Here is a 111,048-nt window from a genome sequence, read left to right as displayed (position 1 = left end):
CCTGGTTCGCTAATGAATCCTACAGACGATCGCATTCCTTCTGTAGGAGCGGATTTATCCGCGAAAAGGACACCGCGGTATGTCAGGCAAGTTGTGTCGGCTGCTTCGCGGATGAATCCTACGGGAGCGGACTATCCGCGAACCAGGCGCTGCTAATAAAACAACCGGTACCCCACCGCCCCCGCCGCCTCATTCAACAATTGCCCGCTCTGCCACAGCGACTTGACCTCCGGCAGCCAACCGCCCCAAGGCCGGGCATTGTCGACCCCCAAAAAGCCCACCGGCGCGCTCACTACCTCGAACCCCGCCTGCTCGAAACTCCAGCGCGAGCGCGGCATGTGCCAAGCCTGGGTGACTACCACTACGCGCTTGATGCCCAGGGGTTTGAGGATGTCGGCACTCATTTGGGCATTTTCCCAGGTGGTGCGGCTGGCGCCTTCTTGCCAGCGAGCCTGCACGCCAAAATCATCCTTCAGCGAGGCGGCCATGATGTATGCCTCGCTGGGCGGCGTGCCGTAATGCAGGCCACCGCTGGTCAGCACCGGCAAGCCCGAGGCCTTGGCCAGGCGGGCGGCGTAGCGCACGCGCTCCAAGGCAACGCCGGTGGGCTGGTCTTCACCGCCCCAGGCCGGATCGCCACGCTCGCGCCCAGCCCCCAGGATAACGATCGCATCGGCGTGCTGGGCCAGGGTTGCCCATTCATCGGCCTTGAGCGCAGGCGTTTGCTCCAGGGCATGCGCGGCGGTCTGCACGGCGATCGGCAAGCTCATCAACCACAAGCCACCTAGGCTCAGGGCGAAACACCCCGCCGCCAGCCGCGGCCGCGAACGCCTCAGCCACCAGGCCAGCAGCAACAGCAGGAAAAGAATGCCCGGGGGCAGCAGAAGGGATTTGATCAGGAAACGAAAAGGCATCGAGCATCCTCTGAAGGTGCCCGAAGCCTATAGTGGAAAGATGCGCTGCAACAGAGGGGCAACGCTGATCCGAAAAGGCCGAGGTGACGTAATAATGTGCGTTCCAGGTTGCACCAGACTCACCTCGTTGATTACTTGAACTGTCGCGATCTGGAGTAGGCCGTACCTTTTGCAAAGGCCTTGTCTTTCAGCCACACCACATTGGCCGGACGATTTGACTCGAAAGGCTCCAGCAGCACGGAGCCGCCTTGCCCGCCCACCGGGTTGGACTTAAGGTAGGCCTTGATCAATTCCATCTCTGCGCGACTCAAACCACGTAACTCCAATTCCGCCGGTGCTTCATCTCTTAACCGAACCGCTGTCCTGGCGACGTCCAAGGCCAGGCCCAGACGATCGATCAGCCGCTCATACGCCTCCGGCTTCATGGCTTTGCCCTGTGACTCAACCATCCGCTCACCTCATTGAAATTAAACGAACTCCCCATTGATGAGCTTAGCGTTGCTCGTAAAACCGGCGCGATGCCGCGACCAACGGCCGCGTTTCTTCATGTTTTCGTACAATCGCCAGCCTGCCGCCAGCGCAATCAGGGTTTCCCCAGATACGCGGGGGTCATGTATGCTACGGCGTTTAAAGTCGACACCTGTCTACCGGCCGCAGCGTTTTACCAGCTGCCTGGATAAGGTCACCCATTTCTCAGCGCAAAGTAGCCATGCACGAACTCTATCAGCCCCGCGAAATCGAAGCCGCCGCCCAGTCGTTCTGGGACGAGCAAAAGTCCTTTGAAGTAAGTGAACAGCCTGGCAAGGAGACCTTCTATTGCCTATCGATGTTCCCCTACCCTAGCGGCAAGCTACACATGGGGCACGTGCGCAACTACACCATTGGCGACGTGATCTCCCGCTACCACCGCATGCAGGGTAAAAATGTCCTGCAACCGATGGGTTGGGACGCCTTTGGCATGCCGGCTGAAAACGCCGCCATGAAAAACAACGTAGCGCCAGCCAAGTGGACTTACGAGAACATCGCCTACATGAAGTCCCAGCTCAAGAGCCTGGGCCTGGCGATCGACTGGTCGCGCGAAGTCACCACCTGCAAGCCCGACTACTACCGTTGGGAGCAGTGGCTGTTCACCCGCCTGTTCGAAAAAGGCGTGATCTACCGTAAAAACGGTACCGTGAACTGGGACCCGGTCGACCAGACCGTACTGGCCAACGAGCAAGTCATCGACGGCCGCGGCTGGCGTTCGGGCGCGCTGATCGAAAAGCGCGAAATCCCGATGTACTACTTCAAGATCACCGACTACGCCGAAGAGCTGCTCGAAAGCCTCGACGATCTGCCGGGCTGGCCTGAACAGGTCAAGACCATGCAGCGCAACTGGATCGGCAAGTCGCGAGGGATGGAAGTGCAGTTCCCGTACGACCAGGCCTCCATTGGCGAAGCGGGCACGCTGAAAGTGTTCACCACCCGCCCGGATACCCTGATGGGTGCCACCTACGTGGCCGTGGCCGCCGAGCACCCGCTCGCGACCCAAGCTGCGCAGAACAACCCCGAGCTGCAAGCGTTCATCAACGAATGCAAAAGCGGCAGCGTGGCCGAAGCCGATATCGCCACCCAAGAGAAGAAAGGCCAGCCCACTGCCCTGTTCGTGGAGCACCCGCTGACCGGCGAGAAGCTGCCGGTATGGGTCGCCAACTACGTGCTGATGCACTACGGCGACGGCGCGGTCATGGCGGTCCCGGCACACGACGAACGCGACTTCGAGTTCGCCACCAAGTACAACCTGCCGATCAAGTCGGTGGTGCGCACCAGCGCTGGCGATACCAACCCTGCCCCGTGGCAGGACGCGTACAACGAACACGGCGAGCTGATCAACTCCGGCGAGTTCGACGGCCTGGACTTCGCCGGCGCCTTCGACGCCATTGAAGTGGCGCTGATCAAGAAAGAGCTTGGCAAATCCCGCACCCAGTTCCGCCTGCGCGACTGGGGCATCAGCCGCCAGCGCTACTGGGGCTGCCCGATCCCGATCATCCACTGCGATACCTGCGGTGACGTACCGGTGCCGGAAGACCAACTGCCGGTCAAGCTGCCCGAAGACGTGGTACCCGACGGCGCAGGCTCGCCGCTGGCGCGCATGCCCGAGTTCTACGCGTGCACCTGCCCTAAATGCGGCGCTGCAGCCAAGCGCGAAACCGACACCATGGACACTTTCGTCGAGTCCTCGTGGTACTTCGCCCGCTATGCCTCGCCTCACTACGAAGGCGGCATGGTCGACCCGGCCGCGGCCAACCACTGGCTGCCAGTGGACCAGTACATCGGCGGTATCGAACACGCCATCTTGCACCTGCTGTACGCGCGTTTCTTCCACAAGCTGATGCGTGACGAAGGCCTGCTGAGCTCCAACGAGCCGTTCAAGAACCTGCTGACCCAGGGCATGGTCGTCGCCGAAACCTACTACCGCATGGAAGAGAACGGCGGCAAGACCTGGTTCAACCCGGCCGACGTCGAACTTGAGCGCGACAGCAAGGCCAAGGTCATCAGCGCCAAGCTGATCAGCGACGGCCTGCCGGTGGAAATCGGCGGCACCGAGAAGATGTCCAAGTCCAAGAACAACGGCGTCGACCCACAGTCGATGATCGATCAGTACGGCGCCGACACCTGCCGCCTGTTCGTGATGTTCGCCTCGCCGCCCGACATGAGCCTGGAATGGTCTGATTCGGGTGTGGAAGGTTCGCACCGCTTCCTCAAGCGCGTATGGCGCCTGGCCCAGGCACATGTGGCCCAAGGCCAGCCTGAAGCACTGGACGTCGCCGCGCTGAACGACGAGCAAAAGGCTATCCGCCGCATCACCCACCTGGCCATTCGCCAGGCGAGCGTGGACGTCGGCCAGCACCACAAATTCAACACCGCCATCGCCCAGGTGATGACTGTGATGAACGCCCTGGAAAAAGCCCCCCAGGCCACCGCCCAGGACCGTGCGTTGCTGCAGGAAGGCCTGGAAACCGTGGTACTGCTGTTGGCCCCGATCACCCCGCACATCAGCCACGAACTGTGGAACCAGCTGGGCCATGACGGCGCCGTGATCGACGCCGGTTGGCCGACCCTGGACGAAAGCGCCTTGGTGCAAGACAGCCTGACCCTGGTGATCCAGGTGAACGGTAAATTGCGCGGGCAGATCGAAATGCCGGCCAGTGCCAGCCGCGAAGAAGTCGAAGCGGCTGCCCGGGTCAACGAAAACGTACTGCGCTTCACCGAAGGCCTGACGATCCGCAAAGTGATCGTCGTGCCCGGCAAACTGGTCAACATCGTCGCCAGCTGATCGCATCGAGCGTCCGGAAGGCTCCGGGCGCCATTTACAGAGTCGGCCCACAAGGTTTCAAGGGAGCATCAAGATGATCAAACGCAATCTACTGGTAATGGGCCTGGCCGTCATGCTGAGCGCCTGTGGTTTCCAGTTGCGCGGTACCGGCACCAATCAGATGTCGATCAAGGAAATCGGCCTGACGGCCCGTGACGCCTATGGCCCGACCGTGACCGACCTGCGTCGTGCGCTGGAAAGCAGCGGCGTGAAAGTGGTCGGTGGCGGCCCGTACAAGCTTAACCTGAGCAGCGAAGTGGAAAACCAGCGCGCTGCCAGCTACACGGGCTCCACTCGCTCGGCGGAGTATGAGCTGAGCACCGTGCTCAACTACGAGATCAACGGCACCAACAACCTGCAACTGGTGAGCGACAAGGTCGAGGCGCAAAAGATCTACCTGCATGATGGCAACAACCTGACCGGCTCCGACCAGGAAGCTGCCCAGGCCCGCAAAGACCTGCGTCGCGACCTGATCCAGAAAATGATGGCACGTTTGCAGAAACTGACCCCAGCCCAGCTGGACGAACTGCAAACCAAGGCCGATGCCCGTGCCAAGGCTGAAGCCGACGCCGAGGCCGCTGCCCAGCGCGCGATGGACGCGACGCCGCAGCAGTCGCCCGTCCAACTGCCGAGCAGGTAAGCAGGAGAGGGGGCGCTCAGGCGCCCCTTTTCTTTCATCGCCATGAAACTGACCCCCGCCCAGCTCAACAAACACCTGCAAGGCAGCCTTGCGCCGATCTACGTGATCAGCGGCGACGATCCCTTGCTGTGCCAGGAGGCCGCCGATGCCGTGCGTGCCGCCGCGCGCCAACAAGGTTTCGACGAACGCCAGGTATTCAGCGCCGACGCCAATTTCGATTGGGGCACCCTGCTGCAGGCCGGCGCGAGCCTGTCGCTGTTTGCCGAACGGCGCCTGCTGGAACTGCGTTTGCCGTCTGGCAAACCCGGTGACAAAGGCGCTAGCGCACTGATCGAGTACTGCTCGCGCCCGGCCGAAGATACCTTGCTGCTGATCAGCCTGCCCAAACTCGATGGCAGCGCGCAAAAGACCAAATGGGGCAAGGCCCTGGTCGAAGGCGCGCAGACTCAGTTCGTGCAGATCTGGCCAGTGGATGCCAGCCAGTTGCCGCAATGGATTCGCCAGCGTTTGTCCCAGGCCGGCTTGTCGGCGCAACAGGATGCCGTTGAGCTGATCGCCGCGCGAGTAGAAGGCAACCTGCTGGCTGCCGCCCAAGAGATCGAGAAGCTCAAGCTGCTGGCCGACGGCAACCAGATCACCCTGGAAACCGTGCAGGCGGCCGTGGCCGACAGTGCGCGCTTCGACGTGTTCGGCCTGGTGGACGCCGTACTCAACGGTGAAGCGGCCCACGCCTTGCGCATGCTCGAAGGCCTGCGCGGCGAAGGCGTGGAACCGCCGGTGATCCTCTGGGCGCTGGCCCGTGAGCTGCGCACCCTGGCCAACATTGCCCTGCAATACAGCCAAGGCACGCCGCTGGACAAGGCGTTCAGCCAGGCCAAGCCACCGGTGTGGGACAAGCGCAAGCCGTTGATGAGCAAAGCCCTGCAACGCCATTCGGCGCAGCGCTGGGCGCAACTGCTGCAGGATGCCCAGCATATCGATGCACAGATCAAGGGCCAGGCCCAGGGCTCGGTGTGGATCAGCCTGTCGCGGCTGTCGCTGCTAATGGCCGGCCAGCGCCTGGCCCTCCCGGCCCAGTAGGAGCGGATTTATCCGCGAAGCGATCACTGCCGTATAACTGAAGCACCGTGGCGATCCTTTCGCGGATAAACCCGCTCCTACTGGGAAGGTATTGTGCTGGGGTAACATCGGCGTATTATCCGCAGCTTCACAAGCGGAGGTTATCCATGAGCAAGAAACGCCCCAACAAAGCCAAGTCCATCATCGCCCAGCCCCTGTTCCGCAGCCGTCAGGAACAACCCGCCAAGGGCAAAGGCAGCTACCGCCGCGAAGCCTTCCAGTCTAAAAGCTGGGAGGCTTCTTCCGTTATGGCGGCGTGAACGTGCATTAGTCGGACATTGCCTACTCCCCTCCCCGCACAACTCCCGCTCTGCCCGGCAGTCATGGTATGGTCGTCACCTGACCTGAAATACCTGGACCTGTGAATGTCTCTTCGTCGTCCCCAGCGTTGGCAGATGCGCCAACTGCTCGCTACTTCCAGCCTGTTCCTGCTCGTCGCCTGTGCTGAACAGAACACCGCCGCCGATGCCCTGCCCGTAGCACCCCAAAAGACTTCGCCTGTCGCCCCGCTGACTACCGCCGCGCCCACCGACGCCGATGGCTTCGTGCTGCCTAGCCAAACCTTCGATCAATGGGAGGCAGGCTTTCGCCAGCAAGCCCTGCAGGCCGGCATCAACCCGGCGCTGTTTGACCGCGCGTTCGCCGGCATAACGCCGGACCCGTCGGTGATCAAGGCTGACCGCAGCCAACCGGAGTTCACCCGCCCGGTGTGGGAATACCTGGACGGTGCGATTTCGCCCGTGCGCGTACGCAAGGGCCAGGCCCTGCTCAACCAGTACGCCGACGTACTGACGCAGATCGAGCAGCGTTACGGTGTTGATCGCCAGGCGCTGGTCGCGGTATGGGGCATGGAAAGCAGCTTCGGCCAGTTCCAGGGCGACAAGTCGGTGATCCGCTCGCTGGCGACCCTGGCCTACGAAGGACGGCGCCAGGGGTTTGCCCAGGATCAATTGATCGCCGCCCTGCAAATCCTGCAGAACGGCGATATCCAGCCTGAGCTGATGCTCGGCTCCTGGTCCGGTGCCATGGGCCAGACCCAGTTCATCCCCACCACCTACAACACCCATGCCGTGGACTTTGATGGCGACGGGCGCCGGGACATCTGGAACAGCGCTGCCGACGCCCTGGCTTCGACGGCGCACTACCTGCAGAGCTCCGGCTGGCAGCGTGGCCAGCCGTGGGGCTTTGAGGTGCAGCTAAGCGCTGGCTTCGACTACGCCCAAGCCGATGGCGCCCTGCGCAAGCCGGTTGGCGAATGGCTGCGCATGGGCGTGACCCTGCCTGCTGGCACGCGCCTGCCGGCCAACGCCGAGCAGCTGTCCGCCGCCCTGCTGTTGCCTGCCGGTTATCGCGGCCCGGCCTTCCTGGTGCTGGACAACTTCCGTGCGATCCTCAAGTACAACAACTCATCGTCGTATGCGCTGGGCGTGAGTTTGTTGTCACAGCGTTTCAACGGTGCAGGCTACATCTATGGCCAATGGCCCAAGGATGACCTGCCGCTGAGCCGCACCGAGCGCCTCGAACTGCAAACCCTGCTGACCGCGAAGAATTACGATGCGGGCACGCCGGATGGAATCATCGGCGCCAACACCCGCAAGGCCATCCGCAGTGCGCAGCAGGCATTGGGCTGGCCGGCGGATGGTTACCCCAACCACAAGCTGCTGGAAAGTTTGCGGGCGCACTGACAGCGCCGCATTTGTCTAGCCGCAACGAACGCTGCGTCGCCGTGTTGAAAGCGACGCAGCTTGCCTCAACCTAACTTACAGCGGCCACTGGCGGTAGTAATCCAGCACTCGCCCAACACACTGCGCTCGCTGAGCGGCGTGTTCCAGCACGGCTTCCTCGGCCATGCAGCCACCATACATCTGAACATACCCCAGGAAGTCTTCGCGGGCCTGCTCTGGCTCCGCATTTGCCAGGTACTCGATGAAGCGTCGTGGCGCCACTTCGAAATGCTGGTAGTCCACTGGGTAGTTCCAGTAGCCACCCCAATGCAGGAAACCGCGCTCGGCGAACAGATCGATCACCTCCTCGGCCATCCCCACCCTGACGGGCTTCTCCGCCCGCACGGACATGCGGTTTACATAGCTGCGAGCTGAAGCCACCGGGTCAATCGAAGCCGTACCGTCCACAGCGATGGCAAGGAACGGGTTCTGTACCGGATTAAGATCAATGGCCGCGCCATAAGCATGCAATGACCAGTTCGCACTGCCTTCGATAACCCGACCATTGAAGGCCGAAGTATTGTTGGCCGCCATCGATGCCGCGTCGTCACCATTGAAATGCTCCATGCCCAAAGCCGTCTGCAACGGGAAGCGCCGTTGGTACAGGGCGATGAACAGGTCGTCTACCTGCTCGGCAAATGCATCCATGACCATGACCGACCCCTCGCCATCCGGGCCGTCCAGGGAGGCGAAGGGAAACGTCACCAACCTCAATCGATCACAGCCGACCGGGCCTTGTGGGTTCAAGGTATTGGAGTCTTGCATCACTTGGCAGTGCACGTCACTAACGGGCAGTACTTGGGCAGAGGCGTGGCCAGCCAGCACTGACATGCCGATGGCCACTGAAAGAGGTGTCATGGTTTTGGGAAAATACTTCATCAGTCACTATTCCTTTGATGTTAGATAACCGTCCTGTCCCCGAACCGTTGATCGGGGCAAGTACCAAGCTAACAACTTCTCAAAGGAGGCAAAGCAGCAGGCAATGTTGCACCTTGCGGCACAGATGTACATCGCCGCTCGCAGCTACAAGGTCACCATCTGTTCCAGTGTCAGGCTTTTTTCGCCCGCATCCAACCGCACCTGCGCCCCCAGCGGCAGCGTGAGGTTCGGGTCGCAATGCCCGCTGCGCCACCCAGCCAACACCGGAATGCCCAACGGGCCGAACGTCTGCTCCAACAGCGGGGTCATCGCCGGCAACTCGATACCGGCAAAATCCCCCACCAGCACCCCCCGCAGCCCCGCCAGCTTGCCGGCCAGGTGCAATTGCGTCAGCAGCCGGTCCACGCGGTACAGTGGCTCATTGACGTCCTCCATCAGCAGGATCGCGCCTTCGGTATCGATCTCGTAGGGGGTGCCCAAGGTGCCGCAGATCATCGCTAGGTTGCCACCGGCCAGCCGCCCGGCGGCGATGCCGTGCTCGATGCAGGTCAGGGGGTGCGCCACGGGGTGGGTGAAGGTGTCGCCGGCCTTGACCTGCCCCCTGAGCAAACGCAACAAGGACGACTCGGTGGGCGGCGCCTTGTTGCCTAGCAGATCGGCATTGAGCAACGGCCCGTGAAAGGTGACGAAACCGCAATAGCGCTCGATGGCCAGGTGCAAGGCGGTGATATCGCTGTAGCCCACAAGTGGCTTGGGGTTGTTCTTGAGCAGCGGGTAGTCAATACGATCGAGCAACCGCGGTGTGCCGTAGCCGCCGCGCAGGCACAGGATAGCGGCCACCTCCGGGTCGGCAAAGGCGGCGTGCAGGTCGCGCAGGCGCACCTCGTCACTGCCGGCCAGGTAGCCCTGCTTTTCGAACACCCCCGGGTAGATACGCAGGCGGTAACCGCGCTCGCTCATCCAGCGCTCGGCGGCCTTGACGTCCAGGTGGCCTGGCCCTGCTGGGGCGATGATGGCGATCAGACCATTGCTAGGCAAGCGCGGCACAGCGGTAGCGGGGGTCATGGCAATGTTCGAGCTCATTGAAGTTCGTCCTTGAATAATGGCACAAACAAAAATGCCGGGGCCATCTCGAAAATGGCACCCGGCATTATTTCCAGCGCAGCGATCAGAGCTTGGCCTTGGCCTCGTGCGCCTGCTGGTCAGCGTGGTACGAGGAACGCACCAACGGGCCCGACGCGACGTTCTTGAAGCCCATCTTGTAGCCTTCCTCGGCGAACCAGGCGAAGGTGTCCGGGTGCACGAAGCGCTGCACCGGCAGGTGGCTACGCGACGGCTGCAGGTACTGGCCCAGGGTCAGCATGTCGATGTTGTGCTCGCGCATGCGCTGCATCACTTCGATCACTTCTTCGTCGGTTTCACCCAAGCCCAGCATCAGGCCGGATTTGGTCGGCACGTGCGGTACCAGTTCCTTGAACTTTTGCAGCAGGGTCAGCGACCACTGGAAGTCCGAACCTGGGCGCGCGGCCTTGTACAGGCGTGGCACGGTCTCCAGGTTGTGGTTGAACACGTCCGGCGGCTCTTGCGCGGTAATCGCCAGGGCGACGTCCATGCGGCCGCGGTAGTCCGGCACCAGGGTTTCCAACTGCACGCCTGGCGACAGCTTGCGGATTTCCCGCAGGCAGTCGGCAAAGTGCTGGGCACCGCCGTCACGCAGGTCGTCGCGGTCTACCGAAGTGATGACCACATACTTGAGGCGCAGGTCGGCGATAGCCACGGCCAGGTTCATCGGTTCGTCGGCATCCAGTGCCTTCGGGCGGCCGTGGCCCACGTCACAGAACGGGCAGCGACGGGTGCAGATGTCACCCATGATCATGAAGGTGGCGGTACCGCCCGAGAAACACTCGCCCAGGTTAGGGCACGAGGCTTCTTCGCACACGCTGTGCAGCTTGTGTTTGCGCAGCAGTTGCTTGATGCGGTCGACTTCCGGCGACACCGGGATACGCACGCGAATCCAGTCGGGCTTTTTAGGCAGCTCTTCGGTCGGGATAATCTTGACCGGGATACGCGCCACCTTTTCTGCGCCGCGCAACTTCACGCCGGCTTCCACTTTGGCACGGGCCGGGCGCTCGGGCACGGACACTGCAGGGATCAGGGTTTGCGCGGTGCTTTGCACCGGGTCATGCACAGTAGTCATATTCAGTCGATTCCGCCCGCTAGGGTCGTCTGCTCAGCGTAGTCGAGGTGCTTGACGAGCTGCGCGCGCAGCCGGGCACTTACCTCGGCAAATTCAATCGGGCCTGCATGTTCGCTCAGCTGGGTCATGGCCAGCCCAGCGTAACCGCAGGGATTAATCCGTCGGAAAGGCTCAAGGTTCATGTCCACGTTCAGGGCCAGGCCGTGAAAGGAACACCCCTTGCGAATCCGCAAGCCGAGGGAGGCGATTTTCGCGCCCTCGACATATACACCTGGTGCATCGGGCTTGGCTGTTGCCGGCACGCCGTAGCTGCCCAGCAGGGCCACCAGGCTCTGCTCGATGCGGCTGACCAGCTCGCGCACGCCAAAGCCCAGGCGGCGCACGTCCAGCAACAGGTACACCACCAACTGGCCGGGGCCATGATAAGTCACCTGGCCGCCGCGATCGACCTGTACCACGGGAATGTCGCCAGGCAACAGCACATGTTCGGCCTTGCCGGCCTGGCCCTGGGTGAACACCGACGGGTGCTGCACCAGCCAGACTTCGTCGGCGGTGCCGGCAGTACGCTGGTCGGTGAAGCGTTGCATCGCGTGCCAGGTTGGCTCGTAGGCCTTCAGGCCCAGCTCGCGAAAGCCCAGGGAGTGCAATGGCATCAGAGCACCATTTTCACTTTGCCGGTAGCGCGCAACTCACTGTTGATGTTGTAGAGCTGGTCTTGGTCAATGGCCAGGATGTGCAACTGCAGCGTCGTGTAGTTGCCGTTGCTGCTTTGGCGCTCGGCATTGATGTCATGGTTGATCTTGGCGTGCTTCTCGACGATCTCGATGACCATGGCCTTGAAACCCACGCCGGTGTCGCCGATGACCTTGATCGGATAATCAGCGCACGGGAATTCGATTTTTGGTTCTTTTACTTCGGTATCTGTCATGGCAGTAACGGCCTCGTAAGCCGAGAAAACGGACAGGCCCCCACCGCCTTCAGCGGTAGGGGCATGCGGATCAATGAATCAGTTGAACAGGCCGTAGAAGAATAGACGAATGCTATCCCACATGCGGCGGATGAAACCACCCTCGTCCACGGCGTCCAGTGCGATCAGGTCGGCACTGTGAACCACTTTGTCACCCATTTTGACTTCAACTTTACCGATCACGTCACCCTTGGCGATCGGCGCGGTCAGTTGCGGGTTCATGGTCATGGTTGCCGCCAGGTTTTTCAATTGGCCTTTAGGCAAAGTCATGGTCAGGTCGTCGGCCAGGCCGGCTTTGACCTGGTGGGTAGCACCCTTCCAGACCGGCGCCTGGGCAAGCTCGGTGCCCTTCTGGTAGAAGGTCTGGGTTTCGTAGAAACGGAAGCCATAAGTCAAAAGCTTCTGGGTTTCAGCGGCGCGAGCCTGTTCGCTGTTGGTGCCGAACACCACGGCGATCAGGCGCATGCCGTCACGTACCGCAGAAGACACCATGCAATAGCCGGCCTCTTCGGTGTGGCCGGTTTTCAAGCCGTCGACGGTCTTGTCGCGCCACAGCAGCAGGTTGCGGTTAGGCTGCTTGATGTTGTTCCAGAAGAACTCTTTTTGCGAGTAGATCGCGTAGTGAGCCGGGTCTTCGTGAATGATCGCACGAGCCAGCAGCGCCATGTCGTGGGCGGTGGAATAGTGCTCCGGGTTCGGCAGGCCAGTCGGGTTCATGAAGTGGCTGTTGGACATGCCGAGGGTTTCGGCCGTCTTGTTCATCATGTCGGCAAAGCCGTCCTCGCTGCCGGCGATGTGCTCGGACAGAGCGACGCTGGCGTCGTTACCCGACTGGATGATGATGCCGTGCAGCAGGTCGCTCACCGACACTTGCGAGCCGACTTTGAGGAACATCCGCGAACCGCCGGTGCGCCAGGCATTTTCACTGATGGTGACCGGGTCGTTCTCGCCGATCTGGCCGCGACGGATTTCCAGGGTCGCGATGTAGGCGGTCATCAGTTTGGTCAGGCTGGCCGGTGGCAAACGCTGATCGCCATTGTCTTCGACAAGGACGGTCCCGCTGGAGGCTTCCATCAGTACATAGGATTTGGCGGCCAGTTGTGGCGCTGCCGGCATCATCTGCTCTGCCGCCCACGCAGTTGGGGCGATCATCAGCGGTACTAGCAGGCATAGGCGTTTGGCAAAGGTGGTGATGTTCATCCGTCTCTCGAAATTGCTAATGGGCACCTGCCCGGAGTGGGCAAATATTGTTCCAGGCCTGCTGGCCTGGCTGGTAAAGGGCCTGTTACCGGCCACTCTATTGTTCGGCTGTCGACCTGGACAGTTCCCCCGCCTGTCGACACCCGAGGCACGAGCCCGTTTCCAGGCTCGAAAATCGTTATTCGGCTTTTACCAGGCTGGCCTGGCCAAGGTTGGCCATGCGTACGCTGTCCTGGGTCTGCTGGATTTCACCCTGCGTGCCGATCGGCCCCATCCGCACCCGATAGAGTGTTTGCTGGTTGCGCACGATCGAGCTCACGAACACCGGGGCCCGCACCATCGAGCTCAGCTTGGACCTCAGCAGCTCCGCAGCGTCCGGATTGGCGAACGCTCCCACCTGGAGATACTGGCCAGAGGCTGGTACAGAACCGTTTTTTTTTGCGTCCATCTGCATCGGCAGGACGGCGACGGCGTGTTGCTGCGGTGGCGGCGTGTATTGTTCCACGGTACCGGTGCTGGGCGTCAGCGCCGGTTGCGCCTGGGCGACGACCTGCGGCTGATCAAGCATCAACGGCGCCGGTTTGCCACGCTGGGCCCACCACTGCTGCGGGTCGATGCCTTCGACCTTGACCCGCGCGGTACCGATTTCGGCATAACCGAGCTTTTTGGCCGCGGCATATGACAGGTCGATGATGCGGTCCGAGTAGAACGGGCCACGGTCGTTGACCCGCAGGATCACGCTGCGGTTGTTGTCCAGGTTAGTCACCCGCACGTAGCTGGGCAACGGCAAGGTCTTGTGCGCGGCACTCATGCCGTACAGGTCATACACCTCGCCATTGGCGGTGTTCTGGCCGTGGAACTTGGTGCCGTACCAGGACGCGGTGCCCGTGGCCACGTAGGCCTTGGAGTCGCTGAGCGGGAAGTAAGTCTTGCCCAGCACCGTGTACGGGTTGGCCTTGTAGGGACCACTGTGCAGGGTAGGCGTGGCATCGGGAATACGCGACACGTCGACGTCCCACCACGGTGCGCCGTCCTTGTGGGCCCGGTTGATGTCCAGCCCCGGCTGCGAGCGGATGGTGTTGCCACTGCTGCTTTGCGGCGCGCGGCTGGTCGAACAGCTGACCACCAGCACGGCCAGCGCTGCGTAGCCCATCAGTTTCAACGGTGTGCGGATCGGCATTGCTCGCATTACTTCACGCCCCGTGCTTGAACCAGTGCTTCTGACAATTGATACACCGCCATGGCATACATCGCGCTGCGATTATAGCGAGTGATCGTGTAGAAGTTGCCCAGGCCCATCCAATACTCAGGGCCAAATTCGCCATCAAAGCGAAACGCCGTGACCGGCAAGTCGTCGCGCAACGCATCATGACTTGACCAGCCCAGTGCTCGCAACTCCCCAACGGTCTTTACCGGATCAATGCCCGGACTCAAACCTTCATCCACATGCTCGCCGCGCACCGTCGCCCGGCTGACCACCTGTTCGCCGGTCACCCAGCCATGACGCTTGAAGTAGCTGGCGACGCTGCCGATGGCATCTTCCGGATCGGTCCAGATATTGATGTGCCCATCACCGTCGAAATCCACCGCATAGGCGCGAAAACTGCTGGGCATGAACTGCGGCAGGCCCATGGCGCCGGCATACGAGCCCTTCAGCGTCATCGGGTCGACCTGCTCTTCACGGGTCAACAACAGGTACTCGCGCAGTTCCTTGCGAAAGAACTCGGCGCGCGGAGGGTAATCGAACGCCAACGTGGAAAGCGCGTCGATCACCCGGTAATTGCCGCTATTGCGACCGAAAAACGTTTCAACGCCAATGATCGCCGCGATGATCTGCGCTGGCACGCCGTATTCTTGCTCGGCGCGCGTCAAGGCCGCTTCGTTCTGCCGCCAGAAATCCACGCCACGGGCAATGCGCGCGTCGGTGATGAACAGTGGGCGGTACTCCTTCCACGGCTTGACGCGCTCGGCCGGCTTGGAAATAGCATCCAGGATGGCCTGCTTGCGCTGGGCGTTACGGAATACATCCATCAACTGTTCGCCGGCGAAGCCGTAGTCGCGGGTCATTTCACCGACGAACTCGGCCACCTGCGGCGAGCCTTCGTAATCACCGGCCGTCGCTTGCTGCGACGAGCCCAGGATGCCCACCAGGCCGACCCACGGAATGCAGCGAGCCGCCCAGTTGCGCAAAACTTGCATGTAATTCTTCACCTTAATCAAACTTGTGCAATCCACTTGCGATGGGTATGGATTGACATCAAAACCCCAAACGCTGACATCAGCGTTACCAGCGAAGTTCCGCCATAACTAATGAAGGGCAGCGGCACACCCACGACAGGCAACAGGCCACTGACCATACCGATATTGACGAAAACATAAACAAAAAACGTCATGGTCAGGCTGCCGGCAAGCAACTTGCCGAACAACGTCTGGGCCTGAGCGGTAATCACCAGGCCGCGACCAATCAACAACAGGTAGATCAACAGCAGCGCGCAAATACCCACCAGGCCGAACTCTTCGCCCAGTACCGCGATGATGAAGTCGGTGTGGCTTTCCGGCAAAAAGTCCAGGTGCGATTGGGTTCCCAGCAGCCAGCCCTTGCCGAATACCCCACCCGAGCCAATCGCCGCCTTGGACTGGATGATGTTCCAGCCGGTGCCCAGCGGGTCGCTTTCCGGGTCGAGGAAGGTCAGGATCCGCTGTTTCTGGTAGTCGTGCATGATAAAAAACCACATCGCTATCGCCACCGGCACGGCCGCGGCGATCACGCTGATGATCCAGCGCCAGCGCAGGCCAGCCATGAACAGCACGAAGGTGCCCGAGGCGAGAATCAGCAGCGAGGTGCCCAAATCTGGCTGGCGCACGATCAGGATGAACGGTATGCCGATCAGCATCAGGCTCGCGCCCACGTGCTTGAGCTGCGGCGGCAACGTGCGCTTGGCCAGGTACCAGGCGATGGTGGCCGGCATGATGATCTTCATGAACTCCGAGGGCTGGAAGCGAATCACCCCGGGGATGTTGATCCAGCGCGTGGCGCCCATGGCGTTGTGCCCCATCACGTCCACTGCCACCAGTAACACCACGCCGAGCACGTAGGCCATTGGCACCCAGCGCGCCATAAACCGTGGCTCCAACTGGGCGATGAAAAACATCGAGACCAGGCCGATGCCGAACGAGGTGGCCTGCTTGATCAGCAGGTCCCAGCTTTTGCCGCTGGCCGAATAGAGCACGAACAGGCTGCCGGCCGCCAAGGTCAGCAACAGGATCAACAACGGGCCATCGATGTGAATGCGCTGCAGGAAGCTGGCGCGACGGCGCATCACATCCTCGCTGGAGAGCATGCGATCGAAATTACTCTTCACGTGAAGTCGTCTCCGCTGCGGGGGTCGGGGTATTGCTGGCGTATTCGGGCTTGAGCTGGCCATCGCTGCCCAGCAGCCAGGCGTCCATCACCTGGCGCACCACGGGTGCCGCAACGCCGGAGCCGGACTCGCCGTTCTCGACCATCACCGCAACTACAATTTTGGGGTTGTCCGCCGGCGCAAACCCTACGAACAGGGCGTGGTCACGGTGGCGTTCCTGAACTTTGGAGCGATCGTACTTTTCGCCCTGCTTGATCGCGACCACCTGGGCCGTGCCGCTCTTGCCAGCGATGCGGTACTGCGAGCCAATGGCCGCCTTGCGCGCCGTGCCACGCGCACCGTGCATCACTTGCTGCATGCCGTGGTTGACCTTGAGCCAGTCGGAGGGGTCACGCAGCACGATGTCTTGCATCGGGTTCTCGTCCACCGGCGGCGTGCCTTCGATGGTCTTGGCCAGGTGCGGGCGGTTCCACTTGCCCTTGTTGGCCACCAGCGCGGTGGCCTGGGCCAACTGCAGCGGGGTGGCCTGCATGTAGCCCTGGCCGATGCCCAGGATCAGCGTTTCGCCCGGGAACCAGGCCTGGCGCCGCGTGACGCGCTTCCATTCGCGCGAAGGCATCAGGCCCGGTGATTCTTCAAACATGTCCAGCGAGACCTTTTGGCCAATACCAAACCGGTTGAGGTAGCCGGACAACCGATCGATGCCCAGCTTGTGCGCCAGATCGTAGAAGTAGGTGTCGTTGGAGCGCATGATGGCCGTGTCGAGGTCGACGAAGCCGTCCCCCGTGCGGTTCCAGTTGCGGTACTTGTGATCGTAATTGGGCAGTTGGTAGTAACCCGGGTCGAATACACGCGTCGACGCCGTGACCACGCCGCTGTCGAGCCCGGCAATCGCCACCGCCGGCTTGATGGTCGAACCCGGCGGGTACAGGCCACGCAGCACGCGGTTGAACAGCGGGCGGTCGATGGAGTCCCGCAGCTCGGCGTAAGCCTTGAAGCTGATCCCGGTAACGAACAGGTTAGGGTCAAAGCTCGGCTGGCTGACCATGGCCAGCACCTCGCCGGTGCTCGGGTCCAGCGCCACGATCGCGCCACGGCGCCCGCCCAGGGCCAGCTCCGCGGCTTCCTGCAACTTGATGTCCAGGCTCAGCACGATGTCTTTGCCCGGTACCGGGTCGGTACGCTTGAGCACCCGCAACACCCGGCCACGGGCATTGGTTTCGACCTCTTCGTAACCCACCTGGCCATGCAGGTCGTCTTCGTAAAAACGTTCGACGCCGGTCTTGCCGATATGGTGGGTACCGCTATAGGCCACCGAGTCGAGACTTTTCAGCTCTTTCTCGTTGATACGGCCCATGTAGCCCACCGAATGGGCAAAGTGCGCACCTTGCGGGTAGTGCCGCACCAACTGCGCCACCACTTCGACGCCCGGCAAGCGGAACTGATTCACCGCAATACGGGCAATCTGCTCTTCATTGAGTTCGAACAGAATAGGTACCGGCTCGAACGGCCGACGCCCCTGCTTCATGCGCTTTTCGAAGATGGCCCGGTCATCGGGCGTAAGCTGCAGCACCTCGACGATTACGTCGAGCACCTGCTGCCAGTCGCCGGAACGTTCGCGGGTCATGCTCAGGCTGAAGCTGGGTCGGTTGTCCGCCACCACCACACCATTACGGTCGAAGATCAGCCCACGCGAAGGCGGAATCGGTTGCACATGCACCCGATTGTTCTCCGACAGCGTGGAGTGATACTCGTACTGAATGACCTGGAGGAAATACAGCCGCGCGATCAGCACGCACACCAGCACCACGACCGCCACCGCACCGACCACGACGCGGCCACGCACCAGGCGGGCGTCTTTCTCGTGATCCTTGAGGCGAATCGGCTGGGTCATTGAAGGCGCACAGGCTTATTTGTGATAAGGGTGCCCGGACAGGACAGTCCAGGCGCGATACAGCTGCTCACCAATCAGGATCCGCACCAGCGGGTGCGGCAAGGTCAACGGTGACAGCGACCAGCGCTGATCCGCCCGCGCACAGACTTCCGGCGCCAGCCCCTCGGGGCCGCCGACCATGAAGTTGACGGTGCGCGAATCCAGCCGCCAGCGGTCCAGTTCCACCGCCAGTTGCTCGGTGCTCCAAGGCTTGCCGTGCACTTCCAGCGTGACAATGCGCTCGCCCGGGCCGACCTTGGCCAGCATCGCCTCGCCTTCCTGACGGATAAAGCGGGCGACGTCGGCGTTTTTGCCGCGCGTGTTCAGCGGGATCTCGACCAGGTCCAGAGCCAGCTCCGACGGCAGACGCTTGGCATATTCCTGCCAGCCGTCTTCCACCCATTTCGGCATGCGCGAGCCCACCGCAATCAGACGCAAACGCACAGCCAGGCCTTATTCGTGACCTGGGGTGTGGTGTGCAGCGCTGGCGGCGCGGCTTTGTTCGGCACCGGCCCACAGGCGTTCCAGGTCGTAGAACTGGCGAGCCGCGGCGGTCATCATGTGCACGATGACGTCGCCCAGGTCCAGCAGTACCCAATCGCTGTCGCCCTTGCCTTCTTCGCTCAACGGCTGCAGGCCCTTGGCCTTGACCACTTCGCGAACCTTGTCGAGCATGGCGCTGATCTGGCGGTTAGAGGTACCGGTGGCGATCAGCATGTAATCGGCAATGCTGGTTTTATCGCGAACATTCAGGACCTGGATGTCCAGGGCCTTGACGTCTTCCAGGGCCGCCGTTGCCAGTTCGACCACTTCTTCGCTGCTCATTACTTGCTTCTTCATATAAAACTCATTCAGTTCAATTCGGCGCTCGGTACAGCCCGTGCGCATCGATGTAGGCCAGCACCGCGTCCGGCACCAGGAAACGTACCGACTTCCCGCTGGCCAGCAGTTGACGGATCTGGGTGGCAGACACCGAAAGCGGCGTCTGCCAGACGAAAGCTATTTGCCCGCTCGGCCCCTTGAGGGCCGCCGGGTCACTGATGCAACGAGCGGCCAGCAGGTTGCGCAAGGCATCCGGTGGTTCGCTGTCGGCATCAGGGCGCTGCAACACCAGGATATGACAGTGCTGCAGCAGTTCTTCCCAACGATGCCAGGAAGGCAAGCCACAGAACGCATCCCAGCCCAGCAGCAAAAACAACGGGTCGTGTGCGCACAACTCAGCACGCATCGACTCCAGGGTGTCGATGGTGTACGACGGCTTGTCGCGCAACAATTCCCGGGCATCCACCGTCAATGGCGTAACACCCTGTACCGCTTTTTCGACCATGGCCAGGCGATCCTGCGCCGTTACCTGCGGCATGTCCCGATGGGGCGGCCGCGCGTTGGGCGTCAGGCGCAGCTCGTCGAAACCGAGCAGCTCGGCCACTTCCAGCGCGCTGCGCAGGTGGCCGATGTGCACCGGATCGAACGTGCCGCCCAGCACACCGACGCGCCGGGGCGCGGTCGGTGAAAGGTTTGCAGCGTCGGCCGCCCCAAGGCTTGAGTCGACCAAGTCAGGCCGGCTCCTGGCCGCGCAACTGACCGTCACCCACCACCACGTACTTCTCGCAGGTCAGGCCTTCCAGGCCTACCGGCCCGCGCGCGTGGATTTTATCGGTGGAAATCCCGATCTCCGCGCCCAGGCCATACTCGAAGCCGTCGGCGAAGCAGGTCGGGGTGTTCAGCATGACCGAACTGGAGTCGACTTCAGCCATGAACTGGCGGGCCTGCCCCTGGTGTTCGGTCACGATCGAATCGGTGTGGTGCGAGCCGTAGTGGTTGATGTGCTCGATGGCCTGCTCCAGGCCGTCGACGATACGGATCGACAGGATGGCCGCCAGGTACTCGGTGCTCCAGTCCGCCTCGGTGGCCGCGACCACTTCGACCAGGTCACGGGTACGCTCGCAACCGCGCAGCTCGACGCCTTTTTCGCGGAACTGGGCGGCCATGGCGGGCAGAAACTCGGCGGCGACGCGCTGGTCGACCAGCAGCGTTTCCATTGCGCCACAAATGCCGTAGCGGTAGGTCTTGGCGTTGAACGCGATGCGCTGGGCCTTGGCCAAGTCGGCATCGGCGGCCACGTACACGTGGCAGATGCCGTCCAGGTGCTTGATGACCGGCACCTTGGCATCGCGGCTAACGCGCTCGATCAGGCCCTTGCCACCGCGCGGCACAATGATGTCGACATACTCGGGCATGGTGATCAACGCGCCTACGGCGGCGCGGTCGGTGGTTTCCACCACTTGCACCACGGCCGGCGGCAGGCCGGCCTCGGCCAGCCCGCGCTGGATGCACACGGCGATGGCGCGGTTGGAGTGAATGGCCTCGGAGCCACCGCGCAGGATGGTCGCATTGCCGGACTTAAGGCACAGGCTGGCGGCGTCGATGGTGACGTTGGGCCGCGACTCGTAGATGATCCCGACCACACCCAGCGGCACGCGCATCTTGCCGACCTGGATACCGGATGGGCGATAGCTCATGTCGCGAATCGCCCCCACGGGGTCCGGGAGACTGGCCACCTGACGCAAGCCGACGATCATGCCGTCGATGCGCGCTGGGGTCAGCGCCAGGCGCTCGAGCATGGCCGGTTCCAAGCCATTGGCGCGGCCAGCGGCCAGATCTTGCTCGTTGGCGGCGGTGAGCTCGGCACGTGCGGCGTCCAACGCGGCGGCAGCAGCCTGCAATGCGCGGTTCTTCTGCGCGGTGCTGGCGCGACCGATCACGCGCGAAGCTTCGCGGGCGGCGCGACCCAAACGGGTCATGTAGTCAAGAACGGACTCAGTCATGGTCTCTGGTGGTCTTGGCAAAGAGGAAAGCGGCTGATTATAACTGTCACGTGGGCCCACGGACAGCGGCGGCAGGCGGATGGTCGAAATCTACTGGCAGAAGTTGATCGTTCAGCTTCGATTAAGCCGGATATTGCTATCATTCGGCCCTGATTCCTGCGCCTTGCGAATTGTTCGATGCCCGACAAGCCTTTGCCCTGGCCCACTGCCCACCCTTTGCCCGACGCCTTTTTCGACCGCGACGCCCAAACGCTCGCACGCGAACTGCTGGGCAAGGTGATCCGCCACCGGCAGGGTGATTTATGGCTTAGCGCGCGCATCATCGAGACAGAAGCCTACTATTTCACCGAAAAAGGCAGCCATGCATCCCTCGGCTACACCGAGAAACGCAAGGCGCTGTTCCTTGATGGCGGGCATATCTACATGTACTACGCCCGTGGCGGCGACTCGCTGAATTTCAGTGCCCAGGGCCCGGGTAACGCCGTATTGATCAAGTCCGCCTACCCGTGGGTAGATGACTACTCAGGCACCAACAGCCTGGCGCAGATGCAATTGAACAACCTGGATGCCAGTGGCCAGGTACGCCCCGATGCGCGCCTGTGCGCCGGGCAGACGCTGCTGTGCAAGGCGCTGGGCCTGAAAGTGCCGGAGTGGGACGCTCGGCGTTTCAATTTGCAACAATTGTTCGTAGAAGACCTCGGCATCATCCCGCAACACATTATCCAGACAACCCGCCTCGGCATCCCCCACGGCCGTGACGAACACCTGATGTACCGCTTCGTCGATGCCGAACATGCCCGCCACTGCACCCGCAACCCGTTGCGACGCGGGCAGGTTGAAGGGCGCGACTACCTTTTGCTCAACCAAGGAAACTGAACCATGGGCCCATGGCTCGATAGCATCACCGGCTGGCTGACGCTGCACCCGCAATGGCTGGGTTTGGCGATCGTGCTGGTGGCCGCCACGGAATGCCTGGCGATTGTCGGGCTGATTGTACCGGGCACCGTATTGCTTTTCGGCATCGCGGTGTTGGCAGGGGGCGGCGCGCTGTCATTGAGCCAGGCGTTGCTGCTCGGCTTTCTGGGCGGGCTGATTGGCGACGTACTGTCCTACACGGTAGGCCGACGCTTCCATCAGAACATTCGGCGCCTGCCCGTGCTGCGCAATCACCCGGAATGGATCAACCGCGCCGAAGGCTATTTCCAGCGCTACGGGATTGCCAGCCTGCTGGTGGGTCGCTTCATCGGCCCGCTGCGACCGATGCTGCCGATGGTGGCAGGCATGTTCGACATGCCGGTACTGCGCTTTATCGGCGTCAGCCTGTTGGCCGGCGCCGGCTGGTCGGTGGTGTACATCATGCCGGGCTGGGCCACGGGTGCGGCCATGCGCCTGCCGCTGCCTGATGGTTTCTGGCCGCAAGCCGGCATCGTCGCTGCCGCCTTTGCAATTCTGATTGGCTTGAGTGTCCACGCCAGCCTGCGCCGCTTGCCACGCGCTACCCAATTGATCGCGGCGCTGTGCCTGTTGTTGATGGCGGCGCTGTTTATCGGCTACCCCTACCTCAACCACCTCGACCAGGGCGTAATGGCGCTGGTGCAGGAACACCGTGGCCCGGCGGCAGACCGCTTTGCGGTGATGCTGACGCGCATGGGCGACTTCCGCGCCCAACTGACGCTGGCCGGGATCGTCTGTGCCCTGCTGCTCATCTTGCGCCAGTGGCGGCCGGCGCTCTTTGCCGTTTCGACGTTATTGCTGACGGCCTTGGGCAATGGCGCCAGCAAATGGTTTTTCGCCCGCACCCGCCCCGAGGTGCTGCTGACCCCGCTGCACAGCTACAGCATGCCCAGCGGGCACAGTTCGGCCTCGTTTGCCTTTTTCATGACCCTGGCGGTCCTGGCCGGTCGCGGCCAGCCCACCCGCATGCGCCTGACCTGGTTGCTGCTGGGCGGTATTCCGGCGCTGTTCATCGCCATGTCGCGGGTGTACCTGGGCGCCCATTGGCCAACGGACATTATGGCCGGGGCGCTGCTGGCCTGCTTCATGTGCGCGGCCTGCCTGAGCGTAATGCAATACAAACAGCCGCTGCCGACCATGGCGCCACGGGTATGGGCGATCATCTTGCCGGTGTGCCTGGCGACATTGGGGTACTTTGCGTTCAAATCGATCCCGCATGCGATGCTGCGGTACCAATACTAGATAGCGGTGCAGTGTTCGCGAATAAATCCGCCGCTACAGACGCGCGGCGCCCCTGTAGGCGCGGATTCATCAGCGAATGGCCCTCAGGCAAAAAGCTCGCCTTGGAGGTCATCCAATAACAGCTGGATCTTCTCCAGGCGCAGCTGTGGATCGCCGATCTCCAGCAGGTCGAGCTTGTCCAGCTCAGGGAATGGCAGCAGATACGCCAGTTGATTGCTCAACGACTGGCGCCCCTCGGCCCCGCTGGTCATGTTCAGCGCCGCCACCATCGGGTGCTCGGCCAGTGCCTTGAGCAGCGCCAGCAGGTCGTCGTCCTCATCCTCCAACGGCGCGTCGGCGGGCTCGTCCAGCCACTCAACCTCGCCCATCAACAATTGGTCGCGCCGGGTCTCGGTATGCGTCACCCGAAAGCGTCGCCCACCCTGCACGCGAATCCCCAGCAGCCCGTTTTGCTGCTGCTGGAAGTCGGTGATCCGCGCCTCGCAGCCAACCATTGCATGGTCGTTGGGCACAGCCCCGACTTCCTGGCCTTCGAGGATGCACACCACGCCAAAGCCGCCACCCTGTTTCATGCAGCGGCCGATCATGTCCAGGTAGCGTGCCTCGAAAATCTGCAGGTCGAGGGTGCAACCGGGGAACAGCACGGTATTGAGGGGAAACAACGGCACCATCATCTGCACATTCCTTAAACGAACAGGCTGACCGCCAACGGCAAGAACACCGCCGTGGCCACACCCATCAAGCTCATCGCCAGCGCGGCAAACGCACCGCACTCTTCACTTTCCTGCAGGGCGACCGAGGTGCCCACCGCGTGTGCGGTCATGCCAAGGGCCATTCCGCGTGCAGCAGGGTTATTGACCCGCAAACGGCTCAACAGTGCCGGGCCAAAGATTGCCCCGATCACGCCGGTGATCAACACGAACACCGCCGCCAACGCCGCCACCCCGCCAATCTGCTCGGCCACCAGCATGGCAATGGGCGAGGTTACCGACTTGGGCGCCATGGTCATCAAAATCATGTGCTCGGCGCCAAAGCTCCAGGCCAGCAGCACGCCGAGGCCAGTGGCGAGCACCCCGCCCACTACCAGCGTAGTCAGGGTGGGCCAGAATAGCTGTCGAATACGCCGCAGGTTCAGGTACAACGGCACTGCCAGGGCCACCGTGGCCGGGCCCAGCAGGATGCTGAGGATTTCCGTGCTTTTGCGGTATTCGACGTAGGTCAGCCCGCAGCCCAGCAACACTGCCACCACCAACACCATGGACACCAGCACCGGCTGCAGGAAGATCCAGCGGGTTTTCTCGTAGGCTGCCAACACCACCTGGTAGGCGCCCAGGGTGATGCCAATACCGAACAGTGGGTGATGGATGACCGATTCGACAGCGCCGTGCCAATCAAGCGTCATGCCGAGCACCTCGCCGCGAGCGCCGGTCGATGAGTTTCTGCATCAACACCCCGGCAAAGGCCATGGAAATCAGCAGCGACAGCACCAGGGTGCCAACGATGGCCCAGAAATCCGCAGCGATATCGGCGGCATACACCATCACGCCCACCGCGGGCGGCACCAGCAACAGCGGCAAGTAACGCAGCAAGCTGCTGGCCGCCTCGTTCAGAGGCGCACCCACTTCGCCGCGAATGATCAGAAAAATCAGCAGCAACAACAGGCCGATGATCGGCCCCGGCAATATCGTGAAAAACAAATGATTGAGCGCCGTGCCCATCAGCTGGAACAGCACCAACCACGTCAAACCGCGTAACAACATGACCTTTCTCCCCCTGGCACGCGGCGCCATTATAAGCACGCGCCTGCCTGCCCTATAAACCGCCATTCGCCAAAGCCATACAGGCTTGACCGTACGCGGGCGGCGTGATGATCTACGGGTTCGAACTGCCCACAGAGCAAGTCGTGAAAAAGACGCCAACAAGGAGAGTCCAATGCCCTATGTACCTGTTGCAGAGCTCAAGCAGTATGTTGGAAAGGAACTCGGACGTTCCGAATGGTTGCTGATTGACCAAGAGCGCATCAACCTGTTCGCCGAAGCCACCGGCGACTTCCAGTTCATCCATATCGACCCGGTCAAAGCCGCGCAAACCCCCTTCGGCAGCACCATCGCCCACGGTTTTCTGTCCCTGTCGCTGATCCCCAAGCTGATGGAAAGCATTTTGGTGCTGCCTGAAGGCTTGAAAATGGTGGTCAACTACGGCCTGGACAGCGTGCGTTTCATCCAGCCGGTCAAGGTGAACTCAAAAGTCCGACTGAAGGTCGAGATGACCGAAGTGACCGAGAAAAAACCCGGCCAATGGCTGCTCAAGGCCACTGCCACACTGGAAATCGAAGGCCAGGAAAAGCCTGCGTTTATCGCAGAACCCCTGTCGCTCTGCTTCGTGTAGGCACTGCGCAAGTGTGAAACAGTCGCTATGACTGTTTCACACGGGACGTTCTACGGCATACTCGGGCCCTTACTTGCCCGGATCCCGCCATGCGCCCACTCGTTCCTCTCGCCCTGACCCTGCTGCTCGCTGCCTGCGGTGATGGTGAATCGCTTTCGCCACCGGACGCTCGCCTGCCCGATGGCGGCCGCTACCGGGGCGAGGTGGTCAATGGGCTGCTGCAGGGCCAAGGCCGCATCGACTACCCCAACGGCAGTTGGTATGCCGGGGTCTTTCTGAATGGCCAGTGGCATGGCGAAGGCGAATGGCACGGCAGTAACGGCGAGGTCTATCGCGGCCAATTCTCCCAGGGGCTGTTCCACGGCCAGGGCACCTTGAGCGCCAACGGCGGTACCTACACGGGTGAGTTCAAACTGGGCCGCCGCGACGGCGAAGGCGCGCTCAAGGACGCCGGGCAAACCTACCGCGGCGGCTTCAAGGCCGACCAGTACTCCGGCGCAGGCCATCTGGAGTTGGTGGACGGCAGCGAATACCAAGGCTTTTTCAGCAATGGCAAGCCCAACGGCGAAGGCGTGCGCAGTGATGCCGACGGCAATCAGTTCAGCGGCAACTTCACCAATGGTCAGTTGGAAGGCCATGGCACCTTTAGCGGCGCAGAGGGTGACCAATACATCGGCAGCTTCCACAACAACCAGCTCGATGGCCGCGGGCGCTACGAAAGCGCCGACGGCGACGTGTGGATCGGCCAGTTCAAGGAAGGCTCGCTGACCGGCGACGGGGAAATGTTCGGTAGCGATGGCAGCCATTACAAAGGGCAATTCCAGGACTGGCATTTTGCCGGCCCGGGCTTTCTGGCGCTGGCGGACGGCAGTACCTACCAAGGCGGCTTCGCCAACGACGCCTACCAGGGCCGCGGCACCCTGACCCACAAGGATGGCAGCGTTGAGAGCGGCCAGTGGGCCAATGGCCAGCGGGTACGTGATGGCCAGGGCAAACTGCTGCCAGACACCCTGGAACTGGGCCTGCTGAACCAGGGCCGCCTGCTCGATCAGGCGCTGGCCGCCATACCCGCGACGACCCCCGGCATCAAGCTGTACAGCCTGACCCTGGCCGGTGACGGCAAGCAAAGCGTGTTCATGCGCGAGGCCGATTACGTCAGCAAGATGCTCGGCAGCCGCTTCGGTGCGTTCGGCCGGATCAGCCTGATCAACCATCGCGACCACCTGGACGACCGGCCCATGGCCAGCCGGGAAACCCTGAGCCGCGCCGTGCAAACCCTGGCCGAGCGCAGTGGCCCGGACGACCTGGTGTTCATCTACCTGACCAGCCACGGCACCCATGACCACGAACTGGTGCTGGACCTGCCGCGCCTGCAACTGGCCGACCTGCCTGCCGACGAACTGGCGGCGATACTGGCCCCGCTGAAAAACCGCGACAAGATCATTGTGATATCGGCTTGTTATTCCGGGGGGTTCATCCCGGCGCTCAAGGATGACAAAACCTTAATCATGACCGCCTCCCGAGCCGATAGAGTGTCATTCGGGTGTTCCGAAGAAGCCGACTTCACCTACTTTGGCGATGCCCTGTTCGCGCAAGCACTGAACGACACGGACGACCTGCAGCAAGCCTTCGAACTTGCTCGCAAGCACGTTGCCGAAAGGGAGAAGGCCGAGAATTTCGAGGCTTCGGAGCCACAAATCTGGGCTCCGAAAGGCGTACTGGCGCATTGGCAGCGCTTGCGCCAGCAACAGGCAAGGAACGCATTGCAAAGTGCAGCGTTGAGCACGGCAAAAAGTGCCCAGACGCACTAAGCTAAGTGTAACGAGGGAGAGACATCATGTATCTGACGCCCCAGCACATACTGCTCGCCGGAGCTACCGGCCTGACCGGTGAACACCTGCTTGATCGGCTGCTCAATGAGCCGACCGTCAGTCGTGTCCTGGCCCCTACTCGTCGCCCCTTGGCCGAGCACCCACACCTGGTGAACCCCGTAGGGCAGATCGAAGAGCTGTTGCCCGAGCTCGGCGGCCGGGTCGACATTGCTTACTGCTGCCTGGGCAGCACCATCAAGCAGGCCGGCTCACAGGAAGCGTTCCGTCAGGTAGACCACGACCTGGTGGTGGCTTACGCCAAACGCGCGCGCGAGCTGGGTGCGCGACACTTGCTGGTCATCAGCGCCATCGATGCCGACGACAAGTCGAAGATCTTCTACAACCGCATAAAAGGCGAAACCGAACGCGATCTCAGGGCGCAGGATTGGCCGCAACTGACCATCGTGCGGCCTTCCCTGCTGCTGGGTAACCGCACCGAGCCGCGCCTGGCCGAGCAACTGGCGGCCCCCATCGCCAAACTGATTCCCGGCAAGTACCGTGGCATCGAAGCGTGCCAACTGGCCAGGGCGCTGTGGCGCCTGGCGCTGGAAGAGCAGGAGGGTATCCGCGTGGTGGAATCAGACGAGCTGCGCCGGCTGGGCAAGTGATCGCCGCGTCAAAGCCCACCCTGGGCGTTGTAGCTGACGCCAAGCACAGTCAGCAGCGACAACGGTAGCAACAGCGTATCGAGCAAGGTGCTTGCTGGCAGGTCCACGTAAGGATAAGCCGGCGGCTCAGTGCCGAACTTGTCCTTCGGGCAGCAGCCCCCCTCTATCGCATACCAATCGAGCCGCGCACCGGAATACACGATCGGTGCGCCGGGCTTGTTCGCGTCCAGCGTGCTGATGGTCGCGCAGCCACCCAGCTGCAGCGCCAGCACGGCGCCCGCCCAGGCCTTATTCATCGGCGCCGAAGTGGTGCTCGCCCCATCGCGGCAACATGTCCTGAGGGATGTTCAACAGGTTAAGCACGCGGGCCACGACGAAATCGACCAAGTCGTCGATGGTTTGCGGCTGATGGTAGAAACCCGGCGAAGCAGGAAGGATCACCGCGCCCATCTGCGACAGCCTGAGCATGTTTTCCAGATGGATGGTGGAGTACGGCGCCTCGCGGGGTACCAGGATCAGCTGCCGGCGCTCCTTGAGGGTCACGTCCGCCGCCCGCTCGATCAGGTTGTTGCAAGCGCCGGTAGCGATCGCCGACAGAGTGCCGGTGGAACACGGCACCACTACCATCGCGCTCGGCGCACCGGAGCCGGACGCCACGGGCGACATCCAGTCTTCCTTGCCATATACCCGAATCTGCCCGGCGGAAGCACCGGTGTATTCGGTGAGGAATGCCTGCATCATCTGGGGCTTGGGCGGCAGCAGCACGTCCGTTTCGGTCGACATCACCAGCTGCGCCGCTTTGGAAATAAGGAAATGCACCTCACGATCCTCGCGCACCAGGCAGTCGAGCAGGCGCAGGCCATACTGCGCCCCTGAAGCGCCGGTCATGGCCAACGTGACGCGCTCCGGGCCGCTCACCGCAGCGCCTCGGCCAGTTTGCCGTGCAGGCCGCCGAAACCGCCATTGCTCATGATAACCACGTGAGTACCGGGCTTGGCCTGGCTTTTGACCCGTTCGATGATGCCTTCCAGCGAATCCGACACCACCGACGGCACGCTACACAGCGCGGCGGTAGCGGCCAGGTCCCAGCCCAGATTCGCTGGCGCATACCAGATCACCTGGTCGGCATCACGCACGCTGTCTGGCAGCCCGTCGCGGTGCGCGCCCAGCTTCATGGAATTGGAGCGTGGCTCGATCACCGCGATCAGCGGGGCATCGCCAATACGCTTACGCAAACCATCCAAGGTGGTGGCGATGGCCGTGGGGTGGTGGGCAAAGTCATCGTAAATGGTCACGCCCTGAACGTTGGCGACCACTTCCATGCGCCGTTTGACGTTCTTGAATGCGCTCAAACCTTCGATCGCCATGGCCGGCACCACACCCACATGGCGTGCCGCAGCCAAGGTGGCCAAGGCATTGGCGACGTTGTGCTGGCCGGTCAAAGGCCAATCGACGGTGCCTTGCACCTCACCCTGGAACAGCACTTCGAAGCGCGAGCCGTCTTCGCTGAGCAGCCTGGCCTGCCATTGGCCACCTGCACCGGTGGTTTGCACCGGGGTCCAGCAGCCCATGTCGATCACGCGCTTGAGTGCAGGCTCGGTGGTGGGGTGAATGACCAGGCCTTCGCTTGGGATGGTGCGCACCAGATGGTGGAACTGCCGCTCGATGGCCGGCAGATCGGGGAAAATGTCTGCATGGTCGAATTCCAGGTTGTTCAAAATCGCCGTGCGCGGGCGGTAGTGGACGAACTTGGAGCGCTTGTCGAAGAAGGCGCTGTCGTACTCGTCGGCCTCAACCACGAAGAACGGCGTACCCCCCAGGCGGGCCGACACGGCAAAGTTCTGCGGCACGCCACCGATCAGGAAACCCGGGCTCATGCCGGCATGTTCCAACACCCAGGCGAGCATGCTGCTGGTGGTAGTCTTGCCATGGGTGCCGGCCACGGCCAGTACCCAGCGGCCTTGCAACACATGATCGGCCAACCACTGCGGGCCGGACACGTACGGCAGGCCCTTGTTCAGCACATATTCAACAGCTGGGTTGCCTCGCGACAGCGCATTGCCGATCACCACCAGGTCAGGCGCAGGCTCCAGCTGGGCCGCGTCGTAGCCTTGGTGCAGTTCAATGCCTTGAGCCTGCAATTGCGTGCTCATCGGCGGGTAGACATTGGCGTCGGAGCCGGTCACGTGGTGGCCCAACTCCTTGGCGAGCACCGCCAGCGAACCCATGAAAGTGCCGCAGATACCGAGAATGTGAATATGCATGATTGACCTCGTAAAACATCGAGGCAGGTTAGCGTAGGGTAGGAAAAATCTCACGTATTCATTACAACGCACCCGGTAGGAGCGGATTTATCCGCGAGAGTACGCCGCGTTGTAACAGGTAGACCGCAGCGCACTCTTGCGGGTAAATCCGCTCCTACGGGCCTGATTCACGCCGTTTTGGAGAGGTTGTGCTTACGTAATTTTCTATACAACGTATTGCGGCTTATCCCCAACTGCTCGGCCACGTGGGTCATGTGCCAGCGCTGCTGCTCCAGCGCGCTGAGTAACGTTGCGCGCTCCGCTTCGGCCAACGGCATTTCTACCATCGGCACCTCGGGTTCTGCTTGCAGTACATAGGCCGGCAGGTCATCCAGGCTGATCACTCCGCCTTCGCTCAATGCCACCAAAGTGCGTAACACCGTACGCAGCTGCCTCACGTTGCCGGGCCAGGCATAGGCCAGCAAGGCCTCGCGGGCTTCCGGGGCGATTATCATGGCTTCATTGCCCGCCTCCTGTTTGAGCAGGAACGCCAGCAACTGCGGCTTGTCAGCACGCTCACGCAAGGCCGGCAAAGCCACTTCCAGACCGTTGAGGCGGTAGTACAAGTCTTCGCGGAAACTGCCGTCCTTCACTCGCTCCAGCAGGTTGCGGTGAGTAGCGCTGATGATGCGCACATCCACCGCCTGCGGCTCGCCGCCGATGGGCACGACCATGCGGTCTTCCAATACCCTTAGCAACCGAGTTTGCAGGGCCAGCGGCATGTCACCGATTTCATCCAGCAACAACGTGCCGCCGTCAGCCTGCTGCAACTTGCCGCGCATGCCTTCTTTGCGGGCGCCGGTAAAACTGCCGCCGCGGTAACCGAATAGCTCACTTTCGATCAGGCTTTCCGGAATAGACGCACAGTTGAGCGCGACGAAAGCCTTACCCCCTCGCCGGCTGGCCTGGTGCACGGCCTTGGCGAATGCTTCCTTGCCCGACCCGGTCTCACCGTTCACCAGCAGCGGTACATCGCGCTCGAACACCTTCAATGCGCGGCGAAAGCTCAATTGCAGCGCTTCATCCCCAAGGCAGATATCCACAGGGGCTACTGCCACAGGCCTTTGCGCAAGTGCCGGCGCCTGCACTGGCACCGACCGTTGTGCCTGGCCACGCAAACTGGCAAACAAAATGCGCCCATCAGCGCTGCGTAACGGCCAACTGGCGGTGGCCGAAGCACTGGCACGCCCCAGCAATTGGTCCAGCGAGCAATCAAAGAACGCTTCCACCGGCTGCCCAAGCAGGCTCACCCGCAAGTGCCCAAGCAGGTTCAAGGCGCTTTGGTTGACCGCGCTTATACGCCCCTCTCCGTCAAACGCCAGCAGGCCTTCGCTGAACAGCCCTACCGATTCGGCCTGCAGGTGAAAGCGCAACAGCCACTGGTTTTCGAAATGACGGAGGAAATAGCAGCTCTCGATCATCTTCGCCGACAGGTTGACCAACGCCATGGTGTGGAACTGGCTTTGCCGCGAAACTTCGTGACGAGCCGACGACACATCCAGCACCGCCAGCAACTCGCCGTGGGGGTCGAATACCGGGCTGGCCGAACACGTCAGGCCGGTGTGCCGACCGCGAAAATGCTCATCCTGGTGAATGGTCAGCGCCTGGCGCTCGACCAGGCAGGTGCCGATGCCGTTAGTGCCCTCGCGCGCCTCGCTCCAATCGGCGCCCAGCCAGAGCCCGGCGCGCTCGAATACCCGGCGCTCGGCAGAAGCGGTCACGCAATTGAGGATCACCCCCCGGGCATCGGTCAGCAGCACTGCATGCCCGGCACCGGAAAGCTGCTGGTGCAGGCTGTTCATTTCACCGTCGGCAATCTGCAACACCTGCTGCAAACGCTCGCGGCTTTCCAGCACGCGGCCGTGTTCCAGCACCGTGGGGGCTATGGCGAGCGAGGGGTCGAGGTGGTAATCCTTCAGGCAACGCAACCAGGAACGGGCGATCGACGGATCGCTACCGGGGCCCTGCGAATGGCGCTGGCCTTGAGTCACCGTCAGCACCTGGCGGGCGTGGCGGCTCAGATGTTCGTCATGCATTTCTTATTATTCTCCCTTAGGGGCTTTGATCAGCATCCTCTTGCTGCCCGGGCATTGCAACCTTGGCCACCGCCCGTGCAATCGACTGCGCCATTAACGGTACAAAGTGTCACCCCCCGCCTGTACCACATGCGCCCCATCGGACCCTGCAGATTGTTTTGCCGATGGTTGCAGGGCCCATTCCTGCGGGGTTTGGACGCACTGGCCCAACCTTTGCTCTACGCTTATCAAACGCTGTAAACGCGTCCTCCCAAAAAAACACAATAGTCAGGAGATACTCACCATGCGTTACGCCCATCCCGGTACTGAAGGCGCCCTGGTTACATTCAAAAGCCGCTACGGGAATTACATCGGCGGCGAATTCGTCGCGCCTGTCAAAGGTCAGTACTTCACCAATACTTCCCCGGTCAATGGCCAGCCCATTGCCGAATTCCCGCGTTCCACTGCCGAAGACATTGATAAAGCCTTGGATGCGGCACACGCCGCCGCCGACGCCTGGGGCAGCACCTCGGTGCAGGCGCGCTCCCTGACCCTGCTGAAAATCGCCGACCGCATCGAGCAAAATCTCGAACTGCTGGCCATTACCGAAACCTGGGACAACGGCAAGGCCGTGCGCGAAACCCTGAACGCCGACATCCCACTGGCCGCCGACCACTTCCGCTACTTCGCCGGCTGCCTGCGCGCCCAGGAAGGCAGCGCCGCCGAGATCGACGGCAATACCGTGGCCTATCACATCCACGAGCCGCTGGGCGTGGTCGGGCAGATCATCCCGTGGAACTTCCCCATCCTGATGGCTGCCTGGAAACTCGCCCCGGCCCTGGCCGCCGGCAACTGCGTGGTGCTCAAGCCTGCCGAGCAAACCCCGCTGGGCATCACCGTGCTGATGGAACTGATCGGCGACCTGCTGCCACCTGGCGTGCTCAACGTGGTGCAGGGCTTCGGCAAAGAAGCCGGCGAAGCACTGGCTACCAGCAAACGCATCGCCAAGATCGCCTTCACCGGCAGCACCCCGGTGGGCTCGCACATCATGAAATGCGCCGCTGAAAACATCATCCCGTCCACCGTGGAGCTGGGCGGCAAGTCGCCGAACATTTTCTTCGAAGACATCATGCAGGCCGAGCAAAGCTTCATCGAGAAGGCCGCCGAAGGCCTGGTGCTGGCATTCTTCAACCAAGGCGAGGTGTGCACCTGCCCATCACGCGCATTGGTCCAGGAGTCCATCTACCCGGCGTTCATGAAAGAGGTGATGAAAAAAATCGAGCAGATCAAGCGCGGCGACCCGCTGGACACCGACACCATGGTCGGCGCCCAAGCCTCCGAGCAGCAGTTCGACAAGATCCTTTCTTACCTGGAAATCGCCAAGAACGAAGGTGCCGAACTGCTCACCGGCGGCCAGGTGCAGAAGCTCGAAGGCAGCCTGTCGACCGGTTATTACATCCAGCCGACCCTGCTCAAGGGCAACAACAAGATGCGCGTGTTCCAGGAAGAAATCTTCGGCCCGGTGGTGAGCGTCACCACGTTCAAAGACGAAGCCGAAGCCCTGGCCATTGCCAACGACACCGAGTTCGGCCTGGGCGCCGGCGTGTGGACGCGCGACATCAACCGTGCCTACCGCATGGGCCGCGGGATCAAGGCCGGCCGCGTCTGGACCAACTGCTACCACCTGTACCCGGCCCACGCAGCATTCGGCGGTTACAAAAAGTCTGGTGTCGGCCGTGAAACCCACAAGATGATGCTGGACCACTACCAACAGACCAAAAACCTGCTTGTGAGCTACGACATCAACCCGCTCGGCTTCTTCTAAGCCCGGCATCGGTCAGCGCGCACAGGCCCTGCCTGTGCGCGCTGATTCATTTCAGCGTCGGTTTGATTGCGCTTTCTAATGCTTTTAGGCAGCATCCAGCCAACGGCATGCCTTGAGTTCGCCGCTAATCCCGATAGAACGTGAGGCCTTTTATGCGCATCATTCAAGCAACCCTCGAACATCTGGACCTGATCGCCCCCCTATTCGTCAAATATCGCGAATTCTACGGCGAACTGCCCTACCCCGATTCGTCCCGCGCGTTTCTCGAAAAACGCCTGCGCCGCAAGGAATCGGTGATCTACCTGGCCATGCCAGACGACGATGACGGCAAACTGCTCGGTTTCTGCCAGCTGTACCCCAGCTACTCGTCGCTATCGCTCAAGCGTGTGTGGATCCTCAACGACATTTATGTCGCCGAAGACGCCCGCCGCCAACTGGTCGCCGACCACCTGCTGAAAACCGCGAAGAAGATGGCCAAGGAGACCCAGGCCGTGCGCATGCGTGTTTCTACCAGCGCCAACAACGAAGTGGCGCAGAAAACCTACGAGTCCATTGGTTTTCACGTGGATAACGAGTTCATCAACTACACCTTGCCGATTTCCTCGGACTGACGCCCTCCCCGCGCAGCCTGCGTCGCGGATGAACCCGCTCGGGTTTGTCCGTGATCAATCGTCATGCTTCACCCGGACATCACTCGCTACAATCTCCACGGGCATAATTACCAGCCAGTCGTATAATGCCACCCTCAAAGCTGTAAGATTTTTTACCCTGCTCGGCTTTCCGCCTCCTTCGTTTTAATCAAGTCCGTAGGTTCGGGCTTCGCGCACAGGTGTCGTACATGGATTTCAACCCGCTTGACCTCATTCTCCATCTCGACGTTTACCTGGACCTGCTGGTCAATAATTACGGCCAGTGGATCTACGCGATCCTGTTTTTGGTGATCTTCTGCGAAACCGGCCTGGTGGTGATGCCGTTCCTGCCAGGCGACTCGCTGCTGTTCATCGCCGGCGCCGTGGCCGCAGGCGGCGGCATGGACCCCTTCCTGCTGGGCGGGCTGCTGATGGCCGCGGCTATCCTGGGCGACAGCACCAACTACATCGTCGGCCGCACCATCGGCAAAAAGCTCTTCAGCAACCCCAACTCGAAGATCTTCCGCCAGGATTACCTGCGCCAAACCCACGACTTCTACGAACGCCATGGCGGCAAAACCGTCACCTTGGCGCGCTTCCTGCCGATCCTGCGCACCTTCGCGCCGTTCGTCGCCGGTATCGGCAAGATGTACTACCCGCGCTTCCTGATGTTCAGCGTGATCGGCACGGTGGCCTGGGTGGGCGGCCTGGTCGCCTTGGGTTATTTCTTCGGCAACGTGCCGATCATCAAGAAAAACCTGACCCTGCTGATTGTCGCCATCATCCTGTTGTCGCTTATCCCAATGATCATCGGCATCGTTCGCAGCCGCATGGGCAACTCGACGAAGGCGCAATCGAACTAAGCATGTGGTCCCTGCGCGCCTGGCGCCGCCGTCGCACACTGGCCAAAAACCCGCTGCCACCGGCGCTGTGGCAGCGAGTTCGCCAGCACTTGGCGATTCTCGACGGCCTGACTGACGAACAAGACCAGTGGCTGCAAGAGCACAGCGTGCTGTTCCTGGCCAGCAAGCACCTCACGGCCCTCAACGGCGTGGAACTGGACGACGAAAGCCGTCTGCTGCTGGCCGCCCAGGCCCAACTGCCGCTGTTGCACCTGGGCGACCTGGACTGGTACCGCGGCTTCCACGAAATCGTGCTGTACCCCGATGACTTCCTGAGCCCGCAACGCCACCGCGATGCCAGCGGCATCGAGCACGAATGGGCCGGCGAGCACAGCGGCGAAGCCTGGCAACAAGGCCCGGTAATCCTTGCCCTGCCCGGGGTACTGGCCAGCGGCGGCTGGGAAGGCTACAACCTGGTCATCCACGAACTGGCGCACAAACTCGACATGCTCAACGGCAGCGCCAACGGCCTGCCGCCGCTGCATTCGGACATGCGCATCAGCGACTGGTCCAAAGCCATGCAGCACGCCTACGACGACCTTAACCGGCAACTGGACCGCAACCCGGACCACGAGACCGAGATCGACCCCTACGCGGCGGAAAACCCCGCCGAATTCTTTGCCGTCACCAGCGAATACTTCTTCAGCGCCCCCGACCTGCTGGCCCAGGCCTACCCAGAGGTTTACCTGCAGCTCAAGGCCTTCTACCGCCAAGACCCGTTGACCCGCCTGCAGCACCTGCAACACAGCCATCCCAGCTACCAGGCTGCCCACGACGCCTGACGGGCCGGGCGTGGCAACACGGTTAAACTATGCAATAATCGCTGCCACTTTTTGGCCTACACGGCCATTTGAACTGGCCTACAACGGGGGCACCGCCCAATGAGCTACAGCAAGATTCCGGCTGGCAAAGACCTGCCGAACGACATCTACGTCGCCATCGAGATTCCGGCCAACCACGCGCCGATCAAATACGAAATCGACAAGGACAGTGATTGCCTGTTCGTCGACCGTTTCATGGCCACCCCAATGTTCTACCCGGCCAACTACGGTTTCATCCCCAACACCCTGGCCGACGACGGTGACCCCCTCGACGTGCTGGTCGTGACCCCGTACCCAGTGTCCCCAGGCTCGGTCATCCGCGCCCGCCCGGTCGGCATCCTGCACATGACCGACGACGGCGGCGGCGACGCCAAAGTCATCGCCGTACCGCACGACAAACTGTCGCAGCTGTACGTCGACGTGAAGGAATACACCGACCTGCCGCCGCTGCTGCTTGAGCAGATCAAGCACTTCTTCGAGAACTATAAAGATCTCGAAAAAGGCAAATGGGTCAAGATCGAAGGCTGGGGCAACGCAGACGCCGCCCGCGCCGAAATCACCAAGTCGGTTGCAGCCTACAAAGGCTGATTCGACGCGTGATCAAAAGAGCCCTGGCCATGTGCCGGGGCTTTTTTTATCCGGTAGGAAGGCACCTACCCTGCGCCCTGAAAATAAACACTTTGTTCATTTCCCCGCTACACCCCACCCCGTAAAATCGCCCCATGACCAATTCCGGCGACCGCTTCAAACTCCTCCTGGCAGAATGCAACCTCAGCACTGCGGACTTCGCCGCCTACCTGAGGGTCACCCCGCAACACGTCAATAACTGGCTCAAACGCGGCGTACCCTTGGCTCGCATGGACGAAATCGCCTACCTGTTGTGCGTGCGCAGCAAGTGGCTGCGCTACGGCATCGGCCAGAAATACCCCGCCCCTGCGCCCCACCCACCCGTAGATCCACTCGCCCCGTGACGCATGACCATCCGTCGCCGGGCAAGGCTCTACAGCGGGCGCAGAGGTGCATTTTTGCTGGGCATTGCGAAACAAACTCAGTAAGATACCCGCACATTCGGCATCGGCCTGCCACGCACGCCCGACTGCCCCGGCTGACGGATGACTTTTCCGGCCCAGCCTCGCTGAAGACCCCAGGGTCGTAGGCGCAACGATTTGAAGGCGGCTGCGGTTTACCAAAAATAAACTAAATCCGTCCCCGAGAAGCCGGCCACAAGCCGGCTTTTTAATGCCTGCGTTTTGGCCATCGCTCAAATCACTCCCTTGGGCCTCGATACCATCCCGTCATCCGCCATTTCGGCGTGCCACCGCTCGCGGTCAAACAAGTGAGGTGGCAGCTGTACGCGGGTTGACCGAGCAACAAACATGTACCGCCGACCCATTCCTTCCACCCACTACCTTGCCAACCAGCCCAGTCACGGGCGGCCCAACAAGGATCAAGCCAATGAGCACCCTCTACCCCTTCACCGAACTCGACCTCCAAAACGCCTTCGACGACATCAGCGAAACCCTCTTCGACAAAGCCCGCGACATCAACAACGCTGGCCTGCCCGGTCCGAAAATCCTCATCATCGCCGGCGCCCAGGGCTCGGGCAAAACCTACCTGCTGGAAAATAAACTGCTCCCCAGCCAACGCTACAACACCTACATCCACCTCTACCTGCCAGCCTTTCGCAAGCAGCATCCGCTTTACGCCGAGATGGTCAAACACGGCCCCCTTCACGCCTATGAACACACCGAGGATTTCATTTGGAAACTAGGCACGAAGGTTTTCGCCCATGCTTTCGAACATCGTTACAACATCATCATGGAAACCGCGCTGGACGACCCGAAGTTTGCCGACTTCCCACCCGCCGCCGTGCAAGCCGGGTATCAATTCGAGGTGCACCTGATCGCGTGCCAGAAAGAGTTCTGCCATTGGGCGACACTGGATCGGGCGACGAAAAGCCTGGCCAAAAACGAGCTTGAACGCTTTGTTCCCTTGACCAAGATCGAGGCTTCACAGGCCAACGCCAAAGCGATTCTCGACGCATTCGAAGAGGCCTGTACGCAGGTGCCGGGCTCGCAAATCACGATGTATCAGCGCGGGCTGGAAACAGAGATGGAGAGTAAACCGCTGTGCCACAGCACCTGTGAGACGCCTGCGCAGTTGACGCCGCAAGCAGACTTTCAGGGGCAGGCGTTTATCAAGGCGTCACCGCTGAACCGAGCGTTCAGCATTCGACGAAACCCGAGGGAAAATGCCCCCTGCTCCTATCCTCAATATACTCAGGTAGTTCATGCCGGGATGATCGAACCCCAAGTACGCCAGGCAATGGTCAAAGCCTGCTGCAAGACGCTGGCCCAGGCACAAGAACTGATGCCTCAGGTGCCTACAGGTACCTTTCAGGAATTGAGCTTGTACGTACTCAAATACGTGCACCCGTAAACGGGCGAGCCAGCCCGGAAGGCTGCCAGACCTTCCGGGCGCAGCGCTGGATTTTAAAGAAACATCAAGTGCGATGCCTGCTAACAACTACACACTTCAGCTAATTCGCCCCTCCCACCCGCTTGCCTCTACGCCCCGCAATCCCCACCGCCTGCCCATCTCGCTGCTTACCGGTCTTGGCCTCAGTGATCATCCCGATCATCAACTCCCCCTCCGGCAAGTTCTTCCAGAACCTGGCCGGCAGATGCCCCTGCATCACCTTCTCGTTCAGCCGCGCCGGGTTGAAGATGTGGCTGTAATAGGCCAACCACAAATCCCCATGGGGGTCTTCCACCTCTTGTGCCATGCGCTGCCATTGCACCGGGCATTCGCGCTGGTGGTGCAGTGTGCTGCCGTCGTAGTACACCCCGTCCTGGGGCGTGGCGATCAGCCAGCGATGGCGGCCCATGCGGCCGATGAAGTGCTCGCTGGCGCTGTGCAGGATGTCGTGGGCCGGTTCGTGCCAGGCGACGTATTCGGGCTGGCCGGCGGCGCCGGTGTCGGGGAGCGCGACGAAACGCACGAAGGCATGCAGGTGATGGGCTTCGCGGTTGACCATCTTGATGCGCCGGTGCAGTTCGCTGCCCAGGGTGTCACCGGCAAGCATGGCGGTGCGATCGCCGTGGCTCACGCACCAGAGCACTTCGTAGAGCAGGCTCCAGCGCTGGTCGCCGCGGTAGCGGGCGGCGTTTTCCAGGTGCGCGATCAGGCCGGCGGGGATGCGCGCCTGGTAGGGGCCGGGGGTGTCGAGACTGGGCGGCTCGCTGGCGAATAGATCGGCGTTTTGCGGGCCGGCCCAACTGACCAGGCTGGGGTCGATCTGGTGGCTGAGCAGCCAGCGAGCTTGCTGGCGCCAGGTGTCGAACAGGTTGTCGCAGTCCAGGCTAATCATCCCCACAGGCCCATCTGTTGCGGCTGCGGGCGGTCGCGCAGCAGGTCGCGCAGGTTGAAGCTGGAGCTTTCGGCCTGGGTGGGGTGGTAGTCGCTGGTGATGAAAAACGGCTTGGCCTTGGCCAGTACGCAGCGCAGGCGCGTGAGGTCTTCGTAGCGGATGCGGCGTTCGCGGCGCAGTTCTACCAGGCGCTGGGTGGTGCGCAGGCCGATGCCGGGAATGCGCGCGATCAAGGCCGGTTCCGCGCGGTTGAGGTCCAGCGGGAACACCTCGCGGTTGTCCAATGCCCAGGCCAGTTTCGGGTCGATGTCCAACGCCAGGTCGCCCGGCCCCTTGAGCAGTTCGTCGGCCTTGAAGCCATAGCTGCGCAGCAAAAAGTCGGCCTGGTACAGGCGGTGCTCGCGCATTAGCGGGGGCGCTGCCAGCGGCACACTTTTCGGGCTGTTGGGGATGGGGCTGAAGGCTGAGTAATAGACCCGGCGCAGGCGGAAATTGCCATACAGCGACTCGGCGCTGTGCAGGATGGTGCTGTCGTCGGTGTCGTCGGCGCCAACGATCAACTGGGTGCTTTGGCCAGCCGGGGCGAAGCGTGGCGCACGGGGTTCGTTGCGTACGGTTTCGACGCCGGTGTAGATGGTGCGCATGGCCTGCTTGATCGACGCGACGTCTTTCTCGGGCGCCAGGGTTTGCAGGCTGGCGTCGGTTGGCAGCTCGATGTTCACGCTGAGCCGATCGGCGTAGCGGCCAGCCTCTTCGATCAGCAAGGGATCGGCATCGGGGATGGTCTTGAGGTGGATGTAGCCGCGGAATTCATGTTCTTCGCGCAGCAGCTTGGCCACCCGCACCAATTGCTCCATGGTGTAGTCGGCCGAACGGATGATGCCCGAGCTCAGGAACAGCCCGCTCACGCAATTACGCTTGTAAAAGTCCAGGGTCAGGGTAACCACTTCTTCCGGGCTGAAACGCGCGCGAGGCACATCGCTGGAGCGGCGGTTGACGCAATACTGGCAGTCGTACAGGCAGAAGTTGGTAAGCAGCACCTTGAGCAGCGACACGCAACGACCATCCGGCGTGTAGCTGTGGCAAATGCCCATGCCATCGGTGGCGCCCAGGCCAGCCTTGCCCTCGGAGCTGCGCTTGGGCGCACCGCTGCTGGCGCAACTGGCGTCGTATTTGGCGGCGTCGGCGAGGATGCTGAGCTTGTCGATGAGTTGCATGGGAAACCCGAATACTGTTTTTATGTACAGTATACGGGCAATGACTCGTACTCAAGGTACTTAAGTTCCACTGGTCGCAAATAGCCCAGCAGAGTGCCCAGGTTAGCCTGGATGACCTACAGACAGTTGGATATCGCCTGATCTATCAGGTGCTTGAAAAGGCAATTGTCGTCTTCGTGGTAGCGGTTGGAAACGGGAGCGCGAAGTCCTATACGAGGCTGCTAAACAGCGCTTGGGCCTGCCCACCAAGTAGGCCAGGCCCTGACATTCAGAGACTAAACCGCTGCAACATCTGATTCAGCCCCACCGCCACCTGCGACAACTCCCCGCTCGCCGCCGACGTCTGATTCGCCCCCGCCGCCGTCTGCCCGGCCAAATCGCGGATACTGGTCAGGTTACGATCGACCTCACGCGCCACTTGGGCCTGTTCTTCCGTCGCCGTGGCGATGGTGACATTGCGTTCGTTGATCTGCACCACGCTGGCGATGATGTCCGTCAGCGCCTGGCCGGCGGCTTCGGCGACTTGCTGGCTGGTTTGCGCCTGCGTGCTGCAATGGCCCATGGCGCTCACGGCCTTGCCGGTGCCGCTCTGGATGGCGTCGATCATCTGTTCGATTTCGGCGGTGGACTGCTGGGTGCGGTGGGCCAGGGCGCGGACTTCGTCGGCGACCACGGCAAAACCACGGCCCGCTTCACCCGCACGGGCGGCTTCGATGGCAGCGTTGAGGGCCAGCAAGTTGGTCTGGTCGGCAATGCCGCGAATCACGTCGAGCACCCCGCTGATGTTGTGCACTTGCCCGGCCAGGCCGTCGATTTCATCGGCGGTGACTTGCACCGAGGCGCGCAGGTCGCTGATCACGCTGACGGTTTGCTCGACGCGCTGGCGGCCGGTTTCGGCGGACTGGCTGGAGTCGCGCGCAGCATCGGAGGCGTGGGAGGCGTTGCGGGCCACCTCCTCCACCGCTGCGCTCATCTGGTTGATGGCCGTGGCGGCCAAGACGATTTCGTCGTTCTGGCGCTGGATGCCGCGCAGGGCGTCTTCGGTAACGGCGGTCATTTCCTCGGACATCGAGGCCAACTGATTGGACGAGTCGCCCAGGCTGCCCAAGGTGCGGCGCAGGTTGTCTTGCATGGTCGCCAAAGCCGCCAGCAGGCGACCCGGCTCGTCCTGGCCATCCAGCGCTACGGCCTGGCTGAAATCGTTGTTGGCAATGCGCTCGGCCACGGCCAGGGCGCGGGCCAGCGGGCCGCTCAAGCTGCGGGTAAACAGCCAGGCCAATAGCAGGGTTGCCGCCACCGCCACGCCAATCGCCAGCAGGGTAACGTTGCGGGTGCTGGCATACAGCGCGTCCGCTTCGGCATCGGTGTCGCGCACCTTGCCCTCGGTCAACCGGCTGAGTTCGTCGATGCCTTTGGCAACGCGATCTGCGGCGATGGTCATTTCCCCGGATGGCGCGGTGAAGGCACTGATGGCGGCCTCGTTCTTCTGCTCCACGGCTTGCAAGTAACGCTCGTGCACGCCGAGATAATTGCCCAGGTCGATCTTCAGTTGGCTAAACACCTGTTGGCCACGCTCGGTGATCAACAGCGGCGACAGTTGCTGGGCGTGGGCCTGCAGGTCAGTGCGCGCCTGATTCACCAACCGGCGCGGCGCAGCCAACGCTTCGGTAGTTTGCGCCAAGCGCATGCTGGTGTTGTAGAGGCGGATGCTGGTCAGGTCATTGCGAATCTGGCCGATGCTCTGCACGGTGGGCAATACGTTGTCTTGCACCAGTTCGCGGGAACCTTTGAGGGCTGAAGCCTGCATCAGCGAAAATACGCCGAGCCCGGTGACCAGTACGGTGAAAAAACCGAAGCACACCAATGCACGCGGGGCGATGTTCAAGGTTCTTAAGTTCATGGACGCTTCCTGCCTGAAATATCGATGCCACTAGCATCGACATGAATCGATTCAGCTTTAATGGCAAATAGCCACTTATTGAGCTTCGCGACAATTTGCCGCAGGCTCTAAACCCTAGGGCCCGGCGCAACGCAAGCCCCCTTCCCACGCCAAGTTCGCCTGCGACCATTCGCTTTGGTTTACCCTGTACCCCTGCACGCCAATGCGACAACAGTGTTTTACACCGGGTGATTTGCCCGCAGGCCCCGCCTCTGCTAGTGTCGCGCCGTTTCCAAACCTGTCGAGATAGCCGCCATGGCCCGTAAAAAAGCTTCCGTGGATTTCGAGCAATCCCTCGCGGATCTGCAAACCCTGGTCGAGCGCCTGGAAAACGGCGAGCTGTCGCTGGAAGACTCGCTGACGGCCTTTGAACAAGGCATCGGCCTGACTCGCGACTGCCAGGCTGCGTTGGCCCAGGCCGAACAGAAGGTGCAGGTGCTGCTGGAGCGCGATGGCGAACTGGCCACCGAACCGTTCGATGCGGAACAACCTGAATGATCGATCGCTACCAGAGCCGTTGCCAGGTCCGCGTCAATGAGGCGTTGCAGGGCCTGTTCGTGGCCCCGACGCCGGAATTGGCGCGCCTGTATGAAGCCATGCGCTACAGCGTGATGAATGGCGGCAAGCGCGTGCGCCCGCTGCTGGCTTACGCGGCCTGCGAAACGCTGGGTGGCGAACCGGAGCTGGCCAATGGCGCCGCCTGCGCGGTGGAATTGATCCACGCCTACTCCCTGGTGCACGACGACCTGCCGGCGATGGACGATGACGACTTGCGCCGCGGCCAGCCGACCACCCACAAGGCGTTCGATGAAGCCTGCGCGATTCTCGCCGGTGACGGCCTGCAGAGCCTGGCCTTCACCGCCCTGCTGGACCCCCAGCTCAGCCCCCAGCAAGACGCCACGCGGCTGTTGATGGTGCAAGCCCTGGCCTTGGCCGCAGGCCCCGCCGGCATGGTCGGTGGCCAGGCGATCGACCTGGGTTCGGTGGGCCTCAAGCTTGATCAGAAAGCCCTGGAATACATGCACCGGCACAAGACCGGCGCGTTGATCGAGGCCAGCGTCAAGCTGGGCGCGCTGGCCAGTGGCCGCGCCGATGCTTCCGAGCTCAAGGCCCTGCAGGCCTATGCCCAGGCCATCGGCCTGGCGTTCCAGGTGCAGGACGACATTCTGGACGTCGAAAGCGATACCGCGACCCTGGGCAAACGCCAAGGCGCCGACATTGCCCGCGACAAGCCAACGTACCCGGCACTTCTGGGCCTGGACGCTGCCAAAGCCTATGCGCTGGAACTGCGTGACCTGGCCCTGCATGCCCTGCGCCCGTTTGGCGAAGGCGCCGAGCCACTGCGCGATCTGGCCCGCTATATCGTCGACCGTCGCAACTGAAGCCTTGCCGCCGCGGCTGCCAACGCACCACTGCGTGGGCAGCCAGCGCTGCATAAGGTAAACTGCCGCCTCTTCACACCTATAATGATTCGCCTGATGCCCACGACGTTTCAAGAGATTCCCCGCGAACGCCCGCTGACGCCCCTGCTGGACCGTGCCAATACGCCGGACGGCTTGCGCCGCCTGGGTGAAGCCGAGCTGGAAACCCTGGCCGATGAACTGCGCCTGGAGTTGCTCTACACGGTCGGCCAGACAGGCGGGCATTTTGGTGCCGGCCTCGGCGTGATCGAACTGACCGTGGCCCTGCACTACGTCTTCGACACCCCGGATGACCGCCTGGTGTGGGACGTGGGCCATCAGGCCTACCCGCACAAGATCCTCACCGGCCGTCGCGAGCGCATGGCTAGCCTGCGCCAGAAGGACGGCATCGCTGCCTTCCCGCGTCGCAGCGAGAGCGAGTACGACACCTTTGGCGTCGGCCACTCCAGCACCTCGATCAGCGCCGCACTGGGCATGGCCATCGCCGCCCGCCTGCAAAACAGCGGGCGCAAGTCGATCGCCGTGATCGGTGACGGCGCGCTGACCGCGGGCATGGCGTTCGAAGCGCTGAACCACGCGCCGGAAGTCGGTGCCGACATGTTGGTAGTGCTCAACGACAACGACATGTCGATTTCGCGCAACGTCGGCGGGCTGTCCAATTACCTGGCCAAGATCCTTTCCAGCCGCACCTACGCCAGCATGCGCGAAGGCAGCAAGAAAGTGCTCTCGCGCCTGCCGGGCGCCTGGGAAATTGCCCGCCGCACCGAAGAATACGCCAAGGGCATGCTGGTCCCCGGCACCCTGTTCGAAGAGCTGGGCTGGAACTACATCGGCCCGATCGATGGCCACGACCTGCCAACCCTGATCGCCACGCTGCGCAACATGCGCGACCTCAAGGGCCCGCAGTTCCTGCACGTGGTCACCAAGAAGGGCAAGGGCTTCGCCCCGGCCGAAGCCGATCCGATCGGCTACCACGCGATCACCAAGCTCGAGCCTTTGAACGCCCCTGCCGCCACGCCGAAAAAAGCCGGCGGGCCAAAATACTCCACGGTGTTCGGCCAGTGGCTGTGCGACATGGCCGAGGCTGACGAACGCTTGGTCGGCATCACCCCGGCGATGAAGGAAGGCTCGGACCTGGTGGCTTTCAGCGAGCGCTTCCCGGAGCGCTACTTCGACGTGGCCATCGCCGAGCAGCACGCCGTCACCCTGGCGGCGGGCATGGCCTGCGAAGGCGCCAAGCCGGTGGTGGCGATTTACTCGACGTTCCTGCAGCGTGCCTACGATCAACTGATCCACGATGTGGCCGTGCAGAACCTCGACGTACTGTTTGCCATCGACCGCGCAGGCCTGGTGGGCGAAGACGGCCCGACCCATGCCGGCAGCTACGACCTGTCGTACCTGCGCTGTATCCCCGGCATGCTGGTGATGACGCCGAGCGATGAAAACGAGCTGCGCAAGATGCTCACCACCGGCCACCTCTACCCAGGCCCGGCCGCCGTGCGCTACCCGCGCGGCACCGGCCCCAACGCCACCATCGAAAGCGGCCTGGAGCCACTGCAGATCGGCAAAGGGATTGTACGTCGCGAAGGCAGCAAGACCGCCTTCCTGGTGTTTGGCGTGCAGTTGGCCGAGGCGCTGAAGGTGGCCGAGAAGCTCGATGCCACCGTGGTCGACATGCGCTTCGTCAAGCCGCTGGACGAAGCACTGGTGCGCGACATCGCCGGCCGCCACGATCTGCTGGTCACTCTCGAAGAGAATGCCATCATGGGCGGCGCCGGTGCGGCTGTCAGCGAGTTCCTCGCCCGCGAGAACCTGCTCAAGCCAGTGCTGCACCTTGGCCTGCCGGACATTTACGTCGAGCACGCCAAGCCTGCGCAAATGCTCGCCGAGTGCGGCCTGGACGAAGCCGGCATCGAAGCCGCCGTAGCGTTGCGCCTGCAACTGCTCGGCCTCTGATACACCCTTGCCGGGGCGCCACGACGCCCCGGCAAGGGCTGGTTACGGACCTCGCCCATGCGCCCCGCCCTGCTCTTGCCGTTTGCCCTGCTGTGCCCTCCCGATGCCCTGGCTGATGATCAACCGCTGAAGCTCGATGACATGGTCATCAGCGCCAACCGCGTGGCCGAATCGCGCGACGGCAGCAGCACCGCCAATACCGTGTTTACCCGTGCCGACATTGACCGCCTGCAGCCTGCCAGCGTGGTAGACCTGCTCGAACGCGTACCCGGCGTGCAAGTCGCGCAAAGTGGTGGCCGTGGCAGCCTGCCGGGCATCTTCGTGCGTGGCCTGCAGTCGTCCCAGACGTTGGTGTTGGTGGATGGCGTGCGCATCGCCACCGCCACGTCCGCAGACAGCAACCTGCAGAATCTCAGCGTCGATCAGATCGAACGGGTGGAAGTGCTGCGCGGCGCCCGCTCGGCGATCTACGGGGCCGACGCCATGGGCGGGGTGATTCAGATTTTTACCCGCCGCGCAGACCAGACCGGCCTGCACGGCCGGGTACAAATGGCGATGGGCAGCCAGCAGCGCTGGCAGCGCAACCTGGGTGTCTCGGGTGCCGACCAGAACACCCGGTTCGCCCTGAGCGCCGGGCTGGATGAAAGCGCCGGTATCGACCGTACCCATCGCTCCTTCGCCACCGACGGCGACCACGACGCCTATCGCAACCGCGCCCTGAGCCTGAGCTTCAGCCACCAAATGAGTGATGACGTGGAAGTCGGCTTCAATGCGCTGGATAATCAGGGCAAGAACGAGTACGACAACCCGTTCGGACGATTCGACAGCACCACGTTCACCTCGGTAGGGCAAAAGCCCTACAGCGACTTTCAGGTTTCAAGCGTAAGCGCCTACGCCGATGCGCAACTGACCGAACGCTGGAAAAGCCGCCTGGAACTGGGCCACAGCGAAAACCGCGAGCACTCCAGAGACACCCTCAGCGACGAGCAGTTTGTGTTCAACACTGACCGCGACTCCCTGGGCTGGCAGAACACCCTGACGCTGGACGAGCACAACAGCGTGTTGGGCGGCGTGGACGCCTATGTGGACCGGGTCGACAGCAGCACCGACTTCAGCGAAAGCAGCCGCTGGAACCGCGCCGTGTTCCTGCAGCACAGCTATCGCACCGATGCCTTCGCCACGCAGATTGGCCTGCGCCGTGACGACAATCAGCAGTTCGGCGGGCAGAACACCTGGAGTGCCGCGCTGACGCTGTTCGCCAACGCAGACAACGATTGGGTAATGTCCTACAGCGAAGGCTTTCGCGCACCGACGTTCAACGACCTGTACTACCCGGACTTCAGCAACCCCACGCTCAAGCCCGAACACTCCAGGAGTTACGAAGTACAGTGGCGCAGCCGCCTGAGCGATACCACCCGGATGGAAACCTCGCTGTACCGTACAGACTTGACCGACGCCATCGTGCTGGACGGCGACTTTCGCCCGCAAAACATCGGCAGTGCACGTATCTATGGCGCTGAAAGCACCTTGCGCCAGCAATTGTTTGGCTGGGACAGCAACCTGAGCCTGGCGCTGCTCGACCCGCGTGACCGCGACAGCGGCCATACCCTGAACCGTCGGGCACGGCGTACGTTAAGCTGGGACCTGGACCGGCAATTTGACCGCTTGGGCCTGGGGATCGGTTGGCAGGCGGTGAGCAGCAGCTACAACGACGCGGCCAACCAGCAGGCGATTGCCGGGTATGGGTTACTCGGTTTGCGCAGCAGTTGGGCGGCGACATCTGAGTTGAAGCTGACGTTCAAGGTCGACAACCTGCTTGATCGGCAGTACAGCCGGGTGCTGTACAGCTATGACGGCCAAAGCCAGGGTTATCGCGAGGAAGGCCGGGCGTTCACCTTGGGGTTTACCTGGACCCCGGCGTTGTAGTCACCGCGCCCATCTGCCGGCATAGCCGCTCGACGGCCGCGATCATCCCCCCGCTAGGCCGCTCCAGCGCCGCTTCGCGCAGCCACACCCGGCCCTCGCGAACCGCTGCCACCTGCGGCCACCTGGCCCAGGCCGCTACCTGGGTTGGCTCGGCCACCAAAATCACTTGAGGATCACGTTGCAATACCGCCTCGATGCTGACCTGCGGCGCGGGCAAAGTCAGCTCGGCAAATACATTCACCCCGCCACAGGCGCGCAACGCATCGCTGATGATTTGCCGCCCACCCAAGGTATACAACGGCGCATCCCAGACCTGATAGAACACCCGTAGCGGCACGTCGCGGCGGTAGTGCTGGCGCAGGGCAACCAGGCGTTGGCGCACGTCGCTCGCAACGCCGTGGGCGTTTACAGGGTGACCGAGGCGCAACCCGATGGCTTCGATTTGATCGGCCAACTCATCCAGGCTGTGCGGCTCGGAAACAAAAATCGGTATGCCCAGGCGCTGCAATTGGTCACGTTGGCCCGGGCTGACGCTGCCGGGCCAAAGCAGCAACAGGTCGGGCTTGAGGCTGAGCAGTGCCTCGATATTGAGCTGGCCGTAACGGCCGACCGAAGCCACACGCTCAAGGCCGGCAGGCCGATCACCGGCATCCAGCACGCCCACCAGCTGGTCTTGCGCACCCAGTTGAGTAACGATTTCGGTCAAGGAAGGCGCCAGGCTGACCACCCGTTGCGCCGCCGCTGCCGGCCCGCCAAGTACCAGCAGCACAACCAGCAGCCAGCGCACCATCAACCCAACTGACGCGGGATACGGTAAAGGCAGAGCAGCACCATGCTGGACAGCGCCAGCAGGCAGAGGGGCACGGCTTCAAGCCCGACGAACACCGCCAGGGCCGCGAGCCAGGCCGGTAGCCCGGCGAACAGGAAGGCGATGCGCCGCACGCGCGCCAGGGCGATCCAGGCAGCGGGTTCCTCGGCGGTATCCAGGGCTTTTTGCGTGGCAATCAGCGCGTGCTTGTAGGCGCCGAAACGCGGCAAGCTGAGGAACATCGAGGCGACACCGGCGATGAACATCGGCATCGCCAACACCGGTATGACTGGCTCCAGATCACCGAAGGCCCAACTGATCACGAACAACGGCAGCAGTGTCAGGGCGACCTGCTGCCACCAGGCGACCGCCAGGCGGCGGCGAACCTGGGATCGGGTCACGCCCGATCGGCCTCGCTCTGGTGCTCATTGCCCATCATGTGGCCGAGCTTGCCAGCCTTGGTGGCCAGGTAGTGCTTGTTGTGCGGGTTGTGCCCGGTGTGCAACGGCACGCGCTCGGCAACCACGATGTTCATGGCGGTCAGCGCCTTGACCTTTCGCGGGTTGTTAGTCATCAGGCGCAGTGACTTGACGCCCAGGTGCTCGAGCATCGGCAGGCACATGGCATAGTCACGCTGGTCGGCAGCAAAGCCCAGGCGCTCGTTGGCCTCGACGGTGTCGGCACCGCCGTCCTGCAATTCATAGGCGCGGATCTTGTTCAGCAGGCCGATGCCACGGCCTTCCTGACGCAGGTACAGCAGTACGCCACGGCCTTCTTTGGCGATGGCCTGCAGGGCTGCTTCCAATTGCGAGCCGCAGTCACAGCGCTGGCTGAACAGCGCATCGCCGGTCAGGCATTCGGAGTGCAAGCGGCCGAGCACGGGCTCGCCGTCGGCCACGTCACCCAGGCTGAGCACGACGTGCTCGCGGCCGGTGCTTTCATCAAGAAAGCCGTGCATGGTGAATTGCGCAAAAGGGGTGGGCAGCTTGGAAGCGGCGACGAAAACGACGGGCACCGTGTGCTCCTATCAATATCAGACTTGAAATGGCCAAGGGCTGCATTGTAACAGCAGCGTTCTACCGACGCTTAGGCTGAATTATCGAAGGTAGCTATCAATAAGTTTGATTATGGTGCCGGTTTCGCATCATCGAAGGGATAAGGCTGCTGCCAGTGGTCGAATATGGCCCGCAATTCGCCACTGGGTACCAGGCTGTCCATGCGCTGGTCGTAAAGCGCCAGCAGCGCCCGCCCGTTGGCTGTATCGGCGAAACCCAGGTAAAGCGGGATCTCGGCGATATGGGTGAGACGATACTGCGCCGGGTCGCGGGCCTTTTGCAGCACCGTGGCGACTTCGGTTTGGGCATCGATGTAATAGTCGGCGCGGTCGTGGGCCAGCATTGACAAGATGCCGGTACGCCGCTGCACTTCGCTGAAGCTGCCGATGTGCGGCAGATAGTGCTGGTAGGCGTAGCCGCGCACCCAGGCAAGACGGTACTGGCCAAGGGTTTCCAGGGTCGGCCGCGGTTTGCTGGCCAAGCCCAACGCGTAGATATGGTCGGTATCGAAGTTCCAGCGCGGGTAAACGGTGTTGGGGGTTTCATCGTGATAGGAGCCCACCCAGGCGTCGGCTTCGGCCCTTTGCACCAGGCCGACCGCACGGGTGTAAGGCTCGCTGAGCGGCAGCACCTTGACCCCGGCTGGCTCGAACACCTTGCGCAAAACATCCCAGGCCAGGCCCGTGCCGTCGGCGTTGGTGTAGTCCAGCCATGCCTCGCTAACCAGGCGGATCTGCGCGGGCGGTGCCACTTGGGCCGCATTGACCAGCGTACATCCCAACCAACACACCAGCACCAGCATCCATCTGGCCATCGTTACCGCTCCTTAAGTCAGCCCCCACACTAACGCTTGCATGCCTAGCCAGGCAAACACGCCCGCCAGCACGTCGTCGAGCATGATCCCGACGCCACCATGCACGTGACGGTCGATCCAGCGGATCGGCCACGGCTTGAGGATATCGAAAAAGCGGAACATCAGGAAACCCGCGAGGATCCAATACCAACCATCCGGTACCAGCCACAAGGTGATCCACATGCCGACCATCTCGTCCCAGACGATGCCTTCGTGGTCGTGCACGCCCAGGTCGTCCGCCACCTTGCCGCACAGCCAGAAGCCGAACAGCATGGTCACGCCCAGCATCAGCCAATAGCCCCAGTCGGGCAACATCTGCCACAGCGGGATAAACGGCACGGCCACCAGCGAGCCCCAGGTGCCCGGTGCCTTGGGCAGGGTGCCCGAGCCAAAGCCGAAGGCCAGGAAGTGCCAGGGGTTGCGCCAGACCGACGGTGGTACGTTCTCTGCCGGAACCTGGTCAGGATGATCTGTCACGGTGTCTCCCGAAAATGTTGATAGCCCCGGATATTCGGGGTGATGTCCTGGCCCTGGCCATCGCGCAGGGTAACCCCCTGCCCTTCGACCACGCGTCCGATCACGCTGATTGGCCAGCCAGTGCCCTGCAAGGCATCAAGATGCTCGGCGGGCAGGCTGAACACCAGCACGTAATCGTCACCCCCTGTGAGCGCGGCCGTGCAGGCACCGTCGCGGCCCAAAAACGCCTGCAGCGGGGCTGACAAGGGCAGCGCTGCCTGGTCGATTTCCAGTGCCACCCCTGAGGCCAGGGCGATATGCCCGCAATCGGCCAGCAGGCCATCGGAGATGTCCATTGCCGCCGTGGCTTTGCCGCGCAACGCAATACCCAAGGGCAACTGCGGCGAAGGTGACCAGTAATGCGCCAGCAGCGGCGCCGCGGTGCCCGCGTCGGTAAAGCGCTCACCGAGCACCAGCGGCAAGGCGCCGGCAGCATTACCCAACTCGCCACCCACGCACAGTAACTCACCCGGTTTGGCACCTGAGCGGGTCAAGGCCTGCCCGGCCGGCACGCTGCCGAAAACGGTCACGGTCAGGCACAGCGGGCCACGGGTAGTGTCACCACCAATCAGGCGCATCTGGCAATGCCCGGCCATGCGATTGAGGCCTTCGGCGAACGGCTTGAGCCAATCCTCCGACACCTGTGGCAAGGTCAGCGCCAGGGTGAAGCCGATGGGCGTAGCGCCCATGGCCGCCAGGTCGCTGGCCGCTACTGCCAGGGCGCGCTGGCCCAGCAGGAACGGATCGGCGGCGTCAGGGAAATGCACGCCGTTGACCAGCGTATCGGTGGAAATGGCCAGATGCTCCCCGGCGGGGACGGCCAGCAGGGCGCAGTCGTCACCGATGCCCAAAGCCACCGAGTCGCTGGGCTGCGCACAAGGCGCAGCAGCGAAATAGTGTCGGATCAGCTCAAACTCGCCCATAGGATACAAGCGCGGCAATCAGCGCTTGTACGCCTTCACTTCAGCTTCGCGAAGGCGCGGCGCCAGTTTGTCCAGTACACCGTTGACGAACTTGTGGCCGTCGGTGGAACCGTAAACCTTGGCCAACTCGATACCTTCGTTGATGACCACGCGGTAAGGCACGTCGACACGCTTGAGCAGCTCCCACGTGGACAGGCGCAACACGGCCAGTTCAACCGGGTCGAGCTCTTCGATGGTCAGGTCCAGGCAAGGCTTGAGCGCTGTGTCGATCTCAGTCTTGTTGGCCGGTACACCGTGCAGGATCTCGCGGAAGTAGGCACCGTCGATATCGCTGAAATCGTTGTCTACCCGGAACTGCGCTTCGATCTCGTTCAGCGAGTGGCTAGCCATGTGCCATTGGTACAGGGCTTGGGTCGCCAGCTGACGAGCCTCGCGGCGCTTGGCGCTCTTGGAGGGTTTGCCAGCGTCCGCAGGTTTAGGATCGCGCGGGTTGAAACGATCGCTTTCGTCGGAAATCACTTGGCCTCCAACTGCGACAGCAGGCTGACCATTTCCAGAGCGGACAGGGCAGCTTCAGCGCCCTTGTTGCCAGCCTTGGTGCCGGAACGCTCGATGGCCTGTTCGATGGAGTCGACTGTCAGCACGCCGAAAGCGACCGGCACGCCGAATTCCATGGACACCTGGGCCAGGCCCTTGGTGCACTCGCCTGCCACGTATTCGAAGTGCGGAGTACCGCCACGAATGACCGCGCCCAGGGCGATGATCGCCGCGTACTCGCTTTGCTGGGCGACTTTTTGCGCCACCAGCGGAATCTCGAACGCACCAGGCGCACGGATGATGGTGATGTCGCTTTCGCTCACGCCATGGCGAACCAGGGCATCAACGGCGCCGCTCACCAGGCTTTCGACGACGAAGCTGTTGAAACGGCCAACCACCAGGGCATAGCGACCTTTGGGGGCGATGAAGGTACCTTCGATGGTCTTCAGGGTCATTCGGGTGAGTCTCATCTTAAAGAGCAGGGGCGCCAGGGGCGGCCCATGGGAGTAATAGGTCACGAATCAGAACGTTCGGGCCACCTGAAAACCATAGCGCTGGGCTGGCAATCTGGCGACCCGAAAAACCGGTCTTTATTCGGAGGGCACGTATTCTACAACTTCCAGATCGAATCCGGATATCGCATTGAACTTCATTGGCGAACTCATCAGGCGCATCTGACGAACGCCCAGGTCGCGAAGGATCTGCGAACCGGCACCGACGATGCTGTAGGTGGTCGGTTTTTTCGGCGTCACGCTGTCGGCCGTTTCACGAATATGCGCCAGCAACACGTCACCGTCCAGCGGGTGCCCGAGCAGCAGCACTACGCCGCTGCCGGCCTCTGCCACCGCGGCCATGGCTGCGCGCAGGCTCCAGCGGCCAGGCTGCTTGACCAGCAACAGGTCGCGCAGCGGGTCCATGTTATGCACCCGCACCAGGGTGGGCACGTCGGCGCAAATGGTGCCCAGGGTCAGCGCCATGTGCACGTCGCCTTCCACCGAATCACGGTAGGTGACCAGGTTGAATTGGCCCAGTTCGCTGTCCAGCGGCTGCTCGGCAATCCGCTGAACGGTACGTTCGTGGATCATGCGGTAGTGAATCAGGTCGGCAATGGTGCCGATCTTGATGTTGTGTTCGGCAGCGAATGTCTCAAGCTCTGCACGGCGGGACATGGTGCCGTCGTCGTTCATCACTTCGCAGATCACCCCGCTGGGCTCGAACCCGGCCATGCGCGCCAGGTCGCACGCCGCCTCGGTATGGCCGGCGCGGGCCAGGGTGCCGCCGGCCTGGGCCATCAGCGGGAAGATGTGGCCTGGGCTGACGATGTCTTCAGCCTTGGCATCTTTGCAGGCGGCCGCCTGCACAGTGCGCGCGCGGTCGGCGGCGGAGATGCCGGTGGTGACGCCTTCGGCCGCTTCGATCGAGACGGTGAACTTGGTGCCAAAACCCGAGCCATTGCGCGGCGCCATCAGCGGCAGCTTGAGCAGCTCGCAGCGCTCGCGGGTCATCGGCATGCAGATCAGGCCGCGGGCGTGCTTGGCCATGAAGTTGATGTGCTCGGCCTGGCAGCACTCGGCGGCCATGATCAGGTCGCCTTCGTTCTCGCGGTCTTCGTCATCCATCAGGATGACCATCTTGCCCTGGCGGATGTCTTCAACCAGTTCTTCGATCGTATTGAGCGCCACGCGGCACCCCCTTTATCAGGATTTCAAGAAGCCGTTTTCGGCCAGAAAGCTTTCCGTGATACCGCCGCTGGCAGGCTCGGCAGCCTTGTCACCGAGCAACAGGCGCTCCAGGTAACGGGCCAGCAGGTCGACTTCCAGGTTGACCTTACGGCCGGCGTGGTAGTCGGCCATGATGGTTTCGGCCAGGGTGTGCGGCACGATGGTCAGCTCGAACTCGGCGCCGTCGACCACGTTCACGGTCAGGCTGGTGCCATCGACGGTGATCGAGCCTTTGTGGGCGATGTACTTGGCCAGTTCCTTGGGTGCGCGGATACGGAACTGGATGGCACGGGCGTTTTCCTGGCGCGAGACCACTTCACCCACGCCGTCGACGTGGCCGCTGACCAGGTGGCCACCCAGGCGGGTGGTCGGGGTCAGGGCTTTTTCCAGGTTCACCCGGCTGCCGGCCTTCAATTGATGGAAGGCGGTGCAGTCCAGGGTTTCACGGCTGACGTCGGCCCAGAAGCCGTCGCCCGGAAGCTCAACGGCCGTCAGGCACACGCCGTTGACCGCGATGCTGTCGCCCAGCTTCACGTCGGCCAGGTCCAGCTTGCCGGTCTCTACGTAAACGCGAACATCACCGCCTTTGGGGGTCAGTGCACGGATGCTGCCGATGGATTCGATAATGCCGGTAAACATGAGTCCTCCTCGAGTACGGGACTGGGCAAAAATTATACGCCGAGCAATGGGGCAGGTATCGCAATGACTCTCCAGTCATCGCCTACCGCGCGCATTTCAACGATTTTCAATAACGGAGCATCACTCATCTGCGCCAGCGGCCAATCGAACAGCGGCCGTGCAGAGGAGCCAAGAAACTTGCCGGCGACGAACAACTGGTATTCATCCACCAGGCCCTGGCGCGCGAACGCCCCGGCCAGGCTGGGCCCGGCCTCGACCAGTATTTCGTTGACGCCGCGGCTGGCCAGCTCCTTGAGCAGCTTGCGCAGGTCGACGCGCCCCTCACTGCTGGGCAACGCCAGCAGGTCGTGGCCTTGTTGTTCATAGCGCTCGCGGGCCTGGGCGGCGGCGCACGTCACCACCAGCGCGGGGCCGGCCTGGAAAAACGGCGCATCCAACGGCACCCGCAAACGACCATCAATCAATACGCGCAGTGGCGGCCGGCTCATGGCCAACGCGGCGGTGGCGGCGTCCAGGCCTAACTCTTCGGCACGCACGGTCATGCGGGCGCCGTCGGCCAGCACGCTGTCGGCACCGGTCAGCACCACGCTTGAACGGGCGCGCAGGCGCTGCACCGCCGAGCGGGCGGCACGCCCCGTGATCCATTGGCTTTCGCCACTGGCCATGGCGGTGCGCCCATCCAGGCTCATGGCCATCTTCACCCGCACGTACGGCAGGCCGTGTTCCATGCGTTTCAGAAAGCCTGGGTTCAGCGCCCGCGATTCGGCTTCCAGCACCCCGCCCTGCACGGCAATGCCGGCTTGCATCAGTTTGAGCAAACCGCGGCCCGCCACTTCGGGATTGGGGTCTTGCATGGCTGCCACCACCCGGGCCACGCCGGCATTGACCAATGCATCGGCGCAGGGCCCGGTGCGGCCATGGTGGCTACACGGTTCCAGGGTGACGTAGGCAGTGGCGCCACGCGCCAGCTCGCCGGCCATGCGCAGGGCATGGACTTCGGCATGCGGTTCGCCGGCGCGCTCGTGCCAGCCTTCGCCGACCACCTGCCCGTCACGCACGATCACGCAACCCACGCGCGGGTTGGGGTGGGTGCTGTACTGGCCCTTGCGCGCCAGTTCCACGGCACGGGCCATGTACTGCGCGTCGAGTGCGGCTTGCTCTGTAGGCATATTCACTCTTTGGCTGGCTCGCGGGCCAGGCGGTCGATTTCTTCACGAAATTCGTCAAGGTCCTGGAAGCGCCGGTACACGGAGGCGAAGCGAATATAGGCGACTTCATCGAGCTTCTGCAGCTCGGCCATCACCGCCTCGCCCACTACCAGCGACTTGACCTCCCGTTCACCGGTGGCCCGCAGCTTGTGCTTGATGTGGGCCAGGGCCGCTTCCAGTCGCTCGACGCTGACTGGGCGTTTTTCCAGCGCGCGCTGCATGCCAGCGCGCAGTTTTTCTTCGTCGAAGGGCTGGCGGCTGCCGTCTTGCTTGATCAGGCGCGGCAATACCAGTTCGGCGGTTTCGAAGGTGGTGAAACGCTCACCGCAGGCTACGCATTCGCGACGACGGCGTACTTGCTCGCCCTCGGCGACCAGACGCGAGTCGATGACCTTGGTGTCGTTGGCACCGCAGAAGGGACAGTGCATGGTGGCAGGCAACAAAAAATGGGAGGGCCATGGTAGCGCATCCCCGTGGCAAGACAAGACAAAGGCTTTGCGGTATACAGATGATATTTACCGCGATGGATCTGCCATGTCTGCAAGACCGCTCGTTTTACTCTGCCTTCTCAGCTTGCTGGCTGCCTGCAGCAGCGACAAGCCAAAGCCCGTGGCAGCGGCGCCCGCCCCTGCAAAACCTGCACTTAACGCGCCTGCCGGGCTGGGCCCGTTACCCGCCTACCAGCGTGAACTGAGCGGCACCCTGCTGGGCGTGCCGGCCGCGGCCCAAGTGGAACTGGCCCTGCTGGTGATCGACGATCGTGGCCGCCCGCAGCGCCTGCTGGCCAGCAGCACCATCACCGGTAACAACCGCCCACTGCCGTTCCAACTGCGCTTCAACCCCGAAGTGTTCCCCGCAGGCATGCGCGTTGAACTGCGCGGGCGCGCCAGCCAATCCGGGGTGCTGACCCTGCACCTGCCTTCGCAGCAGATCACCCAGCCCACCACCCAGGCCCTGGGCCAACTGCAATTTGTGCCAGCCCCCTGATGCTGGCGCTGCAAACGGCATTGAGCGATCTGCTGGGTGATGCGCAACTGACCATCAGCGATTTGCCCGGCACTGATATCCGCTTGTGGCTGATCGATGCGCAAAACATGGACCGCGCCTTCAGCCCCGAAGAAACCCGGCGCATCCTGCACGAGCCACCCTACTGGAGCTTCTGCTGGGCCAGTGGCCTGGCCGTGGCGCACTATCTGGCGGCCAACCCGCAGTGGGTACTAGGCAAGCGCGTGCTGGATTTTGGCAGTGGCTCGGGGGTTGCCGCCATCGCCGCCGCCAAGGCCGGCGCCCTGGAGGTGGTGGCATGCGACCTCGACCCACTGGCGCTGGCAGCCTGCCGCGCCAACGCCGTGCTCAATGGCGTGACACTGGGCTATTCGGCAGATTTTTTTGCCGAGGCCGACCGTTTCGACCTGATCCTGGTGGCGGACGTGCTCTACGACCGCGCCAACCTGCCGCTGCTCGATCACTTCCTCAGCCGCGGCCGCGAGGCCTTGGTGGCCGATTCCCGGGTACGGGACTTTCAGCATCCGGTGTACAAGCGCCTGGAAATCCTCGAAGCCCTGACCTTGCCAGACCTGTGCGAACCCGATGAATTTCGCCGGGTCAGCCTGTACCACGCCAGCCGCGGCTGAAACCGTGCCCTTTCGGCCACCGCGTGCAGCCTTTATAGTGGGCCATCCCCGTTTTATTCGAGATGCACGATGAGTCAAGACACGCCGTATATTTTCGATGTCAGTGGCGCCAACTTCCAGCAGCAGGTGATCGATGCATCGTTCACCCAGCCGGTGTTGGTCGATTTCTGGGCCGAGTGGTGCGCACCCTGCAAGGTGCTGATGCCGCTGCTGGAAAAAATCGCCGAGAGCTATCAGGGTGAGCTGTTGCTTGCCAAGGTGAACTGCGACATCGAACAGGACATCGTCGCCCACTTCGGCATCCGCAGCCTGCCGACGGTCGTGCTGTTCAAAGACGGTAAGCCGGTGGACGGTTTTGCCGAGGCGCGCCCGGAATCGGAAATCCGCGCCATGCTCGAGCCCCACGTGGTCATGCCACCGCCTGCGGCTGCCGACCCGCTGGAACAAGCCGAGGCGTTGTTTGCCGAAAGCCGCTTTGCCGACGCCGAAGCCATCCTGGTGGCGCTGCTGGGCGAAGACAACACCAACGCGAAGGCGCTTATCCTCTATGCACGCTGCCTGGCTGAGCGGGCTGAACTGGACGAAGCCCAGACCGTGCTCGACGCCGTCAAGACCGACGAGCACAAAGCCGCCCTGGCCGGTGCCAAGGCGCAAATCACCTTCCTGCGCCAGGCCGCCAACCTGCCGGACGCCGCCGAGTTGAAATCGCGCCTGGCGCAAAACCCTGGCGATGACGAGGCGCTGTATCAACTGGCCGTGCAGCAATTGGCGCGCCAGCAGTACGACGCGGCGCTGGAAGGCTTGCTCAAGCTGTTCATCCGCAACCGCAGCTACAGCGAAGGCCTGCCGCACAAGACCCTGCTGCAAGTGTTCGATTTGCTGGGCAATGACCACCCGCTGGTCACCACGTACCGGCGCAAGGTGTTCTCCGCGCTGTACTAAGCCCCTGCTGCCCAGCAGTAAAGCGGTGCATCGGCGCCGCTCTGCACCCGCACCTGGCTGCAGTGGCGCAAGCGCACCAACAGGCGCTTGCCCGCTGCGGTACTGCCACTCAAGCCTTCCAACTGTTCGAGCAATGCCGGGCCACTGATCTGCCCCGCCCCTTGCACCAGGCTCAAGACGTTCTGCCAGAGCGCATCGTTTTGCGGCGCCGGTTTTTTCACCACGCTCTCGCTGGCCGGGCTTTCGACCTGCAAGTTGACCTGTGCACCCAGCCTGGCCCAATCGGCATCATCCAGCTCAATCGTCAGGTCCACCGGCCAGTCGCCGACGGTTCCGCGTATCCGCACCATAGTCACTCTCTCCTTCCCATAACACTTACACTTGTAGGAGCGGATTTATCCGCGAAAAACGCTCCGCAGTTATTCTGGAACATATTCGCGTGCTTTTCGCGGATAAATCCGCGCCTGCAGGCGGCAAGCAGATTTCATTTTCTGCGTCTGGCGGTCCATGAATAAAGTTGTTATAACGTTACAATTACTTCATGTTCATACGGATCGATGCCCATGCGCCGCCTGCTCCTCGCCCTGCCCTTCGCTCTGCTCCCCCTGGTCGCCGCCCAGGCTCACGATGAAAAGGAACACGGCAGCCTCGGCACCCACGAGCATGGCACGGCCAAGTTGAACGCAGCACTGGACGGCCAGACGCTGATGCTGGAGCTCGACAGCCCGGCCATGAACCTGGTGGGCTTCGAGCACCCGGCTACCACCGACGCCGACAAGGCCACCCTGGCCGCCGCGCGCGCGCAATTGGAAAAACCCCTGGCGCTGTTCCAGCTCACTGCCAAGGCCGGTTGCAGCGTTGCCTCGCAAAAGCTCGCCAGCCCGTTGTTCGGTGATGTGGCCGATGCCGATGACGACGATGATGATGACCACGACGAACAGGCTGCCGGCGAAGCCCACCACCACGAGCACAGCGATATCCACGCCAGCTACGAATTCACCTGCACCTCGCCCGACGCGCTGAACTCGTTGAGCCTGGCGGCGCTGTTCAAGACCTTCCCCGGCACTCACAAAGTGGTGGTGCAAATGATCGCCCCAAGCGGCCAGAAAGGCCTGGAAGCAACACCGGACAACAGCACGCTGAAGTTCTGATTCGATGACCAGTGCACTCATCGAACTCGATCAACTGAGCTTTGCCTGGCCGGGCCAACCGGCCCTGCTGGACATCCCCTCGTTCCGCCTTTCGCCCGGTGAAACGGTCTTCCTGAAAGGCCCCAGCGGCAGTGGCAAAACCACCTTGCTGGGCCTGCTGGGCGGCGTGCAAAAGCCCAACAAGGGCAGCATCCGCGTGCTCGGCCAAGAGCTGACTGAACTGAGCCAGGGTGGCCGCGACCGCTTTCGCGTCGACCACACCGGTTACATCTTCCAGCAGTTCAACCTGTTGCCGTTCCTTTCGGTACGCGAGAACGTTGAACTGCCCTGCCACTTTTCCACGTTGCGCGCTCAACGCGCCGCGCAGCGCCATGGCAGCGTCGACCAGGCCGCCGCCACGCTGCTCGCGCACTTGGGCCTGAGCGACCCGGCGTTGCTGGGGCGGCGCGCCGACACTTTGTCGATCGGCCAGCAGCAACGAGTGGCCGCCGCCCGCGCGCTGATCGGCCAGCCGGAGCTGGTAATCGCCGACGAGCCCACCTCGGCCCTGGACTACGACGCCCGCGAGGCGTTTATTCAACTGCTGTTCGCCGAATGCCGCGAGGCCGGTTCCAGCTTGCTGTTCGTCAGCCACGACCAGAGCCTGGCACCGCTGTTCGACCGTAGCCTATCGCTGGCCGAACTCAACCGCGCCGCACGCCCTGCCGGGGAGGTCTGATGTACCTGTTTCGTCTTGCCGTGGCCAGCCTGGCCAACCGGCGCTTCACTGCCTTGCTGACCGCTTTCGCCATCGCCCTGTCGGTATGCCTGTTGCTGGCCGTTGAGCGCGTGCGCACCGAAGCCCGCGCCAGCTTCGCCAGCACCATCAGCGGCACTGACCTGATCGTCGGCGCACGCTCGGGCTCGGTCAACCTGCTGCTGTATTCGGTGTTTCGCATTGGTAATGCCACCAACAACATCCGTTGGGACAGCTTCGAGCACTACGCCAACGACCCCCATGTGAAGTGGGCGATCCCCATGTCGCTGGGTGATTCACACCGCGGCTACCGGGTACTGGGCACCAACGAAAGCTATTTCGAACACTATCAGTATGGCCACCACCAAAACCTCGAACTGGCCCAGGGTCGCCCTTTTGCCACTGACCCGTTCGAAGTGGTGCTCGGCGCCGAAGTGGCCGAGGCCTTGCACTACAAGCTGGGCGACAAACTGGTGTTGGCCCACGGCGTGGCCGCCATCAGCCTGGTCAAGCATGACGACAAACCCTTCACCGTGGTCGGCATCTTCAAGCGCACCGGCACACCGGTGGACCGCACGCTGCACATCAGCCTGGGCGGCATGGAAGCCATTCACATCGATTGGCACAACGGCGTGCCGGCCCGTGGCGATGGCCGTATCAGCGCTGACCAGGCGCGCAACATGGACCTCACGCCGCAGGCCATCACGGCGTTCATGCTGGGCCTGAACAACAAGATTTCGACCTTTGCCCTGCAGCGCGAGATCAATGACTTCCGTGGCGAACCGCTGTTGGCGATCCTGCCGGGCGTAGCCTTGCAAGAACTCTGGGGCCTGATGGGCACAGCGGAAAAAGCCCTGTTCGTGGTCTCGCTGTTCGTGGTGCTGACCGGCCTGATCGGCATGCTCACGGCCATCCTCACCAGCCTCAACGAGCGCCGCCGCGAAATGGCGATCCTGCGCTCGGTGGGTGCACGGCCTTGGCATATCGCCAGCCTGCTGATACTGGAAGCTTTTTCCTTGGCACTGACCGGCATCGTCGCAGGCCTGGGGCTGCTCTACATCGGCATCGCTTCGGCGCAAGGCTACGTGCAATCGAACTACGGCTTGTACTTGCCATTGTCGCTGCCCAGCAGTTATGAATGGACCTTGCTGGCGATCGTGCTCGGCTGCGCCTTGGTGATGGGGGTGATCCCGGCCTGGCGCGCCTACCGCCAGTCATTGGCCGACGGCCTGTCCATTCACCTGTGAGACCTGTGATGAAGCGTGCCCTGCTGGCCCTGTTGTTGATGGCATCGACTTGTGCGTGGGCCGCCGCGCCGCGCGAGCTGACGTGGCCGGACATGATCCCGCCGAATGCGCCCCACCCTAAACCGGTGATGACGCCGCTGCACGACCTGTCGAAAATGGGCGACATGGAACTGGCCCCGGCGGCCAAGCAACAAGCGCCCAACGCCCCGGTGGTCACCGCCCTGGACGGCCAGCAGATCAAGATGCCGGGCTTTATCGTGCCGCTGGAAGTGAACGAAGAAGGCCGCACTACCGACTTTCTGCTGGTGCCGTACTACGGCGCCTGCATCCATGTGCCGCCACCGCCGTCCAACCAGATCGTGCACGTGACCAGCGAGCTTGGGGTAAAGGTGGACGAGCTGTACCAGGCCTACTGGATCGAGGGCAAGATGCAAGTCAAGCCCACCACCAGCGAGCTGGCCGACGCGGGCTACCAACTGGTCGCCGACAAGATCTACGTCTACGAATTGCCTGATCCGTAAACTCATCGCGGTTTTATTGAGCCAAGTCAAAAGCCGCGCGCCAGAGGCTCCTTAACATTGGACACAGCCCTTTTCCAATGTCCTTATGGAGCCCCTCATGCACAAGTCACTGCTTGGCGCCTCGCTGCTTGGCCTGGCACTCGTCGCCCCCTTAGCCCACGCCCACCAGGCCGGTGATTTCATCATCCGCGCCGGTGCCGCCACCACCGCGCCGAATGAAGACAGCGGCCAGCTGAAACTCGACGGTGCCAAGGTGGCCGGCACCAAGGCCACCCTGGACAGCGACACGCAACTGGGCCTGGCCTTCGCCTACATGCTGACCGACCACGTGGGTATCGAGTTATTGGCCGCCACGCCGTTCCAGCACACCGTGGGCGTACGGGGCGTGAGCGCCGCTACCGGCGTGGCCGGGTTGGACGGCAAGCTGGCCGACGTCAAGCAACTGCCGCCGACGCTGTCGCTGCAGTACTACCCGATGGAGTCGACCTCCAAGTTCCAGCCATACGTCGGCGCTGGCCTGAACTACACCTTTTTCTACGACGAAGACTTGAGCAGCGACCGCAAGGCCGAAGGCTTCAGCAATCTTAAACTCAAGGATTCATTCGGCTGGGCCGCGCAGGCGGGTTTCGACTACATGCTGACCGACCACGTGATGCTCAACGCGGCCGTCTGGTACGTGGACATCGACACCCAGGCCAGCGTCGACGGGCCGACCGCCCTGGGCGTGGGGCGCACCAAGGTGAACGTCGATGTCGATCCGTGGGTGTATATGGCGGGTATCGGCTACAAGTTCTGATGCAAAGGGTGGGGAGCATGGCAAGCCATGCTCCCCACAGTGGCTACAAACCCAACAACGCCCGCAGCCCGACGTCCATCGGCGTGGCTTGGCTGAATTCGAACTGCTCCAGCATCCGCTGGTTGTTCGCCCGCGAATGACGGATATCACCCGAGCGCGCCGGCCCGTAAGTGATCGGCGGCAAGCTGCCCAGTACCGACTTCAGCGCACCCAGCATCTGGTTCAGGCTCATCGACTGGTTGAGCCCGATATTTACCGCGCCCTCTGGCGCCTGGGGAATTTCCAGCGCCTGCAGCAAGATCTTGACCAGGTCACCCACGTAGAAAAAATCACGGGTTTGCTCGCCGTCCCCAAACAGGGTGATCGGCAAGCCCTGCTGCGCGCGCTCGCTGAAGATGCTGATCACACCGGAGTACGGCGAGGACGGATCCTGGCGCGGGCCGTAAATGTTGAAGAAGCGGAAGTTGACCGGCTCCAGACCATGCTGGCGGCGGTAGAAGTCCAGGTAGAACTCGCTGGCCAGCTTGTCCGACGCATAGGGCGTCAGCGGCGCCTTGGCGGTGCCTTCATCGATCGATTGGCCTTCGCCATTGTTGCCGTACACGGCAGCACTGGAGGCGAACAACACGCGCTTGATGCCGTGCTCGCGCATGGCCTCGCACACGTTCAGGGTACCGATGAAGTTGCTTTGGTGCGTCTTGACCGGGTCTTCGACCGAGGCCTGCACCGAAGCCACGGCGGCCAGGTGCACCACCGCCTGGCAACCGGCCGCAGCGCGTGCCACCAGGGTGGCGTCGGCGACATCGCCTTCGATCAGTTCAACCCTGGGGTTATCCAGCGGCAGGTTGCTGCGCTTGCCAGTGGACAGGTCATCGAGAATGCGGACGGCGTAGCCTTTTTCAAGCAGGCCATCGACCAGGTGCGAGCCGATGAAACCGGCGCCCCCAGTGATCAGAACAGGTGCATCAGCCATGTCGGTAGTATCGATCCAGTAGGCTTGGGAGGCCGGCACGCCAGGCGCGCGGCTTGATCCCGAAGGTGTGCAGAATTTTCTTGCAGGCCAGCACCGCATGCTGCGGCTCTTCGGCCGCATCCGGGCGGGCCGCGTGAGCCTGGGCGGTGGGTGCCTGAATGCCCAGGGTGCGCAGGTTGGCGGCCTCGGTCAGGATCGCCTGGCCCAGCGCCAGCGGCGTGGTGGCCTCGTTGCCGGCGTAGTGGTAGGTGCCCCACAAGGGCGCCGCGCAATCGAGCTGCTTGAGCACCGAAATGATCACCCGCGCAGCATCATCGACCGGCGTCGGGTTGCCCCGGCGATCATCGGCCATCAGCACTTCGTGGGGCTGCTCGGCGCGCGCCAGGAAACGCCCGAGCACGCCGTCGACGCTGTCGTCGAGCAGCCAGCCAAAACGCAGCAGCACGTGTTGCGGGCAGGTCGCCCGCACGCTTTGCTCGATGCGCCACAGCGCCTGGCCGCGCAGGCCCAAGGGCACCGGTTCGTCCTTTTCGCTGTAGGCAGTGGCACGCGAGCCATCGAACACACGATAGCTGGAAGGTTGCACCAGGATGATGTTGTGGTGCTGGCACAGCTCGGCAAGGCGCTCCACCGAGCGTTCCTGTTGAGCCAGCCGCGGCTCGCTTACCGTTTCGGCCTGAAACCAGTCGAAATAGTAAGCCAGGTTGACCACGGCATCGGGGCGGGTGTCGTCGAGCAACTGAGTCAGGCTCGCGGCATCCCAGCCATTTTCAGGCGGCCGCGGGGCGAGGAAACCAATGTCTTCCTCCGCTCCCAGGCGAATCAGCGCTTGCCCGAGGGCATTCCCGCCGCCCAACAGCATAAGGCGCATTCGCATAGAGTCAGCGGTCCGGTCGGTTTAGAGAGGAAAGCCCCGTGAACGGGCTGCGTGGACAGGCCATCGGACTTCCCAAACGATTATTTATTAACATAATTTCCTGAAAAAGCAACCTCTGCCTGCCCCAGGATGTAAGGGAGGCGGGCGTTTTTACCGCTCCATTGTGCACGATGGCGGCACGGGAAGGTGAAGCGATTGCGGCGCGAAGGGCCGGCCCAGGTCACCCATGATCAGGATGCTCTGCCCTTTGGAAGTGAACTCATAGGTAATACTGCCCGGCGTGTGGCCCGGCTCGCTGACTGCCTTGGCTTCGGCCACCGGCAGTTTGCCTGGGCTAAAGGTGACACAGCGCCCTTGCGCTGCGCGCTGGCCAGTCCCGAGAACAGACCGATGCCCAGCCATAGGCCTCGAATCGTGATGAGTGAGCGCAGCGTGCCAATTGTGCGCAACCGGGTATCGCACGGCTGTGCTGCGGATCAGGCTGATGCGCTCTGGCTCAAGGCCTACAGACAAGAAGAGCACGGCCATTCAATTTTTCATCTGGCAGGCAGGCCTACCCTGCTCGGGCCCCGCCGGGGCTGAACACCTGCTCATGGAGAAATAGATGCGCCACTCACTTTTCAAGGTTTCGCTGGCTGCGGCCTCACTGACTGCATCGATTGGCGCCAGCGCCGCCAGCACCCCTGCGGTTGCCGTTGCCCCTCAGTACGACACCTCCCATGTCTACGTCGCACCCGCCGACGTCGACCCCTTTGTGAAAAGCTTTCTGGCTACGTTCGGCGGCCAGAGCACCCCGCAGGTCGTGGTCAACGTATTGCCAGTGCCCAGCAGCACCACCTCGCAATTGCTGCAGACGCCGGTAGGCACCGTGTCGCTGTTCGGCTTCAAGACGCCGATCCCACACCCTTTCGGCGACGAGCGTTCGGGCTACTTGGTCAAGGACATGGACGTCGCCGTCAAGGCCGCGCGCCAGGCCGGTGCCAGCGTGATCGTGTCAGACTTTCCAGACCCCATTGGCCGCGATGCCGTGGTGCAGTGGCCGGGCGGCGTGAACATGCAGCTTTACTGGCATAGCAAGGTGCCGCAGTACACCGCCTTCCAAGCCATCCCGGAGAACCGCGTGTACCTGTCTGCCGACAGCGCAGGCGCATTCATCAAAGCGTTCCTGGCGTTCTCCCACGGCAAAGTGGTGTCCGATGACAAGACGGCTCCAGCGGTCGAGATCGGCCAGGCCAGCGGTAGCTATCAGCGCGTGCGCATCGAATCGGACTTCGGCAAGCTGACCGTGCTGGTCACCAATGGCCACCTGCCCTACCCCTACGGCCATGAAACCACCGGCTACGAAGTAAGCGATTTGAACGCCACCCTGGCCAAGGCACAGGCCAGCGGTGCCACCGTCGTGGTCAAGCCGTTCAGCGCCGCTGGCCGTGATGCCGCCCTGGTGGACTTCCCCGGTGGCTACATCGCCGAGATCCATCAGGTCACTGCCAAGCAGTAATCCTCGCCAGTTGATGGAGCCGCCCCCATGCCCTACTGCCGTCGCCTGAGCGGTTTGTATCTCGCACTGCTCTGCCCCTTGATCAGCGGTAACGCCCATGCCGATGGCGAAGTAACCCGGCCGGCGATCAAGGCCAACCGCTGGCAGGAGAATTGGTCCGTGCTGGCCGACCCGGCGCTGCATACCCAGCCGCTGGACAACCTCAAATACATCGCGCTTTCGGCAGACAACCCGGCGAACTACATGTCGCTGGGCGCCACCTTGCGCGAGCGGTTCGAGATGAACAACGCGCCAGGCTTCGGCACCAAGGGCGTGGCGCGTGACGCCTACCTGCTGCAACGCTTTCAAGTACACGCGGATGTGCACTTGAACGAGAACTGGCGAATATTCACTCAGCTGGAAGATGCACGCGCCTACGACAAGACCACCCTGGGTGGCGCCGACCAGAACCGCCTGGATTTGCGCCTGGCGTTTGTCGAGTACATCAAGGCATTGGATAGCGGCCTGCTCAAGGCTCGAGTCGGCCGCCAGGACTTTGCATTCGACTTGCAGCGCTTTATCTCCTCCCGGGACGGGCCGAACGTACGCCAGTCATTCGATGCCGTCTGGGCCGACTGGGAAACCGCACAGTGGCGTTTCATTGGCATCGCCAGCCGCCCCGTGCAGTACTTCGACGACCACGACTTCGACGACAAGTCCAACAACGACATACGCTTCAATTTGCTGAGGGTGGAACGACTGGTGGCGGGCAGCAATGAGCTGTCGGCCTATTACGCCCTGTATGACCGCAGCGACGCCCATTACCTGGACGCCAGCGGCCAGGAAAGCCGCGACATTTTCGACGCCCGCCTGGGCGGTGCGGCGCAAGGCTACGACTGGGACCTGGAGGCCATGGCACAAACCGGCGCCGTGGGCGCCAAGGACATCCGCGCCTGGGCCGGCGGCAGCCGCGTCGGCTACACCTTTGGCAATGTGAACTGGACCCCGCGCGTGGGTCTGCAACTGGATATCGCCTCAGGTGACAAGCACCCCGGGGATGGCACCTTGGGCACGTTCAACCCGCTGTTTCCCAATGGCTACTACTTCAACTTGGGTGGGTACACCGGGTACAGCAACCTGATCCACGTCAAACCGTCGATTACCGTCAAGCCAGTGCCCAAGTTAAGCGTGCTGACGGCGGTGGGGTTGCTGTGGCGGCAAACCACCGAGGACGCCGTGTACACGCAACCCAACATCGCCGTGGCCGGCACTGCAGGCCAAGGTGGCCGCTGGACGGGCGCCTATGGGCAGGTGCGTACGGACTACGCGTTCAACAGCAACCTGACCGGGGCAATCGAGGCAGTGCACTACGAGGCGGGCCAGACGTTGCGCGATGCCGGGGGGCATGACAGCGATTATGTCGGGGTGGAGTTGAAGTTCAGCTGGTAAGGCTGGCTTTAGATCCGTGGCCCTCCCGATGCGTCGGGGGTGAGGGCCTTGGACATAAAAAAGCCCCGCAATGCGGGGCTTCTTGAGACATACGCGCTCAAACGATTCCTAGAACGGAATATCGTCATCAAAGCTGTCGAAGTCTGGTGCCGGCTGCGGAGCCGACTGCTGCGGCGCTGGGCGCGACTGCTGCGGGGACGACTGTTGGGGAGCCGACTGCTGCGGGCGCGGGGCCTGCTGGCGGGGTGCGGACTGCTGGTAGTTATTGCCGCCACCGCCCTGGTTGTTCTGGTCGCCCTGTTGAGGACGGCCGCCCAGCAGCTGCATGGTGCCCTGCATGTCGACGACGATTTCGGTGGTGTAGCGCTTGATGCCGTCTTTTTCCCACTCGCGGGTTTGCAACTTGCCTTCGATGTAGACCTGCGAACCTTTGCGCAGGTATTCACCGGCGATCTCGGCAACCTTGCCGAACATCGACACACGGTGCCACTCGGTGCGCTCGACCTTCTGGCCGCTCTGCTTGTCGGTCCACTGCTCGCTGGTAGCCAGGCTCAGGTTGGTCACGGCGTTACCGTTTGGCAGGTAACGAACTTCCGGATCCTGGCCACAAGTGCCGACCAATATGACTTTGTTAACCCCACGGGCCATAACGTTCTCCTAGGCTTCGCAGGCCTCTGGGGCTTGGTTGACCAGGCTCTCCAGGGCGTTGCGATCCAAAATTTCTGTGTCCAATTTGATATAGATGGCGGCCTCTTCGGCAACCACCACTGCATCTGTTACACCCGGCACGGCCTTGAGGCGCTCGGTCAAGCCGGCTTCGCGAATCGCCTCAGGCGACAGCGGCAAGCGCAGGCTCGTGACGTACGGAGGTTCGCGCATAGTAACAGCTATGGCCAACCAAATGGCCAACAGCCCGGCACAGCCGATGAATACCACGCTCAAGCCACCGTGCTGGAACAACCAGCCGCCGAGAATACCGCCCAGTGCCGCGCCCAGGAACTGGCTGGTGGAGTACACCCCCATCGCCGTGCCTTTGCCGCCCGCCGGCGAGACCTTGCTGATGAGCGACGGCAGCGACGCTTCGAGCAGGTTGAAGGCGGTGAAGAACACCACGGTCCCGATGACCAACTCGCGCAACGTGTTACCGAATTCCCAGAAGAATAGCTCGGTCAGCATCAGGGTCGCCACGGCGCCGATCAGCACGCGCTTCATCTTGCGCTTCTTTTCACCATAAATGATGAACGGAATCATCCCGAAAAAAGATACCACCAGCGCCGTCAGGTACACCCACCAGTGCTGCTCCTTGGGTAGCCCGGCCCGGTCGACCAAGGCCAAAGGCAGGGCCACGAAGCTGGCCATGAGGATGGCATGCAACACGAAAATGCCCACGTCCAGGCGCAACAGGTCGGGGTTGCGCAGGGTCGGCAGCAACGCCTGGCGTGCCACGCCGGATTCACGATGGGTGAAATGGCTGGGCGCATGGGGCACCATGAACGCGATCAGGGCGATGCCGACCACGGCCAATGCCGCAGTGGCCAGGAACAGCCCCGACAGCCCGAAGGCGCGGGTCAGCAATGGCCCGATCACCATGGCCACGGCAAACGACACGCCGATGCTCATGCCGATGGTGGCCATGGCCTTGGTACGGTGCTGCTCGCGGGTCAGGTCGGACAGCAAGGCCATGACCGCGGCGGAAATCGCCCCGGCTCCCTGCAGGATACGCCCGGCGATCACCCCCCAGATGGAGTCGGCCTGGGCGGCCAGCACGCTGCCCAGGGCAAAGATCACCAGGCCGACATAGATAACCGGGCGCCGGCCGATGCGATCGGAAATGATCCCGAACGGGATCTGCAGGAACGCCTGGGTCAGGCCGTAGGCACCAATGGCCAAGCCGATGAGCGCTGGCGTGGCGCCGGCCAGGTCCATGCCGTAGGTCGCCAGAACCGGCAACACCATGAACATGCCCAGCATACGGAAGGCGAACACCAGAGCCAGACCGCTCGCCGCGCGGGTCTCGCTACCACTCATGCGTTCGCTGTGAAGATCGTGCATGGATAAACCTCATGTGAACCGGCGCAGATTCTACCAGTCCCATCGATTGACGGGGTATATGGCGACGCTTTGCCGCGCAGTTGTCATGTATGGCTTCATGGATGTCATCTGATAGTGTGCATCCATCCAGTATTTGGCTTTATACTCCTACGTTTACGCCCGCCGTGCGAGGCCACTTTGGACAAGATCCTGATTCGTGGGGCTCGAACCCACAACCTGAAGAACATCGACCTGACCCTGCCACGGGACAAACTGATCGTCATCACCGGGCTGTCCGGCTCCGGCAAGTCATCGCTGGCATTCGACACCCTGTACGCCGAAGGCCAGCGCCGCTATGTCGAGTCGCTGTCGGCCTACGCCCGGCAGTTCCTGTCGATGATGGAAAAACCCGACGTCGATACCATCGAAGGCCTGTCGCCGGCGATCTCAATCGAGCAAAAGTCAACGTCCCACAACCCGCGTTCCACCGTGGGCACCATCACCGAAATATACGACTACCTGCGCCTTCTGTATGCACGGGTTGGCCAGCCGCGCTGCCCGGACCACGATATCCCGCTGGAAGCCCAGACCGTCAGCCAGATGGTCGACCTGGTGCTGGCCCAACCGGAGGGCAGCAAGCTGATGCTGCTGGCCCCGGTGATCCGCGAGCGCAAGGGCGAGCACCTGGCGATCTTCGAAGAGCTGCGTGCCCAGGGCTTCGTGCGGGCACGCATCAACGGGCGTCTGCACGAGCTCGACGAACTGCCCAAGCTGGACAAACAGAAGAAGCACACCATCGAAGTGGTGGTCGACCGCTTCAAGGTCCGCGAAGACTTGCAGCAGCGTTTGGCCGAGTCCTTCGAAACCGCGCTGAAGCTGGCCGACGGCATCGCGCTGGTAGCGCCGATGGACGATGAGCCGGGTGAAGAGATGATCTTCTCCGCCCGCTTCGCCTGCCCCATCTGTGGCCATGCGATCAGCGAGCTGGAACCCAAGCTGTTCTCCTTCAACAACCCGGCCGGCGCCTGCCCGACCTGCGACGGTTTGGGGGTCAAGCAGTTCTTCGACACCAAGCGCCTGGTCAACGGCGAGCTGACCCTGGCCGAGGGCGCGATTCGCGGCTGGGACCGCCGTAACGTCTATTACTTCCAGATGCTCGGGTCATTGGCCGCGCACTATGGTTTCAGCCTGGAAAAACCGTTCAACGAACTGCCCGCCGACCAGCAGAAGCTTTTGTTGCACGGCAGCGGTACGCAGAACGTCGACTTCAAGTACCTCAACGACCGTGGCGATATCGTCAAGCGCTCGCATCCCTTCGAAGGCATCGTGCCGAACCTGGAGCGACGCTACCGCGAGACCGAATCGGCCACCGTGCGCGAAGAGCTGGCCAAGTTCCTCAGCACCCAGCCGTGCCCGGACTGCCGTGGCACGCGGCTGCGTCGTGAAGCACGCCACGTATGGGTAGGCGAGAAAACCTTGCCAGCGGTGACCGGGCTGCCGATCGGCGAAGCCACCGACTACTTCGGCGGCCTGAAGCTTACCGGGCGCCGTGGCGAAATTGCCGACAAGATTCTCAAGGAAATCCGCGAGCGCCTGCAGTTCCTGGTGAACGTGGGCCTGGACTACCTGACCCTGGATCGCAGTGCCGACACCCTGTCTGGCGGCGAAGCGCAGCGTATCCGCCTGGCCAGCCAGATTGGCGCGGGGCTGGTGGGCGTCATGTACATCCTCGACGAGCCCTCCATCGGCCTGCACCAGCGCGACAACGACCGGCTGCTGGGCACGCTCAAGCACCTGCGCGACATCGGCAACACGGTAATCGTGGTCGAGCATGACGAGGACGCCATCCGCCTGGCTGACTATGTCGTGGACATTGGCCCGGGTGCCGGCGTGCACGGTGGCCATATCGTCGCCCAGGGCACCGCCCAGGAAGTGATGGACCACCCGGACTCGCTGACCGGCAAATACCTCTCCGGGAGAGTCAAGATCGCCGTGCCGGCCAAGCGCACGCCGCGTAACAAAAAGCTCTCGCTGACCCTCAAGGGCGCGCGCGGCAACAACCTGCGCAACGTCGATCTGGAAATCCCGATCGGTCTGCTCACCTGCGTCACGGGTGTATCCGGCTCAGGCAAATCGACCCTGATCAACAATACTCTGTTCCCGCTCAGCGCTACTGCACTGAACGGTGCCACCACGCTGGAGGCCGCAGCCCACGACAGTTGCGATGGCCTGCAGCACCTGGACAAAGTAGTAGACATCGACCAGAGCCCGATCGGCCGTACACCGCGCTCCAACCCGGCCACCTACACCGGGCTGTTCACGCCCATCCGCGAATTGTTCGCCGGCGTCCCAGAGTCGCGCTCGCGCGGTTATGGCCCGGGGCGGTTCTCGTTCAACGTCAAGGGTGGCCGCTGCGAGGCTTGCCAGGGCGACGGGTTGATCAAAGTAGAAATGCACTTTTTGCCGGATATCTACGTGCCGTGCGACGTGTGCAAAAGCAAGCGTTACAACCGCGAAACTCTGGAGATCAAGTACAAGGGCAAGAACATCCACGAGACCCTCGAGATGACCATCGAAGAGGCCCGCGTGTTCTTCGACGCAGTGCCGGCGCTGGCGCGCAAGCTGCAAACACTGATGGATGTGGGCCTGTCCTACATCAAGCTGGGGCAGTCGGCGACCACGCTGTCCGGTGGCGAGGCACAGCGGGTGAAGTTGTCCCGCGAGCTTTCGAAACGCGACACCGGCAAAACCTTGTACATCCTCGACGAGCCCACCACCGGCCTGCACTTTGCCGATATCCAGCAACTGCTGGACGTACTGCATCGGCTGCGCGACCACGGCAACACCGTGGTGGTGATCGAGCACAACCTGGACGTGATCAAGACCGCCGACTGGCTGGTCGACCTGGGGCCGGAAGGTGGCTCCAAGGGCGGGCAGATCATTGCCTGCGGCACGCCAGAGCAGGTAGCGCAAATGAAGCAGTCCTACACTGGCCACTACCTCAAGCCGCTGCTGGAACGCGACAAAGCCTAGGTATCGGCTTGAATAAATCCGCGCCTACAGTAGGAGCGGATTTATCCGCGAAGCTATCACCGCAAAATCAGCAGCTATAAAAAAACCCGCATTAGCGGGTTTTTTTATGTGAGCTGAAATCAGAACTGCGACTGCAAGTAGTTCTGCAAGCCGATCGATTTGATCAGCCCCTGCTGCTTCTCCAGCCAATAGGTATGATCTTCTTCGGTATCGGCCAGTTGCACGCGCAAAATATCGCGGCTGACGTAGTCCTTGTGCACTTCGCACAGCTCGATGCCCTTGCACAGCGCGGCACGCACCTTGTACTCCAGGCGCAAGTCGCTGGCGAGCATCTCAGGCACCGTGGTGCCTACATCCAGGTCGTCGGGGCGCATGCGCGGCGTTCCCTCGAGCATCAGGATGCGGCGCATCAAGGCGTCGGCATGGCCTGCCTCTTCTTCCATTTCGTGATTGATGCGTTCGTAGAGCTTGCTGAAGCCCCAGTCCTCATACATCCGCGAATGGATGAAATATTGATCACGGGCTGCCAGCTCGCCGGTCAGCAACGTGTTGAGGTATTCGATTACGTCCGGGTGACCTTGCATCGCCCTACATCTCCCTGCTTGAAAGTTATAGTTTGAGCCAAGGTGACCGAAAGGTCACGGAGAGAAAGGTCAAAAATCGCAAAAAAGCAGAGAAAAGTGGACGATTGGCAGCGAAAAACCGCCCAAATGAGGGCGGTTCTTCTTATCATTTCGAGTTAGGCCAGGTTCACGCCTAAAGCATTCGCAACCCCATTCGCATAGGCCGGGTCTGCCTTGTAGAAGTGCTGCAATTGACGCTGGACCACGTCCGCACTGACCCCGGCCATGGCGCCGGCAATGTTATTGACCAACAGTGTTTTCTGGTCATCGTTCATCAGTCGGAACAGATCACCGGCATAGCTGTAGTAGTCGGTGTCTTCCCGATGGTCGAAACGATCGGCGGCACCGCTCAACGCCAGGGCCGGCTCACGATACTGCGGCGCCTGTTTAGGGGCATCGCCATAACTGTTGGGCTCATAATTGGGCGCTGCGCCACCGTTGCTGCCAAACGCCATGGAGCCGTCGCGCTGGTAGCTGTTGACCGGGCTACGCGGGGCGTTTACCGGCAATTGTTGGTGGTTGGTACCTACCCGATAGCGATGGGCATCAGCGTAGGCAAACACACGACCTTGCAGCATGCGGTCTGGCGACAAGCCGACGCCTGGCACCATATTGCTCGGACCAAATGCGGCTTGCTCGACTTCAGCAAAATAGTTCAGCGGATTGCGGTTCAGCTCAAGAATGCCCACTTCGATCAGCGGGTACTCTTTTTGCGACCAGGTCTTGGTCACATCGAACGGGTTGTCACGGTGCGCGTTGGCCTGGGCTTCAGTCATCACCTGGATACACACGCGCCATTTCGGGAAATCACCGCGCTCGATCGCGCCGAACAGATCACGCTGGGCGTAGTCCGGGTCGGTACCGGCCAGGCGTGCAGCATCTGCAGGCGCGAGGTTCTTGATGCCTTGCAGGGTCTTGTAGTGCCATTTCACCCAGTGACGCTCGCCCTTGGCGTTAATCAAGCTGTAGGTGTGGCTACCAAAGCCGTGCATGTGGCGATAGCCGTCCGGGATACCCCGGTCAGAGAACAGAATGGTGACCTGGTGCAACGCTTCTGGCGAGTGCGACCAGAAGTCCCACATCATCTGGCCGCTTTTCAGGTTGCTTTGCGGCAAACGTTTCTGGGTGTGGATAAAGTCTGGGAACTTCAGCGGGTCGCGAATGAAAAACACCGGAGTGTTGTTACCCACGATGTCCCAGTTGCCTTCCTCGGTATAGAACTTCAAGGCGAAGCCGCGTGGGTCGCGCTCGGTATCAGCCGAGCCGCGCTCACCACCCACGGTGGAAAAACGCAGGAACGTCTCGGTCTGCTTGCCAACGGTGTCGAACAGTTTGGCGCTGGTGTATTCGGTGATGTCACGGTTGACGGTAAAGGTGCCATAAGCGCCCGAACCCTTGGCGTGCACCCGACGCTCTGGGATGTTCTCGCGGTTGAAATGCGCGAGCTTTTCGATCAGGTGAAAGTCGTCCAGCAGCAATGGGCCGCGTGGACCGGCAGAGCGGGAATTCTGATTGTCTGCAACGGGAGCTCCGCTGGCGGTAGTGAGGGTCTTGCTCTGGCTCATGAAATCTCTTCCTCTGTCGGGCTTCTTGGTGCCGGGCTAATCGGCAGGTGGCCAGTATCATTGAAAGGGATGACGGTTTCTAATGTATAGATCTTTTGTGCCCTATAGTTTTTCACTATGTGATACCGCGACACTAAACATCAGGCATAAAAAAACCGGGCACTAGGCCCGGTTTTCTTGAACAGACGCTTCGTCTTATTCAGCGGCTTCTACAGCGCCACCGACAGGACGATCAACCAGTTCGACGTACGCCATAGGCGCGTTGTCGCCAGCGCGGAAACCGCACTTCAGGATGCGCAGGTAGCCACCCTCACGGGTTGCGTAACGCTTGCCCAGGTCGTTGAACAGCTTACCAACGATTGCTTTCGAACGAGTACGGTCGAAAGCCAGACGGCGGTTTGCAACGCTGTCAATCTTGGCCAGGGTGATCAGCGGCTCGGCAACGCGGCGCAGTTCTTTGGCTTTAGGCAGAGTCGTTTTGATCAGCTCGTGCTCGAACAGCGACACCGCCATGTTCTGGAACATAGCCTTGCGGTGCGAGCTAGTGCGGCTCAGGTGACGACCACTTTTACGATGACGCATGGTTCATTCCTTACCAAACACAACGTTCGGTGATTACGACGATCAGGCAGTCGCCTTGTCGTCCTTCTTAAGACTTGCAGGCGGCCAGTTGTCGAGGCGCATGCCGAGGGACAGACCGCGGGAGGCCAGAACGTCCTTGATTTCAGTCAAGGATTTCTTGCCCAGGTTCGGAGTCTTCAACAGTTCTACTTCGGTACGCTGAATCAGGTCGCCGATGTAGTAAATGTTTTCCGCCTTAAGGCAGTTAGCCGAACGTACAGTCAGTTCCAGATCGTCAACCGGACGGAGCAGGATCGGATCGATCTCGTCTTCCTGTTCGATTACCACTGGTTCGCTGTCACCCTTGAGGTCGACGAACGCAGCCAACTGCTGTTGCAGAATGGTTGCAGCGCGGCGGATAGCCTCTTCAGGATCCAGAGTACCGTTGGTTTCCAGATCAATAACCAGCTTGTCCAGGTTAGTACGCTGCTCGACACGGGCGTTTTCCACCACGTAAGCGATACGGCGAACCGGGCTGAACGAAGAGTCGAGCTGCAAGCGACCGATGCTGCGGCTTTCGTCTTCATCGCTCTGACGCGAGTCGGCTGGTTCATAACCACGACCACGAGCTACTACGAGCTTCATGTTCAGGGCGCCATTCGACGCCAGGTTAGCGATTACGTGATCGGGATTAACGATCTCGACATCATGATCCAGCTGAATATCGGCAGCGGTAACCACCCCCGAACCCTTTTTCGACAAGGTCAGCGTAACTTCGTCACGACCGTGCAGCTTGATAGCCAGACCTTTAAGGTTCAACAGGATTTCAATGACATCTTCCTGTACACCTTCGATGGCGCTGTACTCATGGAGTACACCGTCAATCTCGGCCTCGACTACTGCACAGCCGGGCATTGAGGACAACAGGATGCGGCGCAGCGCGTTGCCCAGGGTATGGCCAAAACCACGCTCGAGAGGCTCGAGGGTAATCTTGGCGCGGGTTGGACTGACAACCTGCACATCAATATGGCGGGGTGTCAGGAACTCATTTACCGAAATCTGCATGGATGCACCTATTTTCTAGCCCTTACTTGGAGTAGAGCTCGACAATCAGGCTTTCGTTGATGTCGGCGGAGAGGTCACTGCGAGCAGGAACGTTCTTGAAAACGCCCGACTTCTTCTCAGTGTCCACTTCTACCCATTCTACGCGGCCACGTTGGGCACACAGATCGAGAGCTTGGACGATGCGCAGCTGATTCTTTGCCTTCTCGCGAATAGCGACCACGTCACCAGCACGAACCTGGTAGGACGGAACGTTAACGGTTTGACCGTTTACGCTGATCGACTTGTGCGATACCAGCTGACGGGATTCGGCGCGAGTCGAACCAAAGCCCATGCGATATACAACGTTGTCCAGACGGCATTCGAGCAGTTGCAGCAGGTTCTCACCAGTAGCGCCTTTCTTGCCGGCAGCTTCTTTGTAGTAACCGCTGAACTGACGCTCGAGAACGCCGTAGATACGACGGACCTTCTGCTTTTCACGCAGTTGGGTGCCGTAGTCGGACTGGCGACCACGACGCTGGCCGTGGATACCTGGGGCTGCTTCGATGTTGCACTTCGATTCCAGAGCGCGAACGCCGCTCTTCAGGAAAAGATCAGTGCCTTCACGACGAGACAGTTTGCATTTTGGACCAATGTAACGTGCCATTTATCTGTCTCCTGATTACACGCGGCGCTTCTTCGGCGGACGGCACCCGTTATGCGGGATTGGCGTCACGTCGGTGATGCTGGCGATCTTGTAGCCGCAGCCATTCAAAGCGCGGACTGCGGATTCACGACCTGGACCTGGGCCCTTGACGTTAACGTCGAGGTTTTTCAGGCCATATTCCAGCGCAGCTTGACCAGCACGCTCGGCAGCTACTTGAGCAGCGAACGGGGTGGACTTACGCGAACCGCGGAAACCCGAACCGCCGGAGGTAGCCCACGAAAGAGCGTTACCTTGACGATCGGTGATGGTCACGATGGTGTTGTTAAAAGACGCGTGGATGTGGGCGATGCCATCAACCACTGTCTTTTTGACTTTTTTACGAGGACGAGCAGCAGGTTTTGCCATGATAAAATTCCTGTCGATTCGCTGGTGCGATTACTTGCGGATCGGCTTACGCGGACCTTTACGGGTACGCGCGTTAGTCTTGGTACGCTGACCGCGTACTGGAAGACCACGACGGTGACGCAGGCCGCGGTAGCAGCCCAGATCCATCAAGCGCTTGATTTTCATGTTGATTTCGCGACGCAGGTCACCTTCAGTGGTGAACTTCGCCACTTCGCCACGCAGCTGTTCAATCTGCTCGTCGCTCAGATCCTTGATCTTTGCGGCTGGGTTGACCCCAGTGTCTGCACAAATTTTCTGTGCAGTAGTGCGACCAACACCATAGATGTAGGTCAGCGAGATAACAGTGTGCTTGTTATCTGGAATGTTGACGCCTGCAATACGGGCCATTCAGTGGGACTCCAATTGACAGCTACCTACGCCCCGGAAGCCAAGAAATAGGGCGCGAGATAATATCGCTGTAATAACAAATAATCAACCCAGCAGCGCACTAGCTGCTGGGCTTGTAGCACAGATCACAATCAGCCTTGGCGCTGCTTGTGACGTGGTTCCGCGCTGCAAATGACTCGTACGACGCCTTCGCGGCGAATAATCTTGCAGTTACGGCACAGCTTTTTCACCGATGCACGAACTTTCATCACCAACTCCTCGAACCTTATGGGATCTCAGCGCAGCAAACTGCTGCCGCCGTAGCCCTTCAGGTTGGCTTTCTTCATCAGGGATTCGTACTGGTGCGAAACGAGGTGCGATTGTACTTGGGACATGAAGTCCATCACAACCACTACCACAATCAGCAACGAGGTCCCGCCAAGGTAGAACGGAACGTTTGCTGCCACCACCAGGAACTGGGGGAGCAGGCACACGGCCGTCATATAAAGAGCACCGAACATGGTCAAACGGGTCAGAACGCCATCAATGTAGCGCGCCGACTGCTCGCCTGGACGGATGCCCGGAATAAAGGCACCGGACTTCTTCAGGTTTTCCGCTACGTCTTTCGGATTGAACATCAACGCCGTATAGAAGAAGCAGAAGAAAATAATCCCTGCACTAAACAGCAGAATATTCAACGGCTGACCAGGAGCGATCGACTGTGAGAGGTCCTGCAACCAGCCCATACCTTCAGACTGACCGAACCAGGCACCCAACGAAGCCGGAAACAGCAAAATGCTGCTTGCGAAAATAGCCGGGATAACCCCAGCCATGTTCACTTTCAGCGGCAGGTGGCTTGTCTGCGCGGCAAAGACCTTGCGGCCCTGCTGACGCTTGGCGTAGTGAACAGCGATACGACGCTGACCACGCTCAATGAACACCACGAAGCCGATGATCGCGACTGCCAGCAAACCGATTGCAACCAGCGCGAAGATGTTGATATCGCCCTGACGTGCAGACTCGAAAGACTGCCCGATTGCTCTCGGAAGACCGGCGACGATACCCGAAAAAATCAACATCGAGATACCGTTGCCAACACCGCGCTCAGTAATCTGCTCGCCCAGCCACATCATGAACATTGCGCCAGCCACGAAAGTGGAGACGGCAACGAAATAGAAGCTGAAGCCTGCAGTGAACGAAACACCCTGGTTGGCCAAGCCAATGGACATGCCAATTGCTTGAACCAGTGCCAGGATGACGGTGCCGTAGCGGGTGTACTGGCTAATCTTGCGACGGCCAGCTTCCCCTTCCTTCTTCAACTGCTCCAACTGCGGGCTGACGACGGTCATCAGTTGCATGATGATCGATGCCGAAATGTACGGCATGATCCCCAGTGCAAAGATGCTCATACGTTCCAGCGCGCCGCCGGAAAACATGTTGAACAAGCTAAGAATGGTCCCCTCATTCTGTCGAAACAGGTCCGCCAGCCGGTCCGGGTTGATACCTGGAACTGGGATGTGTGCGCCTATCCGGTAGACGATAATCGCCAGGAATAGAAAACGCAGTCGAGCCCAGAGCTCGGATAACCCGCCTTTGCTGAGCGCTGAGAGAGCACCTTGCTTAGCCATTTATTCCTCGAACTTGCCGCCAGCTGCTTCGATAGCCGCACGCGCACCTTTGGTGGCGGCGATACCCTTGATGGTGACCGCGCGAGTAACTTCGCCCGACAGCATGATTTTCACACGCTGTACGTTCTGGTTAATCACGTTGGCATCCTTCAGGGACTGCACGGTGACGATGTCGCCTTCCACTTTGGCCAGCTCGGACAGACGCACTTCTGCGCGGTCCATGGCTTTCAGGGAAACGAAACCGAACTTCGGCAGACGACGATGCAGCGGCTGTTGACCGCCTTCAAAGCCTGGAGCAATGGTGCCACCGGAGCGGGAGGTTTGACCTTTGTGGCCGCGGCCACCAGTCTTACCCAAACCGCTACCGATACCACGGCCCGGACGATGCTTTTCGCGACGGGAACCCGGCGCTGGACTCAGATCATTGAGTTTCATCGATTAACCCTCGACGCGCAGCATGTAGTAAGCCTTGTTGATCATCCCGCGATTCTCGGGAGTATCCTGGACTTCTACAGTGTGACCGATGCGACGCAGACCCAAACCCTTAACGCACAATTTGTGGTTAGGGATGCGACCGGTCATGCTTTTGATCAGCGTAACTTTAACAGTAGCCATGATCAGATGATCTCCTCAACGCTCTTGCCGCGCTTGGCAGCAATGGACGACGGGGACTGCATCGACTTCAGACCTTTGAAAGTGGCGTGTACCACGTTCACAGGGTTAGTCGAGCCGTAGCACTTGGCCAGAACGTTCTGAACGCCAGCAACTTCGAGGACGGCACGCATTGCGCCGCCAGCGATGATACCGGTACCTTCGGACGCAGGCTGCATGTAAACCTTCGAAGCGCCGTGGGCGGACTTCATGGCGTACTGCAGAGTGGTGCCGTTCAGGTCAACCTGGATCATGTTGCGACGAGCAGCTTCCATAGCTTTCTGGATAGCAGCCGGCACTTCACGAGACTTGCCGCGGCCGAAACCTACACGACCCTTACCATCACCCACCACGGTCAACGCGGTGAAAGTGAAGATACGGCCGCCTTTAACGGTTTTAGCTACACGGTTAACTTGAACCAGCTTCTCGATGTAGCCTTCGTCGCGCTTTTGGTCGTTATTTGACATAACTTAGAACTCCAGCCCAGCTTCACGAGCAGCATCAGCCAGCGCTTTCACGCGGCCATGGTACTTGAAGCCAGAGCGGTCGAAAGCCACCTGCGAGACGCCAGCGGCCTTAGCACGCGTAGCGACCAGCTGGCCAACCTTAGTGGCCGCGTCGATGTTGCCAGTGGCACCATCACGCAGTTCTTTGTCCAAAGTCGAGGCACTGGCCAGGACTTTGTTGCCGTCGGCCGAGATGACCTGGGCGTAGATGTGCTGCGACGAGCGAAACACGCAGAGACGCACGACTTCGAGTTCGTGCATTTTCAGGCGTGCTTTGCGAGCGCGACGCAGACGAGTAACTTTTTTGTCGGTCATTTGCTAGGCCCTACTTCTTCTTGGCTTCTTTACGACGGACGACTTCGTCCGCGTAACGCACACCCTTACCTTTGTAAGGCTCTGGTGGACGGAAATCGCGGATTTCGGCGGCCACTTGACCCACCAGCTGCTTGTCGATGCCCTTGATCAGGATATCGGTCTGGCTAGGAGTCTCAGCGGTGATGCCTTCCGGCAGTTCGTAATCCACCGGGTGCGAGAAGCCGAGAGCCAGGTTCAGCACTGTGCCTTTAGCTTGCGCTTTGTAACCAACACCGACCAGCTGGAGCTTGCGCTCGAAGCCTTGGCTTACGCCTTGGACCATGTTGTTGACCAGAGCACGAGTAGTGCCGGCCATTGCACGAGTCTGTTGATCACCATTGCGAGCAGCGAAACGCAGTTCGCCAGCTTCTTCAGTGATTTCAACGGACGAGTGAACGTTCAGTTCCAGAGTGCCCTTGGCACCCTTCACCGAAAGCTGCTGACCGACGAATTTGATTTCGACGCCCGATGGCAGCTTTACGGGGTTCTTAGCGACGCGAGACATGCTTATCCCCCCTTAGAACACTGTGCAGAGTACTTCGCCGCCGACACCGGCAGCGCGCGCAGCACGATCCGTCATCACACCTTTGTTGGTGGAGACGATGGAAACGCCGAGGCCGCCGCGTACTTTAGGCAGTTCTTCAACCGACTTGTACTGACGCAGACCTGGACGACTTACGCGCTTGACTTCTTCGATGACTGGACGGCCTTCGAAGTATTTCAGCTCGATGGACAGCGATGGCTTGGCTTCGCTGCTGACTTGATAACCCGCGATGTAACCTTCGTCTTTCAGAACTTTGGCTACAGCCACCTTCAACGTGGAAGACGGCATGCTTACGACGGACTTTTCAGCCATCTGGGCATTACGGATTCGAGTTAGCATGTCCGCTAACGGGTCCTGCATACTCATGGGCTAGACGCTCCTGATACAAAAAATATAAGCCTTACGGCTACAACGTCGCCGAGCTACTGCGGGTAAATTACCCAGGCTCTGGCGAGCCGGTCATTCTAGACACACCCCAGAAATGAATCAAGCCCCATGAGGGGCTTGATTCACTTGCAAGGTCACCGGCGGTCGGCTGATTGCTCAACCTGGCGCCGGGACTGTCGCAGTACGGCTTACCAGCTGGCTTTAACCAGACCTGGTACGTCACCGCGCATTGCTGCTTCACGCAGCTTGTTACGGCCGAGGCCGAACTTGCGGTAAACGCCGTGAGGACGACCAGTGATGCGGCAGCGGTTACGCATGCGCGAAGCGCTTGCGTCACGTGGCTGCTTCTGCAGAGCTACGGAAGCATTCCAACGGTCTTCGTCACTTGCGTTCAGATTCACGATGATAGCTTTCAGCTCAGCACGCTTCTTGGCGTATTTAGCGACCGTCAGCTGACGCTTCAGCTCACGGTTTTTCATGCTCTTCTTGGCCATTTTCCTACTCCAATCAGTTGCGGAACGGGAATTTGAAAGCACGCAGCAAGGCGCGACCTTCATCATCCGAACGAGCAGTGGTGGTCAGGGTAATGTCCAGACCGCGCAGAGCATCGATCTTGTCGTAGTCGATTTCCGGGAAAATGATCTGCTCTTTCACGCCCATGCTGTAGTTACCACGACCATCGAAGGACTTGGCATTCAGGCCGCGGAAGTCGCGTACCCGAGGCAGGGAGATCGCCAGCAGGCGGTCCAGGAATTCGTACATACGATCACGGCGCAAGGTAACCTTGACACCAATCGGCCAGCCCTCACGAACCTTGAAGCCTGCGATCGACTTACGAGCGTAAGTGACAACAGCCTTCTGGCCGGTGATTTTTTCCATGTCGGCAACAGCGTGCTCGATGACTTTTTTGTCGCCGATCGCTTCGCCCAGACCCATGTTCAGGGTGATTTTGGTAACGCGCGGAACTTCCATCACGTTCGCAAGCTTAAGTTCTTCTTTAAGCTTGGGAGCGATTTCCTTCCGGTAAATCTCTTTCAGTCGTGCCATGGTCTTCTACCTAGCAGTGTTCAAGCATCAACCGCTTTTTGGGTCGACTTGAAGACACGAATTTTTTTGCCTTCTTCTACTTTGAAACCAACGCGGTCAGCCTTGTTGGTTTCGCCGTTGAAAATGGCGACGTTAGAAGCGTGCAGAGGCGCTTCTTTCTCGACGATACCGCCCTGTACGCCCGACATCGGGTTAGGCTTGGTATGGCGCTTCACCAGGTTGATCCCACCAACGACCAGACGGTCATCAGCGAGAACCTTCAGCACCTTACCGCGCTTGCCTTTGTCTTTGCCGGCGATCACGATGATCTCGTCGTCACGACGAATCTTTTGCATGTCGGATCTCCTTACAGCACTTCTGGGGCGAGCGAGACGATCTTCATGAACTTCTCAGTACGAAGTTCACGGGTCACTGGCCCAAAGATACGGGTGCCGATTGGCTCTTGCTTGTTGTTCAACAGAACAGCAGCGTTGCCATCAAAGCGGATGATGGAGCCGTCAGCGCGACGAACACCGTGGCGAGTGCGGACTACAACAGCAGTCATCACTTGGCCTTTTTTCACCTTACCGCGAGGAATTGCTTCCTTCACGGTAACTTTGATGATGTCACCGATGCCAGCGTAACGACGATGCGAGCCGCCCAGGACCTTGATGCACATAACGCGACGAGCGCCGCTGTTATCGGCAACATCGAGCATGGATTGAGTCTGAATCATATAATTTCTCCGACCCTTAGCCCTTAGACTTCCACAGCGCGTTCGAGAATATCAACCAGTGCCCAGGACTTAGTCTTGGCCATCGGACGAGTTTCACGAATAGTGACCTTGTCGCCGATGTGGCATTGGTTGGTTTCGTCGTGCGCGTGCAGCTTAGTCGAACGCTTAACGTATTTACCGTAGATCGGGTGCTTTACGCGACGCTCGATCAGTACGGTGATGGTCTTGTCCATCTTGTCGCTGACAACACGGCCAGTCAGCGTGCGGACGGTTTTTTCGGCTTCAGCCATGATTACTTACCTGCCTGCTGGTTGAGCACAGTTTTCACGCGAGCGATGTCACGCTTAACTTGCGAGAGCAGGTGAGACTGCCCCAACTGGCCAGTTGCTTTCTGCATACGCAGATTGAACTGGTCGCGCAGCAAGCCGAGCAGTTGCTCGTTCAGTTGCTGTGCTGATTTTTCACGAAGTTCATTCGCTTTCATCACATCACCGTCCGCTTAACAAAGGAGGTGGCGAGAGGCAGCTTTGCAGCTGCCAAGGCGAAAGCCTCACGCGCCAGCTCTTCAGTAACACCCTCGATTTCATACAGGACTTTGCCTGGCTGAATCTGGGCAACCCAATATTCTACCGAACCTTTACCTTTACCCATCCGCACTTCGAGAGGCTTCTTGGAGATCGGCTTGTCCGGGAATACACGGATCCAGATCTTACCGCCACGTTTTACGTGACGGGTCAGGGCACGACGTGCCGATTCGATCTGACGAGCGGTGAGACGACCGCGTGCAACAGCTTTCAAGGCGAATTCGCCGAAGCTGACTTTGCTACCGCGCAGTGCCAGACCACGGGTTGTGGCCAGTCATCTGCTTGCGGAACTTCGTACGCTTTGGTTGCAACATTTGGCGTACCCCTTACTTAGCAGCTTTTTTACGAGGCGCTGGTGCTTGTGGTTTCAGTTCTTCTTGGCGACCACCAATTACTTCGCCTTTGAAAATCCAAACCTTCACACCGATCACACCGTAAGTGGTGTGAGCTTCGTAGTTGGCATAGTCGATGTCGGCACGCAGGGTGTGCAATGGCACACGACCTTCGCGATACCATTCAGTACGTGCGATTTCAGCACCGCCGAGACGACCGCTCACTTGGATCTTGATGCCTTTGGCACCAATGCGCATAGCGTTCTGTACAGCGCGCTTCATTGCGCGACGGAACATTACACGACGCTCCAGCTGCTGAGCTACGCTCTGCGCAACCAGCATACCGTCGAGCTCCGGCTTGCGGATCTCTTCGATATTGATGTGCACAGGCACACCCATTTGCTTGGTCAGGTCCTGACGCAGTTTCTCAACATCTTCACCCTTCTTCCCGATAACGATACCTGGACGAGCGGTGTGGATGGTGATGCGTGCAGTTTGGGCCGGACGATGGATATCGATACGGCTTACGGACGCGCTTTTTAATTTGTCTTGGAGATACTCACGCACCTTCAGATCTGCGAACAAGTAGTCCGCATAAGTCCGACCGTCTGCGTACCAGACGGAGGTGTGCTCCTTGACGATTCCCAGGCGAATGCCAATGGGATGTACTTTCTGACCCATCTGATCGACTCCGTTACTTGTCAGCAACCTTGACAGTGATATGGCAAGACCGCTTGACGATGCGATCAGCCCGGCCTTTGGCACGAGGCATGATGCGCTTCAGCGAACGCCCTTCGTTGACGAAAACGGTGCTGACCTTCAGGTCATCAACGTCTGCGCCTTCGTTGTGCTCGGCGTTGGCTACGGCCGACTCCAGCACTTTCTTGATGATTTCCGCGGCTTTCTTACTGCTAAAAGCCAGCAGGTTGAGCGCTTCGCCCACCTTCTTCCCGCGGATCTGGTCGGCGACCAAGCGGGCTTTCTGGGCGGAGATTCGAGCGCCCGACAACTTAGCGGCTACTTCCATTTCCTTACCCCTTAACGCTTGGCTTTCTTGTCTGCCACGTGCCCACGATAAGTGCGGGTACCGGCAAACTCGCCCAGTTTATGGCCGACCATGTCTTCGTTCACGAGAACTGGGACGTGCTGGCGACCGTTGTGTACAGCAATGGTCAGACCGACCATTTGTGGCAGGATCATCGAACGACGCGACCAGGTCTTAACTGGTTTGCGATCGTTCTTTTCCGCCGCCACTTCGATCTTCTTCAGTAGGTGAAGATCAATAAAAGGACCTTTTTTCAGAGAACGTGGCACTGTCGTATCCCTCTATTTACTTGCGACGACGGACGATCATTTTGTCGGTACGCTTATTACCACGAGTCTTCGCGCCCTTAGTCGGGAAGCCCCATGGCGATACCGGATGACGACCACCGGAGGTACGACCTTCACCACCACCATGTGGGTGGTCAACCGGGTTCATGGCAACACCACGAACGGTTGGGCGAACGCCACGCCAGCGTTTGGCACCAGCTTTACCCAGCGAACGCAGGCTGTGCTCGGAGTTCGAGACTTCACCCAGGGTCGCACGGCATTCAGCCAGGACTTTACGCATTTCACCAGAGCGCAGACGCAGGGTCACATAGACACCTTCGCGAGCGATCAGCTGAGCCGAAGCACCAGCGGAACGAGCGATTTGAGCACCTTTGCCCGGCTTCAGTTCGATGCCGTGAATGGTGCTACCCACTGGGATGTTGCGCAGTTGCAGAGCGTTGCCTGGCTTGATTGGAGCCAGAGCGCCTGCGATCAGCTGGTCGCCTGCACTCACGCCTTTAGGGGCGATGATGTAGCGACGCTCGCCGTCTGCGTACAGCAGCAGTGCGATGTGAGCAGTACGGTTCGGGTCGTATTCGATACGCTCGACAGTGGCAGCGATGCCATCTTTGTCGTTGCGACGGAAGTCAACCAAACGGTAATGCTGCTTATGACCACCACCCACGTGACGTGTAGTGATACGGCCATTGTTGTTACGACCACCAGTCTTCGATTTTTTCTCGAGCAGCGGTGCGTGAGGAGCGCCTTTATGCAGCTCCTTGTTGACCACCTTGACCACAAAACGGCGGCCAGGGGAAGTCGGTTTGCATTTAACGATTGCCATGATGCACCCCTTCCTTACTCAGCACTGCTGCTGAAATCGAGATCTTGGCCTGGCTGAAGGGAGATAACTGCCTTCTTCCAGTCATTACGCTTGCCCAGACCGCGAGCAGTGCGCTTGCTTTTACCCAATACGTTCAGGGTAGTCACACGCTCTACTTTCACGCTGAACAGGCTTTCGACGGCCTTCTTGATTTCCAGCTTGGTCGCATCGGTAGCGACCTTGAAAACGAACTGACCTTTTTTGTCTGCCAGAACCGTAGCCTTCTCGGAAACGTGCGGGCCAAGCAGAACTTTAAATACGCGTTCCTGGTTCATCCCAGCAGCTCCTCGAATTTCTTCACGGCCGACACAGTGATCAACACCTTGTCGTATGCGATCAGACTAACTGGATCGGAACCCTGTACGTCACGTACGTCGACGTGAGGCAGGTTGCGAGCAGCCAGGTACAGGTTCTGATCAACAGCGTCAGACACGATCAGGACGTCAGTCAGGCCCATGCCATTCAGCTTGTTCAGCAGATCTTTGGTTTTCGGAGCTTCAACTGCGAAGTCCTGAACCACGACCAGACGATCAGTACGCACGAGTTCAGCAAGGATGGAGCGCAGTGCTGCGCGATACATCTTCTTGTTGAGCTTCTGCGAGTGGTCCTGTGGACGAGCTGCGAAGGTGGTGCCGCCGCCGCGCCAGATTGGGCTACGGATGGTACCAGCACGAGCACGGCCGGTACCCTTCTGACGCCATGGGCGCTTACCGCCACCGGAAACGTCGGAACGGGTTTTTTGCTGCTTGGTACCTTGACGGCCGCCGGCCATGTAGGCCACGACTGCTTGGTGTACCAGCGTCTCGTTGAACTCGCCGCCGAAAGTCAGTTCGGAAACTTCAATCGCTTGAGCGTCATTTACATTTAATTGCATTTCAGCTTCCCCTTAACCGCGAGCCTTGGCTGCCGGACGCACAACCAGGTTGCCGCCAGTAGCGCCAGGAACAGCACCCTTGACGAGCAGCAGATTGCGTTCAGCGTCGACGCGCACAACTTCCAAGGACTGAACGGTCACGCGCTCTGCGCCCATATGACCGGACATTTTTTTGCCCTTGAATACACGACCAGGAGTCTGGCACTGGCCGATGGAGCCAGGGACGCGGTGGGAAACGGAGTTACCGTGGGTGTTGTCTTGACCGCGGAAATTCCAACGCTTGATGGTACCGGCAAAGCCTTTACCCTTGGACTGACCGGTAACATCTACCAGTTGGCCTGCAGCGAAGATTTCAGCATTGATCAAGTCGCCAGCCTGGTAATCGCCTTCTTCAAGGCGGAATTCCCAGACGCCGCGACCGGCAGCAACGTTCGCCTTGGCGAAGTGACCTGCTTGAGCAGCAGTCACACGCGAAGCGCGACGCTCGCCGACAGTGACTTGCACTGCACGATAGCCATCGGTTTCTTCAGTTTTGAACTGGGTGACGCGATTCGGCTCGATCTCAATGACCGTGACCGGAATGGAGACACCTTCTTCGGTGAAAATACGGGTCATACCGCATTTACGACCGACTACACCAATAGTCATGTTGTAAACCTCATGAGTGTACGGGGCTTTCACCCGCTATGGCCGCCCATTTCAGAGCGTTACACGACTAAGACCCAGTCTTAGCCGAGGCTGATCTGCACTTCCACACCTGCCGCAAGATCAAGCTTCATCAGCGCATCAACGGTTTTATCCGTTGGCTGGACGATGTCCAGAACGCGCTTATGAGTACGGATCTCGTACTGGTCACGCGCGTCTTTGTTGACGTGCGGGGAGACCAGAACGGTGAACCGCTCTTTGCGAGTAGGCAGTGGAATTGGACCACGCACTTGAGCACCAGTACGTTTCGCGGTTTCCACGATTTCCTGGGTGGATTGGTCGATCAGGCGATGGTCAAAAGCCTTCAACCTGATACGGATTTGCTGATTTTGCATTGGATTTCAGACTCCAGGCTGCTATTCCCACCGGGCGCACTACGCCCGTTAAAAGGAGGCGTGATTCTATAGACCGCCTCGCTGGGTGTCAACCCAATAAAAAAGCCCCCGCAAAAGCGGGGGCCTTTTCTTCAAGCGATCAACGATTACTCGATGATTTTGGCTACTACGCCAGCGCCGACGGTACGACCGCCTTCACGGATTGCGAAACGCAGGCCGTCTTCCATTGCGATGGTTTTGATCAGGGTGACAACCATTTTGATGTTGTCGCCTGGCATTACCATTTCAACGCCTTCTGGCAGCTCGCAGTTACCAGTCACGTCAGTAGTACGGAAGTAGAACTGTGGACGGTAGCCTTTGAAGAACGGAGTGTGACGACCGCCTTCTTCCTTGCTCAGAACGTAGACTTCAGCTTCGAACTTGGTGTGCGGCTTGACCGAACCTGGCTTGACCAGAACCTGGCCACGCTCAACGTCGTCACGCTTGGTACCACGCAGCAGAACGCCGCAGTTCTCGCCAGCACGACCTTCGTCGAGCAGCTTACGGAACATTTCAACGCCGGTGCAGGTGGTGACGGTGGTGTCACGCAGACCAACGATTTCCAGCGAGTCTTGAACCTTGACGATACCGCGCTCGATACGACCGGTAACAACAGTACCGCGACCGGAGATCGAGAACACGTCTTCGATTGGCATCAGGAACGGCTTGTCGATAACGCGAACTGGGTCTGGGATGTAGCTGTCCAGAACTTCAACCAGTTTCCGTACGGAAGTGGTGCCCATTTCGTTGTCGTCTTTGCCTTCCAGGGCCATACGAGCAGAACCGATGATGATCGGAGTGTCGTCGCCTGGGAAGTCGTAGGTGGACAGCAGGTCGCGAACTTCCATCTCAACCAGTTCCAGCAGCTCAGCGTCGTCTACCAGGTCAGCCTTGTTCAGGTAAACCACGATGTACGGAACGCCAACCTGGCGGGACAGCAGGATGTGCTCACGGGTTTGTGGCATCGGACCATCAGCGGCCGAGCAAACCAGGATCGCGCCGTCCATCTGGGCAGCACCGGTGATCATGTTCTTCACGTAGTCAGCGTGACCTGGGCAGTCAACGTGAGCGTAGTGACGGATCAGCGAGTTGTATTCAACGTGCGCGGTGTTGATGGTGATACCACGAGCTTTTTCTTCTGGCGCGCTGTCGATCTTGTCGAAGTCGACGATCGCCGAACCGAATACTTCGGAGCAGACGCGAGTCAGAGCAGCGGTCAGAGTGGTCTTACCGTGGTCAACGTGGCCGATGGTGCCTACGTTGACGTGCGGAAGGGAACGATCAAATTTTTCTTTAGCCACGACAATTAACTCCTAGCCTAAAGGACTGAATCAGCCTTGTTTTTTGGATACAGTTTCAGCGATATGCGCCGGAGCTGTGTTGTATTTTTTGAATTCCATAGAGTAGCTTGCGCGACCCTGGGACATGGAACGGACGTCGGTCGCATAACCGAACATCTCACCCAGCGGAACTTCGGCACGAATTACTTTGCCGGAGACCGTGTCTTCCATACCCAAGATCATGCCGCGGCGACGGTTAAGGTCGCCCATCACGTCACCCATGTAGTCTTCAGGCGTAACGACTTCTACCGCCATGATTGGCTCAAGCAACTCACCACCGCCCTTCTGGGCCAGCTGCTTGGTTGCCATGGAGGCAGCTACCTTGAACGCCATCTCGTTGGAGTCGACGTCGTGGTAAGAACCGTCAAAAACGGTCGCCTTCAGGCCGATGAGCGGATAGCCGGCAACAACACCGTTCTTCATCTGCTCTTCGATACCCTTCTGGATAGCCGGGATGTATTCCTTAGGAACAACACCGCCCACTACTTCGTTCACGAATTGCAGACCTTCCTGACCTTCATCAGCAGGAGCAAAACGGATCCAGCAATGGCCGAACTGGCCACGACCGCCGGACTGACGAACGAATTTGCCTTCAATTTCACAATTCTTCGTGATGCGCTCACGATAGGAAACTTGAGGCTTACCGATGTTGGCTTCGACGTTGAACTCACGGCGCATCCGGTCAACCAGGATGTCCAGGTGAAGCTCGCCCATGCCGGAGATGATCGTTTGACCAGTCTCTTCATCAGTCTTGACGCGGAAAGATGGATCTTCCTGAGCAAGCTTGCCCAGAGCGATACCCATTTTTTCCTGGTCATCCTTGGTCTTAGGCTCTACGGCAACCGAAATAACCGGCTCCGGGAAGTCCATGCGAACCAGGATGATTGGCTTAGCAGCGTCGCACAAAGTCTCACCAGTGGTGACGTCCTTCATGCCGATCAGGGCCGCGATGTCGCCAGCGCGTACTTCCTTGATCTCTTCGCGGGCGTTTGCGTGCATTTGCACCATACGACCCACGCGCTCTTTCTTGCCCTTGACCGAGTTGATCACGCCGTCGCCGGAGGCCAACACGCCCGAGTAAACGCGGACGAAGGTCAGGGTACCCACGAATGGGTCGGTAGCGATCTTGAACGCCAGAGCCGAGAACGGCTCGCTGTCGTCAGCATGACGCTCCATCTCTTCTTCCTCGTTATCAGGGTTGGAACCCTTGATAGCAGGAATGTCGGTTGGAGCAGGCAAGTAGTCGATAACAGCATCGAGAACCAGGGGAACGCCCTTGTTCTTGAACGACGAACCGCAAACAGCCAAGACGATCTCACCAGCGATAGTACGCTGACGCAGAGCGGCCTTGATTTCCACGTTGGTGAGTTCTTCACCTTCGAGGTACTTGTTCATCAGCTCTTCGCTGGCTTCAGCCGCAGCCTCAACCATGTTGTTGCGCCACTCGTCAGCCAGTTCTTGCAGCTCGGCCGGGATCGGCTTGCGAACAGGAACCATGCCTTTGTCAGCGTCATTCCAGTAGATCGCTTCCATGGTGATCAGATCGATCTGACCCTGGAAGTTGTCTTCGGAACCGATAGCCAATTGGATTGGCACCGGGGTATGACCCAGACGCTGCTTGATCTGACCGATCACGCGCAGGAAGTTGGCACCAGCACGGTCCATCTTGTTGACATAAACAAGACGTGGAACGCCGTATTTGTTGGCCTGACGCCATACGGTTTCCGACTGAGGCTCAACACCCGAGGTACCGCAGAACACAACGACAGCGCCGTCGAGTACACGCAGCGAACGCTCAACTTCAATGGTGAAGTCTACGTGGCCCGGGGTATCGATTACGTTGAAGCGGTGCTCGTCCTTGTACTGCTTCTCGGAACCTTTCCAGAAGGCGGTAATGGCAGCAGAAGTAATGGTAATACCACGCTCCTGCTCCTGAACCATCCAGTCTGTGGTCGCGGCGCCGTCATGCACCTCGCCCATCTTGTGACTTTTGCCGGTGTAAAAAAGGACGCGCTCGGTGGTGGTGGTTTTACCAGCATCCACGTGAGCGACGATACCGATGTTACGGTAGCGGCTAATCGGAGTAGTACGAGCCATAAAGCCCTCGCAAAATTAGTGAAGCTAGGATTAGAAGCGGTAGTGCGAGAACGCTTTGTTGGCTTCAGCCATACGGTGCACGTCTTCACGCTTCTTAACTGCAGCACCTTTGCCTTCAGCAGCATCCAGCAGCTCGCCAGCCAAACGCAGAGCCATAGACTTCTCGCCGCGCTTGCGCGCGTAGTCTACCAGCCAGCGCATTGCCAGGGCGTTACGACGGGACGGGCGAACTTCGACCGGAACCTGGTAAGTGGCACCGCCTACACGGCGCGACTTTACTTCGACCAGCGGAGCGATGGCGTCGAGAGCTTTCTCGAAGATTTCCAGTGGGTCGCTGTTCTTGCGCTCTTTAACCTTTTCCAGCGCGCCATAAACGATACGCTCGGCAACGGCTTTCTTGCCGCTTTCCATCACGTGGTTCATGAACTTGGCCAGGATTTGGCTTCCGTATTTTGGATCGTCAAGCACTTCGCGCTTGGCTGCTACGCGTCTTCTTGGCATGGATAAGCCCTCAAACGGTCTTCAGGTTCGTTCGGAATCGGTGCCCTTGCGGGACGCCTCCGACCTTACTCTTATCGACTCAGAAAATAAGATGTCTTCAGTTTTTTACAAAAAGCCGCTACTACTTAGGCTTCTTGGTACCGTACTTCGAACGACCTTGGTTACGACCTTTAACGCCGGAGGTATCCAGGGAGCCGCGAACGGTGTGGTAACGAACACCTGGCAAGTCTTTTACACGACCGCCGCGGATCAGTACCACGCTGTGCTCTTGCAGGTTGTGGCCTTCACCGCCGATGTACGAGGAAACCTCGAAACCGTTGGTCAGGCGCACACGGCATACTTTACGCAGTGCCGAGTTAGGTTTTTTCGGCGTGGTGGTGTACACACGGGTGCACACGCCACGACGTTGCGGGCAGTTCTGCAGCGCAGGTACGTCGGATTTCTCGACGATACGCTTACGCGGCTGACGTACCAGCTGGTTGATAGTTGCCATCTACTAGCTCCACTGTTGTCTTGCGACGCTATTGTCTTGCAAGAAAAGCAAAATGGCAGGACGTGAGCCCCACCAAATTTAGGGGTACAAGAGTCTAAAGAGGATCTTGCGCCCAGTCAAGACAAGGCCCCGGTATCAGCGATCAACGACTTCCGACAAAAAATGTCTTAGCTCGTTGACCGATGACGCCAGGGCCCCGCCTTTCAGCCTAGATCAGACCTCAGTTACCGCTGGAGTTCAGCGCTTCCGTCAGTGCTGCTTCGACTTCGCTTGCGCTTACGCGCAATGGTTTGTCTGCTTCACGGCGGCGCTTACGCTCGCTGTGGTAGGCCAAACCGGTACCGGCCGGGATCAGACGACCCACGACCACGTTCTCTTTCAGGCCGCGCAGGTAATCGCGCTTGCCGGTTACCGCCGCCTCGGTCAGCACTCGAGTGGTTTCCTGGAAGGAAGCCGCCGAGATGAACGATTCGGTGGACAGCGAGGCCTTGGTGATACCCAGCAGAACGCGAGTGTACTTGGAGATGAATTTCTCATCAGTACTCAGACGCTCGTTCTCGGTCAACACATGGGTCAACTCCATCTGGTCGCCCTTGATGAAGCTGGAATCACCCGACTCGGCAATCTCGACCTTGCGCAGCATCTGGCGCAGGATGGTTTCGATGTGCTTGTCGTTGATCTTAACGCCTTGCAGACGGTAAACGTCCTGGATCTCGTTGACGATGTACTTCGCCAGCGCGCTCACACCCAGCAGACGCAGGATGTCGTGCGGATCGCTCGGGCCGTCGGAGATAACTTCGCCGCGGTTCACTTGTTCGCCTTCGAAGACGTTCAGGTGACGCCACTTCGGAATCAGCTCTTCGTACGGATCGGTACCGTCGTTCGGAGTGATGACCAGGCGGCGCTTGCCCTTGGTCTCTTTACCGAAGGCGATGGTGCCGCTGACTTCGGCCAGAATCGACGCTTCTTTCGGACGACGTGCTTCGAACAGGTCGGCAACACGCGGCAGACCACCGGTGATGTCACGGGTTTTCGAAGTTTCCTGTGGAATACGGGCGATAACGTCACCCACACCCACTTGCACACCATCCGCCACACCGACCAGGGCGTTGGCTGGCAGGAAGTACTGGGCCGGTACGTCAGTACCTGGCAGCAGCAGATCCTTGCCATCGGCGCCGACCATCTTGACCGCTGGGCGAATTTCTTTGCCGGCAGCAGGACGGTCTTTGGCGTCCAGTACTTCGATGTTGGTCAAACCGGTCAATTCGTCGGTCTGGCGCTTGATCGTAATACCTTCTTCCATGCCCACGTAGGTCACGGTACCTTTCATTTCGGTAACGATTGGGTGGGTGTGCGGGTCCCACTTGGCCACGATAGCGCCAGCGTCGACCTTGTCACCCTCTTTAACCGAAATCACGGCACCGTACGGCAGCTTGTAGCGCTCACGCTCACGACCGAAGTCATCAGCGATGGCCAACTCACCGGAACGGGACACAGCAACCAGGTTGCCGTCAGCACGCTCAACGTGTTTCAGGTTGTGCAGACGAACCACACCACCGTTCTTCACTTGAACGCTATCAGCAGCGGAAGTACGGCTTGCCGCACCACCGATGTGGAACGTACGCATGGTCAGCTGGGTACCCGGCTCACCGATGGACTGGGCAGCGATAACGCCGACCGCTTCACCGATGTTCACCTGGTGACCACGGGCCAGATCGCGACCGTAGCACTTGGCGCAGATACCGAAGCGGGTTTCGCAGCTGATCGGCGAACGCACGATCACTTCGTCGATGCTGTTCAGCTCGATGAATTCAACCCACTGCTCGTCCACCAGCGTACCGGCAGGCACGATGACTTCGTCGGTGCCAGGCTTGAACACGTCACGGGCAATGACACGACCCAGTACACGTTCACCCAACGGCTCCACGACGTCGCCGCCTTCGATGTGCGGGGTCATCAACAGACCCTGCTCGGTGCCGCAATCGATCTCGGTAACCACCAAGTCTTGCGCCACGTCTACCAGACGACGAGTCAGGTAACCGGAGTTAGCGGTTTTCAACGCGGTATCCGCAAGACCCTTACGAGCACCGTGAGTGGAGATGAAGTACTGAAGTACGCTCAAACCTTCACGGAAGTTCGCGGTGATCGGCGTCTCGATGATCGAGCCGTCCGGCTTGGCCATCAGGCCACGCATACCGGCCAACTGACGAATCTGAGCTGCCGAACCCCGGGCACCGGAGTCAGCCATCATGTACATCGAGTTGAAGGATTCCTGGTCGACTTCGACGCCATGGCGGTCGATAACCTTCTCTTTCGAGAGGTTGGACATCATCGCCTTGGATACTTCGTCGTTCGCCTTGGACCAGAGGTCGATCACCTTGTTGTACTTCTCGCCCTGGGTTACCAGGCCGGAAGCGTATTGGCTTTCGATCTCTTTCACTTCGTCGGTAGCGGCGCCGATGATGCGAGCTTTCTCATCCGGGATAACGAAGTCGTTAACGCCGATGGAAACACCCGAAATCGTCGAGTAGGCAAAACCGGTGTACATCAACTGGTCAGCGAAGATCACGGTCTCTTTCAAACCAACCACGCGGTAGCACTGGTTGATCAGCTTGGAGATCGCCTTCTTCTTCATCGGCTGGTTGACGACGTCGTAGGACAGGCCGGCCGGAACCACCTGGAACAACAGCGCACGGCCGACAGTGGTGTCGACGATACGGGTGTTCTTGACGCTGCCACCATCACGATCATTGACGGTTTCGTTGATACGAACCTTGATCTTGGCGTGCAGGGCTGCCTCGCCGGCGCGGAATACGCGGTCGACTTCCTGCAGGTCCGCGAATACGCGGCCTTCGCCCTTGGCGTTGATCGCTTCACGGGTCATGTAGTACAGACCCAGTACAACGTCCTGCGACGGAACGATGATTGGCTCACCGTTGGCTGGCGACAGGATGTTGTTGGTCGACATCATCAGCGCACGGGCTTCGAGCTGGGCTTCCAGGGTCAACGGTACGTGTACCGCCATCTGGTCGCCGTCGAAGTCGGCGTTGTACGCAGCACAGACCAGAGGGTGCAGCTGGATAGCCTTACCTTCGATCAGTACTGGTTCAAACGCCTGGATACCCAGACGGTGAAGGGTCGGTGCACGGTTGAGCAGCACTGGGTGTTCGCGAATCACTTCGGCGAGAACGTCCCAAACCTCTGGCAGTTCGCGCTCGACCATTTTCTTGGCCGCTTTGATGGTGGTCGCCAGACCACGCATTTCCAGCTTGCCGAAAATGAACGGCTTGAACAGCTCGAGTGCCATCTTCTTCGGCAGACCGCACTGGTGCAGGCGCAGGGCCGGACCTACGGTAATTACCGAACGACCCGAGTAGTCAACGCGCTTACCGAGCAAGTTCTGACGGAAACGACCTTGCTTACCCTTGATCATGTCAGCCAGGGATTTCAGAGGGCGCTTGTTGGAACCGGTGATGGCGCGACCGCGACGACCGTTGTCCAGCAGGGCATCGACCGCTTCCTGCAGCATGCGCTTTTCGTTGCGCACGATGATGTCAGGAGCCGACAGGTCCAGCAGACGCTTCAAACGGTTGTTACGGTTGATCACTCGACGATACAGATCGTTGAGGTCGGAAGTCGCGAAACGACCGCCATCCAGTGGGACCAGTGGACGCAGATCTGGCGGCAGAACCGGCAGAACGGTCAACACCATCCACTCAGGCAGGTTGCCGGAACCCTGGAAGGCTTCCATCAACTTCAGGCGCTTGGACAGCTTCTTGATCTTGGTTTCCGAGTTGGTTTGCGGAATCTCTTCGCGCAAGCGGCCAATCTCGTGCTCCAGGTCAATCGCGTGCAGCAGTTCACGGACAGCTTCTGCACCCATGCGGGCGTCGAAGTCATCACCGAACTCTTCGAGGGCTTCGAAGTACTGCTCGTCGTTCAGCAGCTGGCCTTTTTCAAGGGTGGTCATGCCCGGGTCGATAACGACATAGCTCTCGAAGTAGAGAACGCGTTCGATATCACGCAGGGTCATGTCCATCAGCAAGCCGATACGCGACGGCAGGGACTTCAGGAACCAGATGTGGGCAACCGGCGAAGCCAGTTCGATGTGCGCCATGCGCTCACGACGAACCTTGGCCAGTGCAACTTCAACGCCGCACTTCTCGCAGATCACGCCACGGTGTTTCAGGCGCTTGTACTTACCGCACAGGCACTCGTAGTCCTTGACTGGGCCAAAGATCTTGGCGCAGAACAGGCCGTCACGCTCAGGCTTGAACGTACGGTAGTTGATGGTTTCCGGCTTTTTAACTTCACCGAACGACCACGAACGGATCATCTCAGGCGACGCCAACCCGATACGGATTGCGTCAAACTCTTCGACTTGACCCTGGTTTTTCAGCAAATTCAGTAGGTCTTTCAAGGCCTTTCCTCCTGGCGGAGCAGGGAGCGGGCTTTAAGGGCCCACTCCCGATTCGCGTCGCGTGTTATTCGGTTTCCAGATCGATATCGATACCGAGGGAACGAATCTCTTTGATCAACACGTTGAAGGACTCGGGCATGCCCGGCTCCATACGGTGATCGCCGTCCACGATGTTTTTGTACATCTTGGTTCGACCGTTCACATCGTCCGACTTCACTGTGAGCATTTCTTGCAGGGTGTAGGCGGCGCCGTATGCTTCCAGTGCCCAGACCTCCATCTCCCCGAAACGCTGACCACCGAACTGAGCCTTACCACCCAGCGGCTGCTGGGTAACCAGGCTGTACGAACCAGTGGAACGCGCGTGCATCTTGTCGTCCACCAAGTGGTTCAGTTTCAGCATGTACATGTAGCCAACGGTAACCGGACGCTCGAACTTGTTGCCGGTACGACCGTCGAACAGCTGCATCTGGCCGCTTTCTGGCAGGTCTGCCAGTTTCAGCATGGCCTTGATCTCGCTTTCCTTCGCACCATCGAACACCGGAGTGGCCATTGGCACGCCGCCTTTCAGGTTCTTCACCAGGTCCAGGATTTCCTGGTCGGAGAAGTCATCGAGGCTTTCCTGACGACCACCGATCTCGTTATAGATCTGGTGCAGGAAGGAGCGCAGTTCGGATACTTTACGCTGCTCTTCGACCATACGGTTGATCTTCTCGCCCAAGCCCTTGGCCGCGAGGCCCAGGTGGGTTTCAAGAATCTGACCAACGTTCATACGCGAAGGTACGCCCAACGGGTTGAGAACCACGTCCACCGGAGTGCCATAGGCATCGTGTGGCATGTCTTCAACCGGCATGATCACAGAGACCACACCTTTGTTACCGTGACGACCGGCCATCTTGTCGCCCGGCTGGATGCGACGACGGATTGCCAGGTAAACCTTGACGATTTTCAGCACGCCTGGAGCCAGGTCATCGCCCTGCTGCAGTTTGCGCTTCTTGTCTTCGAACTTGTCGTCCAGCAGACGGCGACGGTCAACGATGTAGGCCTGGGCCCGCTCGAGCTGCTCGTTCAGAGCATCTTCAGCCATGCGCAGTTTGAACCACTGCCCGTGCTCAAGGTTGTCGAGGATCTCGTTGGTGATTTCCAGACCTTTTTTCAGGCCTGCACCGCCGTCAACGATCTGGCCAACCAGTGCCGAGCGCAGACGCTCGAAGGTTGCGCCTTCAACAATACGGAACTCTTCGTTCAGATCCTTGCGGATCTCGTCCAGCTGGCTCTTCTCGATCGACAAGGCACGAGCATCACGCTCAACGCCGTCGCGAGTGAAGACCTGTACGTCGATGACAGTACCCTTGGTACCGGTCGGCACGCGCAGGGAAGTGTCTTTAACGTCGCTGGCTTTTTCACCAAAGATGGCACGCAGCAGTTTTTCTTCCGGAGTCAGCTGGGTCTCGCCTTTCGGAGTGACCTTGCCCACCAGGATGTCGCCTGCGCCTACTTCGGCACCTACGTATACGATACCGGCTTCGTCCAGCTTGTTCAGTGCAGCTTCACCCACGTTCGGGATGTCTGCAGTGATTTCCTCTGGCCCAAGCTTGGTGTCACGTGCCACACAGGTCAGTTCCTGAATGTGGATCGTGGTGAAACGGTCTTCCTGAACTACACGCTCCGACAGGAGAATGGAGTCTTCGAAGTTGTAACCGTTCCAGGCCATGAACGCGATGCGCATGTTCTGGCCCAGAGCCAGCTCACCCATATCGGTCGACGGGCCGTCAGCCATGATGTCGCTGCGCTGAACGCGATCACCCTTGCGAACCAGCGGGCGCTGGTTGATGCAGGTGTTCTGGTTCGAGCGGGTGTATTTGGTCAGGTTGTAGATGTCGACACCGGCTTCGCCCGGCTCTACTTCGTCATCGGCAACACGCACCACAATACGGGAAGCATCGACCGAGTCGATCACGCCGCCACGACGAGCCACGACGCAAACGCCGGAGTCGCGAGCCACGTTGCGTTCCATGCCGGTACCCACCAGCGGCTTGTCCGAACGCAGTGTCGGAACAGCCTGGCGCTGCATGTTCGAACCCATCAACGCACGGTTGGCGTCATCGTGCTCGAGGAACGGGATCAGGGAAGCTGCAACCGAAACTACCTGCTTCGGAGAAACGTCCATCAGCGTCACGTCTTCAGGCGCTTTCACGGTGAATTCGTTCAGGTGACGTACCGCTACCAGCTCGTCGATCAGGACTTTCTTGTCGTTCATCGTGGCCGAAGCCTGAGCGATCACGTGATCAGCTTCTTCGATGGCGGACAGGAACACGATCTCGTCGGTGACCAGAGCGTCTTTCACCACACGGTACGGGCTTTCCAGGAAGCCGTACTGGTTGGTGCGCGCATAAGCGGCCAGGGAGTTGATCAGACCGATGTTCGGACCTTCCGGCGTTTCGATCGGGCAAACACGACCGTAGTGCGTCGGGTGTACGTCACGGACTTCGAAGCCTGCGCGTTCACGGGTCAGACCGCCCGGGCCAAGTGCCGAAACACGGCGCTTGTGGGTGATCTCGGACAGCGGGTTGTTCTGGTCCATGAACTGCGACAGCTGGCTGGAACCGAAGAACTCTTTCACCGCGGCCGCTACCGGCTTGGCGTTGATCAGGTCTTGCGGCATCAGGCCTTCGCTTTCAGCCATCGACAGACGCTCTTTGACCGCGCGCTCTACACGCACCAGGCCAACGCGGAACTGGTTCTCGGCCATTTCGCCTACGCAGCGAACACGACGGTTACCCAGGTGGTCGATGTCATCGACGATGCCTTTGCCGTTACGGATGTCGACCAGGGTCTTCAGCACGGCAACGATGTCGTCTTTGCTCAACACGCCCGAACCTTCGATCTCGGTGCGACCGATACGACGGTTGAACTTCATCCGGCCGACCGCAGACAGGTCATAGCGCTCAGGGCTGAAGAACAGGTTGTTGAACAGGGTCTCGGCGGCATCCTTGGTTGGCGGCTCGCCAGGACGCATCATGCGATAGATCTCTACCAGCGCTTCCAATTGGTTGCTGGTGGAGTCGATCTTCAGGGTGTCGGAGATGAACGGACCGCAGTCGATGTCGTTGGTGTACAACGTTTCGATACGGACAACCTGAGCCTTGGCAATCTTGGCCAGGATCTCGGTGTTCAGCTCGGTGTTGCATTCAGCCAGGATTTCACCGGTTGCCGGGTGAACGATGGCCTTGGCAGAGGTACGACCCAGCACGTAGTCCAGCGGAACTTCCAGCGTCTTGATGCCGGCTTTTTCCAACTGGTTGATGTGACGGGCAGTGATACGACGGCCTTGCTCTACGATGACCTTGCCTTTGTCGTCCAGGATATCCAGGGCGGCAATTTCACCACGCAGGCGATGAGGCACCAGCTCCAGGTTCAGGTTTTCGCCTTGAACGTGGAATACGTTGGTGGTGTAGAACGCATCGAGAACTTCCTCGGTGCTATAACCCAGCGCGCGCAGCAGTACGGACGCAGGCAGTTTGCGACGACGGTCGATACGGACGAATACACAGTCTTTCGGATCGAACTCGAAGTCCAGCCACGAACCGCGGTAAGGAATGATGCGAGCCGAGTACAACAGTTTGCCCGAGCTGTGCGTCTTGCCACGGTCGTGGTCGAAGAACACACCTGGCGAACGGTGCAACTGGGAAACGATGACGCGCTCGGTACCGTTGATTACAAAGGTGCCGTTCTCGGTCATCAGGGGAATTTCCCCCATGTAGACTTCTTGCTCTTTGATGTCCTTGATCGCTTTGTTCGACGATTCTTTGTCGAAAATGATCAAGCGTACTTTTACCCGCAAAGGTACGGCGTACGTTACGCCACGCAACACGCATTCTTTGACATCAAAAGCCGGTTCGCCCAGGCGATAACCAACGTACTCCAAAGCAGCGTTGCCGGAGTAGCTGATGATCGGGAAAACGGATTTGAAGGCCGCATGCAGACCGACGTCACGGAACTGGTCCTTGGTCGCGCCCGCCTGCAAGAATTCGCGATACGAATCCAGCTGGATAGCCAAGAGGTACGGTACGTCCATGACGTCCGGCAACTTGCTAAAGTCCTTGCGGATACGTTTTTTCTCAGTGTATGAGTAAGCCATCAGCGTTCCCCAGCTTGGTCACCTGCTTGTTTGGCCCCTCCCGACGGGAGCAGCCAGAAAATCGTGCAAACCCCTTGGTTTGCGCCACCGCACAGGGTGGTTTACAACACGTTACCAGCACCAACCGAGTCGGCTGCCAGTAACGGAAAAAGGCCGGTGGCATGAGCCACCAGCCATCAGCCGCAAGCTTGACGCTCAGGCTGGAGACGCAAAGTCGATGCTTACTTCAGCTCGACTTTAGCGCCTGCTTCTTCCAGAGTTGCTTTGGCTTTGTCAGCTGCGTCTTTGGCAACAGCTTCCAGAACCATGGCTGGAGCGCCGTCAACGACTGCCTTGGCTTCTTTCAGGCCCAGACCGGTCAGTTCACGTACAGCCTTGATCACGTTAACTTTCTTCTCGCCAGCTTCCAGCAGCATGACGTTGAATTCGGTTTGCTCTTCAACAACAGCGGCAGCAGCGGCAGGACCGGCCGATGCAGCAGCAGCGGTAACACCGAATTTTTCTTCGAAAGCTTTGATCAGCTCAACAACCTGCAGAACGGACATTTCAGCTACGGCGTTGAGGATATCGTCTTGAGAGATAGACATGCTAATTCCTGATTTTGGGATGGCCTACGCGGCCATCGAAATAAACAAAAAAGCGCGATTACGGTAGCGTGCGGCCTTAGGCTGCAGCAGCTTCCTTGGAATCGCGGATTGCCGCCAGAGTACGAGCCAATTTGCTGGTGGCGCCTTGAATCACGCTCATCAGCTGGGAAATAGCTTCGTTACGGGTCGGCAAGCTTGCCAGTACGTCGATCTGATTAGCTGCGAGGAACTTGCCCTCGAACGCAGCTGCCTTGATCTCGAACTTATCCTGACCTTTCGCGAACTCTTTGAAGATACGAGCAGCAGCGCCCGGATGTTCTTTGGAGAAAGCGATCAAGGTCGGGCCGGTGAACACGTCGTTGAGGACACTGTATTCAGTGTCGGCAACAGCGCGCTTGAGCAGGGTGTTACGTACGACACGTACGTATACGCCAGCTTCACGAGCCTCTTTACGGAGTCCGGTCATAGCGCCTACTGTCACACCACGGGCATCAGCCACGACAGCGGACAGAGCAGCTTTGGCAGCCTCGTTGACTTCAGCGACGATGGCCTTCTTGTCTTCGAGTTTAATTGCCACGGGTTTAACTCCTGCTTGTTACCGTTTCATCTGGCCTAGGCCGGATGTCGTTTTGGTGTCTAGTTCGGTAAGGAACCGGGAGCACCATCTGCGTAGGCTTGTGGTTTAAGACTTGCGTCGCCTACGGTCTTGGATAGCCCCCGCAAAGCAGGGACCCCAATTTTGTACAGCAGAGGCGATCGCTCGCCTCTACTTCAGTCTTACGCGTCCAGGGAACCCTGGTCGATGACCAGGCCTGGGCCCATGGTGGTGCTCAGGGTGACGCGCTTGACGTAGATACCTTTCGAGGAAGCTGGCTTGATACGCTTGAGGTCAGCGATCAGAGCTTCAACGTTTTCCTTCAGCTTGATGGCATCGAAGCCGATCTTGCCAACGGAAGTGTGGATGATGCCGTTTTTGTCGGTGCGATAACGAACCTGACCAGCCTTGGCGTTTTTAACCGCGGTGGCTACGTCTGGCGTTACGGTGCCGACTTTAGGGTTAGGCATCAGGCCGCGTGGGCCCAGGATCTGACCCAGTTGACCGACAACGCGCATGGCATCCGGGGATGCGATAACCACGTCATAGTTCAGGTCGCCGCCTTTCATTTCGGCAGCCAGGTCGTCCATACCAACGCGATCAGCGCCGGCAGCCAGAGCAGCTTCAGCAGCTGGACCCTGGGTGAAGACAGCAACACGTACAGTCTTGCCAGTGCCGTGTGGCAGCACAGTAGCGCTACGTACGACCTGGTCGGATTTACGTGGGTCAACGCCCAGGTTCACAGCGACGTCGAACGACTCGCTGAACTTGACGGTCGACAGCTCGGCCAGCAGTTTTGCGGCCTCTTCGAAGTTGTAGGACTTGCCTGCTTCGATTTTGCCGGCGATAGCCTGTTGACGCTTGGTCAGCTTAGCCATTACACACCCTCCACGTTGAGGCCCATGGAACGAGCAGAACCGGCGATGGTGCGCACGGCTGCGTCCAGGTCAGCGGCAGTCAGGTCCGCGTTTTTGGCTTTAGCGATATCTTCCAGCTGAGCACGGGTCACGGTACCGACTTTAACGGTGTTCGGACGTGCGGAACCGCTGGTCAAGCCAGCAGCTTTTTTCAGCAAAACCGAAGCTGGGGTGCTTTTGGTTTCGAAGGTGAAGCTACGGTCACTGTAAACAGTGATGATAACTGGAGTCGGCAGGCCGGCTTCTTGACCCTGAGTACGGGCGTTGAAGGCCTTGCAGAATTCCATGATGTTAACACCATGTTGACCCAGAGCCGGGCCGACGGGCGGGCTAGGGTTGGCCTGGCCGGCCTTTACTTGCAGCTTGATGTAAGCCGTGATTTTCTTAGCCATGAGCTACTCCAATATCGGGTACGAGCGCCAAAAGAGGCTCCCCGGTTGCTTGCGTTTTATCCCAGAGACGACAAAACCCCGCAGCTTACGCCTGCGGGGCATGGGATCTGTCTTCAGTTAGACCTTTTCGACCTGACTGAACTCGAGCTCTACCGGGGTAGAGCGTCCGAAAATAAGCACGGCCACTTGGATCCGGCTCTTTTCGTAGTTGACTTCTTCGACAGTGCCGTTGAAATCCGCGAACGGACCATCGGTCACCCGAACAACCTCACCTGGCTCGAACAGAGTCTTAGGCTTAGGCTTGTCGCTACCATCAGCAACACGACGCAGGATAGCTTCAGCTTCCTTGTCGGTGATCGGTGCAGGCTTATCGGCAGTACCACCGATGAAGCCCATGACGCGAGGAGTGTCCTTGACCAAGTGCCAAGTACCCTCGTTCATTTCCATCTGCACCAGCACATAGCCTGGGAAGAACTTACGTTCGCTTTTGCGCTTCTGGCCATTGCGCATTTCAACCACTTCTTCAGTGGGGACCAGAATTTCGCCAAAGCCGTCTTCCATGCCAGCCAGCTTTACACGCTCAACCAAAGAGCGCATAACATGCTTCTCGTAACCCGAGTAGGCATGCACAACGTACCAACGCTTAGCCACGGGACACCCTTAGCCAACAATCAAGGAAACAAGCCAGCCGAGCAGGGAGTCAAGACCCCACAGCAGCAACGCCATGACCAGAACGACCGCCACTACGATCAGCGTGGTCTGAGTGGTCTCTTGGCGAGTCGGCCAAACGACTTTACGGATTTCTGTACGAGCTTCCTTTGCCAGGATAAAGAACGACTTGCCTTTGGCAGTTTGCAAACCTACAAAGGCAGCAACACCAGCAATGACGAGAAGCGCTAGCACCCGGTACAGGAGCGGCGACGCGGAGAAGTGGTGATTTCCGACAACGCCAACGACCACCAAAGCGACAACAACCAGCCACTTGAGCAAATCAAAACGAGAGTCTTGGGCTTCAGCCTTGGGAGTCATCTAGGAGGATCCTGTGAAAAGAAAGCCAGACACACCGTGTGAATCTGGCAGGTCAGGAGGGAATCGAACCCCCAACCTACGGTTTTGGAGACCGTCGCTCTGCCAATTGAGCTACTGACCTAAAAACATAATCAGGCCGACCATTATGCCGATCTGAATAAGCTATTTCAACCACTTATAAAACAAAGGCAGATATTTTCATATCTGCCTGAGTAATGGAGCTCTTGAGCGGATTTGAACCGCTGACCTCACCCTTACCAAGGGTGTGCTCTACCAACTGAGCTACAAGAGCGAAACACTTTGCACAACCAGCAAACTTGGAGCGGGTAGCGGGAATCGAACCCGCATCATCAGCTTGGAAGGCTGAGGTTCTACCACTAAACTATACCCGCGGAGCTTGCTGCTCACGCTAAATTGGTGGAGGGGGAAGGATTCGAACCTTCGAAGTCGTAGACGTCAGATTTACAGTCTGATCCCTTTGGCCGCTCGGGAACCCCTCCTGAACGTGGGCGGCATTATCAACCTCTGCCATCCCTCTGTCAAGCATTTTCTCAATTAAATCTTGAGGTTAGCTACTTCTGACAGAACCCCTCAGTGACCGGCCATCTACATCATCACTGTGGAGCGGGCGCCATTCTATTCAAACTATTCGCCAGTTGCAACACCTTCGCACCGCATTATTTCATGCTTTAAGTCATTGAAATCATGGGAAAGACTGTCGACAAGGGTATCGTCCAGCAAACGCTGGCTTTGCGGGGCAATTTGCAGCCAGTGACGCGCCCCATCCGCCCCCTTGATCACCTGCGCCTGGGAGGCAATGTCTAGGCTTGCCAAGCGCTGCTGAAGCGCTACCAGGGAATCTGGCTTGGCAAAGCCCCCCAGGTAAAGGCAGGTTTCCTGCTGATCCGCCGGCGCCGCATCGCGCGAAGCCTCGCCCTTGGATTCGCTGAGCAGGCGAATATCCTGGTGGCTACCCTTATAGAGCGACAACGGCGCAATCTCTTTGGCCCGCAGCGGCGCCTCCTGTTGGTGCCACACAAAATAAAAGCCGTTGAGTACAAGCAACAACAGAAATAACCAGCGCATAAAAAACCTCAGGACAACGGGCACGCCATGGCCAAGCCAACAAACACCAGATCCGGCACCACGCGGGCAGCCGGGGACACATCACTCACCAAGCCCGCATCCCCACCGGTCAGGAACAACGTGAAGTCGCTGCCCCACAGCGAAGTGGCGCGCTCGACCTGGGTCAATACAAAGCCGCGCATCATCAGCGTACAACCGCGCTCCACCGCTTCGACCGTCGAGCGCCCGGGCATCAGGTTACCCAGGGCTTGCTCAGCCGACTGATCGTCATAGCGAATCTTGCGGGTATGGGTACGCAACTGGTTGCGCATCAGCGGCATGCCGGGGCAAATGAAACCGCCCAGGTGCTCGCCGTCGACGGCGACGAAATCCGAAGTGATGGCCGTCCCCAAGTCAATGACCACGCAAGCGCCTTGTGCCAGCTTGTAACCGCCCAGCACGGCCAACCAACGGTCCAGGCCCAGGCGCTCGAACTCGTCATAGCCGTTACGCACCCCGGCGAAAGATTTGGCAGGGGTCGCGAGCTTGGGATCAACATGATGGACCGCCGCTAATCTGTCAGTGAGCCGGCGCGTCTCCTCTTCGTTTCTGACACTGACCAGGCGACAGTGGCTCAGCAGTAATCCCGGCACGGATGACAGCGCGTCGAGCAGCGCCTGGTCCGAATCGACAACGCCTCCCGATACCAGCTGGCTGGTGTCGCGCTCGATAACCCGCCATTTGATGAAGCTGTTCCCGCAGTCCAGCTCAAGAATCATCACGCAACCTCAGGCTCAACTCGCCACCACTGAAACTTTTTTCGACGTCGCCCACTTTCAAGCGCAATGCCCCTTGCTGATCTATGCCCAACACCACTCCATCGACCTGATTGGCGCCGGCAATCAGAGAGACCGCCCTGCCCTGCCATAGGTGGTTCGCCTCCCACTCTGCCTGGATCGCCGCAAAGCCACCGGCACGATGTCGCTCCAGGTAATCGCCCAACTGCGCACTGAGCAGCGCGACCAGTTGATTACGATCGACCTGCTTGCCGGCTTCCAGTTGCACCGACGTCCACTCTTGGTCGACTTCTTCGGTGGAGCGCATGTTTACATTGATGCCGATGCCCAGCACCACATGGCACACATCTGCCGGGTCGCCGACCAACTCCAGGAGAATGCCGGCAATCTTACGCTTACCCACCAACACGTCATTGGGCCACTTAAGGCCTGCTGCCGCGATACCTTGCTCACGCAGCACCTGCAAGACCGCCAGGCCTACCACGAGGCTAAGCCCCTCGAGCTGGCGCATGCCACCTTCTATACGCAACACCAGACTGTAATAGAGGTTTTCGGCAAACGGGCTGACCCACTTCCTGCCACGGCGGCCTCGGCCTGCGGTCTGGCGCTCGGCCAGCACCAGAAGCGGTGCGTCGATGCCCTGATCGACCGCTCGCAGGGCCTCGGCGTTAGTCGAGTCGACGCTGTCGAGAATACGTACAGGCCAATGCTCGCCTGCGCTGAAGCGTTGAATTTCTGCCTCATCGAGCAGTGACAGCGGTGCCGACAACTGATAGCCGCGGCCCCTGACCTTATGGATAGGCAGGCTGAGTTCTGCCTCCAGCAACTGCAGTTGCTTCCAGACGGCACTGCGACTGACACCCAGCGCCGCGCCCAGGGCCTGGCCGGAATGGAAGCGCCCATCCTTGAGAAGTTTCAACAACGTCAACATGGTACTAACGCCTCGGAATGAGGCACGCATGATAGCTATCGGGGCGGGAATTGCATAGAAAACGCTCGGGGCGCGGCGCGCCTGGGACTGTGCGGTGGCCTTTTCGCGGATCAATCCGCTCTTGTAGGAGCGGATTCATCCGCGAAAAGGTCACCACACATCCACCAGGCCAGAAAAGACAAAACCCCCACCTGCGTTAGCAGATGGGGGTTTCGGAATTTAATCTTGACGATGACCTACTCTCACATGGGGAAACCCCACACTACCATCGGCGATGCATCGTTTCACTGCTGAGTTCGGGATGGGATCAGGTGGTTCCAATGCTCTATGGTCGTCAAGAAATTCTGTAGCCAGGATGCCGTTGCGGGCACTCCAGCGAATCGGGTATGTGATGTTTGTGAGTTACAAATTTTCGGATAATGCGTCTTCACAACACCGCAATCTGGTCGTTTCGACTCAAATTGCTTGGGTGTTATATGGTCAAGCCTCACGGGCAATTAGTATTGGTTAGCTCAACGCCTCACAGCGCTTACACACCCAACCTATCAACGTCGTAGTCTTCGACGGCCCTTTAGGGAACTCAAGGTTCCAGTGAGATCTCATCTTGAGGCAAGTTTCCCGCTTAGATGCTTTCAGCGGTTATCTTTCCCGAACATAGCTACCCGGCAATGCCACTGGCGTGACAACCGGAACACCAGAGGTTCGTCCACTCCGGTCCTCTCGTACTAGGAGCAGCCCCTCTCAAATCTCAAACGTCCACGGCAGATAGGGACCGAACTGTCTCACGACGTTCTAAACCCAGCTCGCGTACCACTTTAAATGGCGAACAGCCATACCCTTGGGACCGGCTTCAGCCCCAGGATGTGATGAGCCGACATCGAGGTGCCAAACACCGCCGTCGATATGAACTCTTGGGCGGTATCAGCCTGTTATCCCCGGAGTACCTTTTATCCGTTGAGCGATGGCCCTTCCATACAGAACCACCGGATCACTAAGACCTACTTTCGTACCTGCTCGACGTGTCTGTCTCGCAGTCAAGCGCGCTTTTGCCTTTATACTCTACGACCGATTTCCGACCGGTCTGAGCGCACCTTCGTACTCCTCCGTTACTCTTTAGGAGGAGACCGCCCCAGTCAAACTACCCACCATACACTGTCCTCGATCCGGATAACGGACCTGAGTTAGAACCTCAAAGTTGCCAGGGTGGTATTTCAAGGTTGGCTCCACGCGAACTGGCGTCCACGCTTCAAAGCCTCCCACCTATCCTACACAAGCAAATTCAAAGTCCAGTGCAAAGCTATAGTAAAGGTTCACGGGGTCTTTCCGTCTAGCCGCGGATACACTGCATCTTCACAGCGATTTCAATTTCACTGAGTCTCGGGTGGAGACAGCGCCGCCATCGTTACGCCATTCGTGCAGGTCGGAACTTACCCGACAAGGAATTTCGCTACCTTAGGACCGTTATAGTTACGGCCGCCGTTTACCGGGGCTTCGATCAAGAGCTTCGCGTTAGCTAACCCCATCAATTAACCTTCCGGCACCGGGCAGGCGTCACACCCTATACGTCCACTTTCGTGTTTGCAGAGTGCTGTGTTTTTAATAAACAGTCGCAGCGGCCTGGTATCTTCGACCGGCATGAGCTTACGGAGCAAGTCCTTCACCCTCACCGGCGCACCTTCTCCCGAAGTTACGGTGCCATTTTGCCTAGTTCCTTCACCCGAGTTCTCTCAAGCGCCTTGGTATTCTCTACCCAACCACCTGTGTCGGTTTGGGGTACGGTTCCTGGTTACCTGAAGCTTAGAAGCTTTTCTTGGAAGCATGGCATCAACCACTTCGTCGCCTAATGGCAACTCGTCATCAGCTCTCGGCCTTAGAATCCCGGATTTACCTAAGATTCCAGCCTACCACCTTAAACTTGGACAACCAACGCCAAGCTGGCCTAGCCTTCTCCGTCCCTCCATCGCAATAACCAGAAGTACAGGAATATTAACCTG

General features: G+C 60.2%; 118 protein-coding genes, 4 tRNA genes, 2 rRNA genes and 3 pseudogenes (1 of these 127 only partly in view). 32 read left to right on the top strand and 95 right to left on the bottom strand.

The window, feature by feature from the left end:
• Positions 1 to 152: 152 nt before the first annotated feature.
• A complete protein-coding gene (locus L9B60_RS15240; protein ID WP_249679601.1) occupies positions 153 to 914 on the bottom strand; it encodes a YdcF family protein in 762 nt (253 codons plus the stop codon).
• A 131-nt stretch (positions 915 to 1,045) separates the two neighbouring features.
• On the bottom strand, positions 1,046 to 1,363 hold the full coding sequence (locus tag L9B60_RS30730; protein ID WP_438866114.1) for a hypothetical protein: 318 nt from the start codon (positions 1,361 to 1,363) through the stop codon (positions 1,046 to 1,048).
• 260 nt (positions 1,364 to 1,623) lie between these two features.
• Between L9B60_RS30730 and leuS the strand changes: the two genes are divergently transcribed.
• The 5 genes from leuS (at position 1,624) to L9B60_RS15210 (ending at position 7,713) form a co-directional block, all read left to right on the top strand.
• Positions 1,624 to 4,230, top strand: coding sequence for a leucine--tRNA ligase (gene leuS, locus L9B60_RS15230; RefSeq protein WP_249679600.1), 2,607 nt, complete (start codon positions 1,624 to 1,626; stop codon positions 4,228 to 4,230).
• A 73-nt stretch (positions 4,231 to 4,303) separates the two neighbouring features.
• Positions 4,304 to 4,909 (top strand): LPS-assembly lipoprotein LptE, encoded by a 606-nt coding sequence (locus L9B60_RS15225; protein ID WP_249679599.1) that lies wholly within the window; start codon positions 4,304 to 4,306, stop codon positions 4,907 to 4,909.
• 42 nt (positions 4,910 to 4,951) lie between these two features.
• Positions 4,952 to 5,989 carry a DNA polymerase III subunit delta gene (gene holA / locus L9B60_RS15220; RefSeq protein WP_249679598.1) on the top strand — a complete coding sequence of 346 codons (1,038 nt, stop codon included), beginning with the start codon at positions 4,952 to 4,954 and terminating at the stop codon, positions 5,987 to 5,989.
• A gap of 146 nt (positions 5,990 to 6,135) precedes the next feature.
• The gene (arfA, locus tag L9B60_RS15215) at positions 6,136 to 6,288 is read left to right on the top strand and encodes an alternative ribosome rescue factor ArfA (RefSeq protein WP_249679597.1); all 153 of its coding nucleotides are present in this window, start codon (positions 6,136 to 6,138) and stop codon (positions 6,286 to 6,288) included.
• Between the two features lie 105 nt (positions 6,289 to 6,393).
• On the top strand, positions 6,394 to 7,713 hold the full coding sequence (locus L9B60_RS15210; RefSeq protein ID WP_249679596.1) for a lytic murein transglycosylase: 1,320 nt from the start codon (positions 6,394 to 6,396) through the stop codon (positions 7,711 to 7,713).
• 75 nt (positions 7,714 to 7,788) lie between these two features.
• Here the strand turns inward: L9B60_RS15210 and L9B60_RS15205 are convergent, their stop codons facing one another.
• The 14 genes from L9B60_RS15205 to L9B60_RS15140 form a co-directional block, all read right to left on the bottom strand.
• Complete coding sequence (locus tag L9B60_RS15205) at positions 7,789 to 8,631, bottom strand: M15 family metallopeptidase (protein WP_249679595.1); 843 nt, start codon at positions 8,629 to 8,631, stop codon at positions 7,789 to 7,791.
• A gap of 144 nt (positions 8,632 to 8,775) precedes the next feature.
• Positions 8,776 to 9,714, bottom strand: a complete 939-nt coding sequence (locus L9B60_RS15200; protein ID WP_249679594.1) for a S66 peptidase family protein — start codon at positions 9,712 to 9,714, stop codon at positions 8,776 to 8,778.
• A gap of 85 nt (positions 9,715 to 9,799) precedes the next feature.
• The gene (gene lipA / locus L9B60_RS15195) at positions 9,800 to 10,807 is read right to left on the bottom strand and encodes a lipoyl synthase (protein WP_438866143.1); all 1,008 of its coding nucleotides are present in this window, start codon (positions 10,805 to 10,807) and stop codon (positions 9,800 to 9,802) included.
• Between the two features lie 23 nt (positions 10,808 to 10,830).
• The gene (gene lipB, locus L9B60_RS15190; RefSeq protein WP_249679592.1) at positions 10,831 to 11,481 is read right to left on the bottom strand and encodes a lipoyl(octanoyl) transferase LipB; all 651 of its coding nucleotides are present in this window, start codon (positions 11,479 to 11,481) and stop codon (positions 10,831 to 10,833) included.
• A complete protein-coding gene (locus tag L9B60_RS15185) occupies positions 11,481 to 11,756 on the bottom strand; it encodes a DUF493 domain-containing protein (RefSeq protein ID WP_249679591.1) in 276 nt (91 codons plus the stop codon). The genes lipB and L9B60_RS15185 overlap by 1 nt, the downstream gene beginning before the upstream one ends.
• A gap of 78 nt (positions 11,757 to 11,834) precedes the next feature.
• On the bottom strand, positions 11,835 to 12,995 hold the full coding sequence (locus L9B60_RS15180) for a D-alanyl-D-alanine carboxypeptidase family protein (protein ID WP_249679590.1): 1,161 nt from the start codon (positions 12,993 to 12,995) through the stop codon (positions 11,835 to 11,837).
• 178 nt (positions 12,996 to 13,173) lie between these two features.
• The gene (locus tag L9B60_RS15175) at positions 13,174 to 14,184 is read right to left on the bottom strand and encodes a septal ring lytic transglycosylase RlpA family protein (protein WP_249679589.1); all 1,011 of its coding nucleotides are present in this window, start codon (positions 14,182 to 14,184) and stop codon (positions 13,174 to 13,176) included.
• A complete protein-coding gene (gene mltB / locus L9B60_RS15170; protein ID WP_249679588.1) occupies positions 14,184 to 15,194 on the bottom strand; it encodes a lytic murein transglycosylase B in 1,011 nt (336 codons plus the stop codon). Before mltB ends, L9B60_RS15175 begins: the two co-directional genes overlap by 1 nt.
• 17 nt (positions 15,195 to 15,211) lie before the next feature.
• Positions 15,212 to 16,315: a rod shape-determining protein RodA gene (rodA, locus tag L9B60_RS15165; RefSeq protein ID WP_249679746.1), complete on the bottom strand. Its 1,104-nt coding sequence runs from the start codon at positions 16,313 to 16,315 to the stop codon at positions 15,212 to 15,214.
• A gap of 31 nt (positions 16,316 to 16,346) precedes the next feature.
• Positions 16,347 to 18,251, bottom strand: coding sequence for a penicillin-binding protein 2 (gene mrdA / locus L9B60_RS15160; RefSeq protein WP_249679587.1), 1,905 nt, complete (start codon positions 18,249 to 18,251; stop codon positions 16,347 to 16,349).
• Positions 18,252 to 18,266: 15 nt separating this feature from the next.
• Complete coding sequence (rlmH, locus tag L9B60_RS15155; RefSeq protein ID WP_249679586.1) at positions 18,267 to 18,734, bottom strand: 23S rRNA (pseudouridine(1915)-N(3))-methyltransferase RlmH; 468 nt, start codon at positions 18,732 to 18,734, stop codon at positions 18,267 to 18,269.
• A gap of 9 nt (positions 18,735 to 18,743) precedes the next feature.
• A complete protein-coding gene (rsfS, locus tag L9B60_RS15150; RefSeq protein WP_249679585.1) occupies positions 18,744 to 19,130 on the bottom strand; it encodes a ribosome silencing factor in 387 nt (128 codons plus the stop codon).
• A gap of 16 nt (positions 19,131 to 19,146) precedes the next feature.
• The gene (gene nadD / locus L9B60_RS15145) at positions 19,147 to 19,842 is read right to left on the bottom strand and encodes a nicotinate-nucleotide adenylyltransferase (protein WP_249679584.1); all 696 of its coding nucleotides are present in this window, start codon (positions 19,840 to 19,842) and stop codon (positions 19,147 to 19,149) included.
• A gap of 1 nt (position 19,843) precedes the next feature.
• Positions 19,844 to 21,115 (bottom strand): glutamate-5-semialdehyde dehydrogenase, encoded by a 1,272-nt coding sequence (locus tag L9B60_RS15140; RefSeq protein WP_249679583.1) that lies wholly within the window; start codon positions 21,113 to 21,115, stop codon positions 19,844 to 19,846.
• A gap of 177 nt (positions 21,116 to 21,292) precedes the next feature.
• On the opposite strand from L9B60_RS15140, the gene L9B60_RS15135 reads away from it, so the two are divergent.
• Together L9B60_RS15135 and L9B60_RS15130 are read left to right on the top strand one after the other, a co-directional pair.
• Positions 21,293 to 21,991 (top strand): DNA-3-methyladenine glycosylase, encoded by a 699-nt coding sequence (locus L9B60_RS15135; protein WP_249679582.1) that lies wholly within the window; start codon positions 21,293 to 21,295, stop codon positions 21,989 to 21,991.
• A gap of 3 nt (positions 21,992 to 21,994) precedes the next feature.
• Entirely contained in the window at positions 21,995 to 23,311 is a 1,317-nt protein-coding gene (locus tag L9B60_RS15130; protein WP_249679581.1) for a bifunctional DedA family/phosphatase PAP2 family protein, read from the top strand.
• Positions 23,312 to 23,394: 83 nt separating this feature from the next.
• Here the strand turns inward: L9B60_RS15130 and L9B60_RS15125 are convergent, their stop codons facing one another.
• From L9B60_RS15125 to L9B60_RS15115, 3 genes are read right to left on the bottom strand one after another with little or no spacing between them, the layout of a single operon-like run.
• Entirely contained in the window at positions 23,395 to 23,985 is a 591-nt protein-coding gene (locus tag L9B60_RS15125; protein ID WP_249679580.1) for an LON peptidase substrate-binding domain-containing protein, read from the bottom strand.
• A gap of 11 nt (positions 23,986 to 23,996) precedes the next feature.
• Complete coding sequence (locus L9B60_RS15120) at positions 23,997 to 24,713, bottom strand: LrgB family protein (protein WP_249679579.1); 717 nt, start codon at positions 24,711 to 24,713, stop codon at positions 23,997 to 23,999.
• A complete protein-coding gene (locus tag L9B60_RS15115) occupies positions 24,703 to 25,071 on the bottom strand; it encodes a CidA/LrgA family protein (protein WP_249679578.1) in 369 nt (122 codons plus the stop codon). Before L9B60_RS15115 ends, L9B60_RS15120 begins: the two co-directional genes overlap by 11 nt.
• A gap of 172 nt (positions 25,072 to 25,243) precedes the next feature.
• On the opposite strand from L9B60_RS15115, the gene L9B60_RS15110 reads away from it, so the two are divergent.
• The 3 genes from L9B60_RS15110 to L9B60_RS15100 all read left to right on the top strand — a co-directional run bounded on the left by L9B60_RS15110 (position 25,244) and on the right by L9B60_RS15100 (position 28,178).
• A complete protein-coding gene (locus L9B60_RS15110) occupies positions 25,244 to 25,699 on the top strand; it encodes a MaoC family dehydratase (protein WP_249679577.1) in 456 nt (151 codons plus the stop codon).
• Between the two features lie 89 nt (positions 25,700 to 25,788).
• Complete coding sequence (locus tag L9B60_RS15105) at positions 25,789 to 27,510, top strand: C13 family peptidase (protein WP_249679576.1); 1,722 nt, start codon at positions 25,789 to 25,791, stop codon at positions 27,508 to 27,510.
• A gap of 26 nt (positions 27,511 to 27,536) precedes the next feature.
• Positions 27,537 to 28,178 (top strand): oxidoreductase, encoded by a 642-nt coding sequence (locus L9B60_RS15100; protein WP_249679575.1) that lies wholly within the window; start codon positions 27,537 to 27,539, stop codon positions 28,176 to 28,178.
• A gap of 8 nt (positions 28,179 to 28,186) precedes the next feature.
• Here L9B60_RS15100 and L9B60_RS15095 read toward each other — a convergent pair whose 3' ends face one another.
• The 4 genes from L9B60_RS15095 to L9B60_RS15080 form a co-directional block, all read right to left on the bottom strand.
• Complete coding sequence (locus tag L9B60_RS15095; protein WP_249679574.1) at positions 28,187 to 28,474, bottom strand: YceK/YidQ family lipoprotein; 288 nt, start codon at positions 28,472 to 28,474, stop codon at positions 28,187 to 28,189.
• A complete protein-coding gene (gene ubiX, locus L9B60_RS15090; protein WP_249679573.1) occupies positions 28,467 to 29,096 on the bottom strand; it encodes a flavin prenyltransferase UbiX in 630 nt (209 codons plus the stop codon). The genes L9B60_RS15095 and ubiX overlap by 8 nt, the downstream gene beginning before the upstream one ends.
• Entirely contained in the window at positions 29,093 to 30,442 is a 1,350-nt protein-coding gene (gene mpl, locus L9B60_RS15085) for a UDP-N-acetylmuramate:L-alanyl-gamma-D-glutamyl-meso-diaminopimelate ligase (protein ID WP_249679572.1), read from the bottom strand. Before mpl ends, ubiX begins: the two co-directional genes overlap by 4 nt.
• 167 nt (positions 30,443 to 30,609) lie before the next feature.
• Positions 30,610 to 32,517, bottom strand: a complete 1,908-nt coding sequence (locus tag L9B60_RS15080) for a sigma-54-dependent Fis family transcriptional regulator (RefSeq protein ID WP_249679571.1) — start codon at positions 32,515 to 32,517, stop codon at positions 30,610 to 30,612.
• Between the two features lie 283 nt (positions 32,518 to 32,800).
• Here L9B60_RS15080 and exaC point away from each other — a divergent pair, with 283 nt between their 5' ends.
• From exaC to L9B60_RS15045, 7 genes and pseudogenes are all read left to right on the top strand, one after another.
• Entirely contained in the window at positions 32,801 to 34,321 is a 1,521-nt protein-coding gene (exaC, locus tag L9B60_RS15075) for an acetaldehyde dehydrogenase ExaC (RefSeq protein WP_249679570.1), read from the top strand.
• Positions 34,322 to 34,473: 152 nt separating this feature from the next.
• Positions 34,474 to 34,932 (top strand): GNAT family N-acetyltransferase, encoded by a 459-nt coding sequence (locus L9B60_RS15070; RefSeq protein WP_249679569.1) that lies wholly within the window; start codon positions 34,474 to 34,476, stop codon positions 34,930 to 34,932.
• 227 nt (positions 34,933 to 35,159) lie between these two features.
• Positions 35,160 to 35,813, top strand: coding sequence for a DedA family protein (locus L9B60_RS15065; protein WP_249679568.1), 654 nt, complete (start codon positions 35,160 to 35,162; stop codon positions 35,811 to 35,813).
• 2 nt (positions 35,814 to 35,815) lie between these two features.
• Complete coding sequence (locus tag L9B60_RS15060; RefSeq protein ID WP_249679567.1) at positions 35,816 to 36,634, top strand: M90 family metallopeptidase; 819 nt, start codon at positions 35,816 to 35,818, stop codon at positions 36,632 to 36,634.
• Between the two features lie 99 nt (positions 36,635 to 36,733).
• Positions 36,734 to 37,261 carry an inorganic diphosphatase gene (gene ppa / locus L9B60_RS15055; RefSeq protein ID WP_249679566.1) on the top strand — a complete coding sequence of 176 codons (528 nt, stop codon included), beginning with the start codon at positions 36,734 to 36,736 and terminating at the stop codon, positions 37,259 to 37,261.
• Between the two features lie 134 nt (positions 37,262 to 37,395).
• Positions 37,396 to 37,641: pseudogene (locus L9B60_RS15050) on the top strand (helix-turn-helix domain-containing protein); the annotation flags it as partial.
• Between the two features lie 487 nt (positions 37,642 to 38,128).
• The gene (locus L9B60_RS15045; protein ID WP_249679565.1) at positions 38,129 to 39,112 is read left to right on the top strand and encodes a zeta toxin family protein; all 984 of its coding nucleotides are present in this window, start codon (positions 38,129 to 38,131) and stop codon (positions 39,110 to 39,112) included.
• A gap of 100 nt (positions 39,113 to 39,212) precedes the next feature.
• On the opposite strand, the gene L9B60_RS15040 is transcribed toward L9B60_RS15045, so the two are convergent.
• The 4 genes and pseudogenes from L9B60_RS15040 to L9B60_RS30720 all read right to left on the bottom strand — a co-directional run.
• Positions 39,213 to 40,043 carry a TIGR03915 family putative DNA repair protein gene (locus tag L9B60_RS15040; RefSeq protein WP_249679564.1) on the bottom strand — a complete coding sequence of 277 codons (831 nt, stop codon included), beginning with the start codon at positions 40,041 to 40,043 and terminating at the stop codon, positions 39,213 to 39,215.
• Positions 40,040 to 41,260, bottom strand: coding sequence for a putative DNA modification/repair radical SAM protein (locus tag L9B60_RS15035; RefSeq protein ID WP_249679563.1), 1,221 nt, complete (start codon positions 41,258 to 41,260; stop codon positions 40,040 to 40,042). Before L9B60_RS15035 ends, L9B60_RS15040 begins: the two co-directional genes overlap by 4 nt.
• 268 nt (positions 41,261 to 41,528) lie before the next feature.
• A complete protein-coding gene (locus L9B60_RS30725) occupies positions 41,529 to 42,317 on the bottom strand; it encodes a methyl-accepting chemotaxis protein (RefSeq protein ID WP_438866142.1) in 789 nt (262 codons plus the stop codon).
• Between the two features lie 66 nt (positions 42,318 to 42,383).
• Positions 42,384 to 43,160, bottom strand: a pseudogene (locus L9B60_RS30720) (MCP four helix bundle domain-containing protein); the annotation flags it as partial.
• 294 nt (positions 43,161 to 43,454) lie between these two features.
• Here L9B60_RS30720 and L9B60_RS15025 point away from each other — a divergent pair.
• The 4 genes from L9B60_RS15025 (at position 43,455) to L9B60_RS15010 (ending at position 48,502) form a co-directional block, all read left to right on the top strand.
• The gene (locus L9B60_RS15025) at positions 43,455 to 43,697 is read left to right on the top strand and encodes an exodeoxyribonuclease VII small subunit (RefSeq protein WP_249679560.1); all 243 of its coding nucleotides are present in this window, start codon (positions 43,455 to 43,457) and stop codon (positions 43,695 to 43,697) included.
• Positions 43,694 to 44,581, top strand: coding sequence for a polyprenyl synthetase family protein (locus L9B60_RS15020; protein ID WP_249679559.1), 888 nt, complete (start codon positions 43,694 to 43,696; stop codon positions 44,579 to 44,581). The genes L9B60_RS15025 and L9B60_RS15020 overlap by 4 nt, the downstream gene beginning before the upstream one ends.
• Before the next feature lie 96 nt (positions 44,582 to 44,677).
• A complete protein-coding gene (dxs, locus tag L9B60_RS15015) occupies positions 44,678 to 46,576 on the top strand; it encodes a 1-deoxy-D-xylulose-5-phosphate synthase (protein ID WP_249679558.1) in 1,899 nt (632 codons plus the stop codon).
• Positions 46,577 to 46,633: 57 nt separating this feature from the next.
• Positions 46,634 to 48,502 (top strand): TonB-dependent receptor domain-containing protein, encoded by a 1,869-nt coding sequence (locus L9B60_RS15010; RefSeq protein WP_249679557.1) that lies wholly within the window; start codon positions 46,634 to 46,636, stop codon positions 48,500 to 48,502.
• On the opposite strand, the gene L9B60_RS15005 is transcribed toward L9B60_RS15010, so the two are convergent.
• The 12 genes from L9B60_RS15005 to nrdR form a co-directional block, all read right to left on the bottom strand.
• Complete coding sequence (locus L9B60_RS15005) at positions 48,480 to 49,292, bottom strand: cobalamin-binding protein (protein ID WP_438866113.1); 813 nt, start codon at positions 49,290 to 49,292, stop codon at positions 48,480 to 48,482. The two genes, L9B60_RS15010 and L9B60_RS15005, sit on opposite strands and share 23 nt — an antisense overlap.
• Positions 49,292 to 49,711, bottom strand: a complete 420-nt coding sequence (locus tag L9B60_RS15000) for an MFS transporter (protein WP_249679555.1) — start codon at positions 49,709 to 49,711, stop codon at positions 49,292 to 49,294. The genes L9B60_RS15005 and L9B60_RS15000 overlap by 1 nt, the downstream gene beginning before the upstream one ends.
• A complete protein-coding gene (gene ribA, locus L9B60_RS14995) occupies positions 49,708 to 50,325 on the bottom strand; it encodes a GTP cyclohydrolase II (protein ID WP_249679554.1) in 618 nt (205 codons plus the stop codon). Before ribA ends, L9B60_RS15000 begins: the two co-directional genes overlap by 4 nt.
• A gap of 110 nt (positions 50,326 to 50,435) precedes the next feature.
• The gene (locus L9B60_RS14990; RefSeq protein WP_249679553.1) at positions 50,436 to 51,179 is read right to left on the bottom strand and encodes a transporter substrate-binding domain-containing protein; all 744 of its coding nucleotides are present in this window, start codon (positions 51,177 to 51,179) and stop codon (positions 50,436 to 50,438) included.
• Positions 51,180 to 51,191: 12 nt separating this feature from the next.
• Positions 51,192 to 51,695, bottom strand: a complete 504-nt coding sequence (locus tag L9B60_RS14985; RefSeq protein WP_249679552.1) for a phosphatidylglycerophosphatase A family protein — start codon at positions 51,693 to 51,695, stop codon at positions 51,192 to 51,194.
• Positions 51,692 to 52,657 carry a thiamine-phosphate kinase gene (gene thiL, locus L9B60_RS14980; RefSeq protein ID WP_249679551.1) on the bottom strand — a complete coding sequence of 322 codons (966 nt, stop codon included), beginning with the start codon at positions 52,655 to 52,657 and terminating at the stop codon, positions 51,692 to 51,694. The genes L9B60_RS14985 and thiL overlap by 4 nt, the downstream gene beginning before the upstream one ends.
• A gap of 18 nt (positions 52,658 to 52,675) precedes the next feature.
• Entirely contained in the window at positions 52,676 to 53,176 is a 501-nt protein-coding gene (gene nusB / locus L9B60_RS14975; protein ID WP_249679550.1) for a transcription antitermination factor NusB, read from the bottom strand.
• Positions 53,173 to 53,649 (bottom strand): 6,7-dimethyl-8-ribityllumazine synthase, encoded by a 477-nt coding sequence (ribH, locus tag L9B60_RS14970; protein WP_249679549.1) that lies wholly within the window; start codon positions 53,647 to 53,649, stop codon positions 53,173 to 53,175. The genes nusB and ribH overlap by 4 nt, the downstream gene beginning before the upstream one ends.
• Before the next feature lie 135 nt (positions 53,650 to 53,784).
• Positions 53,785 to 54,876: a bifunctional 3,4-dihydroxy-2-butanone-4-phosphate synthase/GTP cyclohydrolase II gene (gene ribBA / locus L9B60_RS14965; RefSeq protein ID WP_249679548.1), complete on the bottom strand. Its 1,092-nt coding sequence runs from the start codon at positions 54,874 to 54,876 to the stop codon at positions 53,785 to 53,787.
• A gap of 15 nt (positions 54,877 to 54,891) precedes the next feature.
• Positions 54,892 to 55,554: a riboflavin synthase gene (locus L9B60_RS14960; protein ID WP_249679547.1), complete on the bottom strand. Its 663-nt coding sequence runs from the start codon at positions 55,552 to 55,554 to the stop codon at positions 54,892 to 54,894.
• Between the two features lie 32 nt (positions 55,555 to 55,586).
• Positions 55,587 to 56,723: a bifunctional diaminohydroxyphosphoribosylaminopyrimidine deaminase/5-amino-6-(5-phosphoribosylamino)uracil reductase RibD gene (gene ribD, locus L9B60_RS14955; protein WP_249679546.1), complete on the bottom strand. Its 1,137-nt coding sequence runs from the start codon at positions 56,721 to 56,723 to the stop codon at positions 55,587 to 55,589.
• Between the two features lie 2 nt (positions 56,724 to 56,725).
• Positions 56,726 to 57,190, bottom strand: coding sequence for a transcriptional regulator NrdR (gene nrdR / locus L9B60_RS14950; protein ID WP_249679545.1), 465 nt, complete (start codon positions 57,188 to 57,190; stop codon positions 56,726 to 56,728).
• 106 nt (positions 57,191 to 57,296) lie between these two features.
• Between nrdR and L9B60_RS14945 the strand changes: the two genes are divergently transcribed.
• From L9B60_RS14945 to trxA, 3 genes are all read left to right on the top strand, one after another.
• Positions 57,297 to 57,749, top strand: coding sequence for a YbaY family lipoprotein (locus L9B60_RS14945; protein WP_249679544.1), 453 nt, complete (start codon positions 57,297 to 57,299; stop codon positions 57,747 to 57,749).
• On the top strand, positions 57,749 to 58,396 hold the full coding sequence (locus L9B60_RS14940) for a class I SAM-dependent methyltransferase (protein ID WP_249679543.1): 648 nt from the start codon (positions 57,749 to 57,751) through the stop codon (positions 58,394 to 58,396). Before L9B60_RS14945 ends, L9B60_RS14940 begins: the two co-directional genes overlap by 1 nt.
• 69 nt (positions 58,397 to 58,465) lie before the next feature.
• Positions 58,466 to 59,338 carry a thioredoxin gene (gene trxA, locus L9B60_RS14935; RefSeq protein ID WP_249679542.1) on the top strand — a complete coding sequence of 291 codons (873 nt, stop codon included), beginning with the start codon at positions 58,466 to 58,468 and terminating at the stop codon, positions 59,336 to 59,338.
• On the opposite strand, the gene L9B60_RS14930 is transcribed toward trxA, so the two are convergent.
• On the bottom strand, positions 59,335 to 59,688 hold the full coding sequence (locus L9B60_RS14930) for a hypothetical protein (RefSeq protein WP_249679541.1): 354 nt from the start codon (positions 59,686 to 59,688) through the stop codon (positions 59,335 to 59,337). The genes trxA and L9B60_RS14930 overlap by 4 nt on opposite strands.
• A gap of 213 nt (positions 59,689 to 59,901) precedes the next feature.
• Here L9B60_RS14930 and L9B60_RS14925 point away from each other — a divergent pair, with 213 nt between their 5' ends.
• The 5 genes from L9B60_RS14925 to L9B60_RS14905 all read left to right on the top strand — a co-directional run bounded on the left by L9B60_RS14925 (position 59,902) and on the right by L9B60_RS14905 (position 63,789).
• Entirely contained in the window at positions 59,902 to 60,489 is a 588-nt protein-coding gene (locus L9B60_RS14925; RefSeq protein WP_249679539.1) for a DUF2796 domain-containing protein, read from the top strand.
• A gap of 4 nt (positions 60,490 to 60,493) precedes the next feature.
• Positions 60,494 to 61,207 carry an ABC transporter ATP-binding protein gene (locus L9B60_RS14920; protein WP_249679538.1) on the top strand — a complete coding sequence of 238 codons (714 nt, stop codon included), beginning with the start codon at positions 60,494 to 60,496 and terminating at the stop codon, positions 61,205 to 61,207.
• Positions 61,207 to 62,472, top strand: a complete 1,266-nt coding sequence (locus tag L9B60_RS14915; RefSeq protein WP_249679537.1) for an ABC transporter permease — start codon at positions 61,207 to 61,209, stop codon at positions 62,470 to 62,472. The genes L9B60_RS14920 and L9B60_RS14915 overlap by 1 nt, the downstream gene beginning before the upstream one ends.
• An 8-nt stretch (positions 62,473 to 62,480) precedes the next feature.
• Complete coding sequence (locus L9B60_RS14910) at positions 62,481 to 62,993, top strand: DUF3299 domain-containing protein (RefSeq protein WP_249679536.1); 513 nt, start codon at positions 62,481 to 62,483, stop codon at positions 62,991 to 62,993.
• A 97-nt stretch (positions 62,994 to 63,090) separates the two neighbouring features.
• On the top strand, positions 63,091 to 63,789 hold the full coding sequence (locus tag L9B60_RS14905) for an OmpW/AlkL family protein (protein WP_249679535.1): 699 nt from the start codon (positions 63,091 to 63,093) through the stop codon (positions 63,787 to 63,789).
• Positions 63,790 to 63,832: 43 nt separating this feature from the next.
• Here L9B60_RS14905 and pgnE read toward each other — a convergent pair whose 3' ends face one another.
• Positions 63,833 to 64,762 (bottom strand): UDP-N-acetylglucosamine epimerase PgnE, encoded by a 930-nt coding sequence (gene pgnE, locus L9B60_RS14900; RefSeq protein WP_249679534.1) that lies wholly within the window; start codon positions 64,760 to 64,762, stop codon positions 63,833 to 63,835.
• A complete protein-coding gene (locus tag L9B60_RS14895; RefSeq protein WP_249679533.1) occupies positions 64,755 to 65,639 on the bottom strand; it encodes a sugar nucleotide-binding protein in 885 nt (294 codons plus the stop codon). Before L9B60_RS14895 ends, pgnE begins: the two co-directional genes overlap by 8 nt.
• A gap of 604 nt (positions 65,640 to 66,243) precedes the next feature.
• On the opposite strand from L9B60_RS14895, the gene L9B60_RS14885 reads away from it, so the two are divergent.
• Both L9B60_RS14885 and L9B60_RS14880 read left to right on the top strand, forming a co-directional pair.
• Entirely contained in the window at positions 66,244 to 67,137 is an 894-nt protein-coding gene (locus L9B60_RS14885; RefSeq protein WP_249679532.1) for a VOC family protein, read from the top strand.
• A gap of 27 nt (positions 67,138 to 67,164) precedes the next feature.
• A complete protein-coding gene (locus L9B60_RS14880) occupies positions 67,165 to 68,565 on the top strand; it encodes an alginate export family protein (protein WP_249679531.1) in 1,401 nt (466 codons plus the stop codon).
• Between the two features lie 108 nt (positions 68,566 to 68,673).
• Here L9B60_RS14880 and L9B60_RS14875 read toward each other — a convergent pair whose 3' ends face one another.
• Both L9B60_RS14875 and L9B60_RS14870 read right to left on the bottom strand, forming a co-directional pair.
• A complete protein-coding gene (locus L9B60_RS14875; RefSeq protein ID WP_249679530.1) occupies positions 68,674 to 69,213 on the bottom strand; it encodes a single-stranded DNA-binding protein in 540 nt (179 codons plus the stop codon).
• 9 nt (positions 69,214 to 69,222) lie between these two features.
• Complete coding sequence (locus L9B60_RS14870; RefSeq protein ID WP_249679529.1) at positions 69,223 to 70,617, bottom strand: MFS transporter; 1,395 nt, start codon at positions 70,615 to 70,617, stop codon at positions 69,223 to 69,225.
• A gap of 177 nt (positions 70,618 to 70,794) precedes the next feature.
• On the opposite strand from L9B60_RS14870, the gene uvrA reads away from it, so the two are divergent.
• Entirely contained in the window at positions 70,795 to 73,629 is a 2,835-nt protein-coding gene (gene uvrA, locus L9B60_RS14865; protein ID WP_249679528.1) for an excinuclease ABC subunit UvrA, read from the top strand.
• 119 nt (positions 73,630 to 73,748) lie between these two features.
• Here uvrA and bfr read toward each other — a convergent pair whose 3' ends face one another.
• The 51 genes and pseudogenes from bfr to L9B60_RS14610 all read right to left on the bottom strand — a co-directional run.
• Positions 73,749 to 74,213 carry a bacterioferritin gene (bfr, locus tag L9B60_RS14860; RefSeq protein ID WP_249679527.1) on the bottom strand — a complete coding sequence of 155 codons (465 nt, stop codon included), beginning with the start codon at positions 74,211 to 74,213 and terminating at the stop codon, positions 73,749 to 73,751.
• A 155-nt stretch (positions 74,214 to 74,368) separates the two neighbouring features.
• The gene (locus L9B60_RS14855; RefSeq protein ID WP_249679526.1) at positions 74,369 to 75,817 is read right to left on the bottom strand and encodes a catalase; all 1,449 of its coding nucleotides are present in this window, start codon (positions 75,815 to 75,817) and stop codon (positions 74,369 to 74,371) included.
• A 195-nt stretch (positions 75,818 to 76,012) separates the two neighbouring features.
• Positions 76,013 to 76,399, bottom strand: a complete 387-nt coding sequence (gene rplQ / locus L9B60_RS14850; RefSeq protein WP_249679525.1) for a 50S ribosomal protein L17 — start codon at positions 76,397 to 76,399, stop codon at positions 76,013 to 76,015.
• 42 nt (positions 76,400 to 76,441) lie between these two features.
• Positions 76,442 to 77,443 carry a DNA-directed RNA polymerase subunit alpha gene (locus L9B60_RS14845; RefSeq protein ID WP_007924176.1) on the bottom strand — a complete coding sequence of 334 codons (1,002 nt, stop codon included), beginning with the start codon at positions 77,441 to 77,443 and terminating at the stop codon, positions 76,442 to 76,444.
• 22 nt (positions 77,444 to 77,465) lie between these two features.
• Positions 77,466 to 78,086 (bottom strand): 30S ribosomal protein S4, encoded by a 621-nt coding sequence (rpsD, locus tag L9B60_RS14840; protein ID WP_249679524.1) that lies wholly within the window; start codon positions 78,084 to 78,086, stop codon positions 77,466 to 77,468.
• A gap of 15 nt (positions 78,087 to 78,101) precedes the next feature.
• Entirely contained in the window at positions 78,102 to 78,491 is a 390-nt protein-coding gene (rpsK, locus tag L9B60_RS14835) for a 30S ribosomal protein S11 (protein WP_002555466.1), read from the bottom strand.
• Between the two features lie 30 nt (positions 78,492 to 78,521).
• Positions 78,522 to 78,878, bottom strand: coding sequence for a 30S ribosomal protein S13 (rpsM, locus tag L9B60_RS14830; RefSeq protein ID WP_008374135.1), 357 nt, complete (start codon positions 78,876 to 78,878; stop codon positions 78,522 to 78,524).
• 131 nt (positions 78,879 to 79,009) lie between these two features.
• Complete coding sequence (gene rpmJ / locus L9B60_RS14825; protein ID WP_002555468.1) at positions 79,010 to 79,126, bottom strand: 50S ribosomal protein L36; 117 nt, start codon at positions 79,124 to 79,126, stop codon at positions 79,010 to 79,012.
• 27 nt (positions 79,127 to 79,153) lie between these two features.
• Entirely contained in the window at positions 79,154 to 80,485 is a 1,332-nt protein-coding gene (gene secY / locus L9B60_RS14820; RefSeq protein ID WP_249679523.1) for a preprotein translocase subunit SecY, read from the bottom strand.
• On the bottom strand, positions 80,486 to 80,920 hold the full coding sequence (gene rplO / locus L9B60_RS14815; RefSeq protein ID WP_007924183.1) for a 50S ribosomal protein L15: 435 nt from the start codon (positions 80,918 to 80,920) through the stop codon (positions 80,486 to 80,488).
• Between the two features lie 3 nt (positions 80,921 to 80,923).
• Complete coding sequence (gene rpmD / locus L9B60_RS14810; protein WP_003176408.1) at positions 80,924 to 81,100, bottom strand: 50S ribosomal protein L30; 177 nt, start codon at positions 81,098 to 81,100, stop codon at positions 80,924 to 80,926.
• A gap of 2 nt (positions 81,101 to 81,102) precedes the next feature.
• Positions 81,103 to 81,603, bottom strand: coding sequence for a 30S ribosomal protein S5 (rpsE, locus tag L9B60_RS14805; protein WP_226507468.1), 501 nt, complete (start codon positions 81,601 to 81,603; stop codon positions 81,103 to 81,105).
• A gap of 3 nt (positions 81,604 to 81,606) precedes the next feature.
• A complete protein-coding gene (gene rplR / locus L9B60_RS14800) occupies positions 81,607 to 81,957 on the bottom strand; it encodes a 50S ribosomal protein L18 (RefSeq protein WP_003186037.1) in 351 nt (116 codons plus the stop codon).
• A 10-nt stretch (positions 81,958 to 81,967) separates the two neighbouring features.
• Positions 81,968 to 82,501, bottom strand: a complete 534-nt coding sequence (gene rplF / locus L9B60_RS14795) for a 50S ribosomal protein L6 (RefSeq protein ID WP_249679522.1) — start codon at positions 82,499 to 82,501, stop codon at positions 81,968 to 81,970.
• 12 nt (positions 82,502 to 82,513) lie between these two features.
• Positions 82,514 to 82,906: a 30S ribosomal protein S8 gene (gene rpsH / locus L9B60_RS14790; protein ID WP_249679521.1), complete on the bottom strand. Its 393-nt coding sequence runs from the start codon at positions 82,904 to 82,906 to the stop codon at positions 82,514 to 82,516.
• Between the two features lie 209 nt (positions 82,907 to 83,115).
• Positions 83,116 to 83,421, bottom strand: coding sequence for a 30S ribosomal protein S14 (gene rpsN / locus L9B60_RS14785; protein WP_249679520.1), 306 nt, complete (start codon positions 83,419 to 83,421; stop codon positions 83,116 to 83,118).
• A gap of 13 nt (positions 83,422 to 83,434) precedes the next feature.
• Entirely contained in the window at positions 83,435 to 83,974 is a 540-nt protein-coding gene (rplE, locus tag L9B60_RS14780; protein ID WP_027982008.1) for a 50S ribosomal protein L5, read from the bottom strand.
• Between the two features lie 20 nt (positions 83,975 to 83,994).
• A complete protein-coding gene (gene rplX, locus L9B60_RS14775; protein WP_008374158.1) occupies positions 83,995 to 84,309 on the bottom strand; it encodes a 50S ribosomal protein L24 in 315 nt (104 codons plus the stop codon).
• 11 nt (positions 84,310 to 84,320) lie between these two features.
• Entirely contained in the window at positions 84,321 to 84,689 is a 369-nt protein-coding gene (gene rplN / locus L9B60_RS14770; protein WP_002555479.1) for a 50S ribosomal protein L14, read from the bottom strand.
• A gap of 23 nt (positions 84,690 to 84,712) precedes the next feature.
• Complete coding sequence (gene rpsQ, locus L9B60_RS14765; protein ID WP_040071277.1) at positions 84,713 to 84,979, bottom strand: 30S ribosomal protein S17; 267 nt, start codon at positions 84,977 to 84,979, stop codon at positions 84,713 to 84,715.
• A 2-nt stretch (positions 84,980 to 84,981) separates the two neighbouring features.
• The gene (rpmC, locus tag L9B60_RS14760) at positions 84,982 to 85,173 is read right to left on the bottom strand and encodes a 50S ribosomal protein L29 (protein ID WP_002555481.1); all 192 of its coding nucleotides are present in this window, start codon (positions 85,171 to 85,173) and stop codon (positions 84,982 to 84,984) included.
• A pseudogene (rplP, locus tag L9B60_RS14755) lies at positions 85,173 to 85,587 on the bottom strand (50S ribosomal protein L16). Before rplP ends, rpmC begins: the two are co-directional and overlap by 1 nt.
• 12 nt (positions 85,588 to 85,599) lie before the next feature.
• The gene (gene rpsC, locus L9B60_RS14750; protein ID WP_003176422.1) at positions 85,600 to 86,286 is read right to left on the bottom strand and encodes a 30S ribosomal protein S3; all 687 of its coding nucleotides are present in this window, start codon (positions 86,284 to 86,286) and stop codon (positions 85,600 to 85,602) included.
• A 13-nt stretch (positions 86,287 to 86,299) separates the two neighbouring features.
• On the bottom strand, positions 86,300 to 86,632 hold the full coding sequence (gene rplV / locus L9B60_RS14745; protein ID WP_003210077.1) for a 50S ribosomal protein L22: 333 nt from the start codon (positions 86,630 to 86,632) through the stop codon (positions 86,300 to 86,302).
• Positions 86,633 to 86,643: 11 nt separating this feature from the next.
• Positions 86,644 to 86,919 (bottom strand): 30S ribosomal protein S19, encoded by a 276-nt coding sequence (gene rpsS, locus L9B60_RS14740; protein WP_002555486.1) that lies wholly within the window; start codon positions 86,917 to 86,919, stop codon positions 86,644 to 86,646.
• Positions 86,920 to 86,935: 16 nt separating this feature from the next.
• A complete protein-coding gene (gene rplB / locus L9B60_RS14735; RefSeq protein WP_249679519.1) occupies positions 86,936 to 87,760 on the bottom strand; it encodes a 50S ribosomal protein L2 in 825 nt (274 codons plus the stop codon).
• Between the two features lie 14 nt (positions 87,761 to 87,774).
• Positions 87,775 to 88,074 carry a 50S ribosomal protein L23 gene (rplW, locus tag L9B60_RS14730; RefSeq protein WP_002555488.1) on the bottom strand — a complete coding sequence of 100 codons (300 nt, stop codon included), beginning with the start codon at positions 88,072 to 88,074 and terminating at the stop codon, positions 87,775 to 87,777.
• Positions 88,071 to 88,673, bottom strand: coding sequence for a 50S ribosomal protein L4 (gene rplD / locus L9B60_RS14725; RefSeq protein WP_249679518.1), 603 nt, complete (start codon positions 88,671 to 88,673; stop codon positions 88,071 to 88,073). The genes rplW and rplD overlap by 4 nt, the downstream gene beginning before the upstream one ends.
• Before the next feature lie 12 nt (positions 88,674 to 88,685).
• Complete coding sequence (gene rplC / locus L9B60_RS14720) at positions 88,686 to 89,321, bottom strand: 50S ribosomal protein L3 (RefSeq protein ID WP_249679517.1); 636 nt, start codon at positions 89,319 to 89,321, stop codon at positions 88,686 to 88,688.
• 80 nt (positions 89,322 to 89,401) lie between these two features.
• A complete protein-coding gene (rpsJ, locus tag L9B60_RS14715; protein WP_003186070.1) occupies positions 89,402 to 89,713 on the bottom strand; it encodes a 30S ribosomal protein S10 in 312 nt (103 codons plus the stop codon).
• Between the two features lie 146 nt (positions 89,714 to 89,859).
• Complete coding sequence (tuf, locus tag L9B60_RS14710; protein WP_249679516.1) at positions 89,860 to 91,053, bottom strand: elongation factor Tu; 1,194 nt, start codon at positions 91,051 to 91,053, stop codon at positions 89,860 to 89,862.
• 30 nt (positions 91,054 to 91,083) lie between these two features.
• Positions 91,084 to 93,189, bottom strand: a complete 2,106-nt coding sequence (gene fusA / locus L9B60_RS14705) for an elongation factor G (protein WP_249679515.1) — start codon at positions 93,187 to 93,189, stop codon at positions 91,084 to 91,086.
• Between the two features lie 30 nt (positions 93,190 to 93,219).
• Positions 93,220 to 93,690 carry a 30S ribosomal protein S7 gene (gene rpsG / locus L9B60_RS14700; RefSeq protein WP_093426586.1) on the bottom strand — a complete coding sequence of 157 codons (471 nt, stop codon included), beginning with the start codon at positions 93,688 to 93,690 and terminating at the stop codon, positions 93,220 to 93,222.
• A gap of 121 nt (positions 93,691 to 93,811) precedes the next feature.
• Positions 93,812 to 94,183 (bottom strand): 30S ribosomal protein S12, encoded by a 372-nt coding sequence (rpsL, locus tag L9B60_RS14695; protein ID WP_002555494.1) that lies wholly within the window; start codon positions 94,181 to 94,183, stop codon positions 93,812 to 93,814.
• A gap of 220 nt (positions 94,184 to 94,403) precedes the next feature.
• On the bottom strand, positions 94,404 to 98,603 hold the full coding sequence (gene rpoC, locus L9B60_RS14690; RefSeq protein ID WP_249679514.1) for a DNA-directed RNA polymerase subunit beta': 4,200 nt from the start codon (positions 98,601 to 98,603) through the stop codon (positions 94,404 to 94,406).
• 64 nt (positions 98,604 to 98,667) lie between these two features.
• On the bottom strand, positions 98,668 to 102,741 hold the full coding sequence (rpoB, locus tag L9B60_RS14685; protein ID WP_249679513.1) for a DNA-directed RNA polymerase subunit beta: 4,074 nt from the start codon (positions 102,739 to 102,741) through the stop codon (positions 98,668 to 98,670).
• Positions 102,742 to 102,962: 221 nt separating this feature from the next.
• Positions 102,963 to 103,328 carry a 50S ribosomal protein L7/L12 gene (gene rplL, locus L9B60_RS14680; RefSeq protein WP_024687037.1) on the bottom strand — a complete coding sequence of 122 codons (366 nt, stop codon included), beginning with the start codon at positions 103,326 to 103,328 and terminating at the stop codon, positions 102,963 to 102,965.
• A gap of 76 nt (positions 103,329 to 103,404) precedes the next feature.
• Complete coding sequence (gene rplJ, locus L9B60_RS14675) at positions 103,405 to 103,905, bottom strand: 50S ribosomal protein L10 (RefSeq protein WP_249679512.1); 501 nt, start codon at positions 103,903 to 103,905, stop codon at positions 103,405 to 103,407.
• A 200-nt stretch (positions 103,906 to 104,105) separates the two neighbouring features.
• Positions 104,106 to 104,801, bottom strand: coding sequence for a 50S ribosomal protein L1 (gene rplA, locus L9B60_RS14670; RefSeq protein WP_249679511.1), 696 nt, complete (start codon positions 104,799 to 104,801; stop codon positions 104,106 to 104,108).
• Entirely contained in the window at positions 104,801 to 105,232 is a 432-nt protein-coding gene (rplK, locus tag L9B60_RS14665) for a 50S ribosomal protein L11 (protein WP_249679510.1), read from the bottom strand. Before rplK ends, rplA begins: the two co-directional genes overlap by 1 nt.
• Before the next feature lie 117 nt (positions 105,233 to 105,349).
• On the bottom strand, positions 105,350 to 105,883 hold the full coding sequence (gene nusG, locus L9B60_RS14660) for a transcription termination/antitermination protein NusG (RefSeq protein WP_008374189.1): 534 nt from the start codon (positions 105,881 to 105,883) through the stop codon (positions 105,350 to 105,352).
• A gap of 9 nt (positions 105,884 to 105,892) precedes the next feature.
• Positions 105,893 to 106,261, bottom strand: coding sequence for a preprotein translocase subunit SecE (gene secE, locus L9B60_RS14655; RefSeq protein WP_249679509.1), 369 nt, complete (start codon positions 106,259 to 106,261; stop codon positions 105,893 to 105,895).
• A gap of 45 nt (positions 106,262 to 106,306) precedes the next feature.
• A tRNA-Trp gene (locus L9B60_RS14650) sits at positions 106,307 to 106,382 on the bottom strand.
• A 95-nt stretch (positions 106,383 to 106,477) separates the two neighbouring features.
• Positions 106,478 to 106,553, bottom strand: a tRNA-Thr gene (locus L9B60_RS14645).
• 26 nt (positions 106,554 to 106,579) lie between these two features.
• A tRNA-Gly gene (locus L9B60_RS14640) sits at positions 106,580 to 106,653 on the bottom strand.
• Positions 106,654 to 106,676: 23 nt separating this feature from the next.
• A tRNA-Tyr gene (locus L9B60_RS14635) sits at positions 106,677 to 106,761 on the bottom strand.
• Positions 106,762 to 106,906: 145 nt separating this feature from the next.
• Positions 106,907 to 107,347: a hypothetical protein gene (locus L9B60_RS14630; protein WP_249679508.1), complete on the bottom strand. Its 441-nt coding sequence runs from the start codon at positions 107,345 to 107,347 to the stop codon at positions 106,907 to 106,909.
• An 8-nt stretch (positions 107,348 to 107,355) separates the two neighbouring features.
• Complete coding sequence (locus L9B60_RS14625; protein WP_249679506.1) at positions 107,356 to 108,105, bottom strand: pantothenate kinase; 750 nt, start codon at positions 108,103 to 108,105, stop codon at positions 107,356 to 107,358.
• Positions 108,095 to 109,054 (bottom strand): bifunctional biotin--[acetyl-CoA-carboxylase] ligase/biotin operon repressor BirA, encoded by a 960-nt coding sequence (gene birA, locus L9B60_RS14620; RefSeq protein ID WP_249679505.1) that lies wholly within the window; start codon positions 109,052 to 109,054, stop codon positions 108,095 to 108,097. Before birA ends, L9B60_RS14625 begins: the two co-directional genes overlap by 11 nt.
• Positions 109,055 to 109,277: 223 nt before the next feature.
• Positions 109,278 to 109,393: ribosomal RNA gene (gene rrf, locus L9B60_RS14615) — 5S ribosomal RNA — on the bottom strand.
• A gap of 137 nt (positions 109,394 to 109,530) precedes the next feature.
• Positions 109,531 to 111,048: ribosomal RNA gene (locus L9B60_RS14610) — 23S ribosomal RNA — on the bottom strand (it continues 1,375 nt past the right edge of the window).

Origin of the sequence: Pseudomonas abieticivorans, from assembly GCF_023509015.1 — a bacterium.
In the GTDB taxonomy this organism is placed as follows: Bacteria; Pseudomonadota; Gammaproteobacteria; order Pseudomonadales; family Pseudomonadaceae; genus Aquipseudomonas; species Aquipseudomonas abieticivorans.
This window is presented reverse-complemented; position numbering and strand designations above follow the sequence as displayed.

What these genes read in the sequence shown, in the direction of transcription:
- L9B60_RS15240 (WP_249679601.1), bottom strand. Translation starts at nt 914, where the DNA reads ATGCCTTTTCGTTTCCTGATCAAATCCCTTCTGCTGCCCCCGGGCATT.
- L9B60_RS30730 (WP_438866114.1), bottom strand. Translation starts at nt 1,363, where the DNA reads ATGGTTGAGTCACAGGGCAAAGCCATGAAGCCGGAGGCGTATGAGCGG.
- leuS (WP_249679600.1), top strand. Translation starts at nt 1,624, where the DNA reads ATGCACGAACTCTATCAGCCCCGCGAAATCGAAGCCGCCGCCCAGTCG.
- L9B60_RS15225 (WP_249679599.1), top strand. Translation starts at nt 4,304, where the DNA reads ATGATCAAACGCAATCTACTGGTAATGGGCCTGGCCGTCATGCTGAGC.
- holA (WP_249679598.1), top strand. Translation starts at nt 4,952, where the DNA reads ATGAAACTGACCCCCGCCCAGCTCAACAAACACCTGCAAGGCAGCCTT.
- arfA (WP_249679597.1), top strand. Translation starts at nt 6,136, where the DNA reads ATGAGCAAGAAACGCCCCAACAAAGCCAAGTCCATCATCGCCCAGCCC.
- L9B60_RS15210 (WP_249679596.1), top strand. Translation starts at nt 6,394, where the DNA reads ATGTCTCTTCGTCGTCCCCAGCGTTGGCAGATGCGCCAACTGCTCGCT.
- L9B60_RS15205 (WP_249679595.1), bottom strand. Translation starts at nt 8,631, where the DNA reads ATGAAGTATTTTCCCAAAACCATGACACCTCTTTCAGTGGCCATCGGC.
- L9B60_RS15200 (WP_249679594.1), bottom strand. Translation starts at nt 9,714, where the DNA reads ATGAGCTCGAACATTGCCATGACCCCCGCTACCGCTGTGCCGCGCTTG.
- lipB (WP_249679592.1), bottom strand. Translation starts at nt 11,481, where the DNA reads ATGCCATTGCACTCCCTGGGCTTTCGCGAGCTGGGCCTGAAGGCCTAC.
- L9B60_RS15185 (WP_249679591.1), bottom strand. Translation starts at nt 11,756, where the DNA reads ATGACAGATACCGAAGTAAAAGAACCAAAAATCGAATTCCCGTGCGCT.
- L9B60_RS15180 (WP_249679590.1), bottom strand. Translation starts at nt 12,995, where the DNA reads ATGAACATCACCACCTTTGCCAAACGCCTATGCCTGCTAGTACCGCTG.
- L9B60_RS15175 (WP_249679589.1), bottom strand. Translation starts at nt 14,184, where the DNA reads ATGCGAGCAATGCCGATCCGCACACCGTTGAAACTGATGGGCTACGCA.
- mltB (WP_249679588.1), bottom strand. Translation starts at nt 15,194, where the DNA reads ATGCAAGTTTTGCGCAACTGGGCGGCTCGCTGCATTCCGTGGGTCGGC.
- rodA (WP_249679746.1), bottom strand. Translation starts at nt 16,315, where the DNA reads ATGCGCCGTCGCGCCAGCTTCCTGCAGCGCATTCACATCGATGGCCCG.
- mrdA (WP_249679587.1), bottom strand. Translation starts at nt 18,251, where the DNA reads ATGACCCAGCCGATTCGCCTCAAGGATCACGAGAAAGACGCCCGCCTG.
- rsfS (WP_249679585.1), bottom strand. Translation starts at nt 19,130, where the DNA reads ATGAAGAAGCAAGTAATGAGCAGCGAAGAAGTGGTCGAACTGGCAACG.
- L9B60_RS15140 (WP_249679583.1), bottom strand. Translation starts at nt 21,115, where the DNA reads ATGACTGAGTCCGTTCTTGACTACATGACCCGTTTGGGTCGCGCCGCC.
- L9B60_RS15135 (WP_249679582.1), top strand. Translation starts at nt 21,293, where the DNA reads ATGCCCGACAAGCCTTTGCCCTGGCCCACTGCCCACCCTTTGCCCGAC.
- L9B60_RS15130 (WP_249679581.1), top strand. Translation starts at nt 21,995, where the DNA reads ATGGGCCCATGGCTCGATAGCATCACCGGCTGGCTGACGCTGCACCCG.
- L9B60_RS15125 (WP_249679580.1), bottom strand. Translation starts at nt 23,985, where the DNA reads ATGATGGTGCCGTTGTTTCCCCTCAATACCGTGCTGTTCCCCGGTTGC.
- L9B60_RS15120 (WP_249679579.1), bottom strand. Translation starts at nt 24,713, where the DNA reads ATGACGCTTGATTGGCACGGCGCTGTCGAATCGGTCATCCATCACCCA.
- L9B60_RS15115 (WP_249679578.1), bottom strand. Translation starts at nt 25,071, where the DNA reads ATGTTGTTACGCGGTTTGACGTGGTTGGTGCTGTTCCAGCTGATGGGC.
- L9B60_RS15110 (WP_249679577.1), top strand. Translation starts at nt 25,244, where the DNA reads ATGCCCTATGTACCTGTTGCAGAGCTCAAGCAGTATGTTGGAAAGGAA.
- L9B60_RS15105 (WP_249679576.1), top strand. Translation starts at nt 25,789, where the DNA reads ATGCGCCCACTCGTTCCTCTCGCCCTGACCCTGCTGCTCGCTGCCTGC.
- L9B60_RS15100 (WP_249679575.1), top strand. Translation starts at nt 27,537, where the DNA reads ATGTATCTGACGCCCCAGCACATACTGCTCGCCGGAGCTACCGGCCTG.
- L9B60_RS15095 (WP_249679574.1), bottom strand. Translation starts at nt 28,474, where the DNA reads ATGAATAAGGCCTGGGCGGGCGCCGTGCTGGCGCTGCAGCTGGGTGGC.
- mpl (WP_249679572.1), bottom strand. Translation starts at nt 30,442, where the DNA reads ATGCATATTCACATTCTCGGTATCTGCGGCACTTTCATGGGTTCGCTG.
- L9B60_RS15080 (WP_249679571.1), bottom strand. Translation starts at nt 32,517, where the DNA reads ATGCATGACGAACATCTGAGCCGCCACGCCCGCCAGGTGCTGACGGTG.
- exaC (WP_249679570.1), top strand. Translation starts at nt 32,801, where the DNA reads ATGCGTTACGCCCATCCCGGTACTGAAGGCGCCCTGGTTACATTCAAA.
- L9B60_RS15070 (WP_249679569.1), top strand. Translation starts at nt 34,474, where the DNA reads ATGCGCATCATTCAAGCAACCCTCGAACATCTGGACCTGATCGCCCCC.
- L9B60_RS15065 (WP_249679568.1), top strand. Translation starts at nt 35,160, where the DNA reads ATGGATTTCAACCCGCTTGACCTCATTCTCCATCTCGACGTTTACCTG.
- L9B60_RS15060 (WP_249679567.1), top strand. Translation starts at nt 35,816, where the DNA reads ATGTGGTCCCTGCGCGCCTGGCGCCGCCGTCGCACACTGGCCAAAAAC.
- ppa (WP_249679566.1), top strand. Translation starts at nt 36,734, where the DNA reads ATGAGCTACAGCAAGATTCCGGCTGGCAAAGACCTGCCGAACGACATC.
- L9B60_RS15045 (WP_249679565.1), top strand. Translation starts at nt 38,129, where the DNA reads ATGAGCACCCTCTACCCCTTCACCGAACTCGACCTCCAAAACGCCTTC.
- L9B60_RS15040 (WP_249679564.1), bottom strand. Translation starts at nt 40,043, where the DNA reads ATGATTAGCCTGGACTGCGACAACCTGTTCGACACCTGGCGCCAGCAA.
- L9B60_RS15035 (WP_249679563.1), bottom strand. Translation starts at nt 41,260, where the DNA reads ATGCAACTCATCGACAAGCTCAGCATCCTCGCCGACGCCGCCAAATAC.
- L9B60_RS30725 (WP_438866142.1), bottom strand. Translation starts at nt 42,317, where the DNA reads ATGACCGCCGTTACCGAAGACGCCCTGCGCGGCATCCAGCGCCAGAAC.
- L9B60_RS15025 (WP_249679560.1), top strand. Translation starts at nt 43,455, where the DNA reads ATGGCCCGTAAAAAAGCTTCCGTGGATTTCGAGCAATCCCTCGCGGAT.
- L9B60_RS15020 (WP_249679559.1), top strand. Translation starts at nt 43,694, where the DNA reads ATGATCGATCGCTACCAGAGCCGTTGCCAGGTCCGCGTCAATGAGGCG.
- dxs (WP_249679558.1), top strand. Translation starts at nt 44,678, where the DNA reads ATGCCCACGACGTTTCAAGAGATTCCCCGCGAACGCCCGCTGACGCCC.
- L9B60_RS15010 (WP_249679557.1), top strand. Translation starts at nt 46,634, where the DNA reads ATGCGCCCCGCCCTGCTCTTGCCGTTTGCCCTGCTGTGCCCTCCCGAT.
- L9B60_RS15005 (WP_438866113.1), bottom strand. Translation starts at nt 49,292, where the DNA reads ATGGTGCGCTGGCTGCTGGTTGTGCTGCTGGTACTTGGCGGGCCGGCA.
- L9B60_RS14990 (WP_249679553.1), bottom strand. Translation starts at nt 51,179, where the DNA reads ATGGCCAGATGGATGCTGGTGCTGGTGTGTTGGTTGGGATGTACGCTG.
- thiL (WP_249679551.1), bottom strand. Translation starts at nt 52,657, where the DNA reads ATGGGCGAGTTTGAGCTGATCCGACACTATTTCGCTGCTGCGCCTTGT.
- ribH (WP_249679549.1), bottom strand. Translation starts at nt 53,649, where the DNA reads ATGACCCTGAAGACCATCGAAGGTACCTTCATCGCCCCCAAAGGTCGC.
- L9B60_RS14960 (WP_249679547.1), bottom strand. Translation starts at nt 55,554, where the DNA reads ATGTTTACCGGCATTATCGAATCCATCGGCAGCATCCGTGCACTGACC.
- ribD (WP_249679546.1), bottom strand. Translation starts at nt 56,723, where the DNA reads ATGCCTACAGAGCAAGCCGCACTCGACGCGCAGTACATGGCCCGTGCC.
- nrdR (WP_249679545.1), bottom strand. Translation starts at nt 57,190, where the DNA reads ATGCACTGTCCCTTCTGCGGTGCCAACGACACCAAGGTCATCGACTCG.
- L9B60_RS14945 (WP_249679544.1), top strand. Translation starts at nt 57,297, where the DNA reads ATGTCTGCAAGACCGCTCGTTTTACTCTGCCTTCTCAGCTTGCTGGCT.
- L9B60_RS14940 (WP_249679543.1), top strand. Translation starts at nt 57,749, where the DNA reads ATGCTGGCGCTGCAAACGGCATTGAGCGATCTGCTGGGTGATGCGCAA.
- trxA (WP_249679542.1), top strand. Translation starts at nt 58,466, where the DNA reads ATGAGTCAAGACACGCCGTATATTTTCGATGTCAGTGGCGCCAACTTC.
- L9B60_RS14930 (WP_249679541.1), bottom strand. Translation starts at nt 59,688, where the DNA reads ATGGTGCGGATACGCGGAACCGTCGGCGACTGGCCGGTGGACCTGACG.
- L9B60_RS14925 (WP_249679539.1), top strand. Translation starts at nt 59,902, where the DNA reads ATGCGCCGCCTGCTCCTCGCCCTGCCCTTCGCTCTGCTCCCCCTGGTC.
- L9B60_RS14920 (WP_249679538.1), top strand. Translation starts at nt 60,494, where the DNA reads ATGACCAGTGCACTCATCGAACTCGATCAACTGAGCTTTGCCTGGCCG.
- L9B60_RS14915 (WP_249679537.1), top strand. Translation starts at nt 61,207, where the DNA reads ATGTACCTGTTTCGTCTTGCCGTGGCCAGCCTGGCCAACCGGCGCTTC.
- L9B60_RS14910 (WP_249679536.1), top strand. Translation starts at nt 62,481, where the DNA reads ATGAAGCGTGCCCTGCTGGCCCTGTTGTTGATGGCATCGACTTGTGCG.
- L9B60_RS14905 (WP_249679535.1), top strand. Translation starts at nt 63,091, where the DNA reads ATGCACAAGTCACTGCTTGGCGCCTCGCTGCTTGGCCTGGCACTCGTC.
- pgnE (WP_249679534.1), bottom strand. Translation starts at nt 64,762, where the DNA reads ATGGCTGATGCACCTGTTCTGATCACTGGGGGCGCCGGTTTCATCGGC.
- L9B60_RS14895 (WP_249679533.1), bottom strand. Translation starts at nt 65,639, where the DNA reads ATGCGAATGCGCCTTATGCTGTTGGGCGGCGGGAATGCCCTCGGGCAA.
- L9B60_RS14885 (WP_249679532.1), top strand. Translation starts at nt 66,244, where the DNA reads ATGCGCCACTCACTTTTCAAGGTTTCGCTGGCTGCGGCCTCACTGACT.
- L9B60_RS14880 (WP_249679531.1), top strand. Translation starts at nt 67,165, where the DNA reads ATGCCCTACTGCCGTCGCCTGAGCGGTTTGTATCTCGCACTGCTCTGC.
- L9B60_RS14875 (WP_249679530.1), bottom strand. Translation starts at nt 69,213, where the DNA reads ATGGCCCGTGGGGTTAACAAAGTCATATTGGTCGGCACTTGTGGCCAG.
- L9B60_RS14870 (WP_249679529.1), bottom strand. Translation starts at nt 70,617, where the DNA reads ATGCACGATCTTCACAGCGAACGCATGAGTGGTAGCGAGACCCGCGCG.
- bfr (WP_249679527.1), bottom strand. Translation starts at nt 74,213, where the DNA reads ATGCAAGGTCACCCGGACGTAATCGAATACCTCAACACGTTGCTGACC.
- L9B60_RS14855 (WP_249679526.1), bottom strand. Translation starts at nt 75,817, where the DNA reads ATGAGCCAGAGCAAGACCCTCACTACCGCCAGCGGAGCTCCCGTTGCA.
- rplQ (WP_249679525.1), bottom strand. Translation starts at nt 76,399, where the DNA reads ATGCGTCATCGTAAAAGTGGTCGTCACCTGAGCCGCACTAGCTCGCAC.
- L9B60_RS14845 (WP_007924176.1), bottom strand. Translation starts at nt 77,443, where the DNA reads ATGCAGATTTCGGTAAATGAGTTCCTGACACCCCGCCATATTGATGTG.
- rpsD (WP_249679524.1), bottom strand. Translation starts at nt 78,086, where the DNA reads ATGGCACGTTACATTGGTCCAAAATGCAAACTGTCTCGTCGTGAAGGC.
- rpsK (WP_002555466.1), bottom strand. Translation starts at nt 78,491, where the DNA reads ATGGCAAAACCTGCTGCTCGTCCTCGTAAAAAAGTCAAAAAGACAGTG.
- rpsM (WP_008374135.1), bottom strand. Translation starts at nt 78,878, where the DNA reads ATGGCCCGTATTGCAGGCGTCAACATTCCAGATAACAAGCACACTGTT.
- rpmJ (WP_002555468.1), bottom strand. Translation starts at nt 79,126, where the DNA reads ATGAAAGTTCGTGCATCGGTGAAAAAGCTGTGCCGTAACTGCAAGATT.
- secY (WP_249679523.1), bottom strand. Translation starts at nt 80,485, where the DNA reads ATGGCTAAGCAAGGTGCTCTCTCAGCGCTCAGCAAAGGCGGGTTATCC.
- rplO (WP_007924183.1), bottom strand. Translation starts at nt 80,920, where the DNA reads ATGAAACTCAATGATCTGAGTCCAGCGCCGGGTTCCCGTCGCGAAAAG.
- rpmD (WP_003176408.1), bottom strand. Translation starts at nt 81,100, where the DNA reads ATGGCTACTGTTAAAGTTACGCTGATCAAAAGCATGACCGGTCGCATC.
- rpsE (WP_226507468.1), bottom strand. Translation starts at nt 81,603, where the DNA reads ATGTCAAATAACGACCAAAAGCGCGACGAAGGCTACATCGAGAAGCTG.
- rplR (WP_003186037.1), bottom strand. Translation starts at nt 81,957, where the DNA reads ATGACCGACAAAAAAGTTACTCGTCTGCGTCGCGCTCGCAAAGCACGC.
- rplF (WP_249679522.1), bottom strand. Translation starts at nt 82,501, where the DNA reads ATGTCTCGCGTCGCTAAGAACCCCGTAAAGCTGCCATCGGGCGTCGAA.
- rpsH (WP_249679521.1), bottom strand. Translation starts at nt 82,906, where the DNA reads ATGAGTATGCAGGACCCGTTAGCGGACATGCTAACTCGAATCCGTAAT.
- rpsN (WP_249679520.1), bottom strand. Translation starts at nt 83,421, where the DNA reads ATGGCCAAGAAGAGCATGAAAAACCGTGAGCTGAAGCGTCAGCTGACG.
- rplE (WP_027982008.1), bottom strand. Translation starts at nt 83,974, where the DNA reads ATGGCACGACTGAAAGAGATTTACCGGAAGGAAATCGCTCCCAAGCTT.
- rplX (WP_008374158.1), bottom strand. Translation starts at nt 84,309, where the DNA reads ATGCAAAAGATTCGTCGTGACGACGAGATCATCGTGATCGCCGGCAAA.
- rplN (WP_002555479.1), bottom strand. Translation starts at nt 84,689, where the DNA reads ATGATTCAGACTCAATCCATGCTCGATGTTGCCGATAACAGCGGCGCT.
- rpsQ (WP_040071277.1), bottom strand. Translation starts at nt 84,979, where the DNA reads ATGGCTGAAGCCGAAAAAACCGTCCGCACGCTGACTGGCCGTGTTGTC.
- rpmC (WP_002555481.1), bottom strand. Translation starts at nt 85,173, where the DNA reads ATGAAAGCGAATGAACTTCGTGAAAAATCAGCACAGCAACTGAACGAG.
- rpsC (WP_003176422.1), bottom strand. Translation starts at nt 86,286, where the DNA reads ATGGGTCAGAAAGTACATCCCATTGGCATTCGCCTGGGAATCGTCAAG.
- rplV (WP_003210077.1), bottom strand. Translation starts at nt 86,632, where the DNA reads ATGGAAGTAGCCGCTAAGTTGTCGGGCGCTCGAATCTCCGCCCAGAAA.
- rplB (WP_249679519.1), bottom strand. Translation starts at nt 87,760, where the DNA reads ATGGCAATCGTTAAATGCAAACCGACTTCCCCTGGCCGCCGTTTTGTG.
- rplW (WP_002555488.1), bottom strand. Translation starts at nt 88,074, where the DNA reads ATGAACCAGGAACGCGTATTTAAAGTTCTGCTTGGCCCGCACGTTTCC.
- rplD (WP_249679518.1), bottom strand. Translation starts at nt 88,673, where the DNA reads ATGCAATTAAATGTAAATGACGCTCAAGCGATTGAAGTTTCCGAACTG.
- rplC (WP_249679517.1), bottom strand. Translation starts at nt 89,321, where the DNA reads ATGACTATTGGTGTAGTCGGTCGTAAATGCGGTATGACCCGTATTTTC.
- rpsJ (WP_003186070.1), bottom strand. Translation starts at nt 89,713, where the DNA reads ATGCAAAATCAGCAAATCCGTATCAGGTTGAAGGCTTTTGACCATCGC.
- fusA (WP_249679515.1), bottom strand. Translation starts at nt 93,189, where the DNA reads ATGGCTCGTACTACTCCGATTAGCCGCTACCGTAACATCGGTATCGTC.
- rpsG (WP_093426586.1), bottom strand. Translation starts at nt 93,690, where the DNA reads ATGCCAAGAAGACGCGTAGCAGCCAAGCGCGAAGTGCTTGACGATCCA.
- rpsL (WP_002555494.1), bottom strand. Translation starts at nt 94,183, where the DNA reads ATGGCAACTATCAACCAGCTGGTACGTCAGCCGCGTAAGCGTATCGTC.
- rpoB (WP_249679513.1), bottom strand. Translation starts at nt 102,741, where the DNA reads ATGGCTTACTCATACACTGAGAAAAAACGTATCCGCAAGGACTTTAGC.
- rplL (WP_024687037.1), bottom strand. Translation starts at nt 103,328, where the DNA reads ATGTCTATCTCTCAAGACGATATCCTCAACGCCGTAGCTGAAATGTCC.
- rplA (WP_249679511.1), bottom strand. Translation starts at nt 104,801, where the DNA reads ATGGCTAAGCTGACCAAGCGTCAACAGGCTATCGCCGGCAAAATCGAA.
- rplK (WP_249679510.1), bottom strand. Translation starts at nt 105,232, where the DNA reads ATGGCTAAGAAAATCACGGCTTACATCAAGCTGCAAGTAAAGGCCGGC.
- secE (WP_249679509.1), bottom strand. Translation starts at nt 106,261, where the DNA reads ATGACTCCCAAGGCTGAAGCCCAAGACTCTCGTTTTGATTTGCTCAAG.
- L9B60_RS14630 (WP_249679508.1), bottom strand. Translation starts at nt 107,347, where the DNA reads ATGCGCTGGTTATTTCTGTTGTTGCTTGTACTCAACGGCTTTTATTTT.
- L9B60_RS14625 (WP_249679506.1), bottom strand. Translation starts at nt 108,105, where the DNA reads ATGATTCTTGAGCTGGACTGCGGGAACAGCTTCATCAAATGGCGGGTT.
- birA (WP_249679505.1), bottom strand. Translation starts at nt 109,054, where the DNA reads ATGTTGACGTTGTTGAAACTTCTCAAGGATGGGCGCTTCCATTCCGGC.